Consider the following 115,343-nt stretch of genomic DNA (forward strand, 5'->3'; position numbering starts at 1 on the left):
TGATTTTAAAACCACTTCGTCAAAAGTAGCATCTGTTATTGCTAATGCCATAATTATTTTTCTTTAAAGTTATTCTCAGCTTTCGTCTCGGGAGACTTTTAATACTTGCAAAACTGAGGTACAAAGTTAAAAATTAAAAACAAATCATACACCATAAGCAAATTAGTTTTGATTATAAAAGTATCGTCAATAATTATATTGCTAAAAATTAAAATAATTGTAAGTTTTAACTTATATTTGAAATTAGTCAATTTTATCTTATCTCTAATGAGCAGGAAATTCATCAAAATGCACACAACATTACATAACGTAACAACATTTTTTCAATCGGCAGGGTTTAAAAAATACGCCAAACGATTTGGTATTTTTGTCATTGCCATAGTTGGAATACTTTTGCTGGCTTGCGGCGGATTAGCTTTATATTTCAACCAAAATAAATCAGAAATTATAGCTAAAATAAACACAAAAATTAATGAAAACATAAACGGAAAGTTTCATATTGGCGATTTTCAATATAAGTTTCTAACCGGTTTACCTAATTTCACTTTAGCTTTAAAAGATGTCGAACTCAAAGACAACAAATGGGATACCCATCACCATACTTTACTAAAAGCACAGGAAATTGAAGCACGTTTAAATGTTTGGAATTTGCTGCGAAAAGAAATCAACATTCATAAAATACTGATTAACGACGCCGATATTTATATTTATAAAACCAAAGATGGCTACACAAACTCTGATATTTTTAAACCAAAAAAGAAAAAATCTCCCAAAAATAAATCAAAACCCGAAACTACAATCGACGAAATTGACCTCAATGATGTTCATATTATTATTGATAATCAATTAGGAAATAAATTGTTTGATTTTGGTGTTCATAATTTAAACTCAAAAGTTGAGTATAACGGAGACGACTGGAATACTGATTTATTTTTAGATACTCAAATAAACAGTTTAGCCTTTAATACCGTTCACGGAAGTTTTGCCAAACAAAAAGAACTCAAAGGAACTCTGGCTGTTTCTTATCAAGCCGACAAACAAAAAATCGATGTTTCAACCAAAAACTTAAAAATTGGCTCTGATTCATTTGATATTGCGGCTTATTTTAACGTGGGTAAAACCAATTCCCTTTTCGGAATCAATATTAATACCCGTATTTTATGGAGTAATGCTTCACATTTATTATCTGGAAATATAAGTTCGAAACTGAATAGGTTTGATTTAAAAAAACCAATTAATGTAAACTGCGATCTAAAAGGTGATTTAAATGTTCACGACGATCCTAAAATCGTGGTTCAGGCTGTAGCCAAAAACAACGAACTCACCATTCCCGACGGACGAATTGACAAATGTAATTTCAGAGGAATTTTTACAAACAATTTCAAACCAAAAAATGGGTTTAACGATCCGAACTCGGCTGTAATTTTAACCCGATTTTCAGGAGAATATCAAAATATCCCGCTTTCAATTCCGCAAGTTGTAATTAGCAATCTAGAGAAGCCCATCGCAACTGGAATCGTAAGTTCTGATTTTGATATCGAAAGACTCAACGAAGTAAGCAACGAAAAGTGGATTCATTTCTTTGAAGGCCACGCCAAAGCAAATTTAAAATTTCAGTTTGATATTGTTGATCTATACATTAAAAAACCAAAGTTTATAGGAAATGTCGATGTCGATAACGCTTCGTTTCATTATATCCCGAAAAATGTTCACGCAGTAAAAACAAACATTCATCTTGATTTTACAGAGAAGGCTTTGCTTATTAAACAAATCGCTTACAAACACAAAAAGAATACAATTTTTATAGAAGGAAAAATCGATAATTTCTTAAATTTATATTATGATGCACCCGAAAGTATGGTTGTGAACTGGAACATTTACTGTCCCAATATCGATCTTAAACAATTTCTTGGTGTTTTGGCAACTTCTCAAAAAAAGAAAACAGCAGTAAAAAATAATAAAAAAACAACTATTTCAAGTCATTTGCGAAACGTAATCGAAAATTGTATTGTTGTAATTGATATTAAAGCAGATAAAATCAATTATAACAAACTAACCGCAACTAACACAACGGCAAGGATCTCAATGCAGGATTCTAAGTTGGTTATAAAAAATGGTTCGCTTCAAACTTCAGGCGGTAGCATCACTTTTAACAGCGAAGTTTTACCAAGCGGAAAAAATTATGCTTTCAGCTCAAACGCACATGTAAACCGGGTTGATATTGCAAGTTTTTTAAGATCGTTCAACAATTTTGGAATCAAATCTTTTAATCCAAATAGCATAAAAGGCAGATTGACCAGCACAGCAAACGTAAACGGTTTTATCAACAGTCAAGGTGAATTATTAACCAATTCAATGCATGGAAAACTAGATTTCAAAGTCAATCAAGGTGCGTTACTCAACTTTGAGCCTATCGTAAAAATTGGCAAATTTGCTTTTCCGTTTCGCGATGTCAATAATATAACTTTCAGCGATTTATCCGGTCACCTTAATATGCGCGGCGAACAAATTGACATTAATAATCTAACCATAAGTTCAAATGTATTAAACATCGATGTTGATGGAGTTTATTCTTTCGGCCGAGGAACCAATCTCGCCCTCACAATCCCACTAAGAAATTCTAAAAACGATGCCAAACTCGCCAGCAAAGCCGAACGCGACGCCGTGCGCGAACGCGGTATTGTGCTTCATTTACTTGCTGTTGATGATGATGGGAAAATGAAGATTAAGTGGGGGAAGAAGGAGAAGTAAAGACAATTATCGTCACAGTCTTGTCATTCCGAGGAACGAGGAATCGCACTAGAGAATCGACAAAGATTGGCGAATTTCTGCACGGAAATACTTGTGCGATTTCTCCTTACGTAGAAATGACAAACTAGACCCTTTTATTATTTTACACACAATCTTGTCATTCCGAGGAACGAAGAAATCGCACTAAAAAGTTGGCAAAGATTGGCGATCTTTTAAATTTATAACTAGCTATTTCCTGCTGTCCACTATACCTTTTATAGCGGGGTTCGCCATAAAAGAATGCCGTTTCCATCAGGGCTAAGACAGTCTTTTTCATAAGAAAATTTCAATCTAATTATTTAAATGTTAAAGTTAACAATCTAATTGAAAACTATTCAGAATGAGGTCAATTGTACACAGCTCAATTATATGAACAAAACTATCTTTGAATTAAAATCTTATTATAAAACATGAAATATTCAACAGAAATAATTTTCGGAAAAGATCAAGTAATAAAATATAATAGTAAGCAAGTCTTTACTGATTACGAAAAAATTATCAATTTAAAAAAATACACTTTTGAAACTCGAGCAGAAAGAAATGCCTTTTATAATGGAATGGGAGAAGCGATCGGTTGGTTAGAATTTAAAGTAACACAAGAATTCGAAGAGATTCATAATAAACAAGATGAAGAGGATAAATTTGATTATTGGGCATTTATTGAAAAATATTACCCTAAATATTATCACTGTGATAATGTGTTACTAAGTGATATTTTAACTAGAAAACTTGTAGGCGAAGAGATTTGTGAAGAAGATGAAGAAAATATTAAAGATTGGAATATTAGAAATGAGTTATTTGAATTAGATAAAGAATTACTTTGTGAAGCGTTTGAAAATTACTTTAATACTACTTACCCTGAAAATATCAATCTCTAACAAATGTTTTGAATCATTTTTCTTCTTTTTAATCTATATTTGATATTAATACTCAAATTACGAATAATGGCACCTATAAGACTCTGGACAAAAGAAGAATTAATCGTTGCTTTTAATTTATACTTAAAAATTGAATTTGGAAAAACCCATTCTAGTAATCCAAAGATCATTAAGTTAGCTAATCTTATTAATAGAACACCTGCATCAATAGTAATGCGATTGGGAAATTTCGCTAGCATTGATCCATTTCATATTAATAGAGGTATTAGTGGTTTAAAAAATGGCATGAATCAAGTTCAACCTATTTGGGATGAATTTTTCTATAACCAAGAAGAATTAATATTCTTGAGTGAACAAATTCTTGCTCAAAAACAAAATATTTCAATTGAAGATAAATATGAAGATATTCTTTTTGATATAAAAAACTTAAAAGGCGAAGATGTTTTTCGGACAGTAAAAACGAGAGTAAATCAATCCGTTTTTCGACAAATGATTTTATCCAATTACAATAATCGATGTGCAATTTCTGGTATTGATATTCCTGAACTTTTATTAGCCAGTCATATAATTCCTTGGTCCAAAAACGAAGAACATAGATTAAATCCTGAAAATGGAATTTGTTTCTCTGCACTTTATGACAGGGCTTTCGATAAAGGATTAATCGGAATAAATCCTGACCACAAAATAATATTTTCTGATACTCTAAAAAATAAAAAGAACAGTGAATACTTTCACAAATATTTTGCGACAATTGAGAATCAAGAAATACTCAAAGCTCAAAAGTATTTACCAAGAAAAGAGTTTTTAGAACATCATTTAGATACAATTTTTAATAAGTAATAAACCCGCATGGATTAGCTGTCCTACGCCTTTCAAGAGCGTTGCAGTTGTTTCCAATACCGCCACCATACCACACGGGTAAAATTTCATTATATAATCTTCAATTACTCAACCTCAAAATAAGGATTCAAAATCTCGGCTAATTCATTCAGCCAATAATAACCTTTTTCAAGATTTATTTTCTCTGTTTGAAAAGTTTCGCAATCCCGAATTATACTCAAAGCAATTAAATAATTGATTTGCCGAATCGCTTTTGCAAGACTTTCGGGATCAACGGTTTTGTTGAAGAAATCTGCTAAACGAATTTCTGTTTCTTTGGAAAGGGTGTTTGTACTCATTTTTTTGCATTTTAGGAAATATAAAACCCGCATAGCTACAGGTGTCCTACGCTGCAAAAAGAGCGTTGCGGTTGTTTCCAATACCGCCACCATACCACACGGGCAAGAAGTTTTTTCGATTTCATATTTTTTGCATTTTAGGAATTGCAAATATATCAAAAAACCCAAGCGAATTATATGGTTTTCTTACAATTTAGTTTACTTGTTGTTGTGGCGTTTCTAGTGCAATTCTTCCTTCTTCAGAATAAAAAATTAACACTAAAAATATCATAATGTTTTATTAACTCTCTTGGCTTTTCTTTCTAAAATAAATAGATTTGAGAAACAAACATTAAATATAAACCGTTATGAAAATTCAAATCAATACCGACAAAAACATCGAAGGACACCAAAGATTAGAAAAATATTTCTCTGAAGAATTAGAAAAAGGTTTAGCGCGTTTTGAAGATAAAATCACACGCATTGAAGTACATTTTGGAGATGAAAATGGAGAAAAATTCAGCCTGAATGATAAAAAATGTGTTCTTGAAGTTCGTACAGCAAAACTACAGCCAATCACTGTAACAGAACATGCCGAAACTCTTGAAAAAGCTTTTAACGGTGCTTTGAGCAAAGCTAAAAAAACACTTACTACAACTTTCGAAAAACTGAAAGCGCACTAAATTTCAAAATACATAAAAAAAGACGTTTCAGATTGAAACGTCTTTTTTTATGTATTTTGAAAAGGGACAAAGATGCAAAGTGACAAGGGTTCAAAGTTTTCTTTGCGCTTGTCACTTTGCATCTTTGTCCCTTTGCAACTTTTCTTTATGATTTTGGCAGCGGAGCTCCTACGGCGATATCGCAGCGATGGCCTGGTTGTCCGTGCGCCGGGTTCATTCCTTCTGCAACTGTTTTATTTGCGTCGGTGCTTAATAGAGCAGGAACTGGATTTCCTGCAGGAACGGTTACATTTTGTGTCATTGTTCCGCCTTGTGGTGTCGAAGCTGCAGGAGTAGTTTTAGCCGCTACCGGAGAATTTAAAGGCGCTCCAACCGGAATATCACATCTATGCCCCGGCTGTCCGTGCGATGGATTCATTCCTTTTCCAACTTTTACTGGCGCAGCTACTGTAGTCGTAACCACATTTTTTTGATTCGGATTTACTTGTACTGTCTGCCCTGCTTGCGCTGGAACTTGTTGTACTTGCTGCACTTGTTGTGTTGGCGCAGAATTTAAAGGTGCTCCAACTGCAATATCACAGCGGTGTCCCGGCTGTCCGTGAGCCGGATTTAATCCTTTTGTATCGCTTAAAACGGTATTCGGATTTGAAGGTGAAGCCTGAGTCTGCTGAACTACTGAAGGCGTTTTCGTTGTATCTTTTGCAAGTCCAAGTCTTACCAATTCAGATGTTGCAGTACTTTCCTGTGGTTCTAATTCCTTTTTGCAGGAAACAAAAAGTAATGAGGTTATAGCGAGTGAACTTATAAAGATTTTCGGATTCATATTTGGGATATTTTAAAGCACTCAAATATAATCACTTTTTGAGATTAAACCATATAAAGTTATGTAAGATAATTTAAGTTTTGGGTTGGTTTATTTTATCGTTTTAATCTCGCGATCCCGATAGTTATCAGAAGCAGAGCTGCGAAATTTTTTGCACGCAGATTTGGCAGATTTTTGCAGATAAAAATTTATATAAAATCTGCGGAATCTGCGTGAAACCTTTCATAATTTAAAATTCCTTACCTTTAAAATAAAATACTATATTCCATGAAAAAAACAATTCTACTACTTTTATTCGTTGCTTCTTTTGCAAATGCTCAAACCGACAAAGACAAAATCAATCAAACTCTTGATGCGTGGCACAAAGCTGCCGGCGAGGTAAAATTTGATGCTTATTTTAATACTTTGGCCAATGATGCGATTTACATAGGAACTGATGCAACCGAAAACTGGACAAAAAAAGAATTTCAAATTTGGGCAAAACCGTTTTTCGACAAAGGGACAACCTGGAATTTTAAAGCGCTTGAACGTCATATCTTTTTTGACAAATCAGGAAAAACAGCTTGGTTTGATGAATTATTGGATACACAAATGAAAATTTGCCGCGGTTCTGGAGTTTTGGTAAAAGTGGGGAAAGAATGGAAAATTCAGCATTATGTATTATCAATGACAATTCCGAATAATGAAGTTGATGCCGTAACCAAAATAAAAGCACCGATTGAAGATATTTTGATTGCGAAGCTTCAAAAAAAATAAACATTTTTATGCTTTATTCTTATAAACATAACTTTTATAGGGCTTTATTAGCATCGCTATTAAATTAATTATAATATAATTGATAATATTAGGTGTGTTTTGGAATCATAAAATGAAAAACTATTAAAAAAGCGATCAATATTTTACAAATTCAACCAAAATTAAAACACAACCACTATTTTAACAGCCCCTAAAATCTAAATATTTAATTTTTTTTAACTTTGACCCCAAAAAAAATAGGGTTAAATAAAGTATTTGAAAAATGAAAATAGAAAAGCGCTGGATCATTTCCTTTATCATTATTAGCATTGTTTGTATTATTGGCGCATTTTGGCCAACTGTTACCGAAAACAGTTATGTATTATCTGAATTTGACACAACCGATCATATCGTTCCTGCGGATGTTGCCTGGATGCTGACTTCTTGTTGCCTAGTTTTAATCATGACACCAGGATTGTCTTTCTTTTATGGCGGAATGGTAGGCCGCAAAAATGTGATTTCGACAATGCTGCAAAGTTTTATCTGTCTTGGTGTTGTTACACTTTTATGGGTTGTTGTGGCTTTTAGTCTTGCATTTGGAGAACCTGTAGGTTTTGGTTCTGGAGATCACTTTTATAGTTTTTTCGGAAATCCAGCCACTTTTGCTTTTATGGATTATGTAAACATCTTGCCTCATAAGCAATTAGCGAATACAATTCCGTTTATGTTGTTTGCATTGTTCCAAATGAAGTTTGCCATTATCGCTCCTGCAATTATTACGGGTTCGTTTGCAGAACGTGTTCGTTTTATATCGTATTTACTTTTCATCAGTTTGTTTACCATTTTTATTTATGCGCCTTTGTGCCATTCGGTTTGGTATCCTACAGGTATTTTAGGAAGTTATTTTGGAGTTAAAGATTTCGCTGGAGGAACCGTAGTTCATATGAGTTCTGGTTTTGCAGCTTTAGCGGGAGTTTTGGTTTTAGGAAAAAGAAAAAACAGTCAGCATATTCCAACCAATATTCCGTTTGTATTATTAGGAACGGGAATGTTATGGTTTGGCTGGTTTGGATTCAACGCTGGTTCTGCGCTTGCAGCCAACGGAACTGCTGCTATGGCTTTTGCAACGACTACAACATCATCGGCGGCAGCCATGTTAACCTGGGTTTTCTTCGATAGAATGAACGGAAGAAAAGTTTCTGCTCTTGGGGCTTGTATCGGAGCCGTTGTAGGTTTGGTAGCGATTACTCCAGCCGCAGGATTTGTTTCAGTTCCTGAAAGTATGTTCTTTGGATTCATTACGGCTTTGGTTTCAAACTCTGTTGTAAATTGCCGTTTATCAAAAAGATTTGATGATACTCTTGATGTTTTTGCCTGTCACGGTGTTGGAGGAATTATGGGGATGATTTTAACCGCAATTTTTGCGCATGGTGAAAATGCAAGTTTATTACACGGAGGCTGGAATGTATTTGCACATCATATGATTGCCTTAGTTCTGGTTTCAATCTTTACTTTCTTCGGAGCTTATTTCTTATTTAAAGTAACAAATTTCATTATTCCGCTTCGTGTTTCTGAAGAAAACGAACATATCGGATTGGATTTATCGCAGCACGACGAAACATTAGATCCAAAATTAAAACCAATTACAGAACCGCATTACGGTTGAAAATAAAGTTTTACCACAAATTACACGAATTTCCACGAATCTTTTTCACTCATACCGATTAAATTAATTCGTGGAAATTAGTAATTCGTGGCAAACAATTTAAAAACATATAGTCCCTAGGGGACATTTTTATCGATATCCATTTTTTTTCTACCGATATTTTACTCCTAACGGAGTATATTTAAAACAATATTTCACGACTAAGAAGTATCTCGTAGAGATTGAATATTGGTAAAAACAAATAATCTGCATCTTGAAGTTGTCCCTACGGGACAACACAGATTAATGTTTAGAAAAATCTTTTTAATCCTTAAAATCTGTGGCAAAAAACTTTAAAACCCAATTGCACTATTTTCATTCGTTTATATTGCTTAATTTTGCTGAAAATTTTTGTAAAAAGTGGGAAGTAAAAATAAACTAAAAAGATTCAGAGAAAACGAAACATTTCAAAACGTTTTTCAACCAACAAGAGAAGAAGTTGTAGGCAATTTAATGCCTTTGAGAGGAAAATGGAATTCGGATTTCTTTAAAAATGATAATCCTCTGGTTTTAGAATTAGGATGTGGAAAAGGTGAATACTCAGTTGGATTAGCAGAAAAATATCCCAACAAAAATTTTATCGGAATTGACATTAAAGGTGCTCGTTTCTGGCGTGGTGCTAAAACTGCCGTGGAAACCGGTCTTCATAATGTTGCTTTTGTTCGTACTCAAATCGAACTTATCAATCATATTTTTGATGAAAATGAAGTGGATGAAATCTGGATTACTTTTCCGGATCCGCAGATAAAATACAAAAGAACAAAACACAGAATGACGAATTCTGAGTTCTTGAAATTGTATAAAAAAATCCTTAAAAAAGACGGTGTCGTAAACCTTAAAACCGACAGCGAATTTATGCACGGTTATACGCTTGGACTGCTTCACGGAGAAGGCCATGAAGTTTTGTATGCCAACCATAATGTATACAGAAATGAAGGAAGCCCGGAGGAAGTTACTGCTTTTCAAACATTTTATGAAAAACAATATTTAGAAATTAACAAGGCAATTACGTATATTCGTTTTAAAATTAAAGACTAATTTAATTTTGAAAAACATCTTTTAATCGCTTAAACAACTGAATGGTATATCTTACTCCATTACTTTCAGGCTTTATTGCCGCTGCAATTGGTATTATTCCGCCGGGATTAATCAATATGACGGCAGCCAAAACAAACCTTAAAGAAGGAAAAAAGAATGCTTTATGGTTTGTTATCGGTGCAGTTTTGGTGATTTTTTGTCAGGTTTATGTTGCGGTTTTATTTGCACAGGTAATCGACAATCGTCCAGATGTTGTTACTTTGTTACGTGAAATAGGTTTTGTTATTTTTTCGATTTTAACAATATACTTTTTGTTTATTGCCAAAGAGCCAAAAACCAAAAAGAAATCGAAGATTAAAAAGAGTAGTAAAAAAAGTCGTTTCTTCTTGGGAATCCTGCTTTCTGCACTAAACTTTTTTCCCATTCCGTATTATGTTGTAGTAAGTGTAACTTTGGCGTCTTACAATCTTTTTGTATTTGAAAACAGCATTATTTTCACTTTTGTTTTAGGATCTGTTTTGGGTTCGTTTGCTGTTTTGTACAGTTATATCGCTTTCTTTGGAAAGATAGAAAAGAAAACCGATTACTTAATGCGAAACATGAATACTATTATTGGAAGTATTACAGGGTTAGTTGCCATTGTAACGCTTTTTAATATTTTGAATTATTATTTCGGGTAAAAATTTTATAGGCCACAGATTATACGGATTAAAATGATTTTTTTACTTTGTGGTTAAATGTTTTACACGGATTTATTTAGCATATCTAAAAGGATTTTTTTATTTAATATTAATCTGTTTAAATCTCCAAAATCTGCGGGAAACTTAAATTTTATAGAGAAAGTAAAAAATCCTTGTAATCCGTATAATCTGTGGCAAAAAAAATAATTATGGCTGAGGAAAATTTTTTCGAAAGAGTTTATATCGTTGCCAGACAAATTCCGTTTGGAAGAGTAACTTCTTATGGAGCAATTGCAAAGGCTTTAGGAACTGCACGTTCAGCACGAATGGTGGGCTGGGCAATGAATGCATGCCATAATATGGATGACGTTCCGGCACACAGGGTTGTAAATCAAAAAGGGCTTTTAACTGGAAAACATCATTTTGACGGAACTAATTTAATGCAGCAGCTTTTAGAAAACGAAGGGATTAAAGTAGTAAACAATCAAATCGTCGATTTCGAAAAACACTTTTGGAAACCTGAAGTACAGTATTAAATGTTTCACCATATAAGTTATATAAGTTCATTTTAGAGCTTCCTGCAAGGTTTTAAAAACCTTGCAGGCATAAATTCTTTCAAATAATCTATAATTGGTAACTATAAAAATACCTACAAGGTTTTGGAAACCTTGCAGGAGACCCGAATGAAACTTTTTCAAAATTGAATACTAATACTTTTTAAATGAACTTATATAACTTATATGGTTCATTTTAAATCAAGCAGATTACAAAACTTGTTTTATCTTCATCGGTTTGGTAGCTTAAGTAGCCGCCGTGCGCTTCGATAATGTTTTTAGAAAGCGTAAGTCCAATTCCGGCGCCGTCTTTTCTGGTGGTGAAGAAAGGAAGGAATATTTTGTCCTGAATTTCTGGATCGATTCCTTTTCCGTTATCCGAAATTGAAATGAAAAAGCGATTGTTTTCGGTGTAACTCGAAACATACATTTTCTTTTCGTTTTTCTCTTTTAAAGCATAAACACTATTGGTAATCAAATTAATAATTACCTGTTCCATTTGGTTTTTATCAATCATAATAGAACGTGAACTGTGAATATCGTTTATCAATTCGATACTTTCTGCTTTCAAAATCGGACTCATAATTCGGAGGCAGTCTTCGAAAAGAGCATTTATTGGCGTCATTTGTTTCGTCGGCGTTGGCAGCATGGCGAGTTTACGGTAATTCTCTACAAAAACCTGCAAATGATCGCTTCGATTTATTATAGTCGAAATACTGCTTTTAATGTCGTCAAAATCGTCTTCTTCTAAACTTTCCTGATCGACAATATGGAGTAAATTCTGCGAAAGCGCACGAATTGGCGTCAAGGAATTCATTAATTCATGCGAAATAATTTTCATCAAATTAATCCACGCTTCTTTTTCTTTTTTCTCAATAACACGCTGGATACTGTCTAACAAAATAATAAAATATTCTTTGTTATATGTTTGTGTTCGGGAAGTCTGCAGCATAAAAGTCTGCAGATCCTCCTCTTCTATTTTAATCGAAATTGCCGATTTTAATTCGCTGAAATCTGTTTTTTCAATTTCATTACAAAGTGATGGCAGGTAATTTTTAAGATATTTCCAATGGCTTACTTTTGGAACTTTAAATAAATCAGAGAAACAGTCATTCATCAAAAATATATCCCAATCTTCGTTTTCTCTTTCAAGGATTAACGCTGCGGTGTCAATATTATTTAAAAGCGAACGGTAAATCATTTCTTTTGATGTCTGTTCTTGCTGCTGCACTTTTAAATTTTCATATAAAAGATAGAGGTTTTTAAAATTGTCTTTTTTATTCTCTTCGGGAAAATTGGTAGAAAAATCATTCTGAAGAATCGAAAGCAGTGTTCTGTCGTAAAACTGGAGTTCATTTTTTACATAAAAATACATTTCGGCTAAGAATATAAAAGCAAAAAAGCCAACTAAAAGTGCGTTGTAATAGAACATTTTATAGATTAAAAAAACGCAAATAAAAAAGAGAATCATGACAAACAAGACTCTTACGAACAAGGCGTTATAAAATTTCCAGTTTTTCATTTAATGTTTTTTAGCCACAGATTATTTTTTGCCACAGATTAAAAGGATTAAAAAGATTTTTTTTCAAATCTGTGTGAAACTAAATTTCAAATACAAGAGGAAAATCATTTTAATCCGTGAAATCTGTGGTCCTAATTATTTTAGTTTCACGCAGATTCTACAGATTTAAGCAGATAAAAAAATCTTTTTAATCCTTTTAATCTGTGGCATAAATTATCTTAGTTTTTTAAATCGTATTTTTCAATCCTCCTGTACAAAGCGGCTCTTGATAATCCTAATTCTTCGGCAGTTTTTGAGATGTTTCCGTGATGTTTAAAAAGTGCTTTCTCGATTGCTGTTTTTTCCATTTCAGATAATGGATTATCATCATTTTCCTGAATTTCTTCAAAATCCAGAATATCTAAATCGGTTACAGAAATGGTATTGTTTTCGGCTAAAATAAGAGCGCGTTCAATTTTATTTTCCATTTCACGAACATTTCCTTTCCATGGATATTTTTCTAAATATGGTGCAGCATTTTCTTCAAAACGCCAGTTTTCCTGATTGTATTTTTCGGCAATACTTTCTAAAATAAAATTAGCCATCGGAACAATATCATCTTTTCGTTCCCGAAGCGACGGCAGATTTATTTCCATCGTATTAATTCTATAAAGCAAATCTTCTCTAAAGGTTTTACTTTTTACCTCAGCTTTGATATCGTTATTTGTTGCCGAAATTATTCTGACATTTAAAGGTCTTGCTTTGCTTTCTCCCAAGCGTGTAACGGTTTTAGTCTGCAAAACGTGCAATAATTTTGATTGCAGATGAAGCGGAATATTCCCAATTTCATCCAGAAAAATGGTTCCGTTTTGCGCCATTTCAAATCTTCCGGGCGTATCGGTTTTGGCATCTGTAAAAGCGCCTTTTGCGTATCCAAAAAGTTCGCTTTCGAATAAATTATCACTTAAGGAGCCTAAATCTACATGAATAAAAGGTTCTTTTTTTCTGGCTGAATTTTGGTGGATAAACTCCGCAAAAACATATTTTCCGGTTCCGTTTTCTCCTAAAATCAAAACGTTTGCATCTGTTTTGGCTACTTTCTCTGCAATAGAATAAGCTTGTTTTATTTTTTGAGATGTGCCTACAAAATACCGTTTCTCTGTTTTTTCAACAACTTGTTTTTTGCTGTTTTTTCGGCTTTCGGCGACAGCCTTATCAATTATTTCGAGTAATTTTTCGTTGTGCCAGGGTTTTAAAACATAATCAAAAGCGCCAATTTTTATTCCTTCAACAGCTGTATCAATTTTCCCGAAAGCGGTCATCAAAATCACAATTGTGTTTGGTGAAAGTGTTTTTATTTCTTTGAGCCAATGAATTCCTTCTCGTCCATCTTCAAAACCAATTCTATAATTCATATCCAGCAAAACAACATTTATTTCATTTTCACTCAAAATTGAAATGATTTTTTTAGGGCTGTTTGTCGTAAAAATCGTTTCAAAATGTTTTTTGAGAATCATTTTTGCCGAAAAAAGAATTTCTTCCTGATCGTCAACAACTAATATTTGGGCTTGTTTTTTTCTCATGCTGTATTTTTTCGTCCGATTTTGAACGGTCAACTGTTCATTATCGAACACTCTTTTTTTGGATGTTTTTTAAAGCCTCTTTAAAATCAGGGCTTTGCAAAAAATAAATTTTATGGCACAGAATTTACCTATTGATTATCAGTAAATTATTTAAAAAATGGACACGATAATTCCTCGTAAAAATAGAAAATTTAGATATCTCACAATAGCAATTGTAGTTTTTTTAGTTTTGGCTGCAATTCTCTTTTTTTCTTTTAATTCAAAAAGAAGTTTAAATGTAAAAGCAGAGGAACTTTCGATACATAAAGTTGAAAAAGCTTTTTTTGAAGATTTTGTGGTTTTCCAGGCAAAAGTTGAGCCGTTAAATGTAATGCTTGTAAACGTTACAGAAGGAGGATCTGTAAAAGAGATTTTTGTAGAAAACGGTGTAATGGTTACAAAAGGGCAATCGCTGGCTCGTTTGTACAACCCGAATACTGAATTGAATTATTTGACTCAGGAAACAGCAATTATCGAACAGATCAACAATTTGAATACAGGAAAACTAAACATTAGAAATCAGGAATTGAATTTGACCAAAGATTTAGTTTTAATTGAACACGATTATAACGACGCCAAAAGGTTATATGATTTGAATGCAAAATTGTTTGCCAAAGATGTGATTTCAAAAAACGACTGGAATACTTTTAAGGAAAGTCTTCGTTTTCAGGAAGAGCGTAAAAAAACGATTCAGCAAAGTATTCAAAAGGAAAAACAATCGAATCAATTGCAGATTTCTCAAATTAACCGTTCGATTCAAACGATGGAAAAAAGCTTGGATATTTTAAGAAATAACAAAAAGAATTTCTTGATTACTGCTCCAGAATCTGGCCGATTGACTTCTTTTGAACCTGTTTTAGGAAAAACGTTTCAGGCTGGGGAAAGCATCGGGAAAATTGATTCTAAAAAAGGATATAAATTATCTGCCGATGTTGATGAGTTTTATTTAGAGAAAATTCGCGAAGGTTTAAAAGGCCAGGTTGAATTTAAAGGAAAAACACTTGAAGTTGTGGTTACTAAAGTAATTCCGGAAGTTAAAAACGGGCATTTTATTGTAGAATTAGCTTTTACTTCTAAAGAAGATATTGCTTTACAAGACGGTTTAAGTTTTGGAGTTAAATTGATTTTATCTGAGAAAAACAAAATACTGGTAGTACAAAAAGGAAGCTTTAACCAGGAAACTGCAGGGAAATGGATTTTTGTAGTAAAAGGAAATAAAGCCGAAAGAAGAAATATAAAATTAGGAAGAGAAAATCCTTCGTATTATGAAGTTCTGGAAGGTTTGAAAGAAGGTGAATCTGTGATTATTTCTTCTTATTCAGATTATAAGGATATTGAGGAACTTTCGATTCAGTCGCAGTAATTTTTAAGTAATCAGTGTTCAGGTTTTTAGTGTTCAGATTTTAGTGTTCAGTCGCGGTTTAATAAAAAAAGTCTGCCACGAATTTGCACTAATTATTATAAGCATTACGAAAAATATTCATTCGTGAAAATTCGTGAAATTCGTGGCGAAACAAAAAATATAAAAACATCAATCATCAATCAAAAAACTTAATTAATAACTAATCTTTAAAATATGATAACGATACAAAATTTAACCAAAGTATTTAGAACCGAAGAAGTTGAAACTGCTGCTTTAAGCGGTATTAATGTAGAAATTAAAAAAGGAGATTTTTTAACGATTATGGGGCCTTCCGGTTGTGGGAAATCTACTTTACTAAATATTATCGGACTTTTAGACAGCGCTACTGACGGGAGTTACAAATTGCTGAATCAGGAAATGATTAACTTAAAAGAGAAAGGAAGAGCTGCTGTTCGTAAAGAAAACATTGGTTTTATTTTTCAAAACTTCAACTTGATCGATGAGCTTTCAGTTTATGATAATATCGAACTGCCTTTGCTTTATAACAATGTAAAAGCATCAGACAGAAAACAAAAAATTGAGGCTATTGCTGAGAAATTAAATATTTCGCACCGATTGAAGCATTTTCCGCAGCAGCTTTCGGGAGGTCAGCAGCAAAGGGTTGCGGTTGCAAGAGCTTTGGTTAATGATCCGAAAATTATTCTGGCCGATGAGCCAACAGGAAATCTGGACAGTAAAAACGGTAATGAGGTAATGGAACTTTTAACTGATTTACATGCTAAAGGTGCTACAATTTTGATGGTTACCCACTCTGATTATGATGCTTCTTTTTCGCAAAGAACGATTCATATGAAAGACGGTGTTATATTCTCTGAAAAACTAAATCAGAGAAATGTTGATGTTTTTATGGACGCTAAATAATCGAAAAAATGATAAAATTTGTTATTACTGCAATCTTAGTTCTGGTGGGATTTGTTTGCAAAATTTTTACTCTTCTATAAAAGGCAAAACCAGCCTTTAGACCAAAAAATAACTAACGTAATTATAAAACTTATACCATGATTTTTAACTGGTTTAAAATATTTATTTATCATTTAAGGCAAAGCAAATTGTTTTCGCTTTTAAATGTTTTAGGATTAAGCATTGGGGCTGCCAGCGTGATTTTTGCCATTTTATACTGGAATAATGAACACGCTTACGATCAATGGAATCCTGAAAAGGAAAACACGTATCAGGTTCTAAACAAAATTGGAATGACTGGCAATACATGGGCATCAAATTCAATACCCTTTGGAGAAACCTGTAAAGCTACAATTCCTGAAATTGAATCTATTTGTTTTTTTAACAATACCTGGTATGACAACGCGCCAATAAAATACGGGAATAAAAAATTAATGGCTGATAAAATCACAGTTGCTGATAATGGTTTTTTTGATGTTTTTCCGTTTCCGATTATACAAGGTGCTAAAACCAATATTTTAAAAGAAGATAGCAGCGTTGCTATATCTGAAGAAGCTGCAAAATTACTTTTTAAGGATGAAGACCCAATTGGTAAATCAATTAATTATAACACTAAATATTATACTGTAAAGGCTGTTTATCGTTTAATGAGACCATCATCTATTGAGCCTAATTACGTTTTTGGCGGTGTTAGACGTGAAGGTGACAAAACAAGTTGGGGAAATTTCAATTATGGGCTTATGGTAAAAGCCAAAAAAGGAACAGATCCTGCTGTTCTTTTAAAGAAAATGCAAAATGTAAATTTTGTCAACAGAACATTAAAAGATGCGAAAGAAAGTGGTCAGACAGTTGAAAAATTCCTTAAGGAAAATGGCGAAACAATTGTTATAATCGATCAATTAAAAACGGCTCGTTTACATGGAACAAAATCTTCGCAAGGAATTAATTTTCCTGAAGGTAAAGGCAATTTGCAATTGCTTTATATCATGGTTGGTTTGTCCATTTTAATCTTGGTTTTATCATTAGTAAATTATATTAATCTCGCAACAGCATCGGCTATAAAAAGAGCTAAAGAAGTGGGTGTCCGCAAAATTGTAGGTGCCAGTAAAGGTCAGATTATTTCTCAATTTATTTTTGAAACTGCGATAATTGTTGCTCTTGCTATAATTTTTGCTTTAGCAATTGTAGAACTTTCTCTGCCTTATTACAACACTTTTTTGAAGAAAACTTTGACTATGAATGGCAGCGAATTTTACCTGCAGCTCATTTTGATTTTTGGATTAGTAATCATTCTTGCGGGTATATTCCCTGCCATTTATATCTCTAATTTTGAAACATTAAAAGTTTTAAAAGGTAATTTCTCCAGAAGCAAAAGCGGAATCTGGATTCGAAATTCGATGCTTATTTTTCAGTTTGGTATTGCTGCATTTTTTATCATTGGTGCTTTGATTGTAAATTCTCAGGTAGACTATATGATGAAGAAAGATCTTGGTTTTAGCGGTGATCAGGTAATTAGAATTCCTTTTAATTATCCTGAACGCAAACAAAGAACAGATAAATATCTTGCCATGAAGCAGGAAATCCTTAAAATATCTGGCGTTCAAAATATCTCTACTTTCGCCGGAACTTTTGGAAACAGTACAAACTCAAGTTCAGGATTTAATCATAATGGTATTATGGTTCAGCCCAGAAATGTTGAAATGGATTTTGGTTTTCTTGAAATGATGAAGATTAAAATTGTTCAGGGTCGTGATTTGTCACCGCAATTTGCATCAGACACGGTTAGTAATATGCTGATAAATGAAACCCTGGTTAAAACTTTAAACCTAAAAAATCCAATAAATACGGTTATAACATCTGGGTTTGGAGACGAAAAGCAAGGAAATTTGAAATTAAAAATCGTGGGGGTTGTAAAAGATTTTCATATTACTGGATTGCAGGATAAGGTACCGCCAATGGTTTTTGTCAATCTTAAAACTTTAAAATGGAACAATTTTAATAATGTTTATTTAAAAGTTTCTCCAAATAATTTATCTGAAACATTAGATAAATTAAAAATATATTGGGAGAAAAATGTAAACCCTGATTATCCTTTTGATTATGAATTTGTAAACAAAGGATTTGCAAAAACTTATGAGCAGCAAGTCAAACAAAAAGATTTATTTTTTATCCTGAATCTGGTTGTTATTACAATTGCCATTTTTGGATTGTTTGCTTTGGCATCATTTTCGATGGAGAGAAGATTAAAGGAAATCGCAATTAGAAAAACGCTTGGTGCAGAAACAGATGTTTTATTGAAAGAATTATCCAAACAATACATTATTTTCTGTTTTACAGGATTTGCAATTGGTATTGTTCCGGCTTATATTTTATTGCAGAAATGGCTGGAAGATTTTGCTTTCAGAATCAATGTTTCCACCGTTCCTTTTAGTATTGCACTTGTTTCGCTGTTAGTTCTTACTTTGCTGATTGTTTTGGCAAAAGCGTATCAGGTTACTAAAATAGACGTTCTAAAATATTTAAAATACGAATAAGCTTGTAGACCATTTTTTTAAAGAATCCCCGTCAGATATGAGAATCTTGACGGGGATTTGTTTTTATTTTAATGCAACAGAATCCGAATAGAGCAGTTTATCTAAACGTTTATCGCGATCATAAACATCTGGATAAAAACCAATTTCTCCGTCATCGTTTACCCAGGCGGTAAAATATCCTATATAAATCGGGATTTTATTTTTGAGCATGCAAGTAGTTTCTTTTTCTCCACTCATCGCCTGGTTAATTTTATCAACCGGCCAGTCAGGATCATCTTTTAAGATCTCAATTGCCAGTTGTTTGGCTTCTTTTACATTAATACAGCCGTGGCTGAAAATACGTTTTTCAAATTCAAATAAACTTTTTGCAGGTGTGTCGTGCAGGTAAATATCATTTGGATTTGGAAACAAAAACTTGACTAATCCCAAAGAATTTTCCGGGCCTGGTTTTTGTCTTACATGGCCTCCATTCCATTCCATATTATGATCTGCGAGATAGTTTTTATCCTCGGCCATTTTTAACTTTAGTTCATTTTGAATAATGCTTGTTGGAACATACCAATACGGGCTAAAAACAATTCGGTCGATATTACCGCTAAAAATCACCGTTTCGGTCATACGTGTCCCTACAAAAACATCAGACACCAAATCATATTTTCCATTCTTTACATAAACCAATCTAAACGACGGAATATTTACCATTACATATTCATCAGCTTTTGCCAGTTTTGTTGGAATCCATCTGCAGCGCTCCATATTCAGCATAATAGTGCGGATTCGGTTTCCAATTGGTTCGTTCATCTGGTCGATTTGTTCTTTTGTAAAAGTATAATTCAGTTTAAGTCCGTATCGTTTTTTGTATTTTAAAACGGCGTCCATCATTTCCTGATCATAATATTGGCTTTTAGAATCTTCTTTTAAATCGCCAACCACAAACAAACGTTCTCTTATTTGCTGGATAACTTTTCCGCTGTCAAGAGGTTTTAACTCTTTGAAATTTGCTTCGTCAATCGCTATTTTTTTCCAAAGGCCCTTTTTTTCAATATTTCGATATCTTTGTAATACATCCTGAAGTTTATAATATTGGCTGAAAAGAAGGTTTTCATCCTTATTCAATCGACTTGGATCACCCATTAAGGAGTCTAAAATTCGATCATACGAAATTGTTTTGGTTGGAAGATACCAGCCAATTTTTTTCAAAGTCTGTGCATCTACGCCAGAATATACATTACTTGCATAAAATACATACATATTAGACAACAGCAGTTCTATATCAATCTGTGGAAGTTTATTAGAAACATTTTCATTAAAAACATCATCGACCAAGTTCATATAAGGCATTTCGGCGTCTATGCCTTGTTCTTCCAACAGACTTACTTTATGATATAATAAAGCCCCAAATTCGCTGACACTTTTATCATCATACCAAATCGTATTATAATCTTTCTTTTTATAAAGATCTTCTACATCTTTTTGATATTTTTTCAGCTTGGGGTACTTCGCATAAAAGCTGTTTATTGAAGCGGCATCAATTGTACCTAAAACAAACTTGTTTTTAAATTTAAAAACGTTTTCAAGTTTTGAATTTTCATTTTTAATGTTCGGAGTATGGCTTGCCGCATTAATAGAAAACATTAAAAAGCTACAAGCAATAATTACAGAAAGGGAAGTAAAATTTCGCATATTTTTAAAGTTTAAATTTTTAAAATAAAAATCGTTTCAAAAAATATCGAAAACTCATAAAGAAGCTCCAAAAATAAGTTTTCATACTTTTTTGTACTGTTTGGAAATCTTAGATTTAAGGCACTCAAATTTAATCAAGATAATCGACAATTCTTATATTTATTATCATAAATTTCATACATTTTTAAACAAATCTTATTTTAAAAAAATCATAACAAAAAAAGATTTCAAAACATCTCAATCTTATTTCGATACTTTTAAAATTTTGTATTCATCATTTTGACTAATCTCAATATCAATAAATACAATTTAAAAAAGTTCAAATCCGAACTTAATCTGTTATCTTTGCAGTCTGAAATCAGTTTAAATTAATATAGAATTTTAAATCGATTTCTTTCCATACATAATAGTACAATAAAATGAAATTAGATAGAAAAGAAATTCTTAAAGCTTTAGAAACAATCACTATAGCGGGAGAAGGAAAAAATATGGTCGAAAGCGGTGCGGTTGCTAACGTACTTACTTTTGGCGACGAAGTTGTAGTCGATTTAGTATTGCACACGCCAGCCATGCATATCAAAAAAAGGGCTGAGGATGATATTAAAAAAACGATTCACGAATTAATATCTGCTGATGCAAAAATTAAAGTAAATATTAAAGTAGAAACTCCTGAAAAAGTCGAAATTAAAGGTCGTGCAATTCCGGGAATCAAAAATATTATCGCCGTTGCTTCCGGAAAAGGAGGAGTTGGAAAATCGACTGTTACTGCAAATCTTGCCGTTACGCTTGCAAAAATGGGTTTTAAAGTTGGAGTTTTAGATGCCGATATTTACGGTCCTTCGATGCCGATTATGTTTGATGTTGAAAATGAAAAACCGGTTTCAATTACAATTGACGGAAAATCGAAAATGAAACCAATCGAAAGTTATGAAATTAAAATGCTTTCTATTGGATTTTTTACAGCACCAAGCCAGGCAGTAATCTGGAGAGGACCAATGGCTGCAAAAGCATTAAACCAGATGATTTTTGATGCAGACTGGGGAGAATTAGATTTTATGCTTCTTGATTTACCTCCGGGAACCGGAGATATTCACCTTTCTATCATGCAGTCTTTACCAATTACGGGAGCTGTTGTAGTAAGTACACCACAGGCTGTGGCTCTTGCCGATGCTAAAAAAGGAGTTTCGATGTTTATGCAGGATAATATTAATGTTCCTGTTTTGGGAATCATCGAAAACATGGCTTATTTTACGCCTGAAGAACTGCCAAATAATAAATATTATATCTTTGGACAAGAAGGAGCAAAAAATCTTGCTGCAGATTTAAATGTTCCGTTTTTAGGAGAAGTTCCAATTGTACAGTCTATTCGTGAAGCAGGCGATTACGGACGTCCTGCTGCTTTGCAGACAGCATCACCTATTGAAGCCGTTTTTGAAGAAATCACCAGAAACGTAGTTCAGGAAGTAGTAAACAGAAACGAAAGCCTTCCTGCTACTGAAGCAATTAAAATTACAACCATGGCAGGATGTTCTGCAGTAAAAAAGAACTAGATAATGAGATAATACGACAATTAGATAATTATCTAATTGACACATTTTCACAATTGACACATTAATTATGACAACAGAAGAATTAACAAATAATGTTTTATTGGCCTTAGACGAAATCAGGCCATTCTTAAAGTCTGACGGCGGAGATATTTCGCTAATCTCTATAGATGACGATAAACATGTAAAAGTTCGTCTTGAGGGTGCTTGCATAAGCTGCAGCGTAAATCAAATGACACTTAAAGCCGGAGTAGAAACAACTATAAAAAAATATGCACCGCAAATTGAGACTGTGGTAAATATTATGTAATAAAAAGGATATTTATCGTCCTGTTTTGTTTTACTGAATTAACAAGAATAATAGGCTTTAAGTGTTAATGTTTGTAAAATATCAATAAATCAGCTTTATTATTGCTGTTTTTTGAGGATTTCATAAAAAACAATGTAAAGATTTAAGAGTTTTAGTTAACTATTTGTTGCATTTTTAACTTAAATTTGTGACATAACCCTTAATCTTATATTTTATGAAGAAATTTTACGTTCTATTTTTATTAATGCTTTTTGCGTCAGGCATTTATGCGCAAAATAAAACAATTGTTGTTGACAAAGCATGGATAAGCGAAGCTGAAGAATGGTCAGATTTTACGTACGCTGGAAAAATTGTATTTTCAATTAACCCTGCTGATGTACCTGGAACTTTAAGTATTGGAAATTATGATTTCTTATACGATTTTGTCGATGGAAAAGGAAAATTTGCAAACAAAGCAACCTACAGTTCCGCTCAGTTTTTGAATCCAAGAAAGGTTTCTGCAACAACAGATAAACAAGGAGTTTTAAACTCTACTTACGAAGGCACATTAACTTTTCAATCTGATAGAGATTATTATTCAGTAGTTGCAATTATTACTATTCTTGAAAAAAACGATAGTATTTTAGGCGTAAAAATGCGTCTTAAAGAAAGCAATGGAAAAGAATACGCATTTAGTACAAAACCTGCAAGTTAGTATAAATAAAGGATTTTTTCACGTTATAAAATCCTATCATAAAATTCCCATAATAAATGGATGTATTAATAAAAATTAAAGATCGAGAAGGAGTTATACACGAATTACAGGCTCCGACTGATATGGCAATGAATATAATGGAGTTATGCAAAGCATACGAACTTCCTGTTGAAGGAACCTGTGGAGGAATGGCAATGTGTGCCTCCTGCCAGTGTTATGTTCTAAATGATATTGCATTACCAGAAATGGGAGATGAAGAAGAGGCTATGCTTTCGGAAGCGTTTTATGTTAAATCTAATAGCCGTTTAGGCTGTCAGATCCCAATTACTGAAGAATTAGAAGGACTCGAATTAGAACTGGCTCCGGAATATTAAAAAATACAAAAGCGAGAATCAAATTGGTTCTCGCTTTTTTTTATCGTTACGATTTAAACCCTACAGGGTTTTAAAACCTGTAGGGTTTCTGTTTACAATACACAAATAGAAGGCATCAAAAAAGCCGTAATTACATTGCTGCAATTACGGCTTTTTCTTTATAACAATTTTCTTTAATCTCTAGTTATACCAAACCTGCTGCGATTAAATATTCAGCAATTTGAATTGTATTTGTTGCTGCGCCTTTTCTTAAGTTATCAGCAACTATCCACATGTTTAATGTATTTGGCTGGCTCTCGTCACGACGAATTCTTCCAACAAAAACATCATTTTTACCTTCTGCATATAATGGCATTGGGTAAGTGAATGTATCTAAATTATCCTGTACCACTACTCCATCAGTATTGTGTAAAATTTCGCGAACTTCGTTTACATCAAAATCATTTGTAAACTCAACATTTACTGCTTCACTGTGTCCACCAACAACCGGTACACGAACTGCAGTAGCTGTAACTCTAATTATATTATCACCAAGAATTTTTTGAGTTTCACGCACTAATTTCATTTCTTCTTTAGTGTATCCGTTATCTTCAAAACTATCGCAGTGCGGGATTGCATTTCTATGAATTGGATATTTGTAAGCCATATCGCCCTGAATTCCTGCATACTCATTTTCTAATTGTTTCACTGCTTTTACACCAGTTCCTGTGATAGATTGGTAAGTAGAAACAATGATTCTTTTAATGTTGTATTTTTTATGTAAAGGAGCCAAAGCCAATACCATTTGAATAGTAGAGCAGTTTGGGTTTGCAATAATTTTATCTTCTTTTGTTAATACAGATGCATTGATTTCTGGAACTACTAATTTCTTAGTTGGATCCATTCTCCATGCCGATGAGTTGTCGATAACAGTTGTTCCGGCTGCAGCAAATTTTGGAGCCCATTCTAATGAAGTATCTCCACCTGCAGAGAAAACTGCGATATCTGCTTTCATATCTACAGCAGTCTGCATTCCAACAACTTTATATTTTGTCCCTTTAAATTCAATTTCTTTTCCAATTGATTTTTCAGATGCAACAGGAATTAATTCTGTAACAGGAAAATTTCTTTCTGCTAAAACTTTAAGCATTATCTCGCCAACCATTCCGGTAGCACCTACAACCGCTATTCTCATTTTTATATTTTTAATATCAATTAATCTAATTTACTCTGCAAAAATAGTTATAATAAAAACGAAAACAACATGCTTCACAAAAAATAACAAAATGTTACAAATTAAACAATTCATTAAAAAAAACCGCTCCAATCAAGAAGCGGTTAAGTTAGAATTAGTGCAGCGGTATATTTTTATTTATTTTTTAATAAATCTCTAATTTGTGTAAGCAATTCTTCTTGTGTCGGTCCTGCTGGCGGCGGCGGTGCAGCACCTTTCTTTTTTGCATGGTTTATTGCTTTAATTATCAGAAACAAAACAAAAGCAACAATTATAAAGTTAATTACTGCCGAAACAAACAAACCGTACTTAACACCCCCAAATGCTGTTAGTTCTTCGATAGTTGATAAATGTGCAGCATCTAAAGCCGGTTTTAATAGCAGTGGTGTAATAACATCTTCTATAAATGAGCTCACAATTTTACCAAAAGCAGCTCCAATAATCACACCGACAGCCAGATCAACAACGTTGCCTTTCATTGCAAATTCCTTAAATTCTGAAAAAAATCCCATAATTGACTTGTTTATATTTATAAATAATTTAATACGAAAATACGCAAATTACCTGAAAGTTTCTTAAATCTACCTAAAAAATACTCGTTTCACACGCTGCGAAATACTCGTCATAATCTCATACGGAATGGTTTTTAAAGCATCGGCCATTTCAATAACTGTTGGGCTTTCGCCAAAAATAATTACCGAATCGCCTTCTTTGCAGTCGATATGACTTACATCAACCATTAACATATCCATACAGACGCTTCCTACGATATAGGCTTTTTGATTTTTAATGGTTACAAAACCAACCTGATTGCCCCATAATCTCGAAATTCCATCTGCATATCCAATTGGAATTGTGGCAATTTTTGTTTCTCTTTCGGCCATGAAACGACGCCCGTAACCTACGCTGTCGCCTACTGGAATGGTACGAACCTGCGAAATAATTGATTTTAACGTGCCTACATTTTCCAGATATTTTTGTTCTAGCGGGTCATTGGAAACGCCATATAAACCAATTCCCAAACGAACCATATTATATTGTGCATCTGGGAAATTGCTGATTCCGGAAGTATTTAAAATATGACGAATTGGTTTTATATTTAATTCCATCATTAATTTTGAAGATAATTTCTCGAATAAATTAATCTGCGAAATGACAAAATCATAATGGTTCAAATCGTCGCTCGTCGCCAAATGCGATAAAATACTCTGAACACGAACGGTCGAATTTCCTTTTAAGGTTGCAATCAATTCATCTATAGTATCATCTTCAAACCCCAAACGATGCATTCCTGTATCGAGTTTTATATGAATAGGAAAATCTTTCAAATTCTTTTCTCTGGCAATTTTCAAAAAGGCATTTAATCCTTTTATACTGTAAATTTCAGGTTCTAATTTATATTGAATGATGGACGGAAAACTGGTCGATTCTGGATTTAAAACCATAATTGGCAGTTTGATTCCACCGTTTTTCAGCGAAATTCCTTCATCGGCGAAAGCCACACCTAAATAATTAACCTTATTATGTTCGAGTAATTTTGCAATTTCAAGTCCGCCGTTTCCGTAACCAAAAGCTTTAACCATTACCATGATTTTTACATCATCGGCCAGTTTTGATTTAAAGTAATTTAAATTATGATTTATGGCATCAAGGTTAATTTCAAGAACCGTTTCATGTGTTTTTTCTTCAAGCAGCGAAACTATTTCCTCAAACTGAAATGATCGTGCACCTTTTATTAAAATAGTTTCGTTATTGAAATTCAGGTCCTCGACTGCATCAATAAATTCGGCAGTATTTTGAAACATGGTACTGTTTGGAAACTTGGCTGCAAAAGATGAAATAGTTGCCCCGACACCAATTATGCGATTGATTTTATTATCTGAAATTAACTGAGCAACTTTTGAATAGAGTTCTTCATTTGAAAATCCGCTTTGAAAAATATCCGACAAAATAACCGTTTTTGAAGCGTTCTTTTTTTGGCTTTCCAGAAAATCCAAAGCAATTTTCAGCGATTGAAAATCTGAGCTGTAACTATCATCAATTAAGCTGCAATTGTTGATTCCGTTTTTAACTTCAAGACGCATTTCAACCGGATAAAGTAATTGCACCCGATTTTGAATAACCTCGAAATCATAATTAAAATACAGTAAAACCAATAAACATGAAATAGTATTTTCTATAGAAGCCGAATCACTAAACGGAATTTCTAAATTGAAAATTTCCTCTTTATATTGATATTTAATGGTTGTCGAATCGCTTTTGGTTTCTTTTTTCAAAATAAAAACATCTGCAGAAGCATCTGTAAAACTCCATGAAAATAAAGTTCTGTTCTCTAGTGGATATTTAACAGAAAAATCTAAAAGACATTGGTCTACCAATTCATTTTTTTGATAAATAATTACTGCTGATTTTTTGAAAAACAATAATTTTTCTTTGATTTTATGATTCAGATTTTCAAAACCTTCATCATGCGCAGAACCTATACTGGTTAAAACACCAATATTTGGTTTGATGATTTTTTCAAGGTTAACCATTTCGTTTACCGTCGAAATCCCGGCTTCGAAAATTCCTAAATTATGTTTCTCATTTATGGCAATCACAGAAAGCGGAACGCCAACTTGTGAATTGTAACTTTTTGGGCTTCGGATAATATTATAATCCGGACTCAGCAGGAAATTAAGCCATTCTTTTACGATGGTTTTTCCGTTGCTTCCCGTTAAACCAATTATTGGAAAATCAAATAAATCACGATGATAACCTGCGAGTTCCTGAAGTGCTTTGCGAGTATTTTTTACCACGAAAAAATTCGCTTTTCCTTTTACATTTTCGGGAATATACTGAACGACAAAGTTCTGAACGCCTTTTTCTATCAATTCTGAAATGTACAAATGAGCATCATTGTTAACCCCAGAAAGGGCAATAAACAATGTTTTAGACCCGTTTTGTAAAGAACGGCTGTCGATCGAAATATGATCAACAAAAATATCAGATTCCGAACCTATCCATTTGGCGTTAAAAACCGAAATAAGGCTTTTTAAATTTATGCTCATTTAGAAATTTCTTTTTGTCAAATTTAAAAAAAGGTTTGCCGCGAATTACATTAATTTCCACGAATTATTTTTTTATTTTTTTGTCACAGATTAAAAAGATTCTCACAGATTAGAAATCCTTTTAATCTTTTTAATCTGTGGCAAAACTTTCCGCATATTTTAAAATAAATTCGTAGAAATTAGTGCAATTCGAGGCGAGAAAAACTAAATATTCGTGGCAAAAAACATTAATTCCTTATATTTGTTCAATACCACAAAATAATACGTTTTGAAAAAAATACTTCCGATATTCTCCTATATACTTCATCCGATTTTTATATCGATGTATGCAGCACTATTATACCTTTATTGTAAAGAAGATATTTTTACAATGCAGGAAAAATATTTTGTTCTGTTTCAAATTTTAGTCATTACAATTATAGTTCCCGTTTTATTTTTTATGCTGCTTCGTTCTACCGGACACGTAAAATCGATGATGCTTCCAGAAAACTCTCAACGCCGAATTCCTCTTATTTTACAGTGCTTTTTATATATTTTATTAGTAAAAAGAAGTATCGTAATTACGCGTTATCCTGAACTTCATTTCTTTTTTCTGGGTGCGCTGTTTAGTACAATATTAGCATTGGTCTGTTCGCTTTTTAAAATTAAAGCCAGTCTGCACATGACAGCTCTTACAGGATTTACAATTTTTGCAATTGGATTAAATATTCATTTACAAATGCACAATCCGTATTGGGGCGCATTGTTAATTTTATTGTCTGGAATTGTGGCTTCATCACGATTAGAAATGGATGCTCATACGCCAAAAGAAATATTGATTGGGTTATTAATTGGCGTTTTACCTCAGGTATTATTTTTGTATTTGTGGTTATAAAATATAAAATATTAATCCTGCATTGAGCGTTTTCATGGTAACTTTTTCTCCGCTTAATGTTGTAACGCCATCTTTAAATAACGGACTCAAACCATAATACAAATAAACATTCCAGGTGTTGTAACCTGCAGAAATATATGGACCGTATTGGAATTTATTAATAGCGTCATTATTGTTTATTCGATATGTGTTTTCGCCATCGTCTAAAACTGAAGTATTAGAGAATATATAACTCAATTTTACTCCGCCGTAAATTCTCCAGAATTTGGTACTTTCATAAGTAGAATTACGCCATCTAAATTCTATCGGAAACTCTACAGAGTATTGTTTGTACCGATTTGAAGCAATATCTCCTGCATCTACAACATTATAAACTATTGCTCCGGTCCCATCTTTTGAAATACCAAAATTCTGATAGTAATTTTGATAACTAAACCCTAAACCAGCTGCAATTGCAACTGTTCTCGATTTATTAATTGGCATATCGCGTAAAAACCCGCCCGAAAGTCCAAGGGAAAATTTGTTTTGTTTGAATTTTTGAGGGATATCCGTAAACATATTATAGGTAACAGAAAAATAAAACTGGTCTTCTCTATACAAAGAATCTATTTTAACTATAGGTTTTATTTCTGCTTTGACATCTTCTTGCGAAAAAGCATTAAAAAATGAAACTAAAAACAAACAGCTAAAAAGAAATCGCATATAATTTTTTGAATTTAAAAGAGGTTTTACAAAATAAACGCTCAATAGAATCAATTTATTTCACTTACAAATATAATATAATGATAGTTCAGGAAGCGATTAGAAAGCAATTATTCTGTTTTTGACTAATAATAATTGTGTTTGCTGAACTTTTTTCAAATAATCTGCAACAGAATTCAAAAAATGAATTTGTATTTATACGATCTTTTATACCTTTGTTGTGTATGAAGAAAAAACAGCTCATATTAAGTTTTTCATTTGCTGTAACAATATTGTTCTCGATATTGTTTCAGTCCATACACAGTTATGAGCATATTGTAAAACAGCTTTCAGAAAAGCAGTGCCATCACGATTATAATGATCCGAGCGGTGAAATAACGCATCAGCACCATAATTACGATTTATGTTACGTTTGTAATTTTGCTTTTGGAAGTTACATTGTCCCGGAAAGTTTTTCTATTAAATTTAATTCTTTTGACAGCGAGATTCCTTATTTTTTCCCGCTTTTAGAAAAGGTTTTTTCTATTTCAAAAACTTCGTATTTATTACGAGGTCCTCCTGCAGCTTTAGTTTCTTAATAATTCAACATCTCTTTTTTTAAAATCTAAATTCAAAAACAACTTTGAGTTTCCTGATCCTGTTTATTAAATTAGGATTAGAATGCAGTACTGTTAGTTTAATTTTCATTTAAAAAAAGAAAATCCATTTAACTATAGCAAAATTTTCAAATGAAAAAATTAATAATTGCCCTTGTTTTAGGGTTTTCGGGCTTACTTTCTGCCCAGAATTCGGTTTCAGGAACAGTAACTGACAATCAAAATCAACCTTTACCTGGCGTTTCTGTTTACGCTTCAGAATTGCATAAAGGAACAACAACTGATGTAAACGGAAAATATGAATTAAACAATCTTCCAAACGGAAATCTTCGTCTGTCTTTTTCTTATGTTGGATATGCCACTCAAAATAAAAATATCACCAAATTAGTAAAACAAAATACTGTTGATGTAACGCTCGAAGAATCGATTTTAGAAATGGATGAAGTTGTGGTTTCTACTCCTTTCAACAAACTGCAATCGCAAAACGTAATGAAAATTGAGCATGAAAGCATTAAATCTTTACAGCAAAAAGGAACTTCGACTTTAATCGAAGGTTTGGCTACAATTCCCGGAGTTTCGCAGATTTCTACCGGAACTTCTATTGGGAAGCCGGTAATTCGCGGATTGAGCGGTAACCGTGTTTTAGTGTATTCTCAAGGTGTTCGTATCGAAAACCAGCAGTTTGGAGATGAGCATGGTTTAGGCTTAAACGATGCCGGAATTGAAAGTGTCGAAGTTATTAAAGGCCCTGCATCGCTATTGTACGGTTCTGACGCTTTAGGAGGAGTTTTATACTTTAATCCTGAAAAATTTGCTGATGCCGGTACTTTTAAAGCTAATTTCAGTCAAAAATATTTTACGAATACAGAAGGAAGTAATTCTTCTATTGGATTAAAAACATCTACTGATAACTGGAAATTTCTGGCCCGTGGAAGTTACAACACACATTCTGATTACAAAATTTCCGGTGGCGACCGCGTAACAAATTCTCGTTATAATGAAACTGATTTTAAAACCGGAATTGGTTACAGCAACTCTAGTTTTTCAAGTGTTTTAAGATACAATTACAATAAGCTGGATATTGGAATGCCTGAAGATGGAATTGCAGAACAATCTTCAAGCAAAGACACACAGTTCCCTAGGCAGGGAATTTTTAATCATTTATTGAGTTTAAACAATGTGATCTTTTTTGAAAACTCAAAACTTGATGTTGATTTAGGTTATATTTCAAATGACAGAAGTGAGTTTGAAGACAGCAATGATCCTTCACTCCACATGAGATTAAATACTTTGAATTACAACTTAAAATATCACTTTCCTAAATTCGGAAAAATCGAAACCATTTTTGGGGTTCAGGGAATGCATCAAACGAATAAAAATTCTGGTGAAGAATATTTAATTCCAGATGCAACAACAAATGATTTTGGTGTTTTTGGAACTGCAAATTACGAATGGAACAACAGTGTTTTACAAGCCGGATTACGTTTTGACAACAGAAACGTTACTTCTGACCCACACGGAATTGAAGGTGAAGAAGGTTATTTTCAGGCTTTAGACAGATCTTTTGACAGTTTTAATGCATCTTTAGGATATAAAACAAAACTGGCTGAACCGCTGACACTTCGTTTAAATGTTGCAACCGGATTTAGAGCGCCAAACTTAGCCGAATTAACTTCAAACGGGGTTCACGAAGGAACAAACCGCTATGAGATTGGAAACGCCAATTTGAAAACAGAACAAAATGTTCAAACTGATTTAAATTTAGAATACAAAAACACGCATTTTGAGTTTTTCGTAAACGGTTTTTACAATCACGTAAACAATTATATCTATACTTCTCCAACCGGAGAAACTCGTGACGATAATGATGTTTTTGCTTATGTTCAGGATAATGCACAATTGTACGGAGGTGAAGCTGGTATACATTTTCATCCGCATCCTTTAGACTGGTTACATTTTGAAACTAGTTTTGAAACCGTAACTGGTAAAAAAGACAATAATGATTACTTACCGCTGATTCCTGCCAACAACTGGAATAATACGCTTAGAACAGAATTTAACATCAAAAACTGGTTAAGTGAAGGTTTTGCTTCATTAAATGTATCTTCAACTTTCAGTCAGGATAATGTGAGTGGTTTCGAAACTGCTTCTAAAGGTTATACTTTGGTTAATTTAGGTTTTGGAGGAACGGTAAAATTGGGTAAAACGGCTTTTGATATCAACCTGAACGGAAACAATTTATTCGACAAAAAATACATTGCGCACCTTTCAAGATTAAAAACAGACGGAATTCCAAATATTGGAAGAAACATCGTTCTGGGCGTTAATTTCAATTTATAACATTTTTTAAACCATATAAGTTATATAAGTAAATAAAAGCTAAGTCTTAAATTAAATAAGCTCATATAACTCATATGGTTTAATTCTTTATTCTTTAAATGAGTTATCCTGCTAAATATAAGCTTGACCTTAAATTAAATGAACTTATATAACTTATATGGTTTAAATTATTTTCACAACAAAAAGTACTATTTTTGCTACAACTGTTAATCAAAAACTATGAAAAAAACCTTTCTTATAATGGCAATTACAACTGCAGGAATTTCGTTTGGGCAAAATAAAATTCAGTACCCGGAAACTAAAAAAGGAGAAACTGTCGACATATATTTCGATGCAAAAGTAAGCGATCCATATCGCTGGCTTGAAGATGATAAATCTGCTGAAACTGGTGCTTGGGTAAAAGCTGAAAACGAAGTAACTTATGGATATTTAGATAAAATTCCGTTTCGTTCAGCACTTAAAAAGCGAATGGAAAAACTTTGGAATTATGAAAAAATAGGTGCCCCATCAAAAGAAGGAAAGTTTACTTATTATTCTAAAAATAATGGGCTTCAAAATCAATCTGTTATTTACAGAAAAGACCTAAACGGAAAAGAAGAAGTTTTTCTGGATCCGAATACTTTCTCAAAAGACGGAACAACTTCGCTTGGCGGATTAGATTTTTCTAAAGATGGAAACAAAGCGGCATATTCTATTTCTGAAGGTGGAAGCGACTGGAGAAAAGTGATTATTATTGATGCAGTTTCTAAAAAAGTTCTGGAAGATACTTTGGTTGATGTAAAATTCAGCGGTGTTTCATGGCTTGGAAATGAAGGTTTTTATTATTCTAGTTATGATAAACCAAAAGGAAGCGAGCTTTCTGCAAAAACAGACCAGCACAAATTGTATTTTCATAAATTGGGAACTTCTCAAAAAGAAGATAAAGTAATTTTTGGTGCAGATCAAAAAAGAAGGTATGTTGGCGGTTACGTTACCGAAGACAATCATTATTTAGTAATTACAGCTGCTAATTCGACTTACGGAAATGAACTTTATATTAAAGATTTAAAAACGCCAAACAGTCCGATTATTACCATTGTAGATAACTTTAACAATGATAATAATATTATCGAAAACGAAGGAAGTAAATTATTTATACAAACGGATTATAATGCTCCTAACGGACGTGTGGTTTCGGTAGATTTCAGCAATCCGAAACAGGAAAACTGGAAAGATTTTATTAAAGAAACAGAGAATGTTTTATCTCCATCTACAGGCGGCGGATACTTTTTTGCCAATTATACAAAAGATGCTGTTTCGTTAGTTTTACAATATGATTACAGCGGAAAACTAATTCGCGAAATTAAACTTCCTGCAGTTGGAACTGCCGGAGGATTTGGTGCAAAAAAAGAAGAAAAGACTTTATACTACAGCTTTACAAACTATACAACTCCGGGAACCATTTTTTCTTTTGAACCAAAATCTGGTAAATCAGAAGTATATCAAAAACCAAAAGTTGATTTTAAAAGTGAAGATTATGAATCTAAGCAAGTTTTCTATACTTCAAAAGACGGTACAAAAGTTCCTATGATTATTACGTATAAAAAAGGAACAAAATTAGACGGCAAAAACCCAACGATTCTTTACGGTTACGGCGGGTTTAATATTAGTTTGACTCCTGCATTTAGTATTTCGAATGCGGTTTGGATGGAAAACGGAGGTGTTTATGCGGTTGCCAATTTAAGAGGCGGCGGTGAATACGGTAAAAAATGGCATGATGCGGGAACAAAACTTCAAAAACAAAATGTGTTTGATGATTTTATTGCTGCTGCAGAGTATCTAATTGCTCAAAAGTATACTTCATCTGATTATTTAGCGATTCGCGGAGGATCTAACGGAGGTTTATTAGTGGGTGCAACTATGACTCAGCGTCCTGATTTAATGAAAGTAGCTTTGCCAGCAGTTGGTGTTATGGATATGCTTCGTTACCATACTTTTACAGCCGGTGCGGGTTGGGCTTACGATTACGGAACAGCTCAGGACAGCAAAGAAATGTTTGAATATTTAAAAGGGTATTCTCCTGTTCAAAACGTTAAAAGCGGTACTAAATATCCGGCAACAATGGTTACAACCGGAGATCATGATGATCGTGTTGTTCCGGCACATAGTTTTAAATTTGCTGCTGAATTGCAAGACAAGCAAGCAGGAGAAAATCCTGTTTTAATTAGAATTGATGTAAAAGCAGGTCACGGCGCAGGAAAATCTGTTGCGGCTACAATCCAGGAAAATGTAGACATTCAGGCTTTCACTCTTTATAATATGGGATTTAAAGCTTTACCTAAGAAGTAAGACTTTAAGTTAAAATTTTATAGCCACGAATTCACGAATTATTTTTGTGAGTTTGTGGCTGTTTTTTTTGCCACGAATTAACACGAATTTAATTGATTGGAATTTGCAGAGTGTTTTTTTTGCCACAGATTAAAAGGATTAGAAGGATTTTTAAAATCTGTGTGAATCTTTTTAATCTGTGGCAAAACTTCAAAAAATAATTCGTGGAAATTAGTGCAATTCGTGGCAAACCTTTTTTTAAATTTGAATAACTAAAATAACCAAACGATGAAAATTATAAAGTGGGGAATTATAGGCTGTGGGAATGTGACGGAAGTAAAAAGCGGACCAGCTTTTCAAAGGACTCCAAATTCTGCTTTGGTTGCTGTGATGCGTAGAGATGCAAAGCTTGCCGAAGATTATGCCAAACGCCATAATGTCCCGAAATGGTATTCGAATGCAGCAGATTTAATAAACGATCCTGAAGTTGATGCGGTTTATATTGCTACGCCGCCATCTTCTCATAAAGAATATACTCTTTTGTGTGCAAAAGCCGGAAAGCCTGTGTATGTTGAAAAACCAATGGCTTTGACTTTTCAAGAATGCAATGAAATGATTAGTGCTTGCAAAGAACATAATGTTCCTTTATTTGTTGCTTACTACAGAAGAGGTCTACCTCGTTTTTTAAAAATAAAAGAAATAATCGACAAGGGAAAATTAGGAAACATACGACATGTAAATACTGTTTTATACCATCCGTTTGAAGCTCGTTATGACGACGAAATTAATCTTCCGTGGACGGTTTTACCACATATTTCAGGCGGTGGTATTTTTGTTGATCTGGCCTGCCATACGTTAGATTTTCTGGATTTTGTTTTAGGTCCAATAAAATCTGTTCGCGGACATGCGACTTCTCAATTGCAAGCTTATCCGGCTGAAGATTCTGTTTCGATGTCGTTTATATTTGAAAACGGAATTCACGGATCTGGTTTGTGGAATTTTGCCAGTTTTGAACGTTATGACAATACTGAAATTGTAGGGGATAAAGGTAAAATCTCGTTTTCAACTTTCGGAAATGATCCAATACATATTCAATATGCAAATGGACAAAAAGAAAGTATTACAATTGAGAATCCGCTTCATATTCAGCAGCCATTTATTGAAACCGTTATTACAGAGCTTTTAGGTAAAAAAGATGCTTCTCCATCAAAAGGAATTTCAGGAGCGAGAACAACTTGGGTTATTGATGAAGTTTTGAAGGAGTTTAGGAATTCTAAATCTTAATATTTCAATGCCTCCAGCTTTAGCTGGAGATTTAATAATAGCAAGCTTAAAAGGCTTTAGCCAAAACGTTTATTTGGCTAAAGCCTTTTTAAATTTAATCCTATCGACCTCCAGCTAAAGCTGGAGGCAATTTAATAAATCTTGACATTTCTCCTTTCATCGAAATGACAAAAAAACAAAAAGGATATTCTCACGAATATCCTTTCTTCAAAAAACTATAAACTTCTATAAAAAATTATAGACTGTATTTAAGACCAAAAGTAAATCCTAGACCAGAGATTCCAACATAAGAACTAATATCATCAGTTGCTTTAGTATTATCAAAACCAGCAGCATTAGTTACTTTACTATTTGAAGTAGTATTAATTTGCTTTACATATCTAGTATGGCTTGCAGAATATGATGCATCTGCACGGAAAGCTGTAGGAGTGTTTAATTTATCTACACCGTTTTCAGTATATATTTCTGTTTCTTTTGTTTTTCCGTGTACTGTAAAGTTACGGTATTCTAATTCAGCAAAAAGAGAAATATGTGTACCTAATTTATAAGATGTTCCTAATGCAGCAGTAAATCCAACTGTTGGATTTGGCTTAATAACATCTTTAGTATAAGTATTTGTTACTCCCGCAGGGTTAGTATACGTTCTGGTGGTTTCAATTTCTAAAGTGCCATGAACAGGAACAATAACCCCAACTTTAGTATAAGGCTCAAAACCATGAGTTTCTCCTAAAAACAAAACGATTGCTGGAGCAATATCAAAAGCTTCAAGTTTTCCTACCGCTTTACCAGTTGCAAAAGTTGGTCCGGCCGCTACTAATCTATTTGTGGTTTGAACCATAGTTTTATCTGCGCTGTTAAAGTAATTAAATCCTAACTCAGCACCTAAACGCGGCGTAAAACGATATCCAGCGGTTAAACCTGTACGGAATCCTTGTCCAAAAGAACCATGATTAGTTTCTCTAGAAATTAAAGTCGTACCATCGGCAGCATAAACATCTGTATTAGGCAACGCTCCTGATACAGTTGGAAACTCGGCAGCAGCAGTTTGGATAAAATAAGATCCTCCCAATTTAAAATACCAGCTTTCTGGTTTGTCTGTTTTTTCTGTCTGCGCCATTGTAGCGATAGAGCAAACTAATAGTCCTAATAAAAATAGGTTCTTTTTCATAATTCTGATTTAATTAATTTATACAAACTTAGAATTTTTTAACATATTCTTATAATTTGCATTGTTAGACTTGGAACGAAATCGTTGTAATTTTGGGCAATATTACTAAAAAAGTATTATGCATGCATAATTTTAACTTAAAAAAAATACATTCCATTAAATTTTAACTGTTAAAATTTAATTCAGTTTGAAATTTACCTGCATTTTCTCTAATTCCTGAAGAAGTTCAGTACAAATCCTAACTTTTAACCTTCTGCTTGGCATCGTTAATTTTGTTACGACTTTTACTTCTTCGACTTCTTTTACTTCCTGCATTTTAGCTTCTCCGGCAACAGTTTCGTTATCTTCATTTACATCTTCAAAAACGGCATCATCATTTCCTTCAAACTCACTGGTGGTTTCAACCTCGACTAAACGCTTTACATTTTCGATTTCCATAATCTCAAAACTCACAGAATTATCTCCTTTATTTTCATTAAACAATTGGCTTAATCTATGAATAAATTCAGTTTGTAAATCTTTGATATCTAATAAAAGAATCAGTTTTTTAGCAAATGCTTCCAGAATATCCTGTAATTGCCGCACCTCAACAAACTGCATTCTTGGATCTGATTTTTTACCTGTATCATGATTTACCCAGCCATCTTTTATCAATATTTTTAAGTAGGCGAAATTATTCTGAATCAGGAAATGGCGGAATTTTAAATATTCTTCACCAAAAATTTTAAACTCATAACTCTCGTCATATCCTTCCAGATTAAATACAGCCCAGCCTTTTCCATTTTTGGCTACACGATGCTGTACATTATTAATGATTCCGGCAAAGTTTAGATTTTTACCTACATATTCATTCATGCTTTTCAACACTTCTAATCGGGCATTGCAGAAGTATTTCATCTCAAATCTAAAATCATCAAGCGGATGTCCGGAAATATAAATCCCAACCACCTCTTTTTCCTTAGCTAGTTTTTCCATTGTACTCCAGTCCTCACATGGCGGTACAACCGGTTCTGCAATCTGCACTTCGCTGGTTTCTCCAAATAAACTTACTTGCGATGAATTTTCATTTTCCTGAAATTTCGATCCGTAACGCATCGCTTTTTCGTAAAATGTAATTCCGTCGCCATCATCATGGAAATATTGCGCTCTTGTAGTTCCTTCAAAAGAATCGAAACCTCCCGCAAGTGCTAAATTTTCGATTGCTTTTTTATTGGCAGCACGCAGATCGATTCGCTTTGCCAAATCAAAAATGGATTTATATCTTCCGTCTTTTCTGTTTTCTACGATTGTTTCAACGGCTCCGGAACCAACACCTTTAATAGCACCCATTCCAAAACGAACGGCATAATTATCATTTACCGTAAATTTATAGTACGATTCGTTTACGTCCGGGCCTAAAACCTGTAATCCCATACGTTTACATTCTTCCATAAAAAACGAAACCTGTTTGATATCGTTCATGTTATTCGAAAGAACCGCCGCCATATATTCGGCAGGATAATGTGCTTTTAGATATGCCGTTTGATACGCAATCCACGCATAACAAGTCGAGTGCGATTTGTTGAAGGCATAACTCGCAAAAGCTTCCCAGTCTTTCCAGATTTTCTCCAGAATTTTGGCATCATGGCCCTTTTCTGCCGCCTGCTCCACAAACTTAGGCTTCATTTTATCCAGTACATCTTTTTGTTTTTTACCCATTGCCTTACGCAAAACGTCGGCCTCACCCTTTGTAAATCCTGCCAAAGACTGAGACAAAAGCATTACCTGCTCTTGGTAAACCGTAATTCCGTAGGTTTCAGAAAGATATTCGGCACAGGCATCTAAATCGTACTTGATTTCCTCGTCACCGTTTTTTCTTCGAACGAAAGACGGAATATACTCCAAAGGTCCCGGACGATACAAGGCATTCATGGCAATTAAATCTCCAAAAACCGTTGGCTTTAGATCTTTCATGTATTTCTGCATTCCGGGTGACTCGTATTGGAAGATTCCAACCGTTTCACCTCTTTGGAAAAGTGCATACGTTTCTTCGTCATCAATTGGAAACGTGTCTGGATCCAAATCAATTCCTGTTCTGTATTTTACCAGTTTAACGGTATCTTTTATCAGCGTAAGGGTCTTCAGACCCAGGAAGTCCATTTTCAGCAGTCCAGCACTTTCTGCAACCGAGTTATCAAACTGTGTTACATATAAATCAGAATCTTTTGCCGTTGTAACAGGAACGTAATTCGTAATATCCGATGGCGTAATGATAACCCCACAAGCGTGAATTCCCGTATTACGCATCGATCCTTCAAGGATTTTTGCCTGCTGAATGGTTTCTCCTGCCAAATCATCTTCGTTGGCAATGGCAATTAATTCTTTTACATTATCAAATTCGTCCGAACGAAGTGCTTTTTTTACTTCCTCTTCGCTTTCAGAAATAAAACGCGCCAAATTCCATTTTGACGGCATCATTCCCGGAATCAGTTTTGCAATTCTATCAGCTTCAAACAACGGTAAATCCAGTACACGCGCCGTATCACGAATTGCCGATTTGGTTGCCATTTTACCATAAGTGATAATCTGTGCTACCTGTTTTTGACCATATTTATTAATTACATAATCCATTACACGTCCACGACCCTCATCATCAAAGTCGATATCAATATCGGGCATCGATACACGGTCAGGATTTAGGAAACGCTCAAAAAGTAAATCGTATTTAATGGGGTCAATATTGGTAATTCCTAGACAATACGCAACGGCTGAACCCGCTGCAGATCCACGACCGGGACCTACCGAAACGTCCATTTTTCTTGCTTCGGCAATGAAATCCTGAACAATCAAAAAGTAACCCGGATATCCTGAATTCGAAATCGTCAATAATTCAAAATCCAAACGCTCCTGAATTGATTCGGTAATTTCGCCATAACGTCTTTTAGCACCTTCCATGGTAAGGTGTCGCAAGTATTTATTTTCCCCTCTTACACCACCGTCTTCTTCATCTTCAGGAACTATAAATTCGTCGGGAATATCAAATTTTGGAAGCAATACATCTCGGTAAAGCGAATATCCTTCGACCTTATCAATAATTTCCTGAATGTTGATAATTGCTTCGGGCAGGTCAGAAAAGAGTTTTTTCATCTCCTCTTCTGACTTGAAATAATATTCCTGATTTGGAAGCCCATAACGATAACCACGTCCGCGTCCGATGGGTGTTGCCTGCTTTTCTCCGTCTTTTACACAAAGTAAAATATCGTGTGCATTGGCATCTTCTTTATTTAAATAATAGGTATTATTTGTCGCAATTAATTTGACATTGTGTTTTTGCGAAAATTCAATCAGGGTTTTGTTGACACGATTTTCGTCTTCCTGATTGTGGCGCATTATTTCCAAATAGAAATCGTCGCCAAATTGTTCCTTCCACCAAACTAAAGCTTCTTCAGCTTGGTTTTCACCAATGTTCAGGATTTTACTTGGAATTTCTCCATATAAATTCCCAGACAAAACCATGATCTCTTCTTTGTATTTTTCAACAATCGCACGGTCAATCCTCGGCACATAATAAAATCCATCAGTGTAGGCAATCGAAGCCATTTTGGCCAGATTATGATAACCTGCTTTGTTTTTAGCCAGCAAAACAACCTGATAACCGTTGTCTTTTTTACTTTTATCTAAATGGTTTTCACAAATATTAAACTCGCAGCCTACAATTGGTTTTACCTCAGTTTCGGTTGGCTCTTCTCCCGCTTCAACCAAAGCTTTATTTTTTCCAGATGCTGCTTTGTTGTGGTTCATAACGGCGCTCACAAAGTGAAAAGCCCCCATCATGTTTCCCGTATCGGTCATGGCAACGGCCGGCATTCCGTTTTTGGCTGCAGCTGCCACAATATTTCCAATTCCGATAGTCGATTGCAAAACCGAAAACTGGGTATGATTGTGTAAATGTGCAAATTTTGCTGCTTTAAAATCTGCTTTATCAGATTCTGAAACGGTAGTTTGCTTATCGTCAACTTGCAAAGCTTTAAGCTGTTCTCTGATTTTATCAGAAGCTGCTTTTAAGTTGATATGTTTTAAACCAATAAGCTTAAACGGCTCTGAATTTCTTTCCTGAAATTCTTTGAAATAATCCTTCGGAACGTCTAATTCTTCTTTTGTAAAAACTTCTCTTCTAACCAACTCAAGGAAACAACGCGTAGTTGCCTCAACGTCGGCAGTTGCATTGTGCGCTTCCGCAAAAGGCTGGTCGAAAAGATAGCTGTGTAATTCCGTAAGAGTTGGAAGTTTGAATTTTCCCCCACGACCTCCGGGAAGCTGTAATAATGAAGCCGTAACTTCAGTACAGGTATCCAAAACTGGCATTGAACTCATTTGAGACTCTACTCCCATTCTATGGAATTCGGCACCCATAATATTAACGTCGAAACCTAAATTCTGTCCAACAATAAATTTGGTTTTACTTAAAGCGATATTGAATTTCTCTAAAACTTCTGCCAGCGAGATTCCATCGGCTTCAGCCAATTCAGTAGAGATTCCGTGAATACGTTCAGCATCATACGGAATATTAAATCCTTCTGGTTTTACCAAATAATCCTGATGCTCAATAAGCTGTCCCATTTCGTCATGAAGCTGCCACGCAATCTGAATACAGCGGGGCCAGTTATCAGAATCAGTAATTGGTGCATCCCAGCGCTTTGGTAATCCAGTTGTTTCGGTATCGAATATTAAATACATAAGTTTAAATAGCAAAAATTAAAGCTCCAAATTCCAAAACTTTTCCAATATAAACCTTTGATTATATGGAATCTAAAAAACTGCTCTATAGAAAATGGAGGAAGTTCAAATTTACGCTTTTTTTAGAGATAGAAAATAGATAATTTCTTAAAAAGACATTCTTATTTATTACTCAAATTTTCTCTTAAAAAGCATAAAATTTCATAAAATTACACTTCTTGGATGTCGTAGTATTTAGATGGTTTATTCAATCTAAATAACGCCTGAAAAACTCCTTTAAAAGCATTCAAAAACCAAAAAAGCATTCTTTTTACAAAGAAATCAAAACTAACAATTATTACTATTTTTATTGAATTTGTTACATTTTTTCAAATAAATTCTTATATTTTATAGTGATTATGAGGTAAATTTGCAAACTATTAAAACAAAAAACAATCAAAGAAAATTAAAGCTGAAAAAGAAAAACAAAGTCATTTTCTAAATCATTTTTCTGCCAAAATTAAAGCCGCAAAAGCGGTTTAGCAATTTGTATTTTAGTTTGGGTATCGTATATAATGAAATATCGAAATTGACGCCTTTGTATCTTTTTTTACTTTTGTTTTGCTATTATAATGAACAGGAAATTGCTGTGGTTATAGAAATTACAATTTAAAAAAATAAAAAATGAGTAAGACATTATTTGACAAAGTATGGGATTCACATGTAGTGCGTAAAATTGAAGATGGACCAGATGTGTTTTTTATTGACCGCCATTTCATTCATGAAGTTACGAGTCCTGTTGCTTTTTTAGGATTAAAATCAAGAGGTGTTAACGTTTTATACCCGCAACGTACTTTTGCAACTGCAGATCACAATACCCCAACTATAAACCAACATTTACCAGTTCAGGATCCTTTATCAGCAAATCAGCTCCAGGCTCTTGAAGATAATGCTGCCGAATACGGAATTTCGCACTGGGGATTAGGTCATCAAAAAAATGGTATTGTACACGTAGTTGGTCCTGAAAACGGAATTACTTTGCCAGGTGCTACTATTGTATGTGGGGATTCGCATACTTCTACTCACGGTGCTTTTGGTGCTATCGCTTTTGGTATCGGAACTTCTGAGGTTGAGATGGTGCTTTCTACTCAATGTATCATGCAGCCTAAACCAAAGAAAATGCGTATTAACGTAAATGGTCAATTAAGTAAAGGTGTTGGTCCAAAAGACGTTGCACTTTATATTATTGCTCAGTTAACTACTTCTGGGGGAACAGGTTATTTTGTTGAGTACGCCGGTGATGTTTTCGAAAACATGACTATGGAAGGCCGTATGACGGTTTGTAATTTAAGTATCGAAATGGGTGCGCGAGGCGGAATGATCGCTCCTGACCAAACTACTTTCGATTTCCTTGAAGGAAGATTATACGCTCCAAAAGGTGAAGCATGGACAAAAGCTGTTGAATACTGGAAAACTTTAAAAACGGATGCTGATGCTGTGTTTGATGCTGAATTAAACATCAAAGCAGAAGACATCGAACCAATGATTACTTACGGTACAAACCCAGGAATGGGAATTGGCATCACAAAACATATCCCAAGTGCAAAAGAAGTTGAGGGCGGTGAGGAAACTTACAAAAAATCTTTGGCTTACATGGGCTTCCATGAAGACGATGTAATGATCGGAAAACAAATCGACTACGTTTTCTTAGGAAGCTGTACAAACGGACGTATTGAAGATTTCAGGGCTTTCGCCGAAATTGTAAAAGGAAGAAAAAAAGCCGATAATGTTACCGCTTGGTTAGTTCCGGGTTCTCACGTTGTTGAAGCTCAGATTAAAGAAGAAGGGATTTTAGATATTCTTACTGAAGCTGGTTTCGTATTACGTCAGCCGGGCTGTTCAGCTTGTTTAGCAATGAACGATGATAAAGTTCCTGCCGGAAAATATGCGGTAAGTACTTCAAACAGAAACTTTGAAGGCCGTCAGGGTCCTGGTTCAAGAACGCTTTTAGCAAGTCCAATTATGGCTGCTGCTGCTGCGGTTACAGGAAAACTAACTGACCCGCGTGAATTATTTTAGATTGCAGAGTTTAGATTTTAGATTTCTCACTTTGTGAAATCTTCATCTAAATTTCTTCAAATAAAATTGATCAACATTATTTAATACAAAATATTTTTAGGTTCCGAGTTTAAGTTTTCAAAAGAAAATCTAAAATCTAAAATCTAAAATCTAAAATTCCAAAAAATGGCATACGATAAATTTACTATACTTACCAGCAGTGCAGTGCCACTGCCAATTGAAAACGTTGATACAGATCAAATTATTCCGGCTCGTTTCTTAAAAGCTACAAAACGTGAAGGTTTTGGAGACAACCTTTTTAGAGACTGGAGATACAACGGAGACGATACTCCTAAAGCTGATTTCGTTTTAAACGATTCTACTTATTCTGGAAAAATTTTGGTTGGAGGAAAAAACTTCGGTTCTGGATCTTCAAGAGAGCACGCTGCGTGGGCAGTTTACGATTACGGTTTTAGAGCAGTAGTTTCTAGTTTCTTTGCAGATATCTTCAAAGGAAACTGTTTAAATATTGGTGTTTTACCAGTACAAATCAGCCCGGAGTTTTCTGAAACTATTTTCAAAGCGATCGAAGCAGATCCTAAAACAGAATTAGAAATCAACTTGCCAAACCAAACTATTACTTTATTATCAACTGGTCAGCAGGAATCTTTTGCTATCAACGGATACAAAAAGAATAACATGATTAATGGTTTTGACGACATTGATTATTTACAAGATATGAAGGAAGATATTAAGGCTTTCGCCGATAAACTTCCTTACTAATAGAAAATCAGGTTCAGTCCTTTGAGACCCGACAGGTTTTTGAAACCTGTCGGGTCTTTATAAGTTAAAAAACCAAGACAACACAACAAAAATTTACCTTATAAAAAAGGAATTTAGAATATCAATATGGAAAAAAGAAAAATTGAAATAATGGATACGACGCTTCGTGATGGTGAACAAACCTCAGGAGTTTCATTTTCTGCTGCAGAAAAACTAACCATTGCGCAATTGTTGCTGGAGGAATTAAATATTGATAGAATCGAAATTGCTTCGGCGCGTGTGAGCGAAGGAGAATTTCAGGCCGTAAAAGGCATTACTTCATGGGCTGAAGAACGTGGTTATATTGACCGTATCGAAGTCCTTTCGTTTGTTGACGGCGGAGTTTCAATCGAATGGATGAAAAAAGCCGGTGCCAAAGTGCAGAATTTGTTGACCAAAGGCTCAATGAATCACTTAACACATCAGTTAAAAAAAACTCCTGAACAGCATTTTTCTGAAATCGCTCAAATCATTGCTTTAGCTAAAGAAAATAATATTGAAACGAATGTTTATTTAGAAGACTGGAGCAACGGAATGCGAAATTCTCCTGATTATGTTTTTCAATTTCTGGATTTCTTATCGACTCAGCCAATTAAAAGAATTTTACTTCCGGATACTTTAGGAGTTTTAATTCCGTCTTTGGCTTTTGAATTTATTTCTAAAATCAGAGCAAAATATCCGAATATTCATTTTGATTTCCATGCGCATAACGACTACGATTTAAGCGTAGCCAATGTCATGGAAGCTATAAAGGCCGGAATCAACGGACTTCATGTAACGGTAAACGGAATGGGAGAACGTGCCGGAAATGCACCGCTTGAAAGCACGGTTGCCGTTATAAATGATTATCTGCCAGAAGTAAGCATCAATATAAAAGAAACTTCTTTATATACAGTAAGTAAATTAGTTGAAACATTTACTGGATACAGAATTCCTGCAAACAAACCAATTGTGGGCGATAATGTTTTTACTCAAACTGCCGGAATACATGCCGATGGAGACAATAAAAACAACTTATATTTTAATGACCTTCTTCCTGAACGTTTTGGAAGAAAAAGAAAATATGCCTTAGGAAAAACTTCGGGCAAAGCTAATATCGAGAAAAATCTTCAGGAATTAGGTTTAAAACTAAACAACGAAGATTTGAAATTGGTTACCCAAAGAATCATCGAATTAGGCGACAAAAAAGAAACTGTTACTAAGGAAGATCTTCCATACATTATTTCAGATGTTTTGGACAGCCATACTTACGAAGAAAAAATAAAAATCGAGTCCTATATATTAGTACACTCAAAAGGAATGCGTCCATCAACTACTTTATGCCTAAAAATTGATGGCGAAATCATCGAAGAAAATGCGCAGGGAGACGGTCAGTTTGATGCTTTTATGAATGCTTTATCAAAGATTTACAAAAGCAAAAAACTAACACTTCCAAAATTGATCGATTACGCAGTTAGAATCCCGCCCGGAAGTAGTTCTGATGCGTTGTGCGAAACCATTATCACATGGGTAAACAACGGAAAAGAATTCAAAACAAGAGGATTAGATTCAGATCAAACCGTTGCAGCGATTATTGCAACACAAAAAATGTTGAATATAGTTACTTAATATAAGGGACAAAGGTTCAAAGTTGCAAAGGCACAGAGGTTTTTACCTGCTTTCAAAACTTTGAACCTTTGTTCCTCTGAACCTTGAATCTTAAAATAATAAATACTTAAAAAATGAAATTTAACATAGCCCTTTTAGCCGGAGACGGAATCGGACCAGAAGTAATAAATGAAGCTGTAAAAGTATCTGATGCTATTGCAAAAAAATTCAATCACGAAATAACCTGGACTCCTGCTTTGACCGGAGCCTGCGCAATTGACGCAGTTGGAGTTCCTTATCCAGACGAAACACACGAAGTTTGTATGAAAGCTGATGCTGTTTTATTTGGAGCTATCGGACACCCAAAATATGATAATGACCCAAGTGCCCCAGTTCGTCCTGAGCAAGGTTTATTGTTGATGCGTAAAAAATTAGGATTGTTTGCTAACGTACGTCCAACATTTACTTTTCCTTCTTTAATTGACAATTCTCCTTTAAAAAGAGAAAGAATTGAAGGAACTGATTTAGTTTTCTTAAGAGAATTAACAGGCGGAATTTACTTTGGAGAAAAAGGAAGAAAAGACAACGGAGATACTGCTTTTGACAATTGTGTTTATACTCGTGCAGAAGTGCAGCGTTTAGCTAAAAAAGGTTTCGAATTAGCTATGACAAGAAGTAAAAAATTATGCTGCGTTGACAAAGCAAACGTGCTGGAAACTTCACGTTTATGGAGAGAAACGGTTCAGGCAATGGAAAAAGATTATCCTGAAGTTACGGTTTCTTACGAATTTGTTGATGCTGTTGCAATGCGTTTGGTTCAATGGCCAAATTCTTATGATGTATTAATCACAGAAAATTTATTCGGAGACATCTTAACTGACGAAGCTTCTGTAATTTCTGGTTCAATGGGATTAATGCCTTCTGCTTCTGTTGGAGAGCACACTTCATTATACGAACCAATCCATGGATCTTACCCACAAGCAACTGGATTAAACATTGCAAATCCATTGGCAACTATTTTATCTGCTGCCATGATGTTTGAAGATGCATTTGGATTAAAAGCTGAAGCAGATGCTATTCGCGCTGTTGTAAACAAATCTTTAGAACAAGGAGTTGTTACCGAAGATTTAGCTCCAAAAGGATCAAAAGCTTACAAAACAAGCGAAGTTGGAGATTGGCTTGTTGCGAATTTATAGTTTATTTTGTTTCAGGTTTCAAGTTTCAGGTTATTGGAACGTGAAACCTGAAACTTGAAACAATAAAAACTGAAACAAAAAAAGGGATCAACTTTCATTGATCCCTTTTATATATTTAGAAAAAAATATTAATATCCTCCTCTGTTACCACCACGGTCATTTCCTCCGCGGTTGTTTCCGTAACCTCCGCGAGAATCACCTCCACGGTTGTTATTGAAGCTTCTTCTTTCACCTTCAGGTTTTGGTTCAGATTTATTAACAACAATTGTACGACCTTGAACAGTAGCTCCGTTCAATTCATCAATTGCTTTTTGAGCTTCAGCATCGTTTGGCATCTCAACAAAACCAAAACCTTTGCTTCTTCCAGTAAACTTATCAGTGATAATTTTAACTGAATCTACTGCTCCATAAGCCTCGAAAGACTCTCTTAAATCTGCTTCCTCAATACTGAATGGAAGGCTTCCAACAAAAATGTTCATATGTACTTATTTATAATAATGTAGCAAATGTAGTCTTATTTTTCTGTAATCTACTATATATTAGTTTATTTATGTTTTTATTTTGATTTTGAAAATCAGCTTAATAAAACTCGGTATTCGCAAAAAAGTTACATCTCATGAACAACATCGCTTACTTCAATCGGGACTTTATAAAAAACACCTTCTGTAAAGTTAATTTTTGGGTTCTCAGTATCGCTTTCATCTTCATTTATCGCAGTAAATTTAAATGTCCCCGAAATAGTATTATTATCGGTATCATAATCTGTAATAACAATTTGTCCGTTACCAATATTTGTTCCTGTAGAAAATGAAGACAATTCAGCCGGCAGCGTATTTTTGTAAGATGCTTTTGAAGTTTCATCGACTCCTAAAACAAAAGTTTGTTCTGCAGAAGAAGCAGCTTTCAAAATAACTTTTTCATACCCCAAAGATCCTTCAACAACTACAATTCCATTTGCACCAAAATAAGCTTTATAGGTCTGAGCTCTCCAGAAAACATTATTTTTCAGGGTTTGAAAAGCAGGATTATTAAATTTTACATCTTCTGTACAAGATGTAAGCAGTAATAAAAAGGATAAAAAGTAAAAATATTTTTTCATATATTAAGATGAATTTAATGCAAAAGTATCGCATTATGAGATAAGTGTTTAAAATTTAAAGTCAAAAAAAAGCTAAAAATCTGTCTTAAATATATTTAATACTTTTTGAAACGGATAATTGATAAAAAAATTATATCTTTGCGCCCTTAATTAACAGAGGTCGAGTACCTCAAAATTTAATCATAAGATTATGTCAGTAAAAATTAGATTACAAAGACACGGTAAAAAAGGAAAACCTTTTTACTGGGTTGTAGCTGCAGATGCACGCTCAAAAAGAGATGGTAAATACTTAGAGAAAATCGGTACTTACAATCCAAACACAAACCCAGCAACTGTTGAGTTAAACCTTGACAGCGCAGTTAAATGGTTACACAATGGTGCACAACCAACTGATACTGCCAGAGCAATCCTTTCTTACAAAGGTGCTTTATTGAAACACCACCTTGATGGAGGTATCCGTAAAGGAGCTTTAACTCAAGAGCAGGCAGATGCTAAATTAGCTGCTTGGTTAGAGGCTAAAGCTGGAAAAGTTGATGCTAAAAAAGATGGTTTATCAAAAGCGCAAGCTGATGTTAAAGCTAAAGCTTTAAAAGCTGAAAAAGAAGTTAATGCTAAACGTTTAGCTGCTGCAGCTAAGGCTGAAGCTGATGCTATCGCTGCTGCAACTCCTGCAGTTGAAGAAGAAGTTGCTGAAGTAGAAGCAGAAGCTGCTACTGAAGAAGAAGCTCCTGCTGCTGAAGAGAATAACGAAACAACTGAAGCATAATTTTACTTAGCGATAATGCGTAAAGAAGAATGTTTTTATTTAGGTAAAATCGCTAAAAAATTTAGTTTCAAAGGTGAAGTTCTGGTTTATTTAGACACAGACGAGCCTGAGTTATACGAAAATCTGGAATCAGTGTTTGTTGAATGCAACAAACACTTGGTTCCTTTTTTTATTGAAACAAGTTCTTTACATAAAAACGACTTTCTTAGGGTTCGTTTTGAAGATGTAAATAATGAGGAAGAAGCTGATGCACTTGTTGGCAATGCTATTTATCTTCCTTTATCAATGCTGCCAAAACTTACCGGCAACAAATTCTATTTCCATGAAGTTATTGGTTTCGAAATCGAAGACCAGCGTTTAGGTGTTTTCGGAAAAATTACTTCAATTAATGACTCTTCTGCGCAGCCTCTTTTTGAAGTTTTAAATGGTGAAGTAGAAATCTTAGTTCCAATGATTGACCATTTCCTGGTAAAAATTGACCGAGAAAATAAAAAGGTTATCATGAACCTTCCGGAAGGATTGGTTGAGATGTACCTTTGAGTTTATAAATTCCAATTTTTAAATCCCAAATTCCAAAACTGAAAGATTAAATCTCAATTTTTGAAATTCCAAATTCCAAGAATATAGAACACTTATAGAATTATATTTTTGAAGGAAAAAACCTATATTTAAATTGTTTTTCACTATTTTTAAGCCCAACAATTGGAATTTGGTATTTTAAAATTTTGGAATTTAAACTATGAAACCATACGATTTAGAAGAACGAACATTTTTGTTTGCAAAAGACTGTAGAAATTACATTAGAAGTTTATCAAAAACAACATCAAATATTGAAGATGGCAAACAATTAATTAGATCATCTGGTTCAGTTGGAGCTAACTATATTGAAGCAAACGAAAAACTTGGGGACAAAGATTTAGTTTTTAGACTCAAAATATCCCGAAAAGAAGCTAAAGAATCTAAATATTGGTTAAGATTACTTCACGAATTAAATCCAGATCAAAGATCCGCTTCAGATTCACTCATATTCGAAATAGAAGAATTAAGAAAAATTCTATCTGCAATAATTACTAAAACTACAAAACAATAAATGGCAATTTAATCTTATTTTTGCAGTTCAAACTACATAATTTAATCCGTATTACATTTGAGATTTGGAGTTCTTTTTATTAGAATTTCCCTTTTTAAAATTGGAATTTGGAATTTAAAAAATTTGGAATTTTCATTTATGTTTTCATTTAAACAATTTTCTATCAAACAAGATAAAACCGCAATGAAAGTAGGTACTGATGGCGTTTTATTGGGTTCTTGGGCTCCAATTCATCATAATCCTTTTAGTATTTTAGATATTGGCGCAGGAACCGGAATTATTGCCTTAATGCTGGCGCAGCGAACTCATGCCGAACAAATCGATGCTCTTGAAATTGACGAAGAGGCGCATGAACAAGCTGTCGAAAATTTTGAAAGTTCACCTTGGGGCGATCGATTATTTTGTTTTCATGCCGGATTAGATGAATTCATTGAAGAACCAGAAGATGAATATGATTTAATTGTTTCAAATCCGCCTTTTTATGCCGAAGATTATAAAACAGAAAATGAACAGCGAGATTTAGCACGTTTTCAAGATGCTATGCCTTTTGAAGAAATCGTCGAAGCTGCTGATTTATTACTTTCTGAAAACGGAATTCTTGCAATAATTCTTCCTTACAAAGAAGAAGAAAAATTTATCGCTTTAGCAAAAGAAGCTGAATTATATCCTATAAAAATTACACGTGTAAAAGGCACTCCAACCTCAACAATTAAAAGAAGTTTATTGGCTTTTAGCAGAAATGAAGTTTATGAAATTGAAATCGACGAATTAACAATCGAAATTGACAGACATGTTTATACTCCTGAATATATTGAGTTGACGAAGGATTTTTATTTGAAATTCTAAACTTGTTCAAAAATACTTTTAAACTGATACAAGATTCTTTCGATTAAGCGCAAATCTTCGGTTACGATTTCGGCACTTCCTTTCATTTCCTGCTGAAACAAAATTTGTTTGTTATAAGAAGTATGCAGTCCGTCTGGCAGTGCAACATCAATCAATAGATTTCCGTCTTTATCCGGAACCAGAGAAATGTTCTGAATTCTGCCTTTTAAAACACCAAATTCCCTGTCCGGAAAATTAGCCAGACGAATATTGACTCTCTGTCCTGTTTTTATCTTTCCTGAATTTAAAGCCGGAGCTTTTACTTTTCCTATAAAACCATTTTTAGCATCGGGAATAATCGAGAAAACATTATCACCCGAATTTATCGTCTGGTTTTCTGTCCAAACCTGTAAAAAAGTAACCTTTCCGCTGATAGAGGATTTTAAGGCATAAGCCAGTTCCCAGTCTTTTATCACTTTTTTAAGCTGATAAAATGACTGCGCCATGTTCCGCCCAAGGTTAACCTCTTCTTTGGTACTGTTTGCCTGCGAACTCTGGCTCGATTTTGTATTATCGATAAGAGAAGACCTCAATTGAGAAATCGACGATAACAGGCTTCTGTAATTCTTTTGTGCCTGCAGGAACCCCAGTTTTTTAACTTCCATTTCCTGGGCCGAAATAATGCCTTTATTGAACAAGACTTCAAAACGGGCCACTTCGTTCTTTTGAAGCTGCAATTCGCTTTCATTGATTACTTTTTGCTGCTGCAGAATTTCTAATCTTTCCTTTATTTGGATTTTTTCTGAAACCTGCGCTCTGTTTTCAATTGCAAAAGGCTGCAGGTCATGATTCAGCTCCTGTGCCTGATAATCTTTCTGAAAAACAGCATAGGCGCTTTCTATTTCTCCCAGCTGTGTGTTTTTTAGTTTTGAAAACGGAAATTCTATTTTTGGATCATTGATATTATAATTCTCAACAATACTTTTCAGCAGAAAAACATCGTTGTAATTGGCTGTATTTTCTATAATAGCAAGCGTACTGTTTTTAGATACAATCGATTTGTTTTTAACCAAAATTGCTTCAATACGGCCGGATGATTTGGCAACAATTTTCTCCGGCGGAATATTGGTCGTAATTACAATTTCGGTATTGACAACATCTGGATATTTTATAAACCAGGAAACAAAAAAGAGCATCAGTATGATTACAAAAATCAAAACCGTTCCCCAGCGGATCATCCAGTGCGGTACTTTGGTGAGAATGTCCTGAACTTCCTCGCTTCGTAATTCTAATGTGCTGTTATCTTCTTCCATGATTAATTTCCTAACTGCAATTGGTTTTTAACCAATTCAAAATAATTTCCTTTCTGCTCCACCAGCGATGAATGTGAACCTGTTTCGATAATTTTTCCTTTTTCTAAAACCACAATCTGGTCTGCATTCATAACCGTGCTTAAGCGGTGCGCAATTACAATTACAGTTTTGTTTTTAAAGAAAATATCCAGTTTCTGCATAATCACTTTTTCATTATTGGCATCCAAAGCTGATGTGGCTTCATCAAAAAACAATATTTCAGGGTTTTTATAAACTGCTCTGGCAATCAATAAACGCTGTTTCTGCCCCGTACTCATTCCCGTCCCTTCGGCTCCAATTTTTGTATTATAACCAAGAGGAAGCTCGCTGATGTATTCTTTAATATTGGCTACGTCTGCTGCATAAACCAATCGCTCTTTATCAATTTTATCTGCTCCAAAAGCAATATTATTAGCTATTGTATCGCTGAAAATATAACCTTCCTGCATTACAGCTCCAATGTTTGACCGCCAGGCTTTCTGCGAAATGTTTTTAAGCTGTGAGCTGCCAATATTGATTTCGCCTTTTTCAGGTTCATAAAACTTAAGAAGCAGTTTCATTAAAGTTGTTTTTCCACTGCCGCTAACACCTACTATAGCCGTTACTTTATTGGCCGGAATCACGAGGTTTAAATTATCTAAAACCGGAATATCTGATCCTAAATAGCGATAGGAAAGATTTTTGATTTCGATATCACAATCATATGGAACATCATTGGTCTGATGGATTTCCTGCTGGGTTTCATCTTCTTTTTCATGAATTTCAGATAATCTTGCCAGTGATATTCTGGCATCCTGCAATTCTCTCACAAATTCGATAAGCTGTGTTATGGGTCCGTTCAGGCTTCCTACAATCGAGCTGATTGCGAGCATCATCCCCAATGTTATTGATCCGTCGATTACTAATTTAGCAGATAGGAATATGATAAAAATATTCTTTAATTCATTTATAACCGAAGAACCGATGGTCTGGCTTTGTTCCAGAATCAATCCTTTTATTGAAACCCTGAATAATCTCGCCTGAACATATTCCCAGCCCCAGCGTTTTTGTTTTTCGGCATTGTGGAGTTTGATTTCCTGCATGCCGCTTATAAGTTCAATTACTTTTCCCTGTTCATTAGAGACCTCAGCAAAACGTTTATAATCTAAAACTTCCCTTCGCTTTAAAAACAGCGTAATCCATCCAAAATAAAGAATACTGCCTGCAAAAAAGACCAGAAATATCTTTAAGTTAAAATAGGCCAGAACACCGCCCAGAACAAACATATTGATTACAGAAAACAATACATTTAAAGAGGATGTGGTCAGTATTTTTTCTATCCGGCGGTGATCGTTGATACGCTGCATGATATCTCCTGTCATTCTCACATCAAAAAAGGAAATAGGCAGATTCATTAATTTAATAAAGAAATCTGAAATTAAGGAGATATTTATTCTGGTTGAAAGATGCAGCAATATCCAGCTTCTGATAAGTTCAAGACCGGTTCTTCCGGCAAAGAGAAATAACTGCGCAAAAAGAATTAAATATATAAAATGGATGTTCTGGTTCTGTATTCCCACATCGACAATACTCTGGGTCAAAAACGGGAAAATAAGCTGCAGTAAGCTGCTCGCCAATAAACCTATGCTTAACTGAATTAGAAATGATTTATAACGCAGTACATATTGCGATAATAATCCAAATCCTAAACCTTTATTGTCTTCTTTATCAAATTCTGACTGAAAAAATTTTGGTGCGGCTTCTATAAGTAAAGCAATACCTTCTTTAGTGTTGTCATCGGCATTGTTTCCGATCCAGAATTTAAGGAAATCCTTTTTATTATATTCAATTAATCCAAAAGCGGGATCAGAAATATAGTAAGTTCCCTTTTTTATTTTATAAAGTACAACGTAATGATTTTTGTTCCAATGCAGGATACATGGCAGAGGCGCCTCTTCGAGTCTTTCTGCACTTAACTTTACACCCAGGGTCCTGAAACCAATTTTCTCGGCAGCATCACTCAAAAAAAGCAGATTGCTTCCTTCGCGAGTAGTCTCGCTGCTGTCGCGCAGTTCTTGTATATGGATTGTTTTGCCGTAATGTTTAGCGATTATCTTTAAACATGTAGGGCCGCAATCCTTAAAATCTGCTTGTTTATAATGAGTGAATTTTTTCAATTTAATCTTAAATTTTTTAATTTTAATTTGCAATAAATGTATGCCGTTTTTTTATAAAAAAATAGAGAGGAAAAAAATTTCCTCTCTATTGAATATTTAATTATAATATTTTAAGTAATACCAATTTCTCTAGGAGATGGCACTTGATCAGCCCTAACCAAATAAAACCGACCCAAGTGACCAATTATCCTGAGAATCCCGACACCAATCATCAATGTTGGGATAATTTGCTCAATGTTCCACGATCGAGCGCCTACAAATTAAAAAAAACATGACTAAATTTTAAAAAGGCTTTATTGTATATTACTTTAAATAATTTAAAAAATTAGAAGCAAAGACCATTTGAAAAATTCTCTGCTGGGTTCCCCCTCTAACAATAACCGTACAGTTTTAATTCAATTCTGAAAAAAAGTCTGTACAATCATCATAAGATATTATCGAATTTGCATCGCATTTAGATACTGTTTCTTTGCCGGCAATAATACCAACTATAGTTTTTTGTTCACTCGCGCTTATTTCTTGCGTTCCTTCCAGGTTTAATATATTTTTTAACATAACTGTAAATTTTAATTGTTAGATAATTTATCAAATGTCAAACTAGGCTATTCTTTCTAGTACTGTTGTTTCTTTTTCTTCGACAAAATCGTTTAAAAAGTATTTCAATTCGCTTAATTCATATTCATTAGGAAACAACCTCTCATTAACAATTTTTACCGGTGTGTAATTAAAGTTGTTTTTAGAACACCACTCATATTGTTTATTTATTTCCTGATTGATCATCATGCTGACATTGTCAACATTCCATTTTTTCAGCCATTTTTTCAAACTCATTTTTTTAATATGCCAGTCTGAAATAGCTTCAACTGTTTTTCCAGGTGTTGACCTGTTTATTGTTAAAAGTCTTTCGACAACTGCTTTATACGGATTGTCAATGTTTTCAGGATTGATGTTGAATAAAACACTTAGATATATTTTATCGGGAAATTTTAAAACTAAATCAAAAGCTTCCTGAAATGTTTTATGACAATGAACACAACTTGGACTTATTATTACTGCCAGTTTTACAACAGCGCTTCTGTTTCCAAAATTTAATCCTCTTAAATCTTCAAATCCATTTTGATGAGAAACTTTTTTAGATAAAAAGTTTAGCAGTGAATAGTTTCTTTTGAATTTTTTAAGCTCTTTTAAAGAGTTTTCATTATTAAGTACATCTTTGGCAATTGATTTTACAACAAATGCAATTGGTATTAGAAGAACTAAAGAAAACAAAAACGGGAAAATTGTACTAAAACTAAAACTTAACGTAAATAAATCTGATGAAAACCAAATTATACTTTGTGTAAATATTAAAAAGGAAACCATTAAACACATTACACACCATCTTTGAAGTTCGAATTTTTGAATCCAAACTGAGGATACAATAATAGGAATCGCCAATAAACTCAAAAATCCAACAAAAATTGACGAACTAACAGGCTGTACTAATACTGAAATAAAGCTTGCACCAAAAAACAAAAGAGGTAAATCTGAAAAGCTAATCCATCTATTCTCGTAATTCTCGCTAAAACTCAAAACAGAGTTACAAGAAGAATTTGTACTTAGATTACAAAAGTTAGTAATAAGATTGTTCTTAAAACCAAGCTTTTCCTGAACGATTAAAATACTTACGATTAATCCTAAAGCCGATGTTAGCAAAAATACAGCGCTAAAAATACTGTATGAACTATAAAAAAATGATAATCCTGCTACAAGTATAAAAGGTATAAGATATTTTAACCAATTTAGTTCAACTTTTAAATTTTCTCTTGCAACTACATTATTGGGTTCTATTGCAACAATTACCCCATTCCAGTCTAAAAGGAATTTCTCGTATGAAATTTTTTGAACTCCTTTTTTTATAGAATTAATGCGAACAAAATCTTTTGCTTTTTCAACTAAAATTAATTCTTCCTTAAAATAGGCTAGAAAGTTTGACGGTAAATCAACTATTTGTTCCTTTGGAACTCTTATGGCAGCATTCTCTATCGACAACAAATCAAATGAATCTGTTATCGCAAATAAACTCGGATAATTAGGATGTGAAAGAAACAAGTCTTTAAACTCATTCTTTACATCCGAGTATCTGTTTATTTGAAGAAATTTTTGGATAAGTTTTAACATCTTTAGGACCTGTTTTAAATCGAATTACAGTACAAAGATTGCAGTTTTTATTCAAAAAATATTGCTAAAAGCACACATTTTATATATTATACTACATACAATTTATAAATTATAGCAGCTATAATACAATTACAAGTTATTGATTATCAAATATTTATTATAGAATTAGTTTTACAAAAGCGTTCAAAACCCAATTCTCGATCAAGAGCTTTACATTTTCTTTAGTTTTGATAAATCAGTAACCGTAACATGTAAAAAGATGGCAAATATGAAATTAAAATTCGAGGATTTCCAAGGAGAAAAATTATCAAAAAATCAACAAAAAGTGGTTAGAGGAGGAGATGATCCTGTACCACCGCCGCCAGTTGATCCTGGAAAAAGAGATAATAATGGTAACGGGTAATTGTTTCCTTATTTAAGCTGCTAAAAGTTTTTTTTTAAAACTAGATATTATTCGCAAACTGAGCTGGAGACACTCCAGTTCTTTTGCGAAATGATTTTGCAAAAGATACTGCATTTTTAAAACCCACACTTTCTGCAATAGCTTGTGTTGAATATTTTCGATACATATGATTAGTAATCATTTCATTGATTACATAATTAATTTTTAACTCATTCGAGTATTCTCCAAATGATTTACCAAATCGTTTATTCACTACATAAGATAAATATGTAGTATTTGTTTTTATTTTTTTAGCTACATAAGGCAAAGTAAAATCTGCGTTAAGGTATTCCAGTTTGTTTTCAAGAGCTAATAATTTTTCTACAATTTTATTTTCTTTCGCTTCATCAATACTTAGCGTAATATTTTCTCTTTTAAGGTGAATTTCTTCCGTTTCAAGAATTTCTTCTTTTTCTTCCGGCTCAATTTCAGCATTGTTTTTCTTTTCAATGTTTGCCTTAAATTCTTCTATCAAAGCATTCATTTTTTTATGTGCCTTATTTTTATCTCTAATGTTTTTTATTAGTAAAAATACAATTCCAACAACTAATAAGACATAAAACACTTTTAATGCCTTATTAATAAGTACATCATACTGGTATTTTTCCTGAATAACTACCATTTCCTGAGTCAAATCATTCACTCCTAGTTTATAATTTACCTCCAGAGCTTCATGATTCAGCTTTGTTTGAAAATCTTCATAGTTATCTAAGTAAACTTTAGAGTGTTTATAGGCAAGTTCAGGCTCATTCTTTAAATTATAAATTTTTGCCTGATAATAATTTGACTTCAAAAAATCTATATTATTAGATTTTGTTATTTCTGCAAGTGAATCACATTTTTTAAAGAAAACCAGCGCTTTATCGTACTTTTTTGTAGTAAAGTATATATCTCCTAAATTATAATTGGCAACACATAATAAACCCGGCTGATTGTTTTGCTGTGAATAAAATACAATGTCATAATATGTTTTTTCAGCAGCTTTATAATCTCCTTTCCAATTGTATATATTACCTAAACTTAATTTTGCTGTGATTTTATTATCTGCAAAATTCTGCGAATAATTAATTGCCCTTTTATAATAATATTCTGCCGAATCAAGTAAGAACTTTTTGTCTGAATTTTTAATGAAGTAATTCTCGTAAGAACTTCCTAAATTAACATTGATGTTACTCTTTCTATTTAAAAAATCCTCCTTAGTAAATATTCCTTCGTTTTTATCAACAAAATCATTCAGTTGTTTTAGATTTTTTATGGCTAATTGATAATTTCCAACGGCTTCATTAATTAAAGCTATATTTCCTCTAAATTTTACAATTTGAATAACATCTCCAATTTCAACAGAAAGCTTCATCCCCTGCTGATACTTGTCGAGCGCGGCACTAAAATTACCTCTTTTCCATTCTGCCAAACCTCCATAATTATAGATATAAGACTTTAATTGTATTTTATCGCGTGATTCCGGGACTTTTTCTAAGTATTTAAGGGCCAGAGAATATTTTTCTTTTGAAAGTTTAGTATTACCTTTTATCTGAAACAATTGAGTCATTGCTCCATTTGCAAAAGCTAAATGTTTAAAATTGTTTGATTTTGACATCTGCTTAGCGTATACAAGGGCACTATCGACATTTGCATTATAATTTAGTCGAATTTTTTCCTGCAGTATAAGATACTCCTCTTCAGTCAGTGCACTTTTCTGTTGGGCAAATGCAGTATTCAGAACAAAAAAAAGTACAAAAGAGATGATCAGCCTCATTCAATTTATGTTTTTTAGAATCTCAAAATTAGTTTATAAATTATCAATAAACTAAAATTAATTTACCTAATTTGTGATTATTTTTTAACTAACATGTAAAAATATAACAATTTAACTTTGTTTTGTTATATTTTTATTGCGTAAATTTGTTTTGAAAAATCCTAAACAAAAATGAAACCAGACTTATTTCAAGCTCCAGATTATTACAACCTTGACGATTTGTTAACAGATGAACATAAATTAGTTCGAGAATCAGCACGTGCATGGGTTAAAAGAGAAGTTTCTCCTATTATTGAAGAATATGCTCAAAAAGCAGAATTTCCTAAGCAGATTATAAAAGGGCTTGGAGAAATTGGCGGATTCGGACCTTATATTCCTGTTGAATACGGAGGTGCCGGTTTAGACCAAATTTCTTATGGCTTAATTATGCAGGAAATTGAAAGAGGAGACTCTGGTGTAAGATCAACTTCATCAGTACAATCTTCATTAGTAATGTATCCAATTTGGAAATACGGAAACGAAGAACAGCGTATGAAGTATTTGCCAAAATTAGCAACTGGTGAATACATAGGATGTTTTGGTTTAACAGAACCAGATCATGGTTCTGATCCGGGAAGTATGATCACCAATTTTAAAGATATGGGAGATCATTACCTTTTAAATGGTGCAAAAATGTGGATTTCAAATGCTCCTTTTGCAGATATTGCTGTTGTTTGGGCAAAAAATGAAGAAGGAAGAATTCACGGTTTAATTGTAGAGCGCGGTATGGAAGGTTTTACAACTCCTGAAACTCACAATAAATGGTCGCTTCGTGCCTCTTCAACCGGAGAATTAATTTTTGATAATGTAAAAGTTCCAAAAGAAAACCTGTTACCAAATAAATCTGGTTTAGGAGCTCCGCTTGGCTGTTTAGACTCAGCACGATACGGAATTGCGTGGGGAGCAATTGGTGCTGCAATGGATTGTTACGATACTGCTTTGCGTTATGCTAAAGAGAGAATTCAATTTGGAAAACCAATTGGAGGAACTCAATTACAGCAGAAAAAATTGGCCGAAATGATTACCGAAATCACAAAAGCACAATTATTAACCTGGCGTTTAGGTGTTTTGAGAAACGAAGGAAAAGCAACAACTGCTCAAATTTCGATGGCAAAACGTAATAATGTCAACATGGCAATTCAAATTGCCCGCGAAGCCAGACAAATGTTAGGCGGAATGGGAATTACAGGAGAATACTCCATTATGCGCCATATGATGAACCTGGAAAGTGTTATAACTTATGAAGGAACTCATGATATTCATTTATTGATTACCGGAATGGATGTAACTGGAATTCCAGCATTTAAATCATAAACATCTATTAAAATATATATAAAAACAATATAAAAAGCTTCTTCTAACCGAGAAGCTTTTTATATTTGTCCCAAAATTTACATAAATGAATATTGAAACTATAAACAATAGCATTCAACCTCAAAAAGAACAGCTTTTAAAACATTCCTTATATAACAAAATCCAAACGATTGATGACTTACACAGCTTTGTGGAAAATCATGTTTTTGCTGTTTGGGATTTTATGTCTTTATTAAAAGCTTTACAAGCCAAACTTACTTGTACTACAACACCTTGGTTTGCAACTAAAAACCCGGAAACAAGATATTTAATAAATGAAATTGTTCTAGCCGAAGAAACTGATTTAAGTATTGACGGAAGAAGACAAAGTCATTATGAAATGTATCTTGAAGCAATGGAAGACTGTGGTGCAGATACTACAGAGATCAATAAATTTTTAGCCGAAGTAAATTCGCTTCACAACATTTTTGTTGCTATAAAACAAAGTTCGCTTCATCCTGAAATAAAAGCCTTTCTTGATTTTACTTTTAGAGTGATCGAAGAAGGAAAACCACATCAAATTGCTGCAGCTTTTACCTTTGGGAGAGAAGATTTGATTCCGAGTATGTTTACCGAAATCCTGAATAATTTTCAAAAAAATCTTCCCGATACAGATTTAAGCAAATTGCTGTATTATTTCGAAAGGCACATTGAACTTGATGCTGATGAACACGGACCAATGGCAATGCAGATGATTACGGATTTATGTGGAGATGACGCTCAAAAGTGGAAAGAAGTTGAAGAAGTTTCGATTCTTGCTTTAGAAAAACGAATTGGACTTTGGAATGCTATTGAAGAAGAAATTCTTATGAAAACAGAAATGGTTTAAAAACCAAAACAGCATATTTAACGTAACTATTTGTTTAAACAAGCCAAATTAATTTAAACAAATTATGAAACCGCAATTCAAACAAATAGTTACAGTTATTTTTTCAGCATTTCTATTAAGCTGCAGTTCCGAAGAATCTTCATCAGAAACTCCTGTTTCGCCAGGATCTACAACTCCACCTCCAACAACACAAATTCCGACGACTCCAATTTCTAAATCCATAAATTATCTGGCTTTAGGAGACAGCTATACTATTGGACAAAGCGTTTGCGAAACCTGCAGATATCCAGAACAGCTCAAAACGAGCTTAAAAGCGCTTTATCCTGAAACCAATTTTTCATTAAACGTAATTGCCGCAACGGGCTGGACTACCAATAATTTACTTACAGCTATAAAAGAGCAAAATCCAGAATCAAATTATGATTTGGTTACTTTATTAATTGGTGTAAACAATCAATATCAGGGCAGAGATTTTTCTATTTATGAAAAAGAGTTTCCTGAATTAGTTATAAAAGCAATTGCCCTGGCCAAAGGCGATAAAAAAAATGTAATTGTACTCTCAATTCCAGATTATGCTTACACCTCTTTCGGAATGATGTTTGGAACCGACGGAAGGATGAAAATCACTGAAGAAATAAACAAATACAACACTTTTGCCGAAAACTACTGCATGATGAATGGCGTAACATTTGTTTCCATTACAGATATTACCAGAAATGGATTATATAACACTAGTTTAGTTTCTTCAGATGGATTACATCCTTCAGAATCTGCTTATGCAATGTTTGTTGAGCGTATTTTAACAAAGGTTAAAGCAGCTTTGCAGGGTTAATTCTCTATTTCTGCAGTAAGTAAAACTTTTTCAGGACATTTTTAGATCTGCTATTCCCTATTTTTTATTTACACACTAAACATTCCTTAGTCTGCTCATAAGAATTACACCAGCTTGATTTTTTTACTACATAGGCCGTTTGATTTACTTGCCTTCTAACCAATTGTAATAAGCTTATAGCCTCTGCTTTAGATGTATATCCCATAAGAATCGTTCTGAATACATTGCCTTTTTTTATTATAGCAGAATTTGGATTTATTTTAATTGCTTTTTTAAGCTCAAAATTTGCATCCTCAATTTTAGAATCTCCTCCGGCAACTATAAACCATTCTACTCCCGGTTCTGTACTCGACAAAGGTGTTTCAAATAATTCTTTTTTCTTTTGATTTTCTTCAATCTCCTTTATTTGGGCCTTAGTATAGCTTTTAGAAGTGTCAATTTTTACATTTTCAATCTTCACATAATCATCATATTCTTTCTTTATTTCAATATAGTAATTCGTCCATGATTTTTTCATTTCGCCTCTTGGCGATACTATTGACAAGTATTTAACAAGCTGCAGTCTTACAAGCGGTTCTTTTTCATTTTTAACATCGTTTACATACCTGTCAAAATATTCGAGTTCTTTAATATCCTGATCCCTTTCTTTAAACAAATCACTCACTACCAGCGTAACAGTACTTATTGCAAGTGTTACGATTACCCATTTAAAGTAATCAATAAATTTATCCAGATTCTCCGGCGCTATCTCTGCTTTTTTAATCAATCTGTATAAAATGACAAGAGATAGTAATCCTATAAAAACAAAAAATAAATAAAGCCAAAACGAAACATTTCCTGTATTTGAAAACATGGGTTAAAGATTTTAAAGTGTTAGACAATTTCCTTTTGCTTGAACAGAATTTTGTCTTTTTGAGCCTATAAAGACTTGGTAGTAACAAATACAAAACACTGAAAAACAATGCAATATAAAACTAAAACCTAAAAAAACACCCCGTAATTATACCCATTTTTATCTGATAAACTAATTTTGAAAAATAAAGCCCTCATTCTATTTAGAATGAAATTGCGGGTTTAATTTTGCAGAGAGGATGTAATTCGAACCCCATTTACCTCCCATAAATACTAGTATATACAAATTTCAGTATCCCACAGAATGTACCGAAAATAATCTATTTGAATTAATTAATCTTCACTATATTAAACTATTACATCGAAAAAATAATAATTTCAAAATAGATTTTTTTGTGGGAAACTTTCCACTTCGTTATCTTTGATAATCAAAAAAAGAACTATATGAAAATCAAAACCTTAACATTATGCGTTGTGATAGCCTCTATAGCTTTTGCATGCAATTCTAACAAAAAACAGAACGAGGAAGCCCCAGACAGTATAGATTCTTCTCAGGTATCAACTACAGCTCAGGAGCCTCAAACAGCAGTATCTGCCAAAAAATTCGATATTAATTCTATTCCTGTTTCAAACAAATCACTTGGCACTTTTCCATATTTTAACCTGCCTGAGAATTATCAGGGAACACCTAAAAATAACACGACAGACTATGACGTTGCCTATTTCTGGGTAAAAGACCATTTTGAAAAACCGGAAGGGAAAATTTTCTATGCCAGAATTACTGCCAAAGAAGGAAAATCATATAGTGATCTTGAAGTAGCAAAAAATCTGGACGAATTAATTAAAAGTGTTGATGGCGTAAAAGTATCTGAAATGAAAACTCCTTCAGATTCGTCTGCTGCGATTCCAGAAAATAACCGTATAAAATACATAAACGGTTATGGCTTTATTGCAAATGCTATTACTACCACTTATTTAATTCGCCGTCCGGATAGAAATATTTGGGTGCAGCTTACTCCGGGTGATGATGCCGTTTCTGCCGGCTGGATGATTCTTGAAACAAAACCTTTTAAAATAACAGCTTCTCTTATCAAAGCAGATGAAATGAAAAAAGAACTGGATACAAAAGGACATATTGCTTTATACATCAATTTTGATACCGATAAAGCAACAATCAAACCTGAATCTCTGCCTATTATAGATGAAATACAAAAACTATTGACCAGCAATGCCAGCCTGAAAATTGCTATTGAAGGTCATACCGACAATAGTGGTGCTGCATTACACAACAAAAAACTTTCTGAAGACAGGGCTAATGCTGTAAAAACGGCATTAACTGCCAAAGGAATAAGTACTGCAAGATTACAGACAAAAGGATTGGGTGCCGAAAAACCTATTGCTGATAATGCCAGTGAAGATGGCAAAGCAAAAAATCGTCGGGTAGAAATAGTAAAAATATAATACTTACTATCAATATTACCGCTCAAATACTTCTAACCTTGAGCATTTTTATATAAGAAACGGAGACTTTAACAGGTCTCCGTTTTTAGTTTATACTTCCTTGATTACTTAATATCTGATAATTTAAAGCGATTCTCCTATTGACAATAAAACAGGTATAAATACGCATTGTCCTTTTTTTATTTATTTTTTAACTTGTTACAAATAAAAAACATCGTAATAACCTGAATATTAAACAAATAACATTCCTAATAAATTAAATAAGATTTCACAAAGCTTACTAACATCAAACTATATTATCATGGAAAAATTTATGACTAAAAATGGCGTTTCTGTCAGAGCATACAAAGGCGATGCAATGACCCTATTAGCTTTTGACCTAAATAGCAGCATGAAGAAAAACTTTGTTGGTTTTACAATTAAAGTCCTGACTGATAATAATAGAAAGTTTTACATCTACAATAAGATGAAATTTAATAGTTCAGTAACTCTCCATAGACAATTAGCAGAATGGGACAATGTATTAAGCAGCGAATTCTCTCCTATTCAAAAATTTAGATGGGTTCATGTTCCATCGACTGTACACTACATTGAAAATCCTTATTTTGGTGAATATACTTATCAGGTAACACCCAGATATGTAAAAAATAATACTCTATTAGCTCTTGATCCCAACTTGACCGTTGAAGTTACTATTAATGTTGATTCATTTAAAAGCGGCAAAGTTGAACTTGGTTTTACCAGGGCATTTATCTCCTCACAAGCCTTTGGATATCATTTTGGGAATAAATTAAACTTAAGGCCAAATAAGACAGATTTAACTTTTAATATTTCAAAAGCAGCCGGTTCAAGAACACTTAATGGTGTAGAGAAAGAATTTACTTATGAAGAAATTCATCAATATTTAGGGTGGCAGGCAAGAGACCGGGTAACCGACTTTTTAAATGAAGTTATAAATAATAATGCATTAAAACTGGATGTATTTGCATACGATTTGAATGAACCTGTAATAGTAGATAAAATAATGCAATTAGCAGAACAAGGCAGGGTTAGAATCATACTGGACGATTATCCAAATCATAAAAAAGCAGGTTCTTTTGAGATGAAATTTGATAAAGCATTTAGAGAAAAAGCTTTAAATACAAATCAAATTGAGAGAGGATGTTTTGGTAGTCAGGCACATTCAAAAATATTTATTCAAAGAGAAAATAATGCCAATGCAAAAGCATTAAAAACCTTAACCGGATCAACCAACTTCACCACAAATGGTTTGTACATAAATGCTAATCATGTTGTTATATTTAATGATGAAGATGTTTCTAAAGTGTATGCAGATGTTTTTGATGCTTCATTTGGTAAAGCACAAATGGATGTTTTTAATGCGAGCACTTATGCCAATACTAGTTTTAGTTTCGATAAAGATGGTGTAACAAGCACGATTATTACATTTGCCCCGCACCCAAAAAGCTTTGTTGAAAATCTATTTGAAAGTATTAGTTCTAAAATACTGAATGCAAAAAGTGATGTCTTGTTTGCCGTAATGATTGACGACAGTAACAGTAAAATTCTGGATGCACTTAAAACACAAGTTGAATCTGAAAAGATATATACTTTTGGAATTACAGATAAAAAAGACAATTTAAAATTATATAAACCCAATAGAAAAACCGGTGTTAAAATATCTGCCTTAGATATTAATACCAAATTAAAAAAACCATTTAAAGATATTATTGGGGTTCCCGGTTTAGGACATGTTATACACCATAAATTTGTAGTGGTTGATTTTAAAGGAGCTGACCCTGTTGTTTATTGCGGAAGCAGTAATCTGGCTTTTAATCCTGAGCAAAAAAATGGAGATAATTTAATTGAATTTAGAGATAAAGATATTGTAACCGTATTTGCAATTGAAGCTATTCGATTAATAGATCACTATCATTGGTTAAATAAAGGCATCATTGAGAATATTAATACTGATGAAATGACATTGTACACTGCAGCCGAAAAAACAAAATGGTATACCAAATATTACAATGCAAAGGATTTACGCTGCAAGGAAAGAGAAATGTTAATCAAATAAAAACAGAAAACCTGCAAGTTGTAAATTTGCAGGTTTTCTGTTTTTATTTGGACACTTTCAAGGTCACATTTTAACTAATCTTAATCACAATTTTGCCAAATGCTCCTTTAGCTAAATGTTGATATGCCTCTATAGCCTCCTCAAATGAATAAATTTTTTCGATAACTGGTTTGATATTGTATTTATCAAAAGCCTTATTCATTTCTTCAAATGCTTTTAAATGACCAACCGCTATCCCTTGAACTCTTGTTCTTTTAAATATTACATTCATCAAGTCAAGATTCGTATTTTGCCCTTGTAAAAAACCAATTACAGATACTTGCCCTCCGACTTTGGCAGCCCTAACAGAATCATTTAAACCTTCGCCTCCTGCAATATCCAATATTTGGTCTGCACCAATTCCATTCGTTAGGTTTAATACCTCTGTTGCCCAATCAGGAGTTTGCTTGTAATTAACAATTTCATCTGCTCCCAAATCTTTCGCTTTTTGCCCCTTCTCATCATCACTTGTTGTTAAAATTGTTTTTGCCCCTAAAGCATGTGCTATTTGCAAACCAAAAATAGACACTCCGCCGGTACCTTGCAGTACAACGGTTTCCCCTGTTTTCAAATTTCCACATGTTACCATAGAATACCAAGGCGTTAAGGCTGCTATAGGTAAAGTAGAAGCTTCTTCATCATTTAATGAGGAAGGCGAAAAGACAGTAGAGCCTTCTTCTAATATCATGTATTCAGCCAGCCCTCCAGACAAAGGAGAACCTAAAGAAAACTCTTGTTCATTGTCGGCCGGTTTTCCGTCGATCCAATGAGAATAGAGATGCGATGTAACTCTGTCTCCAATTTTAAAACGATTAACACCTGAACCAATAGCAACAACAGTTCCTGAAGTATCAGAAACAGGAATTACTGGAAATTGTATTTTATCTGGTGTATAAATCCCGTCAACAATTGCTTTATCTCTGAAATTTAAAGAAACTGCACCAACCTTTATTAGGATTTCATTGTGTTTTGGTGCCGGTATATCAACATTATCTAATGTGAGATTCTCCAAGCCAAAAGCATGTAATTGCCAGGCTTTCATTGTTTTTAAATTTTCTTCCATTTTTATTTTAAAAAATTAATTATTCTACTACTTCACTAATCTGAAAGACTGGTTCAATATCTGTATAGTTAGGCACATCACTCATAATTTCGGCAAAATGCGGCACCAACGAATTTTCAAAAGTCTCCATACTGTCAAAGTATAGGTGTGCAACAATATGGTAGAATGGTTTTGAACCTGGTTCTCCGCCTGCAACGCCTTTGTCTACCGCAACATGTTTCAATGCATCCCCTGTTAACCTTTTAATCATTGGTAAATGACTGTTTTGATAGTAATCCAAGTTGAATTTTTTTCCATCAAGGTTTTTGTAATACGCGATTAGTTTAATCATTCCTTTTTCCATTTTAATTAAATTTTAGAATTGTTATTATTTGTTAATACTTAATTTATTTCAATAGTTTCAACGATTTGTCCATAAGAACTTAAGCATCAGTTCTGCATCCCATTCCACATTTTCCAGCATTTCCTGAGTACCTCCATGTTTTGGCTCCCAGCCAAGCAAAGCTCCGTTTGTGCTTTTCATTCTTACGTTACTGCCCCAAAACCAGCCTTTTTGTAAGCCAGTTACAGCTACAGGACTTGTTATAAGCTTTTTTGAATACAATATTTCAGCAATTCGATGAGCTGCATCTGACCAAACAAAATATTCACTTGCCGGATAGTAGATACCTTTCAATCCTTCAGGTGCGGTATCTTTAAGAGCAGAATCCATTACTAAAAGATATAGTTCAGCCAAATCAGCTACATGAACATTTGTCCATTGATTTTTACCTTCACCTACATACATCACTTTGCGGCTTACCAAAGACTGATATACCAGCCGGGGTATTTGAATAGACATACGGTTTTCTGCAAATGCGCCAAGTCCTTTTCCAAAAACAGTTGGAGGAACCATCAGATAGGTTTTCAAGAGCCCTTTTTTTGCTGCTGCAAAAACTTCAACATCTACAAAACGATGTGGTGCATAACCCGGAATAGATTCGTGGGCTTCAAAATCAGCATCATCCCAGACAACTGCTGCCAGATCTTCTAAAAGAGGACGACCTTCTCCATTAGAGTTTTCAGATAAAACACCTGCGCCTGAAGTGTGAATAAGAATTGGACGCTGTCCTGTTTGTTTTGCACGTTCTTCAAGTCCTTGAATAATAGCTTCTACACTTAGCAAATGGTCGCAATTAGCTGTATTAAATACAATATCTGCCTTTTGGGATTCTGTGGATATGATCTGCAAATCATTCAAAGTACCAAAAATTGGCTCTATGCCGAGTTTTTCTAATTTTACTGTATCTTCTTCATTACGAACAAGTGCTGAAATATTAAAGCTCTTTAAATAATCACGTGAAAGCATTAAGTGAAGAAAAGTACCACCAATATATCCTGTTGCTCCTGTAATGAAAATTTTCTGTTTGTTCTCAATTTGACTCATATTCAATAAATATTTTGTTGTTATTTATTTTGACAGCTGGTTTTTAAGCTTGTACAAAGTTCAAATAAATCTCAATCTAAAAACAGATTCAGATTTGATAAAAAAAAGAGTATCAGTTTGTTCTTTAAAGGAATTAAAATTGCTTTCTTTGTATAGCCCTTAATCATATAATCAACTGATTAAATTATACTTGAGAGCACAATATTGTTTTATATCTAAAATATCATGGAAACAAAAGAGAAGCTCTTTTTATATGAAGAGACTGCCGCTAAAATTGAGAGTTCTATAAAACAATTGCAATTGCAGCCGGGCGACAAAATTGCATCGGTTAGAAAAATTAGTACAGAATTCCATGTTAGTGTAAATACCGTTTTCCAGGCATATGCAATCTTGGAAGCTAAGGGAATTATTTATTCAAAACCTAAATCCGGCTATTTTATCAGCATGTCTCCAAAATCTGCAATCATTTCCCTTAAAAAAAATGATTTAACGTTACCTACAATAGTTGACATTACTGCAATGTCAGCAGTAATGATGAAAAAGGCAAAAGAAAAAGAAATTGTAAATTTCTCAATCTTAGCTCCGGTAAATGAACACTTACCTATTACAAAACTGAACAAGTATGTAACTTCATCCCTTTATGAAATTAGCAACGATAATTATCAATATCATCTTGTAGATGGACATCCAGCATTAATTAAACAGTTAGCTTTAAAAACATTTGACTGGCCCAACAGCATCAGCCAGGACAAAATTCTTGTAACGAATGGCTGCATGGAAGCGATAAACCTTTGTCTAGATGCAATTACCAAACCGGGTGACATTGTAGCTATTGAATCTCCTACCTATCATGGGATATTGCAAAGCCTCGAACAAAGAGGGTTACAGGCTTTGGAAATAGGTGTAAACCCAGAAACAGGATTATGTTTAGATGATCTCAAAGAAGGTCTCAAAAAAAACAAAGTTGCTGCCTGTATTTTCATGCCCAATTGCCACAATCCTGTTGGGTGCAAAATGCCTGAGGCTAACAAAATAGAGTTAGTCAATTTATTGGGCGGGTTAGACATTCCGCTTATTGAAGATGATGCCTTAGGAGAATTAAGTTTTCATTCAGCAGTTTTTCCTGCCAAAGCTTACGACAAATATAATAATGTATTATACTGCTCATCTTTTTCAAAAACATTAGCTCCCGGTTTTAGAATAGGCTGGGTGTCAGGAGGGAAATACCATCATGCAATTGAAAAATTAAAATATGGTTCCAATATGTCAACAAACAGTGTGCTTCAGGCTGCAATTGGAAAATATTTAGAAAGCGGGCAATACAATAAACATATCCGAAAAATGCGAAATGCACTTCAATCGCAAATGCTAAAATATCTAAGTACAATTTCTGAGATATTTCCTGCAGGAACAAAACTTGCAATCCCACAAGGCGGTTTAAGTATCTGGATAGAACTTCCACCAAAAATAGATGCTTATGCTTTACAAAAAGAAGCATTAAATAAAGGAGTAGGCATATGCCCCGGACATATATTTTCAACTTCTGATTTTTTTCATCATTACATAAGAATAAATTATTGTCCCCTATGGAATCATAAAACTGAAAAAGCAATAAATACATTAGCAAAAGTTTTACAAAGATTGACCTAAATCAATAATTACATTTTTTTACTTAACAGTTTGCATTTTCAAATAAATGATATAAAACTTTATCCTAATTTTTGATTTTTTACAGAATTGCGCTTTTATCTCCTTAAGATACGGTTTAATGAATAAGTCTGAAAAAGCAAAAAACCCTAAAAATCATAAGATTTCTAGGGTTTTGAAACTATTTTGAGATTTTTTAGCAGAAAGGAAGGGATTCGAACCCTCGATACAGTTACCCATATACTAGCTTTCCAGGCTAGCTCCTTAAACCACTCGGACACCTTTCTATTATTGGTCTGCAAAGAACACAAAAAAAATCGAGTTTAAAAAGTAAAATCTAAGATTACTTTTAAATGCTTTTACTAAATTCTTCCATAAATAATTTTACGGCTTTTTTTTGATAACCTCCAATCGTTAACATAAAAGATTCTCTTTTGGTTGCAACACCTGTAATTTGTATCGCCTTGAGCTGATCCCAGCCTTTTAAAGCTTTTTCAGCCACGATCGTCGCCCAATCACTGTTCTCTACCATTTGCAATAAAGCGTGTATAGAATGCAGTTCTATTGAGATTTTGGGCTTCATATTAAACTTCTGGAATAACTCTTCTACAAATTCTCTCGAATTCGATCCTTTTCCGGGCAATACCAACGGGATGTTTTCTATTTTCTTAAAAGCTATTTTATCCAAATCTGCTAAAACGTGGTTTTTGGAAACCGCCAAAACCATGTAAGAAGTAAACAAAGGCACTTTTTGAATTGGCAGTTCAATTTCGTGCGATGAAATAACCAAAACAACATCTAATTGATTATCCAGAAGCTTTTGTTCTAAAGCTTCTGTAGTTCCATATTCAACAACAATTTTCAGGTTCTGGTATTTTTTAGCAAATGTATTGACGATAGGAAGAATCAATAAACCAAAAATATAAGTTACACCAATTCGCAGTTCACCGCCAATCATTTCGTTTAAATCTTCAATGGCCTGTTTTCCATTTTCTACATTTTCTACCACTTTTTTAGCGTGAATTAAAAAAACAGAACCAGCTTCTGTAAGCTGTACTTTCTTTCCAATTCTTTTAAACAAAGGCAGGCCGAGTTCTTCTTCCAGTTTTTTTATTTGCTGCGAAAGCCCGGACTGCGTTACAAAACACAATTCTGCAGCCTTTGTAAAATGCAGCACCTCAGCCGTTTTAATAAAGTATTCGAGTTGGTAAATTTCCATATTGATAAGTTTTAATACTTATTATAAGTAAAATTATTAATTTTTCTAATGAAATCATAATCCCGACCTTTGTATTAAATATTTAAGATCATGTTTAAAGCGTTAAAATCAAAAAACTTCAAGTTATTCTTTTACGGGCAATCCGTTTCAGTTATTGGGACCTGGATGCAGAAAACTGCCATAAGCTGGATGGTTTACAGCATAACCGGATCTGTATTTTTATTAGGACTGGCTACTTTTTTAAGCATGATTCCGTCTTTATTTTTGGCACCGTTAGCCGGAAGTATTATTGGACGTTACGACAGACACAAAGCAATGCTTTTATTACAGTCTATGGCGATGATGCAGGCCGGAGCTTTGGCAATTTTAATTTATTTTAAAATCTATAACATCAACTTCATTTTAGCTTTGAGCTTAATTCAGGGAATTATAAATGCGTTTGATATGACTTGCAGACAAACGATGATGATTGATATTGTTGACAATAAAGAAGATCTGCCAAACGCTGTTGCACTAAATTCAACTTTAAATAATTTTGCCAGAATTGCGGGTCCTGCACTGGCCGGAATTATTCTGCACAATTATGGTGAAGACATTTGTTTTATTGGAAATTTCCTTAGCTATATTCCGGTTTTAATTTCGCTTTTAATGATGAAAATTACGCCACACATCAAAGCGGTAGATAAATTTAAAATGCTCGAAGATTTCATTGAAGGTTTTGATTACGTAAAAAAAGAAGCCGAAATGGCCAAAATGCTTTTGATGTTAATGTGCAGCAGTTTATTTGTAATTTCTTTTAATACACTGATGCCGGTTTTTGCCAAAGATATTTTTAGTGGAAACGCACAAACTTTCAGCTGGTTTGAAAGCGCCGCCGGAATTGGTTCAATTTTATCTGCAATTTATTTGGCAAATCTTAAAAAATCAGACTACATGAGTAAAATAATGATCGCTGCGAGCTTATTATTGGGTTTTAGCATCATTATACTCGCGTATTCAAATAGTTTGACTGTGGCGCTTATTTGCATGGCCTTGAGCGGTGTGGGAATGATGGCACAAACTTCATCTATAAACATTTATGTACAGACACAAAGTGCGGTAAATATGCGATCAAGAAGTATTAGTTACTATTTAATGGCTTATCAGGGAATGATTCCTGTGGGAAGTTTAATTATCGGGTACGTTTCACACATTATCGGAACCAGACATACGGTTGCGATTCAGGGAATAATTTGTATTCTTTCTGTGATTGTTTATGTGTATTACAAAAAACATAAAACTTCTGAAGAATTGGAAACTTGTCCTGTTCCTTATGAAAATTCTAAATTTTAATAAATTCCAATAAAAAAATTCCAAATTCCAATTGTCGGTAATCTTGTCATTTCGAGGAACGAGAAATCGCACTAGAAATTCGACAAAGATTAGCACCATTAGGAACGGAGCTGCTTGTACGATTTCTCGTTCCTCGAAATGACAAACTATACTTGTTATGCGTTTTGGAATTTGGAATTTAAAATATTGGAATTTTATTTATAACGAAATTTCACCGCGTAAAGCAGTTTCAAAAACGTCTTTAAATTCATTTTGTGGAATATTATGACCCAGTAAATACATTAATTTTGTAATTGCGGCTTCTGTAGTAATATCTTTTCCCGAAATAACGCCAAGAGATTTTAAGGCTGTACTGGTTTCGTATTGTCCCATGTTTACGCTTCCGCCAGAACATTGCGTTACGTTTACAATGTGCATTCCAGAATTGATTGCTTTTTCAATTAAATTTAAAAACCACTCTTCGGTTGGGGCATTTCCTGAACCGTAAGTTTCTAAGACAATTCCTCGTAAACCAGGAGTAGCCAGTATCGAAGCCAAAACTACTTCGCTCATTCCCGGAAACATTTTTATAATCGCTACGTGATTGTCTAAGTTTTTATGAACAATTAAATCTGCACCTTCTTTTACCGGAAGAAATAAATGCGAATTCAATTTTAAATGTACACCAGATTCTACCAATTCAGGATAATTTGGTGCAGTAAAAGCTCTAAAATGTTCAGCGTTTACTTTTGAAGTTCTATTTCCGCGATATAATTTATATTCAAAATACAAAGAAACTTCATTGATAACAGGTTTTCCGTTTTCCTGCAATGAAGCAATTTGAATTGCTGTAATAAGGTTTTCTTTAGCATCGGTACGCAAATCTCCAATTGGTAACTGCGATCCTGTAAAAACAACTGGTTTTGCCAAATTCTCCAGCATAAAACTTAATGCCGAAGCCGAATATGACATGGTATCTGAACCGTGCAGCACCACAAATCCGTCATAAGCAGCGTAATTTTCCTCGATAATTGTGGCAATTTTTGTCCACATTTTCGGATTCATGTTCGATGAATCTATCGGGTTTTCAAAAGAAACACTTTCGATCTCACAATCTAATTGTTTAATCTCTGGAATCTTCTGTATTAATTTACTAAAATTGAAAGCTTTAAGCGCTCCGGTTTCAAAGTCTTTGCTCATACCGATAGTTCCTCCAGTATAAATCAAAAGTATTTTTGCTTTAGATGACATCTTGGTATTTTAATTTATTGACAACCGGATTGGCATACATTGCCAGAAACCCTTGTCTGGTAACAGGATTATCGCTTCCGATACGCATTTCTAAACGACGCTCAAAAAGTGATTTTTCGCTTTCTTTATACAAATGAGAGAATCTTGTTGTTTCGTTTAAAATATCGTAAGCAATAAAATTAGTAGGCCATAATTGATAATTTGTCAAAATGGTATCATCAATAACTTGTGCCAAAGCCTGAACTTGTTTGTTAACGTTGTCATTTTCGGCAACAATTTTATCAATTTCAGTATCTAAAACATCGCCAACAGAAATATGTATTCTTTTTTTAGTTCCCATGATACCACTTAAAATGGTCATGAAATCTTCGTTTTTATCTTTAACGTAAACTTCGTTTTTTGATTCTGCCATTAATTGCGGCATTTTCAAAACATCTGTAGGATCGTATTCATAAGAAATAGAAACCGGAACGATCCTTAATTTCTTAAAATAATCCATTAAGTTTTCTTCGTCAGAACCCATTCCAATCATTTTTAAAACGCCCGGATTGGTTTCGTCATTTCCATCTTTTGTTCTTCCTTCTCTTTGTGCAATCCAAACCGAACGATTTTCGCGAAGCAATAACTGTCCCATATATTCGGCAAGCAGTTTAGAACTTTGCAGCATTTCACGAGGCGTTAATCCTCTTAAAACCAAAAAGTTTCTATTTAATTTTGCTAAAGTTGCCAGGAAAGCTTTTTTAACTAAATTGTCTCCAATTGCAGACGCTGTCATTACCAAACCATGTTCAAACAAACAAACATTCAGCAAAGTGGTATCTAAAAGAATATCTCTGTGATTTGAGATAAACAAATAAGAAGTATTTGGTTCCAGTTTCTCAAAACCTGAAGTTGTTAAGCCTTCAGAACTTTTCTCTAAAACCTTTTGTATGGTATTATAAATAAAATTGCATTGAAAATCACGAATAGAATGCGTTTTCTTTAATTGCTCTTTCCAAACTTCATCTTCAACTTCCGGAAAAGTAAAGTTCATCATGGTTTTCATCATTGGGTGATTTACAACATCATGAAGTGCTTCATTTATTTCGGAATCATAAAACGGTCGAATGGCATCAAATTTCTGCATTATTTATATTGGTTTTAAGTGGGCAAAAGAACAAAAAAAAAATCAAAGTTTTGTAAGGCTTGGGTTAAATCCCAAAAACGTCTTTTGAATTTTGAGTTGTTATTGCTGCAATCTCTTTTTCAGATACATCATATAAGTCTGCCAGCTTCGAAATTACATTGACTAAATAGCTGCTCTCATTTCTTTTTCCTCTGTACGGAATTGGCGCCAAATAAGGCGAATCTGTCTCCAATACAATGTGTTTTAAATCGATTTGATTTAAAAACTGATCAATTTTTCCGTTCTTAAAAGTTACCACACCTCCAATTCCTAATTTCATTTTATAAGAAATTGCCTGCTGTGCTTGTTCTAAAGTTCCTGAAAAACAATGAAAAATCCCAAATAAATCTTCAGATTTTTCTTCTTCTAAAATTTCAAAGATTTCATCAAAGGCTTCACGGCAATGAATTACGATGGGTAATTTGTATTGTTTTGCCAGCTGAATTTGTCTTCTAAAAGCTATTTGCTGTTCTTTTAAATGCGTTTTATCCCAATACAAATCGATTCCTATTTCGCCTACTGCGTAGAATTTTCGTTTTGATAATTCCGTTTCTACATGTGCTAATTCTTCCAGGTAATTATCTTTTACATAAGTAGGATGCAAACCCATCATTAGGAAAATATTATCGGGATAGTTTTTCTCTAAATCGTACATTGACTGTGTCGCGGCAGCATCGATGGCAGGAATAAAAAAGCGTGTAACTCCAGCATCAATGGCGCGTTGAATCATTTCGTCACGATCCTGATCAAATTCTTCAGAATATAAGTGTGTGTGTGTATCGGTAATAATGGGTGCTGAATTCAATGGTCTAATTTTAAAGTTGTCAAAATTACGACAATATTAAAAGAATAGCAATTGCTTGTTGGAACACGGATTTTACGGATTCACTTCTTGAAAACGCGGATGAGAACGGATTTTTTATGCTTTTGTCAGACTGAGCGATCCCGAAGCTTCGGGAGAAGTCCCGCAAAGAAATGCGACAATCTTTGTCGAGCTGTTTGTGTGTCCTTCGACTTCGCTCAGGATGACATAGAGGACGTAAAAAACCTTTGACAAAGGTCTCTAAAAACAAAAAAACGCAAAGCTTTAAAACTTTGCGAATCTCTGTGTAAAATCTTTGTGTTTCTTTGTGGAAGTACTAATCCAATTGATGCAAAAGTTCTTCAACCTGATCGTAACCTTCGTAATCTTCAGAAATGGTTTCCAGTATTTTTTTGCAGCCTTCGTAATCTTTTTGTTTTAATTTAGATAAAGCCAGATACCAAACAGCTTTTTCTTTATAGGCAGAATTTCCTGCTTTCAATTCATTAAAAACAGCTTCGGCTTTTATATAATGGCTTTCTTCTAAAAGTGAAACTCCATAAAAAAATTGAATTTCTGCTGTTTTATTCTTTTGCAAAATGGTTTCAAAAAGCGGAATTGCTTTATTATATGTTTTATGATTATATGCTTTTTCAGCCTGTTTTAAAGTTTCATCAGCAGTTGATCTTTCGGTAAAAGAAGCATGTTCGGGATTATTGTAATCTCCATAAACCGGGTTTTGGTTGTAATTAAAAAAGAACAATCCGAACAAAACGGCAACCGAAGCAGCAACAGCCAAATACCAAGGTTTTAAACCGATAACTTTTGGTTTATTATCAAAATGTTTCTCTGCAATCTGACTCAGGTTATCTTTGAACGCTTGTCTTTCCTGTTCAAACCCAAATTTATTGTCCAGCTGAAATTGTATGTTTTTAAAAGTTTCAAACTGTGAAGCAAATTCGGGATCTTCGACTAATTGTTTTTCAAAATCATTTTTTGCCTCAATTTTTAATTCGCCTTGAAGATATTCATCAAATAATATGTAGCGTTCTTCGTTCATGACTAATTGTTTTTTAAAGAATTAAAGTTTTTTGCTTCCTGAATCCACTGCGTTAACTGGCCAACACAAAGCGACTTTTTTTTACGAACATAACCATATGTTACATTTAGTTTTTCGGCAACTTCTTCCATCGATTTAATTTCAAAACTCAGCTTTAATAACTCTTTGCATTTGTCTCCTAATTTTTGAAACATGGTGTCAAAAAGCTGTTGTTTTTCATCAAATTCTTCGGTTTGTCCAATCAGTTCAAGAGCAGATTCATTTATAGATACTGCATCTTCGATAATTGTTACCCCTTTGTTTGATGTTTTTTTCAATTCATTGAGCCATTTTCTTTTACACAAAAGAAAAAAGTACGCATCAAACGGGCAGGTTAACTGCAGCGAATTGGCTTTGGCCTGATTAAAGAGCAAAATCAATACTTCCTGAATCACGTCCTGAGCATGGTCTCTATCGCCAGAATTGTTCATAATAAACATTACGACTTTAGGAACATACTTTTTATATATAGATTGGATCACTGTCGAATCGTTTGCAGCAAGTCCGTCAATATACTTTTGGTCAGGATGCACTTTAGTTTTACTCATAAAAAAACTTTTAATCAGATAAAGTTAAAAAAGAATCTCAAATAAATTTCAAATAAAAGGGTAACAATTAACAATTACAGTTGATATAAGGAAACAAAAATCTTTTAAAAGAGTTAAAAATTAAGAGAAAATGGAAACTTATCAATTTACCAGCGACAAGACTTTAGATCAATTTTACAAAATGATCTCTGCCAAAACCCGTAATGGCTTTGTAATCGTAGAACATAACGAGAAACTACCCTATGTTGTTTTATGCCGGGAAAAAAAAGTTATCAAACATTTTCTGCACTTATTTCTTACCTGTCTCACTTTCGGACTTTGGTCAATTGTCTGGATCTATTTAATTGTTACGCTTTCGCGGAAGCAAAACATTCTCGTAGCTGTTGATGAAGACGGAAATCTCTTTGAAGACAAATGTCTTTCGGCATAAATCGAAAAAAAATAAAAATCAGGGGTAACAAACAAAACCACAAGTTGATATAAGCATATAAACACTATAAAAATATTTTTTGAAAACAGGGGTAACAATATCAAACCCTAATTTATATAAGATTGTAATTAATAACCAGAATCTGAAAACCACTTGACGATCAAGTCAGATTTATAAAAACTAGAAATTATGAACACAAATTTTAAAACTATCGGACTTTTATTTCTATTATTAGTTTCTTTTGTAAGCTGCGACACCAGCGATGGAGATGATACCGGCAATGTTATTCTGTCTCCAACATCGGCAGCTTTTAAAAGCATCAGCGAAAAAGGAGTAAAAAGAAATACACAAAACTTTACAATTACAGCCGGAGATGGTATGGTAACGCTAACATCTGCAAAAGGTGTAAAATTACACATCAACGGAAACTGTCTTACTAAAAACGGAAATGCTGTAACGGGAGAAGTTAATATCGAATATATTGAACTTTTTGACAAAGGAAATATGCTGGTTACTAATAAACCAACAATGGGAATTACACCAGACGGAAAGAAAAACCTTTTAATTTCTGGAGGAGAATTCTTTATTAAAGCTACACAAGGCGGTGTTGAATTACAAACTTCTTGTTATTTGAGTTTAGTGGTTCCAACTGCGCTGACTGACGGTTATGACAATGCCATGACATTGTGGACTGGTGTAATTGAGGAAGATGGTGATTTGGCCTGGAAAGATGCCAGAGGTGCTGACGGAAAAGGCGGCGTTCAAGGCGAAGGAAACAGTTACTATGTAACTTTTGGAAACTTTGGATGGACAAATGTGGACCGTTTTTACAGTGATCCAAGACCTAAAACCACTATTTTAGTTGATGTTCCAGACGGATACAATAACACAAACAGTGCTGTATATCTTTCTTATGATGGAGAAGGTACAAATGCTCTTGCAAAATTGGATACCTATACTGCCGAAGGATTGTTTAGCGAACATTACGGACAAATTCCAGTTGGTCTTGCGTGCCACATTATTTTTGCAACAGAAGACAATGGTAACTGGAGATATGCAATAAAAGGAGTGACTACGACTGCAAATGCCGTTTACACCTTTACACTAGCCGAAACAACAGTCGGTACCGAAGCTCAACTAGTTGCTGCAATTAATGCCATACAGTAACTTATAAATGCTTTTTTAAGAGAAAGTGATGATTTGCTCATCACTTTTTTTTACATTTAATCCTGTTTTAAAATTGATTTTGATGATTTTAAGACTAAAAACTGTCTAGTTATGAAACCACAACTGTCTATTTTCTTTATTCTATTTTCAATTTTCTCAATAGGACAAACCAAAGTAAAAGACACCATAACCCGAAGAGCAAATATTGGTTTTATCCAAAATGGAAATGCCGTTTCTTTTAAACCCGAAACGCCTCCGTTGATTCCAATTGCAGGCGCGCCAAAGCCTAGTTTTTCTTATTTATGGGAACTCGGCGACGGACATTACAGTAAAGAAGCTGAGCCAAAACATGTTTATAAAAACAAAGGAACTTATACAACAAGGCTTGCTGTAACAAACAATTACGACAACGGAAAACCTCCTGCAACGCGCCCGAAAAAAGTGGCTGTAAATGATATTACTGATACTAATTATAAAGACATTGCTTCTATTGCTGATCAAAATGGTTTTGCGATTTTAAAAAACTGCGATCCCATTCCGGAACAGGAAATGGTAGTCGTAGTAAGTTATCAAAATCTGGAGAATTATGTTTCCAGCGGAAAGCTTTATTTATTTTATAATGAGAAACAATTCAAACATAATAATTTCGAATTAAGCGATTTTAGAACCTATGCAAACGAACGTGAAGTAAAAGAAAACGTAGTCGCTTCTGTCGATGATCTTGACGATTCAAATAATTATGTGGCTTCCGCCGAAAATAGTTTCAAACTTAAAAAATACCGAAATACAACTACCGAAGAAGATCTCGATGCTTCACTTTTAGATGCCAATAAAACCTATCATAATGTTTCGGTTTTAGAATTTGATGATGCAAATCCGGGAGAAACTCGCAATGTTTTTTATACGTTTAAAACTACTCCCGAAATGATAAAAGATACGAGCGCAACGGTCACGATGCGCGGTATTTTTGTTCCAAATCGAAGTTATAAAAACCATAAGATTAAAAATCTGGAAATGGAAATCGTAACGTCGCACGATCCTAATAAAATGGGGTCTAACGGACGTTTTATGAATTATAGATTAGTCCGTTTTAAAAGAGTAAATTTCAAAACCCGTTTCCAAAATAATGGCGAAGGTCCGGCGAGAAAAATTCGTTTAGAAACCGATGTTCCGGATATGTTTGACAAGAAAACTTTTCAAATAGAAAGTATGTATCCAGAATGTCCAATTTGTCCAAAAGGCGAAGAACCAACCGTAAGCTGTCTCGATACAATTATCAAACAAAAGCAAATTATATTTACGTTTAAGAATATTTATCTTCCGGGAACGGAACAAAAAAATGTGCACGAAAAAGACAGTACAAAAGGTTTTGTAAAATATTCGATGAAGTTTGGCGAAGATTTTCATAAGGTAAAAACCAAAAGCCGAACTTCGATTATTTTCGATAAAAACGAACCTATAATTACCAATTACGCCACTACTAGATTTTTACCGGGAATTTCGATTGGTGTAAAAGCGGGTTACAACTTTTATCCTGATTTAGATAAATCGACAAGTTATTTTTTGGGAGCGACGCTTTCACCTTTTAAATCGTATCGTTTTTACTGGCAGATCGAATGGGTGAATGCATTAAACCAATATAACAGTGCGGTTACTGTTGTAGATCAAATAAATACGAATGCAAACGGTGTAAGACAATTGATACGTACCACTACAGCAACTGAAAATAAAAATATTAATTGGGAAATTCCTGTTTTGATTCGGTACAACATTAATAATTACATCGGAATTGGTGCCGGAATTCAGGCGAATATAAATGTCTCGCAAGAACAAAATCAGAACTTAACGATTGATACTTATGAAGGCGATAAAGAGAACTTTTTAATTGGTACAAAAACAGAAACCAACAATATAAAAACTTCTTTTACCGATTTTAAAACGGGTCTTTTGTTTGATTTAACGGCAGGTTTCGCCAGAATTGGACCGAGTTTGGGCGCACGCTACGTAATTAATTTTGAACAGAATTTTAATTACTTTCAGGTTTATGGAATATGGAAGTTTTAGTTTGTTTCACAGAGATACACAAAGGATGCACAGAGATACGCTAAGATTTTTTATTCTTTGTGTATCTCTGCGAAAAATCTTTGCGAATCTCTGTGGAATAAAATTTAATATGAACTTATATAACTTATATGGTTTAATCTTTCTTTTCCTAACTCTGAATGTTTTCGGGCAGCATCAGGAAGATAAAATATATAATGCTGTTGATAGTTTTACTGCTCATCCTTCCGCGAAAGCGTTACAAAATTTAACGAATACCGAAGCTGATTTTTGGAGAAATCCAAAACCTAAAACCAAAGATGAATTTTTAGCAATTGTGGTTTTAAACTGTAATAAAGCCTATTATGAAAATCAGTTTGGGCAGACACAAAATGCGATTTCGAGTTATGAAAAAGCATGGCAGATTTACCAAAAACAGAAACTCAGCAATTATGACATTATTGAATTCTGCTTAAAACCTTTAGGGAATTTATATACAGTTTTAGGCGATTATGACAGCGCCGAAAATACTATTAAACAATATTTTTTTATTGTAAATACTTCTAAAAATTATCCTGATACACAAAAGCAAAAATTTGCTGCAATTTTGAATTTATCGAATGTTTATCAGAGTTCGGGGAAAATTTCTTTGGCAATTGAAGTTTTAGAAAATACTCTAAAAACAGAGCAATTATCGAATTCTCAGAAAGGTCTTTTATGGAATAATCTTGGAAATAATTATTGGTTGAGTTCCAAACAATTCATTAAAAATGCTCCGCAGAATGCTGAAAAAGCATTTGAATCTTCCATAAAATATCTTCAGAACGAAAAAGAACAATTCGAAACTTTATCCAATTCTTATCGAAATCTGGCTTCGATGAACAGACAATGGCAACAATTTGATGTTGCTGATTTTTATATGCAAAAGGCTGAAAAATTATTTTTAGAATCTAAAAATCAGCAGCCTAGAAAATTGGGAAAACTGTATTATGAAAAAGCTTTGTTGTTTTTTGATAAAAAAAAATATGATGAAAGTACAAAGCAGATTTCGGCTGTTTTTAAAGTTTTAATTCCGAATTATAATTCGAAAGATGTTCTTCCAAATCAAAATCAATTATATGCTGAAACTGTTTTAGTTGATGCACTTGATTTACAGGCGGAAATTCTAAAAATAAAAGATCCTAAAAAAGCACTAAAAGCTTTTGAACTTTCATTTTACATTGAAGATTTATTAATGAATAGTCTAGTTTATGAAAACTCAAAAATCCTAATGCAATTGCGATCACGAAATCGTACCGAAAAATGCATTTCGATTTATGAGGAATTGTTTAAAAAAGAAAATAAAACCGAATATCTTGAGAATGCTTTTCAGTTATCAGAAAAAACAAAATCAGGGATTTTAAAAAGTTATCGCTCGAATATTAAAAACGCTTCCGCGGAAGAAAAACAGCTTTTACAAGAACTTCAAAACATTAGTAATTCCATTTTAAAAGAACAGCAAAAAGTCGAATTGGCTAATATTTCAGAAATAAACAGGTTCATAAAAAAGCAAAATGAGATAATGATTTCATTAAAAAATGTACAATCAAAAAATGCAGATTATATTCCTGAAAAATGTGATTCAAAAGCTTTACTTTCAAAATTAGAAAATGATAAAGCGATGATGGTTTATTATTTTATGGGATCAGAAAATTTATATTTTTTCATTTTACAAAACAACCAAATTGGTCTAAATCACATTAACATCACTCATCTTGGTATTCCGAGAATTGCACAGTTTATTGATTATTTTAATAAACCAGATGCTATTACAAATGATATTTCGGGTTATAATCATTATGGGAAAGATGTTTATGATTTATTAAAATTACCAAGCAATGCCGCTTACCAAAACCTAATAATTGTTCCTGACGGAATTTTAAATTTCCTTCCTTTTGAAGCATTAATTACACAAGAATCAAAAACAACAAATTTTGCTAAAATGCATTATTTATTGAACGATTTCAAAATTGCTTATAACACCTCAGCCAATATTTATCTGAATTCAAAAACTGTTTCAAAATCAGAGAAAACAGTTTTGGGAGTTTTTCCGGTTTTCGAAAAAACGACTTTTGAATTGAGTTATTCTAAGAAAGAATTAGAATCGATTCGGAATAATTTTAAAGGAAAATATTTAGAAAATTCGAATGCAATTTTTTCTAATTTTAAAAATGATGCTGCAAATTATTCCATTTTACATTTGAGTACACACGCTTCATCGGGCGATATTGAAACTCCGGCAAGCATTAAATTTTACGATCAGGAAATCTTATATTCTGAATTGTATAATCTGCATATAAATCCTGATTTAGTAGTTTTAAGTGCCTGCGAAACCGGAATTGGAAAATTGTATAAAGCCGAAGGTGCAATGAGCATTGCAAGAGGTTTTCAGTTTGCTGGCGCGCAGAATTTGTTGTTTTCTTTATGGAAAGTAAACGATTTTACAACTTCGGTTTTTATGTCTGATTTTTATAAAAATGTCAAGAATGATGTTTCTTATTTTGAAGCAAATTCAAATGCCAAATTGGAATATTTAAACGACAAATCGATTCCAAACGCGAAGAAATCTCCTTATTACTGGAGTTCATTTGTGTATTACGGTTCAATTTCTACAGAAGAAAAATCTAGAAATTATATCTATTATGTGATTAGCTTTTTGATTGTAATTGGTTTATTTTTGGTTTTCAATCAATATCGAAAATGGAAAATCTTCACGAGGTTCTCAAAAAAGAGAAATATAAAAAAATAAAATTCAAGGTTACTAAAACACAGCATCTTTCTATAAAAGCAAAAATTAACGGTGTATCTGGAAGTTTCATTTTAGATACGGGAGCATCAAACACCTGCATTGGTTTAGAAAGCATTGAACGTTTTGAAGTATCTGCAAAAAAATCAAAAACAAAAGCATCAGGAGCCGGCGGAACCGGAATGTCAACCCAGATTTCTTCACAGAATATTTTACAATTAGGGAGTTGGAAAAATAAAGGTTTCACTATTGTAATTTTTGATCTTTCACATGTAAATGAGGCTTTACAATCTTATAAAGCAAAACCGGTTCACGGCATTATTGGTGCGGATGTTCTGCTTGAAGGAAAGGCAATTATTGATTATTTTAATCATTATTTGTATTTGAAATGATTACACAAATGTTTACTACTTTAAACATTCGTAAATAAATTCGAAAAAAGAAACAAAAAGTTATCAACAAAACATGGCAAAATAAAAATCTTATTTGATAGTTATTTGACAAATAGGTGTATTTTTACACAGAAAGCCAGTAAAATCAAGGCTTTCTTATTTGATGGTTATTTGATTATGGAACAAGAAAAGTTAATAAATATAGTAAACGACTTAATTAAACAGCCCAACGAAAGTGAATGGGTTGAATTCAAATTGAATTATCATTCGGCTGAGGAAATTGGCGAACGTATTTCTGCACTATCGAATGGTGCCTGTTTACATAACCACCCTTTTGGTTATCTAATCTTTGGAATAGAAGATAAAACTCATAAAGTTGTTGGAACTACTTTCAAAATAAAATCGCATAAAAAAGCGGTGAAGAATTAGAAAGTTGGCTGATGAATCGATTAGCACCGAAAATAGATTTTAGGTTTCACGAATTTGAATATGAAGATGGAATAAATATAGCCATGATTATAATTCCATGCGCCGAAAACCGCCCAGTAGACTTTTTTCATATATCATATATTAGAATCGGCAGTTATACCAGAAAACTAAGTGAATTTCCTGAAAAAGAAGGCAAAATTTGGAGAAAAGCCCCAGACAAGCCTTTAGAAAATCGTGTTGCTAAAGCAAATGTTACATCTTCTGAAATAATAAGTTTACTAAATTCCCAAACTTATTTTGAACTATTAAAGCTTCCATACCCAAATACTCAGGAAGGTGTAATAAAAAAATTTATTTCTGAAAAATTTATAAAAAAGAATAAAGAGCTTTACGATATAACAAAATTAGGAGCTATTTTGCTTGCTAAAAATCTCGAAGAATTTGATGAAATAGGCAGAAAGGCGGTAAGAGTAATCGTTTATAAAGGAAAAAATAAAGTTGAGACAATAAGAGAGCAAATAGGTAAAAGAGGATATGCAGTTGGTTTCGACGGATTAATTGACTGGATTAATGGACAATTACCTGCTAACGAAGAAATAGGAAAAGCTTTTAGAAAAGAAACAAAAATGTATCCTGAAATTGCAATAAGAGAATTGGTTGCAAATGCTCTTATTCATCAAGATTTTAACGAAAAGGGATTTCCAATGATCGAAATATTTTCAGATCGAATAGAAATTTCAAACCCAGGTCTTCCACTTATAACTCCACAACGTTTTATTGACGAATATATTTCTCGAAATGAAAAATTAGCCGATATCTTAAGGAGATTTGGAATATGTGAAGAGAAAGGAAGTGGAATTGATAAAGTAATATTCTATAACGAAATGTTTCAATTACCTGCTGTTGATTTCATAGTTTCAGAAAAAAGAACAAAAATTACTATGTTTAGCTATAAAGAACTTAATCATTTAGATAAAAAAGATAAAGTTAGAGCATGCTATCAACATGCTTGTTTACGCTATGTGTCAAATGATATAATGACTAATCAAAGTCTACGAGAACGCTTCCAAATTGAAGAACAAAATTCCGCAATAGCATCAAGAATTATAAAAGATACAATAACTGAAGGTTTAATAAAAGATGATGATCCTTTAAGTAATTCAAGAAAATATAAAAAATATATCCCTTTTTGGGCTTAAAGAATAGATTCTCTATATTATTATAAAATTAAAAAATCCCAAACTCCTTTCGGAATCTGGGATTTTTCGTCTAAAATTAAATCAAAAATTAATGGGTATGTTTAGGATTAAAACCGTCGTCGCTTAATTCTGCATGTACATAATCTGCATGCATTTCAGCTTCGTAATCGATTTTTTCTCCTTTAGAGAATTTATGAATAATTTTCTCCATGATGTTATATATAACAGGAACCACAATCAAGGTTAGGAATAAAGAAGAAATTAATCCTCCAATAATTACCCAAGCCAATCCGTTTTTCCATTCAGCTCCAGCTCCAGATGCTAATGCAATTGGGAACATACCGAAAACCATCGCAATTGTAGTCATCAAGATCGGACGTAAACGAGCGTGGTTTGCCTGAATTAATGCCGTTCTGATTGACTCTCCTGCCGCTCTTCTTTGGTTCGTATAATCGACAAGCATGATCGCATTCTTACACACCAGACCAATCAACATGATAATACCTAAGATGGTAAAGATGTTCAATGAGTTATTAGTCAAAGCTAATGCTGTCATCGCACCAATAAACGAAAGCGGAATTGCAAACAATACTACAAACGGGTGAACGAAACTGTCATACAAACTCACCATTACAAGGTAAACCAAAATAATAGCGGCAAGTAAAGCAATTCCTAAAGTACCAAATCCTTCAGATTGATTCTCCTGGTCACCACCCCAAATGTAGTTTACTCCGGCTGGTTTTTTCAGTTTATCTAATTTTGCCTGCCATTGCTGAACGATTGTTCCTGACGGAACCCCAACGTTTTGTCCTTTTACAGTTACCGAAGCCGATTTGTCTCTTCGCTCTAACTGGCTAGGTCCGGAACCTTCTGTAATATCTGCAAATTGAGACAATTTAATTTGCTGCCCTGTTGCATTAATAAAAATCAAATTACTTACGTCTGCAATACTTTTTCTATCAAATGCATTATATCTAATGTTGATATCGTATTCGTATTCACCAGCTCTGTATTTACCATCTGTATTTCCACTAAAAGCAGTCTGCATTGTTAAACCAACTGTTTGGAGTGTTAATCCTAAAGCAGCCATTTTATCACGGTCTACTTTTACGTTAATCTCAGGGTTTCCGTCTTCAACAGTTAATTTAATCTCTGTTGTTCCAGGAATTGTACGTAATTCTGCTTCTGCTAATTTAGCAAATGCCATAGCACTTTCTGTTGAAGGACCTGTTACGATTAATCCTAATGTAGCATCTTCTGCAGTTCCTAAAATACCTACAGGAACTGTTTTTACTTTTGCTCCAACTAATACTTTTTCAAGTTTACGTTTAATTTTTGCTGCATAAACATTCGCATCATCTGTACGATCTTCTTGTTCGATCATTTTTACGTCAATCTCTGCTTTATAAGCTGTTGCCTGCGATGCTCCAAAACCTTCACTGGTTTGTCCTACAGTTGTAATTTGACTGTGAACGTATTCTTGAGATTTCAAATAAGCTTCTGCTTTTTGAGTCATAAAGTTTGTCTGCTCTAACGAAGCATCTTTTGGCATTTCTATCTGAACTAAGAACTCCCCACTATCTGAAGATGCGAAAAACTCCCCTCCAATGAAACCTCCAGCCATTAATCCAACTGTTGAAGCAAAAAACAATATAATTACGACAATAAAAGTTTTAATATAATGGTCTAAACACCAAGTCAATAAATGAGAAACCCAGTCTGTAAAACGAGTTAAATAATTTTCGAAACCAAGAATAATTCTTCCAAATAAATTCTTTCCTTCAATATGCTCCAATTTCCCGAAACGAGATGACAACCAAGGAATAATTGTAAAGGAAGCCAAAAGTGACAGCATCGTAGAAATAATAACCGTAACACAGAATTGCGTAATAATATCAGAAACTAATCCAGAACTCATTGCGATTGGCAGGAATACTACAACAATTACTAAAGTAATCGAAGTTACTGTACCTCCAATTTCTGCTGTACCATCATAAGACGCACGGATTCTGCTTTTACCCATTTCCATATGTCGATAAATATTCTCCAAAACCACAATCGCATCATCGACCAGAATACCTACAACCAGAGATAATCCTAATAAACTCATTAAGTTTAAGGTATATCCCATTAAATAAATTCCGATAAAAGTCGCAATTAACGATGCCGGAATCGAAACCATTACGATCAATGAGTTTCTGATACTGTGCAGGAAAAACAACATTACAAATGCTACCAGAATTACCGCGATCAATAAATCGTGTACTACAGAATCTGCCGCTTCAAGCGTAAAGATTGTACTATCTTTTGCTACCGCTAATTTTAACTGATTTACTTTATAATCATTTTCTAAAGTTGCAATTGTTTTTAATAATTGCTCGCTTACCGCTACCGCATTTGCATCAGATTGTTTAACGATTTGTAAAACAATTGCACTTTTTTGATCTACGCGCGATATTTTTTCAGCAATTTTCTGTGTGTCCTGAACATCAGCAATATCACTTAAACGAATTTGAATTCCGTTTTGAGACGAAACTACTAAGTTTCTTAATTCGTCAACACTTTTATATTTACCCGCTAAACGAATTAATATTTTTTGATCACGGGTCTGAATGTTTCCTGTTGGGAAATCTAAGTTTGAACTCAAAATATTTTGCTGTACCTGCGGAATAGATAATCCATACCCCTGCATTTTTACGGCATCTAGATTTACTTGGATTTCACGTTCAGAACCACCAATAATATTTACCTGAGCCACACCTTGTACACGAGATAAAATTGGCGCAATTTTTTTATCAATTAAATCATAAAATGCTGCTTCATCCATTTTTCCGTTGGCACCAATTGTCATAATTGGTAAATCACTCAGCGAGAATTTAGTTAATGCCGGTGTTTTAACATCTTCTGGCAAATCACTAATAATTGCATTGATTTTACGCTGTGCATCATTTAAAGAAAAATCGACTTTTGCATTCGAGGTCAATGTAATCGAAACGATCGATAAACTTTCGTACGATTTCGAATCAATTTTCTTGACATTTTCTAAAGATGCGATCGCATCTTCAATTTTCTTGGTCACAGTATTTTCTACCTCACTCGGAGATGCTCCGGGATAAACAGTAGAGATTGTAATAACGTTTTGTTCAAATTTCGGGATCAGCTCATAGCCTAGTTGGCTGTAGCTGAACAATCCACCAAGTGTCAGAATTGTAAACAATACAATTACTAACGACGGACGTTTTATGGATATTTCGGCTAATTTCATATTTTTTTAATGCTATAGGCTTTAGGCTGTAGGCTTTAAGCTTTAAGGTTTAATTCATTATTTTATTTAAGGCTAGGAGCTGTAAGCTTTAGGCTTTTTAAAAAGTTTATTGCCTACAGCTTAAAGCTTATTTAATAATTTCTACTGTATTTCCGTCTTGTAAGTTAATCTGACCTGTAACGATTACCTTTTCTCCATCAGATAATCCTTTGATAATCTCTACTCTATCACCCAAAATTCTTCCTGCTGTAACTTTTCTTAATTTTGCAACGCCATTTTCAACAACAAAGATTTCATTACTGCTTACACTTCCTACGAATGCATTTCTAGGTACAACCATTAAGTTTTGTTTTTGCTGATTTGATGCAAAGTTTGCAGTTCCGTACATACCCGCTTTTAGGTCGTTGTTTGAGTTGTTTGTGATTTCGATTTCAACCGGAAAATTTAAAGACTCATCAGCTTTTGCGGCAATAAAAGTAATTTTTCCAGAAAAAGATTTATCAGGATAAACACTAGCCGTTACATTAATATGGTTTCCTACTTTTAAACTTGCAACTTGATTTTCGTTTACTGTAACTACTAATTTTAGTTTAGAAACATTTACAATATCAAACAATGCTGTTGCCGGCATTCCTGTTAAAATAGATCCCGGCTCAATATATTTTTTGTTAATGAATCCATTAATTGGAGCTTTTACTTTAGTATCTCCTACATTGATATTTGCTTGTTTCAATTCAGATTCTGCATTTGTCAAAGCTAATTTTGCCTGGTCTAACTGCTGTTTAGTAACACCCCCTGTTTTAAAAGCATTTTCGTATCTGCTGTAATCAGATTTTGCATTTTGATAAGCTGCCTGAGCTTGTTGTGCACTTACATTAATAACATCACCTCTCATTGTTAATAATGTCTGACCTACTCTTACGTAGTCACCTTCTTTAGCTAAAACACTGATAACTTTTCCAGATTTTTCTGCAGAAAAAGTCAACTCCTGAATTGGCTGAAAGTTTCCGTTTGCAACGAAATCTAATGAAACTTCTTCTGTTTTTACTGTAGATATTTTTACAGAAACTGCTGCATTTTTTTCAGCAACGATATCTGTTTTTGCTTTATTTTCTTTCTTATTATTATTTAAGACATATCCCATCACACCTAGTGCTGCGATTATGATTGCGATTGTTATAATAGTTTTCTTCATTGTAATTAGTTATTTAATAAGAGATTTAAGTTCGCCTTTTGATTTGATTAGAGATATTTCGGCAATTTTATAATTTAAAACTGCTCTTGTATAATTATTTTGAGCTTCAAGTGATGCATTTTCGGCATCTAATAAATCGGTTAAAGATGCTAGCCCCTGAAGGTAATTGTTTCTTGTATTACTAAGAATTTCAGTTGCCAGACGCATATTTTCTTTTTGATTTTCGATCGTTACAAGATTATTCTCAATTTGAGCCATTGCATTTCTGTAGTCTAAATCAAGAGAAAGTTTAGTATCCTTCATATCTTCCTGAAGTGATCTGATTTGAACATCTGCTTGTCTTACTTTGGCACGAGTTCCAAAACCTGTAAAGATTGGTACGTGTAAATTTAATCCAATTGCAGAGTAATCTGACCAATAAACTCCTTTTTCAGGTTTTGCAAACCAAGGAAATTCAGGCCCCTGACCAATATAATTGTAGCCTGCAGTTAATGAAAGTGTAGGATAATATGCGGCTTCAACTGCTTTCTTATTATACACTAAAAGCTCTTCTTGTTTTTTCAAAAGCAGATATTCTGTTCTGTTTTCAACATTTGGCTGTTCTGTTAATGCAGCAGGAACAACTTCAAATTCTTCTTTTGGCATATCGATTACAGTTTCAATAGGCATTCCCATATAAAACTTTAAAGCATTTTCCTGCAAAGTAATCTGGTTTTTAATCTGCTGGCGTTCCGTGTCAATATTTGACATTTTTACAACAATACGATCTAAATCAATTTTTTTAGCTAAACCGTTATCAAACTGTCCTTTTACGATATCACGAACTTTTGTTGTGTTTACGTAGTTACTGTCTAACAAAATCAATCTTTCTTTTTGTACATAAACAGAATAGTAGTTATTTGCAACTCTTTCAATAACTTGTTCTTCTGTTAACTGATCGTTTATTTGATAAAACTCACGAGTAGATTTTGCCGCTCTTAATCCTGTAAAAACAGATTGATCGAAGATTGCCTGAGTTAAAGAAACTCCTGCAGTCGATGTCCATTTTTGACCAAATGCTGCCTGAATTGTAGTTCCAGGCGCACCAAATCCTGCTCCATCAATTACTGTTGTTTGAATTACGGGATTATAGGTTAAATTTCCGTTTGCAGAAATTTGTGGTAACGCTCTTGAACGTACTTCCTGAATTTTGTATTCGCTGTTTTCAACCTCAAGTTTTGCTTTTTTAGCATCGGCTTTATTTTGAAGCGCGTAGTTAATCGCATCTTTTAAGGTTAGGGTAGTTACTTGTGCGTTGGCCGACAGACCAATTGTGCACAAAAATATAAGAACTATTCGTTTCATATGTAATTAAATATTATTTATAGATTGATGATTATTCTTTGATATTTTTAAGTTGTTTTTCTAGTTCAATTATACCTTTTTGTGTTGCCATTGCTCTGGTATGATATTCCAAAGCTTCTAATTCTATTTTTTGCGCTTCTCTTTCAGATACGGTCGTTTCATTAATGTGAAAAATCAAAGTGTAATAAAATTTCACATATATATCTATATTTATGTCTGGTCGATATAAATCTTCTCGAATGCCTTTTAAAATATTATCTCTAAAATAATGGTTGCACTGATCTATTTCGTGAGTCATTACATTTTGATAAATTTCAGGGTAATGCTTTTTTAATTGGTATAAAGGAGATGTGTCTGTGCTGTTTTTAAACATATCGCGAAACATTTCTCTAATTTCAAAATTCTCATGAATTGCATTGTAATTTTTAGCAACAATGGTATCGATAACTTCGTGTACTTGTCTGTGAACTGCCGAGGTGCTCTCTTCGATCAAAACTTCTTTATTACAAAAATATTTATAGATCGTTTTTTTTGAAATACACATTTCACCGGCAATGTCATCCATTGTAACACTCTTAAAACCAAGTTTTAAAAACAACTCACTTGCTTTTGATATAATTTTCTCTTTCATTTTAATTTTTCCAATTGCATTACAAATATAAACAGGAAACTAAAGTCCGAAAAATAGTTTCCGTTGTATTTGTAATAATTTTACATTAAATTATTCATTAAGTAAGATTTATATACTAAATTCCAGATTAGCGATCAGCTTAATATCTTTTCCAAGAGCCAAACCTCCGTTATGCTGAAAAGAATTATAATCCAGACCAAAATCCTGGCGTTTAATATCTCCTTTAATTTCAAAAGCTACCTTTTTTTCTCCGTTATAAGTATTAACACCAATAAATTCTGCATCAAGTTCTACAACTCTTGTAACATCTTTTATCGTTAAATCGCCTTTGAAGAAATTGATATTGTTGTTTATCTTTTGAAACGAAGTCGATTTAAAACTAATAATTGGATGTTCGTCTACATCAAAGAAATCCTGAAGCTGTAAATTCGTATCGATTTGCTGAAAACTTTCCTTTTTATTATTAATATCCAATGAAAATTCAACCGATGCATCTTCAATTTCATTGTCTTCAATATTCACATAACCGTCAAATTTATTTGTTGTTCCTCCTAAATAAGCAATTATTGAATGTCTCATTTTTATTAAAACATCTGATTGAGTAGAATCTAGTGTCCATGTTGTTTTCATAAATATCTAATTTTAATGAGTTTATAAATTATTCAAACTCTCTTTTGGAAACTTTTTCAGTGTTCTAAGTTTCCGTTTGATGGCGCAAATATAAAAAGGAAACTCTAAACACCAAAAAAGTTTCCAGGTTTTTTTCGAAATAATTTTAACTTATTAAGAATTAATTGATTTAATGGCAGTTTCAGATGGAAACTATCTTTTAATTTTAAGAAAGAAATAATTCATTATGAATCGTATCTTTGAGCCTCATAAATCAGAATTTCATTTTATGCACGATATTAGTCAATACCAGGATTTTTTTATTGAATATTTAAATAAACAAAACATACATAAAGAACCTGCAAATCTTTACGAACCAATTGAATACATTTTAGGACTTGGCGGAAAACGTATGCGTCCGGTTCTTACTTTAATGGCCGCAGAAGTTTTTAATACTGATTATAAAGCAGCACTTCCGGCAGCAATGGCGGTTGAAGTTTTTCATAATTTTTCACTTGTTCATGATGACATTATGGATGATGCGCCTTTGCGAAGAGGACAAATTACGGTTCATGAAAAATGGAATTTAAACACGGGAATTCTTTCTGGCGATACAATGCTTATCCTGGCTTACCAATATTTTGAACAATACGAACCGGCAGTTTTTAGAGACTTAGCAAAACTTTTCAGCAAAACGGCTCTTGAAGTCTGCGAAGGACAGCAGTGGGATGTTGATTTTGAAACACGCAAAGATGTTACGATTCCTGAATATCTGAAAATGATTGAATATAAAACCGCTGTTTTGGTTGCTGCTGCAATGAAAATGGGCGCAATTGTTGCCAAAACTTCGGAGAAAGAAGGAGATTTAATCTATGATTTTGGATTAAATTTAGGCCTGGCTTTTCAATTACAGGATGATTATTTAGATGCCTTTGGAGATCCTGAAACTTTTGGAAAACAAGTTGGCGGTGATATTATCGAAAACAAAAAGACCTATTTATATTTAAAAGCTTTAGAATTTTCAACTCCTGAAAAAGCTTCAGAATTACAGAAATTATTCAGTTTACAGTTAGAAGATAATTCAGAAAAAATAGAAACTGCAAAAGCTATTTTTAATGAATCAGGGGCTTCAGGCGCCACTCAGAAAGCCATTGAAATGTACACTTTTAAGGCTTTTGATACTTTGGAAAAAATGGACATTAATGCTGAAAAGAAGGATATTCTGAGAACTTTTGGGGAGAATTTAATGGGAAGAAAGGTTTAGTTTTTTTGCCACAGATTAAACGGATTATATAGATTTTTTTTCTTTGCCACGAATTACACTAATTTCCACGAATTATTCATTGTTAAATTAGTGAAAATTAGTGTAATTCCTGGCGAAAAAATCTACACATAGTAAACCCGACAGGTTTTTAAAACCTGTCGGGTTTGTTATTTTAAAACTTAAAAGTGCTTCGACTTCGCTCAGCCTGACAAACGTTATTAATAGAACGGAGTGTCATCCTGAGCGAAGTCGAAGGCTTATGAAAACAAATCATCTGGATCAACTAAATCTGATAATTTTTGTTTTAAATCATCTTCTAAAATGGTTAAACCAAATTGATATGAAGCGTTCATCCATCCAAAACCCTCTTCCGTTATATAATTAAATTCGGTTCCTACGTTTCCATATTCGGCGAAAATTTTGTGCGAGCTTATTGATAAATCAAACTTTTCAGGAATGGTTCCGTTGTAATCAACCGTGTTTCTGGTAATCAGCCAAAGCCAGCGATAGACCATTTCCTGCGCTTCTTCGCTAAAATTATAATTCAGCAGGCCTTCCCACAAAAGCATTTGATGCGGCGCCCAGCCAAACGGATAATCCCATTGTCTTGTTGGCGAATTATCATCAAAACCTGCAATTGATTCTTTCGTACTTCCGGCAATTCCGCCTTTCATTTTAAACTTTGGAAGCGTTTTTTTAACCAAAATATCGGCTTGTTCCTGTGTGCTTATTTTTGCCCAAAGCGGATAAAAAGTGGTCGCAGCGTCAAAAGCATGCTGTTTTTCGTTTACAAAATCATAATCGAAATAAATACCGTTTTCAGGATTCCATAACAATTTGTTTATTTTTTCTTTTCTCGAAGACGATTTTAACAGCCAATAATCGCTTGAAAAAGATTTATCTTCAAAATATTGAAATTCATTTTTAAAATATTTCTTAATCAAAAAAGCAATATCAGTTTCGTATTTATAAAGCAAACTATTAATCGCAACCGTATTTAAATTAGCGCAGACTCCAACCAGTCGATGTGTTGTATCGTGACCGCTTTCGCGCATACTTCTATCGTGTGTAAAATACTTATCTAGTTCAGGATCGACGATTTCTCTTTCAAGATATTTCTTTTCGAATTCACGGGTTGAGAGATTGTACTTTGGTGCATATTGCTCCAGAATATCATCAAAATGCCCTTCTTCAACTTCAAACGGAAGCCCAATTCCTTCTGCTTTATAACGGTTTAAACCATTTGCTGTAAGCCTTTTTCCTTCTTCCATCCAAACCGTTAAATATTCTTTTATGGCTGTTTTTAAATGTCTTTCAATCCAAAAAATATCAGGATTTGACTTTTCAATAACATCCATAATAAGCGACGTATAAAGCGGTGGCTGCGTGCGGGTTAAATAATAACTTCGGTTTGCATTTAGAATTTTTCCGTAATGATCTATTTGATATTTAAAGTTCTCGGCAATGCCCAAGGCAAGATCAATTTTATCATCAATCAAAAGCCCTTTGGCAATAAAATAACTGTCCCAGCCATACATTTCGTTGAATCTTCCGCCAGGAACGACAAACGGAACTCCCGAAATTTCATTATTTTTTATTTGGAGTGCCAAAGCCAGAATTCCCGGTTTTTTATTCAGCGATAAAACATATTCTGGTGAAATATTTTTAGGCAGTTGCACCACTTTTAATTTTGGCGTCGCAGCTTCTAATTTCTTGAAATAATCAAAAACAATTTCGTCGCCAAAAGGCACATATAAATAAGCCAATTCATTTTCGATTTTATCGTCTTCCAGAATTTTCTTTACACCAATGGCATCAATTGTTCGGGTAAGACCATTCCAATACAGGTCTTTTATTTTTCTTGAAATTCTTTTTACAGGATCTTCAGTGATTTCATTTAAATCTATTGTGGCAGATTCAGTATTGTTTTTCTTAGCCAAAGCCAGTTCCTGCAACAGGTTTGAAAGCTGATAAGTCCCTTCAATCACTGCTGAATTTCCGTTTTCATCATTCAATAAAAACTTCTTTGGACCGTTGTCATCAATCGTAATTTTTTTATCGCCGTCAGTATCTTCCTGAGCCAATAATTTTTCGATGGTTTGGATTATATGTAGTTTAAATTTCATCTTTTGCAGTTATTTTTTTAAGAATAAAAAAGGAAATCAGTAATAAAGTCATCGGAATTAAAGTGAAATAAAAAGCCTTTTCTGGTCCTTCATTTTTAAACAGCCAGCCTGTTATTCTGGATCCTAGTGTTCCGCCTAGAGCAGAAAAAATGACGATTAATCCGGTCATGGAACTTTGTAAATTCTTTGGTAAAGCACTTAATACAATCGAATTTAATAACGGATAAATAGGCGCAATAAATAATCCGATTAAAGGAAATGCAAATCCAATTAATGGAATATCTGAAAGTGTATTAATGTTTTTTACTTCTAACCCAACTGTTTTTGGAAGTACAAAAACGACAATTAACATCGCAGAAATAATACAGACACTTAAAACCCAAATCCAGTTTACTTTTTTTGTTACGATTCCGGCAATAAGTCTTCCCACTGCTAATGAAACTGCCAAAATACTGGCCATCATAATACTGATATTTTCCGGCAGATGAAGCACTTTTGTATTGAATGTTGGCAGCCAGGAAAGAATTCCCTGTTCGATCATTACAAATAAAAACACGCTGATAACAAAAATAACCGTAAGCAGTTTTGCCATTAATTTGAACATCTGCAAGAAATCATCTTTGAGGTTTACTCCAGCCGCAGCTTCAGTTTGTTCAAATTTTACAAAGAGTAAAAACAGGAACGACAAAAACGATAATCCCGCTAATAACCAATATACATTTAACCATGAATTGGGGTCGTTTTCGTTGTTAAAAGCCGGAAATAAAAAATAAGCCAGCGCAATTCCTACCATAAAAAAACCTTCTATACTGCTCATTAAAGCGTTGTGTTCTTTTTTGGTTTCGGTTACGGTTCCTATTAACGAGTAAACGGAAACTTTTATCAGGGCAAATGAAACTCCAACGGTTGCAAAAAGGATTTTAGCATTGTCAAATGAGTTTCCAAAATACATAGAAATACAGGCTAAAGTCACTAAAGCCAATCCTATTAACATCGCTTTTCTATAGCCTATTCGGGGCAAAAAAGAGGCTATAAAAAAGGATACAATAGCAATTGGCATGTCTTTAAAAGCCTCTAAAATACTCGCCTGAACTTCATCGACTCCGTAATTTCTCTGTGATTTTAAAATCACAATTCCTACGCTGTTTAATAAAATAGCGAAGACAAAATAATTGAGGTAAAGTGAGATTTTAATTCCTATGTTTTTCATTTTCTGTTTTTTGTCTATTCGTTGTGGTTACTGTGCGGAGACGCACTGCTGTGCGCCTCTACAGTACCATACGTATATACGTTGAATTATATAAATTAGAAATTAACGGCTACAGAAAATCTAAATGCGCGTCCTAAAATAGGTCTTGCCATAAACACATCGCTTGCTGCTGATGTTGTTTGTCTTGGATCTCCTTCTGTTAAACCAATTTCGTTGAATAAATTCGAAGCATCGACTGCAAAACGAAGGTTTTTATACGTGTAATTTAAACCTGCTCCAACTTCTTTATAAGCTGGTAAAACTTGTTTGTTATCCTGATTCGTGAATTTTTTATCGTAATAAGAAAACTGAACATAAGCTGTAAAATCTTTTGTAATATCAACTTCTGGTCTTAAGTTACAGAAAAATTTAGGGATTCTTCTTGCTGTATTTCCGTTGAAATCAAAAGTAGAACCGTCTGCATTTGTTCCTGTAAAGTTGTCGTATTCCGGTTTTTGAACCGTAAATGTAAAGTTCAGTTTTACAAATTCATATCTCGCATTAGTTTCTACTTCAAGACCAATATTGTTTACGTCGGCAAATTTATTTTCTGAAGATCCATCAGATAAAATATCCGTGAAAGCAACGTTTTTCAAATTCATGTGAAATAAATTCGCATTTACAGAGAAGAAAGAACTTGAATATTTATAACCCAATTCAAACTGATTTACTTCTGTATTTTCCAGTTTGCTTAAATCGGCTGCATTATCATAAAATGATTCTTCAATTGGAGATCTAAAACCGTGGCTGTAACGAACGTATGAAGCCATATTGTCGTTGAATTTGTAGTTTCCAGCGGCAGTATACGACCATTCGCTTACATCATATCTCCAGTATGTATAAGGGTTTCCTTTTACAGTTGTTACTGCATCATCGGCCGTATTATTGTCCAGAATTCCTAAGTTTTCAGAGAAAAATCTGGCATTGTCTCTGTATCCGGAATATTTGTCTTTATTGTATCTTAAACCTGCATTGAAAGTCAAATTATCTGTCGCTTTAATTTCTGCGTCAGCATAAATATCATTCAAAAGTCCTTTTGTCTGTGCATCTCTTTCAAGCCATGTAATTCTTTCGATACCATTCCAGGTATGATCAACTCCGGTTGTATTATCTTTTACGTTTAATAATCTTGGATTATCTGAAACGCCTACTAAATAGGAATTCCAGTTCCAGTATTGATTTGATTTCCAGTTAGAATAGTAGTAACCAGCCGTTAATTTCACTGGATCTAAGTCAAAAGAAAAAGAGAAATTATTCGCAAAGTTGTTCATTTTCTTTTCAATATGCCAAAGGTCAGCCCTCATAATTAAAGCATTTGGATCAAGAGTCGCTCCATTATCTACATAACTATAAGTCAAATTACTAGCTGTTGTATTTTGAACAGTTGTTGCATAAGCATCTTGTGTCCAAGGTCCGCCATTTGGGAAAATTGCATTGTAATTTAAATCGATGCTCGTTTGTTTGAAGGCATTTTTGAAAGTAACCTTATCTGAAATTTTCTTTTTGAATTCAGCTCCAATTGAGTTGATTACAGGATGAGAACCATCTTCTAAATCTGCGCTAAAAGTTCCGCCTCCATATTGAGGAACATTTAAATGACTGAAATTTACTGAAGTCAATGTTCCGTAATTTGGATTAAATCCGTTGATACCTTCAATTTTTCCGTTATTACTTTTTAAAGGAATTGGTAAATAAAATGTGTTTCTGTCGTCAAGATGTTTGAAGTTAACTCTTAAATAATCGTTGTCATCAAATTTATACGTGATGTTTCCTTTTATTTGTCCTCCTTTATTGGCTGTAAAACCAGTATTTCTTACACCATTATCAGCTCTGTAGAAACCTCCAATATTAAAAAACAATTTATCCTGAATTAAAGCACCAGATAAATTAAGGTCAGTTCTGAACATTCCGTAATCTGAAGTCGTGAATTTTGCTCTTCCCTGAAAATCATTTTGACCTGTTTTCGAAATAAAGTTGATAATTCCCCCAGGAGCATTGTTTGCAAAAATTGAGGCAGAACCTCCACGAACAGCTTCCATTTTGCTTACCGTTTCGTCAAGTCTGTAAAAGGTATCGGCATTGGCAAATTGTAATGCACCATCTTCAAAAACCGGTAATCCGTCTTCCTGAATCTGTACATATTCATAAGCTCCCGCAGATGGAATTCCTCTTGCAAAAAGGTTATTTCCAATTTCTCCTCCAGATGCTTCAACCACAAATCCCGGAATTGTCTGCAATAAAGCCGCCGTACTTGACGGCGCTCTGTCTTCGATCGCTTTTGCTCCCATTGTGGTAATGGCAACGCTCGATTCTAATTTCGATCTTGGGGCAGATGAACCTGTTACTACCACTTCTTTTAAACTTTGTGATTCCGTTTCTAAAAGCAAATCTGCCACTAAAGATTCTCCTTCTTTTACCGAAATTTCTTTGCTGTATGTTTTGTAACCCACATTTGTTGCTTCTACAACATAATTTCCAGCAATAACATCAGTAAAAACATAGCGTCCGTTTTCATCTGTTATCGTATTTTTTCCCGTGTCTTTTAAAGATACATTTGCTCCCGGAATTGATTGTCCGGTTTCGTCTAATACTTTTCCAGACACCGTATTTTTTGCCTGGGCAAATAAATTATTTGGAACAGTAATTAAGCATATTATCAAAAATAATATACCTAAGTAAGAGTGTTTCTGTTTCATGACTTTTTTGGTTTAGTTAGTAAATTTTTCATTTATACTGTAAACTTAAAACACTAATTAAACACAATTTAGCAATTCTAAATCGAAAACGTTTTCGAAATCACCTAAAACGTTTTCGGAAATATATTTTTGATCAATGAAGTTTATTTTTTAGTACATTTATTTCATGAATGATACAAAATTAATAGATATAGCCTCGGCCCTAGGAATATCGGTCACAACGGTTTCAAAGGCATTAAAAGGATATACAGACATTAGTAAATCGACGCGCGCCAAGGTTATCGAAATGGCCGAAACGATGAACTATATGCCTAATTCTGTTGCGGTTAATTTAAGAACCAACGAAACCAAAACCATTGGTGTCATTATCCCCGCAACGGTTCATCACTTTTTTTCGAGCGTATTAAATGGCATTTTAGAAGAAGCTGAAAAAAGAGGTTATTTGGTTATCATTCTGCAGTCAAACGAAAAATATGAAATGGAGAAAAAACAGCTTGCTTTATTGATTCAAAAGCGGGTTGACGGCGTTTTGATGTCACTTTCTAACGAAACGGATGATTTCTCTCATATTAATGACGCCATCCGAAAAAATACGCCTGTTGTTTTATTTGATAAAATTGCCAAAAGAGTTGATTGTTCTAAAGTGGTTATTAATGATGCCAAAGCGGCTTTTGATGCTGTTTCCTATCTTATAAATAAAGGGTATAAAAAAATCGCTCATTTTAGAGGTTCGTATGTTCCTCAAAATTCTATTGATCGTTTTTTAGGTTATAAACGTGCACTTGAAGCACACGGAATTGAATACGATCCGAAACTGGTTTATGTTTGTGACAACAATACAGATTTTGAAGACGGCTACGAAAATGCTCAAAAAATCATGAACGAACATCCAGATATCGACGCTATTTTTGCCATTACAGATTTAGTCGCTATCGGGATTATAAAATATTTTAATGAGGCTGGAATAAAAACACCAGATCAGGTGGCTGTTTTTGGCTTTAGTAATTGGTTTATGAGTACGGTAATTTCGCCTAAATTAACGACAATTGATCAGCCTGGATTTGAAATGGGGCACACAGCGGTTTCGATTTTAATTGATGAAATTGCAGATATAAAAGAACACAAACCTGTTACGCATCAAATTATAGAACTTCCAACCAGAATCATTGAAAGAGAATCAACGGTTAAATGATTTTTTAGTTTTAACTTTGCCTCAATTCTTAAAGAGCATCAATGTTTCCAATTCCTGAAAATACCGATTTTTTATTGGCTGATGCCGAAAGAGAAAATTTATATTTAAGTCTGATTGAGCAGATTAATAAAGATTTTAATCTGGCGAATGAAGGAATTGATTTTCCGCTTAGTATTTCTCCCGAAGAATTAAAAATCCAGCTTCACGAAAAAATCTACCGAATGATTCAGTACAAGTTTGCTGAATATCTGAACCTGCTTTATATTATTGATGTTTCTGAAATTGAAATCAAAAAGTTAGATGGATCAGATTTGGTAATTTTAGCTGAACAAGTTGCTTTTTTGATTTTAAAAAGAGAATGGCAGAAAGTGTGGTTTCGTAATCACTATAAATAGAAAATTAGTCTGTTACCAAAATACTATAACTTTCAGGTCTTACGATTTTTTTTAATTTACCTAATTCAGACCACAATCCAAATCCGCTAGTATCTAATTTACTACCAATAATCTGAGAACGACCGCATTTAAAACAAATTTTTGCGATTCCAACTGTTTTTTCTTTCTTCTTAAAAATAAAAATATCCCGATATTCTGCAGCACAACCAGCGAAAGTATTTTGCAGAGAATCTTTTTCGCTAAATACATTTTCAATATTTTTTTGCTGTTTAATTGATAAATTTGATTTTTTGTAGTTATGATTCAATAGAATTTTCTCGAAATTTTCTTCTCCGATAGTATCAGGAAAAGTATGAACATAAATATCAAAAAATTCTTTTTCTTTTTTAGTATTATTATCCTTCATAAGGATTTTGGTAAATTCATCATCAGAAAAATCTAAATAGTAATGATCGATTTTATCAGAATCAAAAAAAGGTCGTAACTCTTTTTTTACAACTTTTTCATCTGCTACTTCTGCCTTATTTGAATTTTTACAACTCGAAATTATAATAACAATAAGTATAAAAATATATTTTTTCACTTTGTGGATTTTAAAAACTTAGCATCTCAGAACCTTAGCAACTTAGAAATAAACTCTCACAAAAGGCATAAACCCAGAACCATAAAGACTTTTATCAGGATCATATAACACATCGTAGCGAGCGCCAATTGTTACATTTCCGGTTCTGTAACCTGCTCCAAGATATAAAGCAGTATTCCAATAACTATCAGAAAAAGCCGGTCTGTTGATGTTGGCTTCATATCTTGTATCTACTCTTACTTGCTCTAATTCGGCAGATAGTTGAACTTCCGGGATTGGGTTTACAAGCGTAATTAAACTTCCGCCATAAACATACGATTCATAATAGTTTTTTGAAGATAAGTAACCAAATTGTAAACCAAGACCAAAGGAAACAATTTCGTTAACATTGTAAATGGCGCTTGGCATTACTGAAATGTCTGTATAACCGGAACCAATTCCTAAACCAAGACCGCCTCCAAACTGCACTTTATCCCAAAAATGATTACTGTTATCTATGATATACTTTTGCTGTGCATTTACATAACTTGAGAATAAGACTGTCAAAATCACAAAAAAAGATCTGCAATCGATTAAAAATTGTTTTTTATTCATAGTTAACGTTTATTTTAACAAATTTTTACGTAAAAGTACGTAAAAAAAAGATTTAAATAAAGGCGATTGTTGTACTTTTGCCATTCTATTTAACAAAAAGTATATTCACTAATATTATGGATAGGTTTTCATTTTTAAATGCAGCGCATACCGAATTTTTTGCACAATTATACGATCAATATTTAGTTAACCCAGACAGCGTTGAGCCTAGCTGGAGAAGTTTCTTTCAAGGTTTTGACTTTGGAATGACGACTTATAATGACGAAAATCCGGTGCAGACGATAGTTGAGTATGTGACTAGCCCAAACACAGATTACAGTCAGGTTTCAGAAAAACTGCAAAAAGAGTTTAATGTTCTAAAATTAATTGATGGATACCGTACACGCGGGCATTTGTTTACAAAAACAAATCCGGTTCGTGATCGCAGACAGTCTTCTCCAACTTTAGATATCGAGAATTTCGGATTATCTGCAGCTGACCTTCCAACTGTTTTTGACGCTGCACAAACAATTGGAATACCGCCTTCTTCATTAGAAGCTATCGTAAATAGACTTAAAGCTATTTACTGTCAGCATATTGGTATTGAATATATGTATATTAGAAATCCTGGCGTTGTAAAATGGATTCAGGAAAAACTGGCTGTTAATGTTAACCAGCCAAATTTCTCTACAGAAGAAAAGAAAACGATCTTAAATAAATTAAACGAAGCTGTTTCTTTCGAGAACTTCCTTCATACTAAATATGTTGGACAAAAACGTTTCTCATTAGAAGGTGGAGAATCTATTATTCCAGCTTTAGATGCTTTAATCGAACAGGCTGCTGAAAAAGGTGTTGAACAATTTGTAATGGGAATGGCTCACCGTGGTCGTTTGAACGTTTTGGCAAACATCTTCGGAAAATCTACTCAGGATATTTTTGGTGAGTTTGATGGTAAAGACTACGATCAGGAATATTTTGATGGTGACGTAAAATACCACTTAGGTCTTACTGCCGACAAAAAAACAAGATCTGGAAAAAGCATCAACATCAATTTAGCACCAAACCCTTCTCACTTAGAAACTGTTGGAGCTGTAATTGAAGGTATTACAAGAGCAAAACAAGAAAGACATTTCCCGGAAGATATTTCAAAAGTTTTACCAATCGCCGTTCACGGAGATGCTGCAATCGCAGGTCAGGGTATTTTGTATGAAATCATTCAAATGTCATTACTTGACGGATACAAAACTGGCGGAACAATTCATATTGTAATCAATAATCAGGTTGGATTTACAACAAACTATTTAGACGCTCGTTCCTCTACTTATTGTACAGACGTTGCCAAAGTAACGCTTTCTCCTGTATTACACGTAAATGCTGATGATGCTGAAGCTGTTGTACACGCTGTATCTTTTGCATTAGACTACAGAATGCAGTTTGGACGTGACGTATTTATCGATTTATTAGGATACAGAAAATACGGCCATAACGAAGGTGACGAACCTCGTTTCACACAGCCGGTTTTATATAAAATCATCGCAAAACATAAAAATCCAAGAGATATTTATGCTGAGAAATTATTGTCTGACGGCGTAATCGATGCATCTTATGTAAATGCTTTAGAAAAAGTATACAAATCTGCTTTAGAGGAAAATTTAGAAGCTTCCCGTAAAAAAGATTTGACAATTATAACTCCATTCATGAAAAACGAATGGGACGGATTTGTTCAGGTAACTGATACGCAAATGCTGGAAAAAGTTGATACTTCTTATCCAAAAGAAAAATTAACTCAAATTGCAAACGCAATTTCTAACTTACCTGAAGACAAAAAATTCATCAGCAAAATTCAAAAATTAATCAACGACAGAAAAACAATGTTCTTCGAAACTAATCTTTTAGATTGGGGAATGGCAGAGCATTTAGCATACGGATCTTTATTACAGGAAGGTTATGATGTTCGTATTTCTGGACAAGACGTAGAAAGAGGAACTTTTTCTCACCGTCATGCCGTTGTTAAAGTTGAAGATTCTGAAGAAGAAGTAATCTTAATCAACAGCCTTGAAGGTAAAAAAGGAAACTTTAATGTTTACAACTCTCACTTATCTGAGTACGGAGTTTTAGGTTTTGATTACGGATATGCATTAGCAAGTCCAAAAGCTTTAACAATTTGGGAAGCACAATTTGGAGATTTCTCTAACGGAGCCCAAATTATGATTGACCAGTATATTTCTTGTGGAGAAGATAAATGGAACAACCAAAACGGTATTGTTCTTTTATTGCCTCACGGATATGAAGGACAAGGAGCAGAACACTCTTCTGCAAGAATGGAGCGTTACTTACAGCTTTGTGCAAGACATAATATGTATGTTGCCGATTGTACAACGCCGGCCAACTTTTTCCACTTATTGAGAAGACAATTGAAAACAAATTTCCGTAAACCTCTTGTAGTATTTACTCCAAAAAGTTTACTTCGTGATCCAAGATGCGTATCTCCGGTTGAAGATTTAGTAAACGGAAGTTTTCAGGAAACAATTGATGATACAACAGTAAACAAAAAAGACGTTAAAACTTTGGTTTTTGTTACTGGTAAATTCTACTATGACATCGTTGCAGAAAGAGAAAACAATGGAAGAAAAGATGTTGCAGTTGTTCGTATCGAGCAATTATTCCCTTTCCCGGTTGAACAAATCAAAGAAATCATTGCAAAATATCCAAAGGCAGATGATTATGTTTGGGCTCAGGAAGAACCTAAAAACATGGGAGCTTACAGCTTTATGTTAATGAACTTTGATCTTGTAAAATGGAGATTAGCTTCATTAAAAGCATATGCTGCTCCGGCATCAGGAAGTTACACACGTGCAAAACGTCGTCATGCAGATGCAATTAGAATGGTATTCGATAAAAATTTATTCAGATAAAAAAATAATTGTTTCATGTTTCAAGTTTCAAGTTCAAACCTGAAACTTGAAACTAACTAAACTTTAAACAAAGAAATAAGATGATTTTAGAAATGAAAGTCCCATCACCAGGGGAATCAATAAAAGAAGTTGAAATTGCAACTTGGTTAGTAAAAGACGGAGATTATGTAGAAAAAGATCAGGCGATTGCTGAAGTTGATTCAGATAAAGCTACTCTTGAATTACCTGCTGAAATGAGCGGTGTTATTACACTAAAAGCTGAAGAAGGTGATACAGTAGCTGTAGGCGCTGTAGTTTGTTTAATTGATACTGATGCCGCAAAACCTGCAGGCGGCGCTCCGGCAGCAGAAGCTCCTAAAGCTGAGGCACCAAAGGCTGAAGCTCCAAAAGCAGAAGTAAAAGCTGAGGCTCCAAAAACAGCTCCGGTTCAAGCTCCGGCAGCAACAAGTTACGCAGCTGGAACTCCATCTCCTGCAGCAAGAAAAATATTAGACGAAAAAAATATTGCTCCGGCTACAGTTTCAGGAACTGGTAAAGGCGGAAGAATTACTAAAGATGATGCTGTAAATGCAGTACCTTCTATGGGAACTCCAACCGGTGGAAGCCGTGGAACTGAGCGTACAAAATTATCTATGTTACGTCGTAAAGTAGCAGAAAGATTAGTTTCGGCTAAAAACGAAACGGCTATGCTTACTACTTTCAACGAAGTAAACATGACGCCAATTAACCAAATTCGTAATGAATACAAAGACGCTTTCAAAGCAAAACACGGCGGCCTTGGTTTAGGTTTCATGTCTTTCTTTACAAAAGCAGTTACAAGAGCTTTACAATTATATCCAGATGTGAACTCAATGATGGATGGTGATTACAAAATCTCTTATGATTTTGCTGACATCTCAATCGCTGTTTCCGGGCCAAAAGGATTAATGGTTCCTGTTGTTCGTAACGCTGAACTTTTAACTTTCCGTGGAATTGAAGCTGAAATCAAAAGATTAGCTTTAAGAGCTCGTGATGGTCAAATTACTGTTGATGATATGACAGGTGGAACTTTCACAATTACAAACGGCGGAGTTTTTGGAAGTATGTTAAGTACTCCAATCATCAACCCTCCTCAATCAGGAATTTTAGGAATGCACAACATTATTGAGCGTCCGATTGCTGTAAACGGAAAAGTTGAAATTCACCCAATGATGTACGTTGCACTTTCTTACGACCACAGAATTATCGACGGACGTGAGTCTGTTGGTTTCTTAGTTGCTGTGAAAGAAGCTTTAGAAAACCCAGTAGAATTATTAATGAATGGCGATGCTAAACGTGCTTTAGAATTGTAATCAGAATAATTTTTCAATTATATATAGAACCTGTTCATTAATTTGAGCAGGTTTTTTTTCTTAATATTAGCTTAAATCTTGCTTAAGATGTTAATTTTTTAAACAAACATAAGTATTACTCTTTAAAAATGTTTTATTTAGAATAAATAAATACAAGCTTGCATTGTTTACATTCAACATGTAAATTTGCGCTATTAAAATCAATTCTAAATAAAAATGAAATTTAAATTAACATTTACTGTATTGAGCTTTTGCTTTTTCTTATTGACAGGTACTACAATCTGGGCACAAGAAAAAGCTTCAATAAAAGGTCAGGTAACATTAAACAATAATGAAAGTCCGGATAATATTTCAGTCATCCTAAAAGGAACCCGTTTAGGAACAATTACTGATGAGCAAGGAAATTACAAAATAAAAAATATTAAACCGGGAACTTATACAATCAAAATTTCTGGAGTTGGATTTAATACAATTGAAAAAAAAACAACTGTTAATGAAGGTGAAGAGTTAATTCAAAACTTCACTTTAATTACAAATTCAGAAGAACTGTCAGAAGTTGTAATTAACGGAGGAAAAACGAATCACTACGCCCGTAAAGAAAATCAGCAAGTATCAAGATTACCTCTTAAAAATCTTGAAAATCCACAAGTATATACTACAATTACCGGAGAAGTTTTAAAGGAACAAGTTGTAACAAACTTTGATGATGCGCTTAAAAATGCACCGGGAATCACACAACTTTGGGCTTCAACCGGTCGTGGCGGAGACGGCGCGGGGTATTATTCTCTTAGAGGATTTGCTGTGCAGCCAACTATTGTAAATGGTTTACCAGGTTTAACAAACGGAAGCTTAGATCCGGCAAATATTGACAGAATTGAAATTATAAAAGGTCCTTCCGGAACTTTATTTGGAAGCAGCTTAATCTCTTACGGAGGTTTAATCAACACAACAACTAAAAGACCTTATAAAACTTTTGGCGGAGAAGTAAATTACACCGTTGGAAGCTATGGCTTAAATCGCGTAACTGCAGATTTGAACACTCCTTTAAACGATAAAAAAACATTAAACTTTAGAATAAACTCAGCATATAACAAACAAAACAGTTTTCAGGATGCCGGTTTTAGAGAATCATTTTTTGTTGCTCCATCATTATCTTATAATGTAAATGACAGATTATCATTTTTAGTCCTTACTGAATTCATGAGTAATGAATCTACAAATCCAACAATGTTATTCTTAGACAGAGGAAACCCTTTAAGAGTTCATAACATTAATGAATTGAAATATGACAACAAACGCTCTTATACAAGTGACGAGCTAACAATTAAAACACCATCTTATAATATCCAGACCCAAATGAATTATAAGATTTCTGATCAATGGACATCACAAACAGTTTTCTCAACGAGTTCAGCAAAATCAACTGGTAATTATGCTTATCTATATGAAGGAACAAGTAATCCTGCATTTGCTTCTATTACAGAAGGAATTGTTTTGGCTAGATATTTTAACTATCAGGACAGCCGAAATATTACAACTGATGTACAGCAAAATTTTATTGGCGATTTCAAAATTGGTGATTTAAGAAACAGACTAGTTGTTGGTTTTGATTATTACAAAAGAACAGCAACTGACCGCGGATCTGGATATTTTGGTAATGGTTTCATTTATATTGGAGACGACTTACAGTCATTTAATGATATATTCGGACCAACAAATGGCGATACTGGGGATTTAACAAAAGCCGGTTCTGATGCAATTGTTGGAGACAGCCCAAGAAATAACAGCAAAACTAAACAAGAGGTAATAAGCACCTATTTCTCTGATGTAATCAACTTTAGTCCTGCTTTATCTGCAATGGTAAGCTTACGTGCTGACCGTTTTTTAAACAGCGGTGATATTTCGACAGATGCAGACAATTACAATCAAAATGCTTTATCTCCTAAATTTGGTTTAGTTTACCAGCCAATTATAGATCAGGTTTCTATTTTTGCTAACTATATGAACGGATTTACAAATGTTGCTCCAGGAGAAAATGTAAACGGAACAACAAGAACTCCAAAAACATTTAATCCGGAACATGCTAATCAATTTGAAGTTGGTACAAAACTGAATATCTTCAAAGATAAACTTTATGCTGCTTTAAGTTATTATGACATCAAAGTAACAGATCAGGTATACAGCGTGAGACCAAATGCAACTGATGTAACTTACTATCAGGATGGAGGTCAGCATAATAAAGGTTTCGAGGCAGAATTTATCGCAAATCCAATCAATGGGTTAAACATTATTTTAGGATACAGCTATAATGATGCTACATTAACTCAGGGTGATGCTGATTTTGTGGGCTTCCGTCCAGAGAGTGCAGGTGCTTATAATTTAGCCAACCTTTGGGCAAGCTACAAATTTACAGAAGGCTTCTTTAGAGGATTTGGTTTAGGATTTGGAGGGAATTATGTTGGAGACAATAAAATAATGAACAGATCGGTTTCCGGAGCATTTACAATCCCGGAATATACTGTACTTAATTCTTCTTTGTTTTATAATGCTGAAAGATTTGGTGTAACACTAAAATTGAACAACATTGCAAATAAGGAAATCTATGACGGATGGTCAACAATACATCCAAAAGATCCTAGAACTTTTGCTGCAAGTTTTACTTACAGATTCTAATAAACATAAAAACACCTTTCGATTGAAATCGAAAGGTGTTTTTTAAATTTTTAAGATTATGATAACAATAGCAAGCCTTATCGTTTTTTTAGCTTTTTATACCCTTTATTACACTTCAAAAAGAGCCGCTTTATCTTATGATTTTGGTTTTGAAAAATGGATGCAGAAAAATCCAAAACAAACTAAAATTACAGGATTAGTTCTTCTTGCTACAGCTTACGCAATGTGGCTTTTCACGCAGTCTTTAGGCTCTGGTACATTAATGTTTTTTATTCAGCTAATGGCAATTGGAAGCTTAATTATCATCCTTACACCTTTAAAGAAAGTAAACAGCAAAGCTCTATTAGCACTTTTAATTATTGCTGCCTTACTAGAATTTTATTACAACTAAACCACATTTAACCAATGCCAGCAAATCCAAAATATTTAACTCTTGCATTTTGGCCCCGTTTTGCCAAAATTACTGCCGCTATTTTAGGCGGCTACTTTGTTTCTGTTACTTTTCATTTAGCTTTAGCTTCGTGGTTTAATCGTGCAGATGTTTTAATGACAATGGCTTTTAGCGGATTTATACTTTGGGTTGTTTTGATGGTTTTGGCTTTCTTAGCAAAAAGCGGATGGAAAATCTGGGGAATTTACATTCTTCTTTCTTTAGTCTTTTCTCTTCTTATTTATCTTGGTCAAACTTATAATCCTGTAGCGTAATACTTATGAATAACCGTCATTATAATATCTATTTTCATACACATACCGTTAGCGGAATTGTTATTAGTGTTGTGCTTTTTGTAATTTTCTTTGCAGGATCTTTTTCTTTTTTTAGAGATGAAATCATCAATTGGGAAAGAAGTGAATCTACTGCTATTACGAGAGAAATTCAATTAGACTACAATAAAGCTTTAGAAAATATTGACAAAGAATACATTTTACACGGAAGAAATATAACCATATCTAAACCGTCTATAGAAAACAGGGCTGCAGTTTATATGGAAGGCTCCAAAGACACTTTGGCTCCAGCCAAACAAAAAGAGGGGTCATTCTTTTATCTGGACAACAAAAAATTCAAATCTTATACTTACGAAGAATCCTACTCTTTAGGTGAGTTCTTATATCGTCTGCATTTTCTGGCACAGATTCCTTATCCTGTTGGATATTATCTTTCAGGATTTACAGCCTTATTTTTCCTTTTCGCAATAGTAACGGGACTTTTATTACATTGGAAAAAAATAGTTTCTAACTTTTATGTTTTTCGTCCAAAGGAAAAATTAAAAACATTATGGACAGATGCACACACAGCATTAGGAATGATCGGACTTCCGTTTCAGTTTGTTTATGCTGTAACCGGAGCATTTTTTATGATTAAATTATTAATCGTAGCGCCAGCAGTAATGGCTTTGTATAAAGGTGACGAAAACAAATTATATAAAGAATTAGAATATAACGATCCTGATTATAAATTTGAAAATAAAAAATTAGCCACGCCTTTTAACATCAATCAGCTTGTTTCTAAAGCAAAAAGCAATTGGTCTGATTTTGAAATTACACGAGTTTTTATTCAAAATTATGGCGATGCAAACATGCACGTTTTAGTTGAAGGTGAATTATTGAGCGATAAAAAATTTACCGGAATTGGAAAAGTCATTTACCGAATTGCTGACGGAAAAGAAATTGCCCGCAAAAATCCTGTTACTCAAAATGGCTATCTAGATATAGTAAAAAATGTTTTATACCGAATTCATTTTGGTGATTACGGCGGATATGCACTAAAAATAGTGAGTTTTATTTTGGGAATCATAACTTGTTTTGTCATCATTTCTGGAGTAATGATTTGGTTAATAGCAAGACAGAAAAATAATTTACCTGAAAAGAAAAGACGTTTCAACGCTGCTGTTGTTCGCATTTATCTGGCGATTTGTTTGAGTATGTATCCAATTACAGCTTTGGCTTTTATTGGAACAAAAATATTTTATCCGTTAAGCCAGTCAAACTTGTTTAGTTTATATTTTGGCGGATGGCTATTATTGACAATCTTCTTTATCATTAAAAAGAATGATGCCTTTACAAATAAGTTCTGTTTAATCTCTGGAAGTATTTTAGGATTTTTAATTCCAATAACAAACGGAATTTTTTCTGGAAATTGGTTTTGGACTTCATTTATGGAGCACAAAATTCAGATTTTCTTTATCGATGTTTTCTGGATTGCTTTGGCTTCCATAACACTTTATACAGCTTATCATTTAAAGCCTAAAAAGAAGTCGCTTAAAACGACTTAAGATTTTTTCACACAGATTGAGCAGATAATAAATATTAAAAAAATCTGCCAAATCTGCTCAATCTGCGTAAAAAAAAACTTTACACCTCACAAAATATCAGAATTATTTGTCCCATATGAATTTTGCGTCTACTTTTACGCTTTTAATCAAAAATGGGATTTAAAACGCAAATACGTTTTCTACATAAATGGCTCGGATTAATTTCCGGGCTTATTGTTTTTATAGTCTGTATTACCGGTTGTATATTCTGTTTTCACGACGAAATAAAAGACATCACCCGAAAAGAATGGCGTTTGATTGAACCTCAAAACAAACCTTTTTTGATGCCTTCGGTTTTACAGCAAAAAGCAAAAGAAATTCTTCCTAACTATAAACAATCAATGGTTTCTTATTATGGAAAAAACCGTTCTGCAGTTGTTTACACCTATTCTGATACCGAAAATTTATATCTCTACTTTAATCCTTATACAGGAGAATATTTAAAAACCGAAAATCCCAAAACTGATTTTTTCATTATTGTCGAATATATTCATTTGTATCTGTTGCTGCCAGATTATATCGGAAAACATATTATTGGCGTTTCAACCATTATTTTTATTCTTTTATTTATTTCGGGAATTATACAATGGTGGCCGAAAAGAAGAAGTGACGTTAAAAGGAGTTTCACTGTAAAATGGTCGGCAAAATGGAGACGTATTAATTATGACTGGCACAATACTTCCGGATTTTACATTTCGTTGATTGCACTTATTCTTGCCATAACCGGTTTAAGTTTTACGTATGATTGGGTTGGTAATGGAATTTATAAAACATTCAATTTTGGCGGAGACAAAGCTGCTGAAACAAAAGCACCTGTAATCGACACGACAAAATTCAAGTCAAACTCGATAACAGCTGTCGATCGAGCTTTTATACAAACTATGAAATTACAGCCAAAAGCCGAAATGCTTTTTGTTTTATATCCGCAGCAAAAAGATGATGTTATTAATACAGGAGCATATCCTCATGCTTTACGATACGATCATCAAAGCAATTATTATTTTCATCCGCAGGACGGAAAATTAATTCAAAGCGATCCGTATCATTCAAAAAGTTTAGGCCTTCAGGTTGTCGAAATGAATTACGGAATTCATACCGGACAAATTTTAAATCTGCCCGGAAAAATTATTGCTTTTACAGTAAGTCTAATTGCTTCGGCTTTACCTGTAACAGGCTTTATAATTTGGTTTGGAAGAAGAAAAAAATCTAAAAAACAGAAATAAAAAAACCGCTTTTAATAAGCGGTTTTTTTATAAATTTTCGAAACTAAATTAGTTTCTGTCTGCTAAAGCATTTTTCTGTAAGTTTTTAACTGAACTCACTTTGTTGTCAACATAAGCAACTTTACTTACTGTATTTTCATTAAAATAAATCCAATTACCTGTTTTAAGTCCTTCTGTGTATTCTCCAACGGCTTTTTTATTTCCTTTTTCGTCATAAGATACCCAGACACCGTCTAATTTACCATCCCTAAAAAAGCCTTCTTGCTGCACTTTACCATTTTCATAATAATACGTAGCTTTTACCTTGTTTCCAACAGCTTCTAATTCAGGATTTACTTCTTGCGCAGTTAATATTCCAGAGAACAACACCGCAGCTAAAATTACACTCTTTTTCATATCTTTAGGTATTAATGTTAAGAAATCGTTATCAAATATAATTAATTATTTACATTAAAAAAACTTTTACTTAACAATTTAGTAACATTGAATAAAAACTTAACATTGGAAATTCCCAAAAAACAAAAAAACCAATGCTAAGGCACTGGTTTTACTGGTATTTTAGTAAAAAACTAAATTACGATAACGTTATATATTTAATCATTAAATTAGTTCAATAATGAGTCTAACTGCTTTTGAAGGTCTGGAGAGGAAGGTCTGTCGGCATCAGAACTAACCACATTCCCATTTGGATCAATCAAAATAAATCTTGGAATTCCGGTTACACCATAATTTACTACAAATTCAGACTCCCAATCCTTATCAGCAAATAATTGTACACCTCCAAGGTTTTTATCTGTTACGAATTTTTTCCATTTTCCATTGTCTTTTGCTTTATCAATAGAAATACTCACAAACTCGATATTTTTTCCGTGATATTTTTCTTCAATCTTTTGCAAATAAGGAATCTCTGCTCTGCATGGCGCGCACCAGGTTGCCCAAAGGTCAATGTAAATATATTTCCCTTTTAAATCGGCAAGTTTTGTTTTACCCCCTTTAAAATTTTCGTAGTCAAATTCCGGAGAAGCTTTCCCAACCATTTTTTTTGCATTTGCAGCTCTTTCATATTCCTGAGACGCATATTGATTAAAATTTTCAAAACTTCCTTTTAAAGCTGTTTTAAATTCAGGATCAAAATCACCTTTCTCT

At 33.6% G+C, this 115,343-nt stretch carries 95 protein-coding genes and 1 tRNA gene (2 of these 96 cut by a window edge); 54 read left to right on the forward strand and 42 right to left on the reverse strand.

Translation table 11 applies throughout. The features are described 5' to 3' along the window. On the reverse strand, nucleotides 1–51 hold the 5' end (the start) of the coding sequence (gene trxA, locus LUU93_RS01490) for a thioredoxin (RefSeq protein WP_012023423.1). Its footprint begins 267 nt before the window's first position; only the first 51 of its 318 coding nucleotides appear in the window; it begins with the start codon at nucleotides 49–51; the stop codon falls past the left edge of the window. A gap of 216 nt (nucleotides 52–267) precedes the next feature. Here trxA and LUU93_RS01495 point away from each other — a divergent pair, with 216 nt between their 5' ends. The 3 genes from LUU93_RS01495 to LUU93_RS01505 all read left to right on the forward strand — a co-directional run bounded on the left by LUU93_RS01495 (nucleotide 268) and on the right by LUU93_RS01505 (nucleotide 4,508). After that, nucleotides 268–2,751, forward strand: coding sequence for an AsmA family protein (locus LUU93_RS01495; protein WP_232677422.1), 2,484 nt, complete (start codon nucleotides 268–270; stop codon nucleotides 2,749–2,751). Between the two features lie 449 nt (nucleotides 2,752–3,200). Next, nucleotides 3,201–3,668, forward strand: a complete 468-nt coding sequence (locus LUU93_RS01500) for a hypothetical protein (protein ID WP_232677424.1) — start codon at nucleotides 3,201–3,203, stop codon at nucleotides 3,666–3,668. Between the two features lie 66 nt (nucleotides 3,669–3,734). Continuing rightward, nucleotides 3,735–4,508, forward strand: coding sequence for an HNH endonuclease (locus tag LUU93_RS01505; protein WP_232677427.1), 774 nt, complete (start codon nucleotides 3,735–3,737; stop codon nucleotides 4,506–4,508). 104 nt (nucleotides 4,509–4,612) lie between these two features. Here the strand turns inward: LUU93_RS01505 and LUU93_RS01510 are convergent, their stop codons facing one another. Beyond that, complete coding sequence (locus LUU93_RS01510) at nucleotides 4,613–4,846, reverse strand: hypothetical protein (RefSeq protein ID WP_232677429.1); 234 nt, start codon at nucleotides 4,844–4,846, stop codon at nucleotides 4,613–4,615. Nucleotides 4,847–5,193: 347 nt separating this feature from the next. On the opposite strand from LUU93_RS01510, the gene LUU93_RS01515 reads away from it, so the two are divergent. Next, nucleotides 5,194–5,508 carry an HPF/RaiA family ribosome-associated protein gene (locus LUU93_RS01515; protein WP_053469929.1) on the forward strand — a complete coding sequence of 105 codons (315 nt, stop codon included), beginning with the start codon at nucleotides 5,194–5,196 and terminating at the stop codon, nucleotides 5,506–5,508. Nucleotides 5,509–5,653: 145 nt separating this feature from the next. On the opposite strand, the gene LUU93_RS01520 is transcribed toward LUU93_RS01515, so the two are convergent. Then, nucleotides 5,654–6,331, reverse strand: a complete 678-nt coding sequence (locus LUU93_RS01520) for a hypothetical protein (protein ID WP_232677433.1) — start codon at nucleotides 6,329–6,331, stop codon at nucleotides 5,654–5,656. A 267-nt stretch (nucleotides 6,332–6,598) separates the two neighbouring features. On the opposite strand from LUU93_RS01520, the gene LUU93_RS01525 reads away from it, so the two are divergent. The 5 genes from LUU93_RS01525 (at nucleotide 6,599) to LUU93_RS01545 (ending at nucleotide 11,025) form a co-directional block, all read left to right on the forward strand. Then, the gene (locus LUU93_RS01525; protein ID WP_232677443.1) at nucleotides 6,599–7,087 is read left to right on the forward strand and encodes a nuclear transport factor 2 family protein; all 489 of its coding nucleotides are present in this window, start codon (nucleotides 6,599–6,601) and stop codon (nucleotides 7,085–7,087) included. Between the two features lie 262 nt (nucleotides 7,088–7,349). Further along, on the forward strand, nucleotides 7,350–8,732 hold the full coding sequence (locus LUU93_RS01530; protein ID WP_232677448.1) for an ammonium transporter: 1,383 nt from the start codon (nucleotides 7,350–7,352) through the stop codon (nucleotides 8,730–8,732). A gap of 399 nt (nucleotides 8,733–9,131) precedes the next feature. After that, nucleotides 9,132–9,809, forward strand: coding sequence for a tRNA (guanosine(46)-N7)-methyltransferase TrmB (gene trmB / locus LUU93_RS01535; protein ID WP_232677457.1), 678 nt, complete (start codon nucleotides 9,132–9,134; stop codon nucleotides 9,807–9,809). Between the two features lie 41 nt (nucleotides 9,810–9,850). Next, on the forward strand, nucleotides 9,851–10,489 hold the full coding sequence (locus LUU93_RS01540; RefSeq protein WP_232677466.1) for a LysE family transporter: 639 nt from the start codon (nucleotides 9,851–9,853) through the stop codon (nucleotides 10,487–10,489). A gap of 209 nt (nucleotides 10,490–10,698) precedes the next feature. After that, complete coding sequence (locus LUU93_RS01545) at nucleotides 10,699–11,025, forward strand: MGMT family protein (RefSeq protein ID WP_232677468.1); 327 nt, start codon at nucleotides 10,699–10,701, stop codon at nucleotides 11,023–11,025. Between the two features lie 214 nt (nucleotides 11,026–11,239). On the opposite strand, the gene LUU93_RS01550 is transcribed toward LUU93_RS01545, so the two are convergent. Both LUU93_RS01550 and LUU93_RS01555 read right to left on the reverse strand, forming a co-directional pair. After that, the gene (locus LUU93_RS01550; RefSeq protein WP_438821633.1) at nucleotides 11,240–12,565 is read right to left on the reverse strand and encodes a sensor histidine kinase; all 1,326 of its coding nucleotides are present in this window, start codon (nucleotides 12,563–12,565) and stop codon (nucleotides 11,240–11,242) included. Nucleotides 12,566–12,783: 218 nt separating this feature from the next. Beyond that, a complete protein-coding gene (locus LUU93_RS01555; protein ID WP_232677487.1) occupies nucleotides 12,784–14,127 on the reverse strand; it encodes a sigma-54-dependent transcriptional regulator in 1,344 nt (447 codons plus the stop codon). 157 nt (nucleotides 14,128–14,284) lie between these two features. Between LUU93_RS01555 and LUU93_RS01560 the strand changes: the two genes are divergently transcribed. The 3 genes from LUU93_RS01560 to LUU93_RS01570 all read left to right on the forward strand — a co-directional run bounded on the left by LUU93_RS01560 (nucleotide 14,285) and on the right by LUU93_RS01570 (nucleotide 19,023). Beyond that, on the forward strand, nucleotides 14,285–15,529 hold the full coding sequence (locus LUU93_RS01560; protein ID WP_232677491.1) for an efflux RND transporter periplasmic adaptor subunit: 1,245 nt from the start codon (nucleotides 14,285–14,287) through the stop codon (nucleotides 15,527–15,529). Nucleotides 15,530–15,742: 213 nt separating this feature from the next. Beyond that, the gene (locus tag LUU93_RS01565) at nucleotides 15,743–16,450 is read left to right on the forward strand and encodes an ABC transporter ATP-binding protein (protein WP_232677500.1); all 708 of its coding nucleotides are present in this window, start codon (nucleotides 15,743–15,745) and stop codon (nucleotides 16,448–16,450) included. Nucleotides 16,451–16,587: 137 nt separating this feature from the next. Beyond that, a complete protein-coding gene (locus LUU93_RS01570; protein WP_232677507.1) occupies nucleotides 16,588–19,023 on the forward strand; it encodes an ABC transporter permease in 2,436 nt (811 codons plus the stop codon). Nucleotides 19,024–19,086: 63 nt separating this feature from the next. Here the strand turns inward: LUU93_RS01570 and LUU93_RS01575 are convergent, their stop codons facing one another. Continuing rightward, entirely contained in the window at nucleotides 19,087–20,706 is a 1,620-nt protein-coding gene (locus LUU93_RS01575; protein ID WP_232677509.1) for a L,D-transpeptidase family protein, read from the reverse strand. A gap of 419 nt (nucleotides 20,707–21,125) precedes the next feature. Between LUU93_RS01575 and LUU93_RS01580 the strand changes: the two genes are divergently transcribed. From LUU93_RS01580 to LUU93_RS01595, 4 genes are all read left to right on the forward strand, one after another. Beyond that, nucleotides 21,126–22,256: an Mrp/NBP35 family ATP-binding protein gene (locus LUU93_RS01580; protein WP_232677511.1), complete on the forward strand. Its 1,131-nt coding sequence runs from the start codon at nucleotides 21,126–21,128 to the stop codon at nucleotides 22,254–22,256. A 67-nt stretch (nucleotides 22,257–22,323) separates the two neighbouring features. After that, nucleotides 22,324–22,563 carry a NifU family protein gene (locus LUU93_RS01585; RefSeq protein WP_053469915.1) on the forward strand — a complete coding sequence of 80 codons (240 nt, stop codon included), beginning with the start codon at nucleotides 22,324–22,326 and terminating at the stop codon, nucleotides 22,561–22,563. 214 nt (nucleotides 22,564–22,777) lie between these two features. Further along, on the forward strand, nucleotides 22,778–23,257 hold the full coding sequence (locus tag LUU93_RS01590) for a hypothetical protein (RefSeq protein WP_232677513.1): 480 nt from the start codon (nucleotides 22,778–22,780) through the stop codon (nucleotides 23,255–23,257). Between the two features lie 56 nt (nucleotides 23,258–23,313). Beyond that, a complete protein-coding gene (locus tag LUU93_RS01595) occupies nucleotides 23,314–23,631 on the forward strand; it encodes a 2Fe-2S iron-sulfur cluster-binding family protein (RefSeq protein ID WP_232677515.1) in 318 nt (105 codons plus the stop codon). A 184-nt stretch (nucleotides 23,632–23,815) separates the two neighbouring features. Here LUU93_RS01595 and LUU93_RS01600 read toward each other — a convergent pair whose 3' ends face one another. The 3 genes from LUU93_RS01600 to LUU93_RS01610 all read right to left on the reverse strand — a co-directional run bounded on the left by LUU93_RS01600 (nucleotide 23,816) and on the right by LUU93_RS01610 (nucleotide 27,894). Next, on the reverse strand, nucleotides 23,816–24,805 hold the full coding sequence (locus tag LUU93_RS01600) for an aspartate-semialdehyde dehydrogenase (RefSeq protein WP_232677520.1): 990 nt from the start codon (nucleotides 24,803–24,805) through the stop codon (nucleotides 23,816–23,818). Between the two features lie 173 nt (nucleotides 24,806–24,978). Further along, a complete protein-coding gene (gene mscL, locus LUU93_RS01605) occupies nucleotides 24,979–25,356 on the reverse strand; it encodes a large conductance mechanosensitive channel protein MscL (protein WP_232677521.1) in 378 nt (125 codons plus the stop codon). 69 nt (nucleotides 25,357–25,425) lie between these two features. Further along, entirely contained in the window at nucleotides 25,426–27,894 is a 2,469-nt protein-coding gene (locus tag LUU93_RS01610) for a bifunctional UDP-N-acetylmuramoyl-tripeptide:D-alanyl-D-alanine ligase/alanine racemase (RefSeq protein ID WP_232677525.1), read from the reverse strand. 268 nt (nucleotides 27,895–28,162) lie between these two features. Here LUU93_RS01610 and LUU93_RS01615 point away from each other — a divergent pair, with 268 nt between their 5' ends. Next, nucleotides 28,163–28,768, forward strand: coding sequence for a hypothetical protein (locus tag LUU93_RS01615; protein ID WP_232677526.1), 606 nt, complete (start codon nucleotides 28,163–28,165; stop codon nucleotides 28,766–28,768). Here LUU93_RS01615 and LUU93_RS01620 read toward each other — a convergent pair. Beyond that, on the reverse strand, nucleotides 28,763–29,470 hold the full coding sequence (locus LUU93_RS01620) for a porin family protein (RefSeq protein ID WP_232677528.1): 708 nt from the start codon (nucleotides 29,468–29,470) through the stop codon (nucleotides 28,763–28,765). The genes LUU93_RS01615 and LUU93_RS01620 overlap by 6 nt on opposite strands. A 224-nt stretch (nucleotides 29,471–29,694) precedes the next feature. Here LUU93_RS01620 and LUU93_RS01625 point away from each other — a divergent pair, with 224 nt between their 5' ends. The 4 genes from LUU93_RS01625 to LUU93_RS01640 all read left to right on the forward strand — a co-directional run bounded on the left by LUU93_RS01625 (nucleotide 29,695) and on the right by LUU93_RS01640 (nucleotide 35,997). Further along, nucleotides 29,695–30,048: a hypothetical protein gene (locus tag LUU93_RS01625; protein ID WP_232677531.1), complete on the forward strand. Its 354-nt coding sequence runs from the start codon at nucleotides 29,695–29,697 to the stop codon at nucleotides 30,046–30,048. Nucleotides 30,049–30,198: 150 nt separating this feature from the next. Continuing rightward, nucleotides 30,199–32,406 carry a TonB-dependent receptor gene (locus LUU93_RS01630; protein ID WP_232677540.1) on the forward strand — a complete coding sequence of 736 codons (2,208 nt, stop codon included), beginning with the start codon at nucleotides 30,199–30,201 and terminating at the stop codon, nucleotides 32,404–32,406. Between the two features lie 219 nt (nucleotides 32,407–32,625). Continuing rightward, a complete protein-coding gene (locus LUU93_RS01635; protein WP_232677543.1) occupies nucleotides 32,626–34,734 on the forward strand; it encodes a prolyl oligopeptidase family serine peptidase in 2,109 nt (702 codons plus the stop codon). A gap of 267 nt (nucleotides 34,735–35,001) precedes the next feature. Beyond that, a complete protein-coding gene (locus tag LUU93_RS01640; RefSeq protein ID WP_232677545.1) occupies nucleotides 35,002–35,997 on the forward strand; it encodes a Gfo/Idh/MocA family protein in 996 nt (331 codons plus the stop codon). A gap of 235 nt (nucleotides 35,998–36,232) precedes the next feature. On the opposite strand, the gene LUU93_RS01645 is transcribed toward LUU93_RS01640, so the two are convergent. Both LUU93_RS01645 and dnaE read right to left on the reverse strand, forming a co-directional pair. Beyond that, complete coding sequence (locus tag LUU93_RS01645) at nucleotides 36,233–37,165, reverse strand: outer membrane beta-barrel protein (protein WP_232677547.1); 933 nt, start codon at nucleotides 37,163–37,165, stop codon at nucleotides 36,233–36,235. Nucleotides 37,166–37,342: 177 nt separating this feature from the next. Then, nucleotides 37,343–41,881 (reverse strand): DNA polymerase III subunit alpha, encoded by a 4,539-nt coding sequence (gene dnaE / locus LUU93_RS01650; RefSeq protein WP_232677549.1) that lies wholly within the window; start codon nucleotides 41,879–41,881, stop codon nucleotides 37,343–37,345. A gap of 663 nt (nucleotides 41,882–42,544) precedes the next feature. Between dnaE and leuC the strand changes: the two genes are divergently transcribed. The 4 genes from leuC (at nucleotide 42,545) to leuB (ending at nucleotide 47,523) form a co-directional block, all read left to right on the forward strand. Next, nucleotides 42,545–43,939, forward strand: coding sequence for a 3-isopropylmalate dehydratase large subunit (leuC, locus tag LUU93_RS01655; RefSeq protein WP_053471490.1), 1,395 nt, complete (start codon nucleotides 42,545–42,547; stop codon nucleotides 43,937–43,939). A 165-nt stretch (nucleotides 43,940–44,104) separates the two neighbouring features. Continuing rightward, complete coding sequence (gene leuD, locus LUU93_RS01660) at nucleotides 44,105–44,701, forward strand: 3-isopropylmalate dehydratase small subunit (protein ID WP_232677551.1); 597 nt, start codon at nucleotides 44,105–44,107, stop codon at nucleotides 44,699–44,701. 126 nt (nucleotides 44,702–44,827) lie between these two features. Then, entirely contained in the window at nucleotides 44,828–46,348 is a 1,521-nt protein-coding gene (locus LUU93_RS01665; RefSeq protein WP_232677553.1) for a hydroxymethylglutaryl-CoA lyase-like TIM-barrel protein, read from the forward strand. Between the two features lie 113 nt (nucleotides 46,349–46,461). Beyond that, nucleotides 46,462–47,523 (forward strand): 3-isopropylmalate dehydrogenase, encoded by a 1,062-nt coding sequence (gene leuB, locus LUU93_RS01670; protein ID WP_232677558.1) that lies wholly within the window; start codon nucleotides 46,462–46,464, stop codon nucleotides 47,521–47,523. 128 nt (nucleotides 47,524–47,651) lie between these two features. Here the strand turns inward: leuB and rbp are convergent, their stop codons facing one another. Together rbp and LUU93_RS01680 are read right to left on the reverse strand one after the other, a co-directional pair. Beyond that, the gene (gene rbp, locus LUU93_RS01675) at nucleotides 47,652–48,002 is read right to left on the reverse strand and encodes an RNA-binding regulator (RefSeq protein WP_089053747.1); all 351 of its coding nucleotides are present in this window, start codon (nucleotides 48,000–48,002) and stop codon (nucleotides 47,652–47,654) included. Between the two features lie 128 nt (nucleotides 48,003–48,130). Further along, nucleotides 48,131–48,622: a DUF6252 domain-containing protein gene (locus tag LUU93_RS01680; protein ID WP_232677559.1), complete on the reverse strand. Its 492-nt coding sequence runs from the start codon at nucleotides 48,620–48,622 to the stop codon at nucleotides 48,131–48,133. Nucleotides 48,623–48,812: 190 nt separating this feature from the next. Here LUU93_RS01680 and LUU93_RS01685 point away from each other — a divergent pair, with 190 nt between their 5' ends. The 4 genes from LUU93_RS01685 to LUU93_RS01700 all read left to right on the forward strand — a co-directional run bounded on the left by LUU93_RS01685 (nucleotide 48,813) and on the right by LUU93_RS01700 (nucleotide 51,324). Continuing rightward, nucleotides 48,813–49,388 carry a 30S ribosomal protein S16 gene (locus LUU93_RS01685; protein WP_232677560.1) on the forward strand — a complete coding sequence of 192 codons (576 nt, stop codon included), beginning with the start codon at nucleotides 48,813–48,815 and terminating at the stop codon, nucleotides 49,386–49,388. 15 nt (nucleotides 49,389–49,403) lie between these two features. Further along, nucleotides 49,404–49,928 (forward strand): ribosome maturation factor RimM, encoded by a 525-nt coding sequence (gene rimM / locus LUU93_RS01690; protein ID WP_232677563.1) that lies wholly within the window; start codon nucleotides 49,404–49,406, stop codon nucleotides 49,926–49,928. 199 nt (nucleotides 49,929–50,127) lie between these two features. Next, a complete protein-coding gene (locus LUU93_RS01695) occupies nucleotides 50,128–50,478 on the forward strand; it encodes a four helix bundle protein (protein WP_232677564.1) in 351 nt (116 codons plus the stop codon). 138 nt (nucleotides 50,479–50,616) lie between these two features. Continuing rightward, nucleotides 50,617–51,324, forward strand: coding sequence for a tRNA1(Val) (adenine(37)-N6)-methyltransferase (locus LUU93_RS01700; protein WP_232677566.1), 708 nt, complete (start codon nucleotides 50,617–50,619; stop codon nucleotides 51,322–51,324). On the opposite strand, the gene LUU93_RS01705 is transcribed toward LUU93_RS01700, so the two are convergent. From LUU93_RS01705 to LUU93_RS01720, 4 genes are all read right to left on the reverse strand, one after another. After that, complete coding sequence (locus LUU93_RS01705; RefSeq protein WP_232677568.1) at nucleotides 51,321–52,616, reverse strand: HlyD family secretion protein; 1,296 nt, start codon at nucleotides 52,614–52,616, stop codon at nucleotides 51,321–51,323. The genes LUU93_RS01700 and LUU93_RS01705 overlap by 4 nt on opposite strands. Nucleotides 52,617–52,618: 2 nt before the next feature. Then, a complete protein-coding gene (locus LUU93_RS01710) occupies nucleotides 52,619–54,811 on the reverse strand; it encodes a peptidase domain-containing ABC transporter (RefSeq protein WP_232677570.1) in 2,193 nt (730 codons plus the stop codon). 390 nt (nucleotides 54,812–55,201) lie between these two features. Further along, nucleotides 55,202–55,366: a hypothetical protein gene (locus LUU93_RS01715; protein ID WP_232677572.1), complete on the reverse strand. Its 165-nt coding sequence runs from the start codon at nucleotides 55,364–55,366 to the stop codon at nucleotides 55,202–55,204. A 42-nt stretch (nucleotides 55,367–55,408) separates the two neighbouring features. Then, nucleotides 55,409–56,971 (reverse strand): vitamin K epoxide reductase family protein, encoded by a 1,563-nt coding sequence (locus LUU93_RS01720; RefSeq protein WP_232677574.1) that lies wholly within the window; start codon nucleotides 56,969–56,971, stop codon nucleotides 55,409–55,411. Between the two features lie 268 nt (nucleotides 56,972–57,239). On the opposite strand from LUU93_RS01720, the gene LUU93_RS01725 reads away from it, so the two are divergent. Then, entirely contained in the window at nucleotides 57,240–57,374 is a 135-nt protein-coding gene (locus LUU93_RS01725; RefSeq protein WP_232677576.1) for an rSAM-modified peptide, read from the forward strand. Between the two features lie 40 nt (nucleotides 57,375–57,414). On the opposite strand, the gene LUU93_RS01730 is transcribed toward LUU93_RS01725, so the two are convergent. Then, nucleotides 57,415–59,169 (reverse strand): AraC family transcriptional regulator, encoded by a 1,755-nt coding sequence (locus LUU93_RS01730; protein ID WP_232677578.1) that lies wholly within the window; start codon nucleotides 59,167–59,169, stop codon nucleotides 57,415–57,417. Nucleotides 59,170–59,340: 171 nt separating this feature from the next. On the opposite strand from LUU93_RS01730, the gene LUU93_RS01735 reads away from it, so the two are divergent. From LUU93_RS01735 to LUU93_RS01745, 3 genes are all read left to right on the forward strand, one after another. Further along, a complete protein-coding gene (locus LUU93_RS01735) occupies nucleotides 59,341–60,522 on the forward strand; it encodes an acyl-CoA dehydrogenase family protein (protein WP_053471504.1) in 1,182 nt (393 codons plus the stop codon). An 85-nt stretch (nucleotides 60,523–60,607) separates the two neighbouring features. Next, on the forward strand, nucleotides 60,608–61,390 hold the full coding sequence (locus tag LUU93_RS01740) for a DUF3050 domain-containing protein (RefSeq protein ID WP_232677579.1): 783 nt from the start codon (nucleotides 60,608–60,610) through the stop codon (nucleotides 61,388–61,390). Nucleotides 61,391–61,454: 64 nt separating this feature from the next. Then, nucleotides 61,455–62,222: an SGNH/GDSL hydrolase family protein gene (locus tag LUU93_RS01745; RefSeq protein WP_232677580.1), complete on the forward strand. Its 768-nt coding sequence runs from the start codon at nucleotides 61,455–61,457 to the stop codon at nucleotides 62,220–62,222. A gap of 64 nt (nucleotides 62,223–62,286) precedes the next feature. Here LUU93_RS01745 and LUU93_RS01750 read toward each other — a convergent pair whose 3' ends face one another. Continuing rightward, nucleotides 62,287–63,075, reverse strand: a complete 789-nt coding sequence (locus LUU93_RS01750) for an SPOR domain-containing protein (protein ID WP_232677581.1) — start codon at nucleotides 63,073–63,075, stop codon at nucleotides 62,287–62,289. Nucleotides 63,076–63,518: 443 nt separating this feature from the next. On the opposite strand from LUU93_RS01750, the gene LUU93_RS01755 reads away from it, so the two are divergent. Together LUU93_RS01755 and LUU93_RS01760 are read left to right on the forward strand one after the other, a co-directional pair. After that, a complete protein-coding gene (locus tag LUU93_RS01755; RefSeq protein ID WP_232677582.1) occupies nucleotides 63,519–64,535 on the forward strand; it encodes an OmpA family protein in 1,017 nt (338 codons plus the stop codon). Nucleotides 64,536–64,836: 301 nt separating this feature from the next. Beyond that, entirely contained in the window at nucleotides 64,837–66,612 is a 1,776-nt protein-coding gene (locus tag LUU93_RS01760; RefSeq protein WP_232677583.1) for a phospholipase D-like domain-containing protein, read from the forward strand. Nucleotides 66,613–66,682: 70 nt separating this feature from the next. Here the strand turns inward: LUU93_RS01760 and LUU93_RS01765 are convergent, their stop codons facing one another. The 3 genes from LUU93_RS01765 to LUU93_RS01775 are packed head-to-tail and all read right to left on the reverse strand — an operon-like array spanning nucleotide 66,683 to nucleotide 69,140. Next, a complete protein-coding gene (locus LUU93_RS01765; RefSeq protein WP_232677586.1) occupies nucleotides 66,683–67,714 on the reverse strand; it encodes a zinc-dependent alcohol dehydrogenase family protein in 1,032 nt (343 codons plus the stop codon). A 19-nt stretch (nucleotides 67,715–67,733) separates the two neighbouring features. After that, nucleotides 67,734–68,057: an EthD family reductase gene (locus LUU93_RS01770; RefSeq protein WP_232677588.1), complete on the reverse strand. Its 324-nt coding sequence runs from the start codon at nucleotides 68,055–68,057 to the stop codon at nucleotides 67,734–67,736. A gap of 57 nt (nucleotides 68,058–68,114) precedes the next feature. Then, nucleotides 68,115–69,140 carry an NAD-dependent epimerase/dehydratase family protein gene (locus LUU93_RS01775; protein WP_232677590.1) on the reverse strand — a complete coding sequence of 342 codons (1,026 nt, stop codon included), beginning with the start codon at nucleotides 69,138–69,140 and terminating at the stop codon, nucleotides 68,115–68,117. A 225-nt stretch (nucleotides 69,141–69,365) separates the two neighbouring features. On the opposite strand from LUU93_RS01775, the gene LUU93_RS01780 reads away from it, so the two are divergent. Beyond that, nucleotides 69,366–70,790, forward strand: a complete 1,425-nt coding sequence (locus tag LUU93_RS01780; RefSeq protein WP_232677591.1) for an aminotransferase-like domain-containing protein — start codon at nucleotides 69,366–69,368, stop codon at nucleotides 70,788–70,790. Between the two features lie 197 nt (nucleotides 70,791–70,987). Here LUU93_RS01780 and LUU93_RS01785 read toward each other — a convergent pair. Further along, nucleotides 70,988–71,074 (reverse strand) — tRNA-Ser (locus tag LUU93_RS01785). A 62-nt stretch (nucleotides 71,075–71,136) separates the two neighbouring features. Beyond that, nucleotides 71,137–72,006, reverse strand: coding sequence for a LysR substrate-binding domain-containing protein (locus tag LUU93_RS01790; protein ID WP_232677592.1), 870 nt, complete (start codon nucleotides 72,004–72,006; stop codon nucleotides 71,137–71,139). 90 nt (nucleotides 72,007–72,096) lie between these two features. Here LUU93_RS01790 and LUU93_RS01795 point away from each other — a divergent pair, with 90 nt between their 5' ends. Further along, nucleotides 72,097–73,338, forward strand: coding sequence for an MFS transporter (locus tag LUU93_RS01795; RefSeq protein WP_232677593.1), 1,242 nt, complete (start codon nucleotides 72,097–72,099; stop codon nucleotides 73,336–73,338). 198 nt (nucleotides 73,339–73,536) lie between these two features. Here LUU93_RS01795 and LUU93_RS01800 read toward each other — a convergent pair whose 3' ends face one another. The 5 genes from LUU93_RS01800 to LUU93_RS01820 all read right to left on the reverse strand — a co-directional run bounded on the left by LUU93_RS01800 (nucleotide 73,537) and on the right by LUU93_RS01820 (nucleotide 78,182). Next, complete coding sequence (locus LUU93_RS01800) at nucleotides 73,537–74,568, reverse strand: asparaginase (RefSeq protein ID WP_232677594.1); 1,032 nt, start codon at nucleotides 74,566–74,568, stop codon at nucleotides 73,537–73,539. Beyond that, nucleotides 74,558–75,694, reverse strand: coding sequence for a 1-acyl-sn-glycerol-3-phosphate acyltransferase (locus tag LUU93_RS01805; protein ID WP_232677595.1), 1,137 nt, complete (start codon nucleotides 75,692–75,694; stop codon nucleotides 74,558–74,560). Before LUU93_RS01805 ends, LUU93_RS01800 begins: the two co-directional genes overlap by 11 nt. 64 nt (nucleotides 75,695–75,758) lie before the next feature. Continuing rightward, entirely contained in the window at nucleotides 75,759–76,538 is a 780-nt protein-coding gene (locus LUU93_RS01810; RefSeq protein ID WP_232677596.1) for a TatD family hydrolase, read from the reverse strand. Between the two features lie 334 nt (nucleotides 76,539–76,872). After that, the gene (locus LUU93_RS01815; protein WP_232677597.1) at nucleotides 76,873–77,595 is read right to left on the reverse strand and encodes a tetratricopeptide repeat protein; all 723 of its coding nucleotides are present in this window, start codon (nucleotides 77,593–77,595) and stop codon (nucleotides 76,873–76,875) included. A gap of 2 nt (nucleotides 77,596–77,597) precedes the next feature. Continuing rightward, nucleotides 77,598–78,182 carry an RNA polymerase sigma factor gene (locus LUU93_RS01820; protein WP_232677599.1) on the reverse strand — a complete coding sequence of 195 codons (585 nt, stop codon included), beginning with the start codon at nucleotides 78,180–78,182 and terminating at the stop codon, nucleotides 77,598–77,600. Nucleotides 78,183–78,312: 130 nt separating this feature from the next. Here LUU93_RS01820 and LUU93_RS01825 point away from each other — a divergent pair, with 130 nt between their 5' ends. From LUU93_RS01825 to LUU93_RS01855, 7 genes are all read left to right on the forward strand, one after another. Next, complete coding sequence (locus tag LUU93_RS01825; RefSeq protein ID WP_232677601.1) at nucleotides 78,313–78,612, forward strand: hypothetical protein; 300 nt, start codon at nucleotides 78,313–78,315, stop codon at nucleotides 78,610–78,612. Between the two features lie 189 nt (nucleotides 78,613–78,801). Further along, nucleotides 78,802–79,779 (forward strand): hypothetical protein, encoded by a 978-nt coding sequence (locus LUU93_RS01830; RefSeq protein WP_232677603.1) that lies wholly within the window; start codon nucleotides 78,802–78,804, stop codon nucleotides 79,777–79,779. Nucleotides 79,780–79,890: 111 nt separating this feature from the next. Continuing rightward, nucleotides 79,891–81,843, forward strand: coding sequence for a PKD domain-containing protein (locus LUU93_RS01835; protein ID WP_232677604.1), 1,953 nt, complete (start codon nucleotides 79,891–79,893; stop codon nucleotides 81,841–81,843). Nucleotides 81,844–81,952: 109 nt separating this feature from the next. Then, complete coding sequence (locus LUU93_RS01840; RefSeq protein WP_232677605.1) at nucleotides 81,953–84,607, forward strand: CHAT domain-containing protein; 2,655 nt, start codon at nucleotides 81,953–81,955, stop codon at nucleotides 84,605–84,607. Beyond that, nucleotides 84,559–84,996: a retropepsin-like aspartic protease gene (locus LUU93_RS01845; protein ID WP_232677608.1), complete on the forward strand. Its 438-nt coding sequence runs from the start codon at nucleotides 84,559–84,561 to the stop codon at nucleotides 84,994–84,996. The genes LUU93_RS01840 and LUU93_RS01845 overlap by 49 nt, the downstream gene beginning before the upstream one ends. Before the next feature lie 177 nt (nucleotides 84,997–85,173). Further along, the gene (locus LUU93_RS01850) at nucleotides 85,174–85,425 is read left to right on the forward strand and encodes an AlbA family DNA-binding domain-containing protein (RefSeq protein WP_232677610.1); all 252 of its coding nucleotides are present in this window, start codon (nucleotides 85,174–85,176) and stop codon (nucleotides 85,423–85,425) included. An 11-nt stretch (nucleotides 85,426–85,436) separates the two neighbouring features. Continuing rightward, nucleotides 85,437–86,624 carry an ATP-binding protein gene (locus LUU93_RS01855; RefSeq protein WP_232677611.1) on the forward strand — a complete coding sequence of 396 codons (1,188 nt, stop codon included), beginning with the start codon at nucleotides 85,437–85,439 and terminating at the stop codon, nucleotides 86,622–86,624. A gap of 88 nt (nucleotides 86,625–86,712) precedes the next feature. Here LUU93_RS01855 and LUU93_RS01860 read toward each other — a convergent pair whose 3' ends face one another. The 5 genes from LUU93_RS01860 to LUU93_RS01880 all read right to left on the reverse strand — a co-directional run bounded on the left by LUU93_RS01860 (nucleotide 86,713) and on the right by LUU93_RS01880 (nucleotide 93,689). After that, nucleotides 86,713–89,889 carry an efflux RND transporter permease subunit gene (locus LUU93_RS01860; protein WP_232677612.1) on the reverse strand — a complete coding sequence of 1,059 codons (3,177 nt, stop codon included), beginning with the start codon at nucleotides 89,887–89,889 and terminating at the stop codon, nucleotides 86,713–86,715. A 127-nt stretch (nucleotides 89,890–90,016) separates the two neighbouring features. Beyond that, nucleotides 90,017–91,084, reverse strand: coding sequence for an efflux RND transporter periplasmic adaptor subunit (locus tag LUU93_RS01865; protein WP_232677613.1), 1,068 nt, complete (start codon nucleotides 91,082–91,084; stop codon nucleotides 90,017–90,019). 9 nt (nucleotides 91,085–91,093) lie between these two features. After that, the gene (locus LUU93_RS01870; protein WP_232677614.1) at nucleotides 91,094–92,428 is read right to left on the reverse strand and encodes a TolC family protein; all 1,335 of its coding nucleotides are present in this window, start codon (nucleotides 92,426–92,428) and stop codon (nucleotides 91,094–91,096) included. 31 nt (nucleotides 92,429–92,459) lie between these two features. After that, nucleotides 92,460–93,059: a TetR/AcrR family transcriptional regulator gene (locus LUU93_RS01875; protein WP_232677615.1), complete on the reverse strand. Its 600-nt coding sequence runs from the start codon at nucleotides 93,057–93,059 to the stop codon at nucleotides 92,460–92,462. A 108-nt stretch (nucleotides 93,060–93,167) separates the two neighbouring features. Beyond that, a complete protein-coding gene (locus LUU93_RS01880) occupies nucleotides 93,168–93,689 on the reverse strand; it encodes a YceI family protein (protein WP_232677618.1) in 522 nt (173 codons plus the stop codon). A gap of 268 nt (nucleotides 93,690–93,957) precedes the next feature. Between LUU93_RS01880 and LUU93_RS01885 the strand changes: the two genes are divergently transcribed. Continuing rightward, complete coding sequence (locus LUU93_RS01885) at nucleotides 93,958–94,932, forward strand: polyprenyl synthetase family protein (RefSeq protein WP_232677815.1); 975 nt, start codon at nucleotides 93,958–93,960, stop codon at nucleotides 94,930–94,932. 257 nt (nucleotides 94,933–95,189) lie between these two features. Here LUU93_RS01885 and LUU93_RS01890 read toward each other — a convergent pair whose 3' ends face one another. The 3 genes from LUU93_RS01890 to LUU93_RS01900 form a co-directional block, all read right to left on the reverse strand. Beyond that, entirely contained in the window at nucleotides 95,190–97,058 is a 1,869-nt protein-coding gene (locus LUU93_RS01890) for an alpha,alpha-trehalase (RefSeq protein ID WP_232677619.1), read from the reverse strand. Further along, complete coding sequence (locus tag LUU93_RS01895; RefSeq protein WP_232677621.1) at nucleotides 97,048–98,268, reverse strand: MFS transporter; 1,221 nt, start codon at nucleotides 98,266–98,268, stop codon at nucleotides 97,048–97,050. Before LUU93_RS01895 ends, LUU93_RS01890 begins: the two co-directional genes overlap by 11 nt. A 95-nt stretch (nucleotides 98,269–98,363) precedes the next feature. After that, nucleotides 98,364–101,003 (reverse strand): TonB-dependent receptor, encoded by a 2,640-nt coding sequence (locus LUU93_RS01900; RefSeq protein ID WP_232677622.1) that lies wholly within the window; start codon nucleotides 101,001–101,003, stop codon nucleotides 98,364–98,366. Between the two features lie 166 nt (nucleotides 101,004–101,169). Here LUU93_RS01900 and LUU93_RS01905 point away from each other — a divergent pair, with 166 nt between their 5' ends. Continuing rightward, nucleotides 101,170–102,195 (forward strand): LacI family DNA-binding transcriptional regulator, encoded by a 1,026-nt coding sequence (locus LUU93_RS01905; RefSeq protein WP_232677624.1) that lies wholly within the window; start codon nucleotides 101,170–101,172, stop codon nucleotides 102,193–102,195. Between the two features lie 41 nt (nucleotides 102,196–102,236). Further along, nucleotides 102,237–102,590 (forward strand): hypothetical protein, encoded by a 354-nt coding sequence (locus LUU93_RS01910; protein WP_053471534.1) that lies wholly within the window; start codon nucleotides 102,237–102,239, stop codon nucleotides 102,588–102,590. Between the two features lie 4 nt (nucleotides 102,591–102,594). Here LUU93_RS01910 and LUU93_RS01915 read toward each other — a convergent pair whose 3' ends face one another. Together LUU93_RS01915 and LUU93_RS01920 are read right to left on the reverse strand one after the other, a co-directional pair. Next, nucleotides 102,595–103,173 (reverse strand): hypothetical protein, encoded by a 579-nt coding sequence (locus LUU93_RS01915; RefSeq protein ID WP_232677626.1) that lies wholly within the window; start codon nucleotides 103,171–103,173, stop codon nucleotides 102,595–102,597. 42 nt (nucleotides 103,174–103,215) lie between these two features. Continuing rightward, a complete protein-coding gene (locus LUU93_RS01920) occupies nucleotides 103,216–103,767 on the reverse strand; it encodes a hypothetical protein (protein ID WP_232677628.1) in 552 nt (183 codons plus the stop codon). A gap of 116 nt (nucleotides 103,768–103,883) precedes the next feature. Between LUU93_RS01920 and LUU93_RS01925 the strand changes: the two genes are divergently transcribed. From LUU93_RS01925 to LUU93_RS01955, 7 genes are all read left to right on the forward strand, one after another. After that, nucleotides 103,884–106,661, forward strand: a complete 2,778-nt coding sequence (locus LUU93_RS01925) for a 2-oxoglutarate dehydrogenase E1 component (protein ID WP_232677630.1) — start codon at nucleotides 103,884–103,886, stop codon at nucleotides 106,659–106,661. 80 nt (nucleotides 106,662–106,741) lie between these two features. Next, nucleotides 106,742–107,992 (forward strand): 2-oxoglutarate dehydrogenase complex dihydrolipoyllysine-residue succinyltransferase, encoded by a 1,251-nt coding sequence (odhB, locus tag LUU93_RS01930; RefSeq protein WP_232677632.1) that lies wholly within the window; start codon nucleotides 106,742–106,744, stop codon nucleotides 107,990–107,992. Nucleotides 107,993–108,208: 216 nt separating this feature from the next. Continuing rightward, nucleotides 108,209–110,665, forward strand: a complete 2,457-nt coding sequence (locus tag LUU93_RS01935) for a TonB-dependent receptor (protein WP_232677634.1) — start codon at nucleotides 108,209–108,211, stop codon at nucleotides 110,663–110,665. A gap of 58 nt (nucleotides 110,666–110,723) precedes the next feature. After that, a complete protein-coding gene (locus LUU93_RS01940) occupies nucleotides 110,724–111,056 on the forward strand; it encodes a hypothetical protein (protein ID WP_232677635.1) in 333 nt (110 codons plus the stop codon). Between the two features lie 14 nt (nucleotides 111,057–111,070). Beyond that, complete coding sequence (locus tag LUU93_RS01945) at nucleotides 111,071–111,370, forward strand: hypothetical protein (RefSeq protein ID WP_232677637.1); 300 nt, start codon at nucleotides 111,071–111,073, stop codon at nucleotides 111,368–111,370. Between the two features lie 5 nt (nucleotides 111,371–111,375). Then, nucleotides 111,376–112,935 (forward strand): PepSY-associated TM helix domain-containing protein, encoded by a 1,560-nt coding sequence (locus tag LUU93_RS01950; protein ID WP_232677638.1) that lies wholly within the window; start codon nucleotides 111,376–111,378, stop codon nucleotides 112,933–112,935. A 152-nt stretch (nucleotides 112,936–113,087) separates the two neighbouring features. After that, complete coding sequence (locus tag LUU93_RS01955; RefSeq protein WP_232677640.1) at nucleotides 113,088–114,197, forward strand: PepSY-associated TM helix domain-containing protein; 1,110 nt, start codon at nucleotides 113,088–113,090, stop codon at nucleotides 114,195–114,197. A 48-nt stretch (nucleotides 114,198–114,245) separates the two neighbouring features. Here LUU93_RS01955 and LUU93_RS01960 read toward each other — a convergent pair whose 3' ends face one another. Then, nucleotides 114,246–114,593 carry a toxin-antitoxin system YwqK family antitoxin gene (locus LUU93_RS01960; protein ID WP_232677647.1) on the reverse strand — a complete coding sequence of 116 codons (348 nt, stop codon included), beginning with the start codon at nucleotides 114,591–114,593 and terminating at the stop codon, nucleotides 114,246–114,248. Between the two features lie 209 nt (nucleotides 114,594–114,802). Further along, nucleotides 114,803–115,343, reverse strand: partial view of a TlpA family protein disulfide reductase gene (locus tag LUU93_RS01965; protein WP_232677648.1) — the 3' portion only. 455 nt of this gene lie beyond the right edge of the window; 541 of the gene's 996 nt are visible here — the last part of the coding sequence; its start codon lies off the right edge, out of view — the gene reads right to left on this strand; the stop codon is at nucleotides 114,803–114,805.

Origin of the sequence: Flavobacterium soyae, from assembly GCF_021245985.1 — a bacterium.
GTDB lineage: Bacteria > Bacteroidota > Bacteroidia > Flavobacteriales > Flavobacteriaceae > Flavobacterium > Flavobacterium soyae.

What these genes read in the sequence shown, in the direction of transcription:
- LUU93_RS01935 (WP_232677634.1), top strand. Translation starts at nt 108,209, where the DNA reads ATGAAATTTAAATTAACATTTACTGTATTGAGCTTTTGCTTTTTCTTA.
- LUU93_RS01580 (WP_232677511.1), top strand. Translation starts at nt 21,126, where the DNA reads ATGAAATTAGATAGAAAAGAAATTCTTAAAGCTTTAGAAACAATCACT.
- LUU93_RS01525 (WP_232677443.1), top strand. Translation starts at nt 6,599, where the DNA reads ATGAAAAAAACAATTCTACTACTTTTATTCGTTGCTTCTTTTGCAAAT.
- LUU93_RS01700 (WP_232677566.1), top strand. Translation starts at nt 50,617, where the DNA reads ATGTTTTCATTTAAACAATTTTCTATCAAACAAGATAAAACCGCAATG.
- LUU93_RS01635 (WP_232677543.1), top strand. Translation starts at nt 32,626, where the DNA reads ATGAAAAAAACCTTTCTTATAATGGCAATTACAACTGCAGGAATTTCG.
- LUU93_RS01875 (WP_232677615.1), bottom strand. Translation starts at nt 93,059, where the DNA reads ATGAAAGAGAAAATTATATCAAAAGCAAGTGAGTTGTTTTTAAAACTT.
- LUU93_RS01665 (WP_232677553.1), top strand. Translation starts at nt 44,828, where the DNA reads ATGGAAAAAAGAAAAATTGAAATAATGGATACGACGCTTCGTGATGGT.
- LUU93_RS01920 (WP_232677628.1), bottom strand. Translation starts at nt 103,767, where the DNA reads ATGAATAAAAAACAATTTTTAATCGATTGCAGATCTTTTTTTGTGATT.
- LUU93_RS01500 (WP_232677424.1), top strand. Translation starts at nt 3,201, where the DNA reads ATGAAATATTCAACAGAAATAATTTTCGGAAAAGATCAAGTAATAAAA.
- LUU93_RS01955 (WP_232677640.1), top strand. Translation starts at nt 113,088, where the DNA reads ATGGGATTTAAAACGCAAATACGTTTTCTACATAAATGGCTCGGATTA.
- LUU93_RS01865 (WP_232677613.1), bottom strand. Translation starts at nt 91,084, where the DNA reads ATGAAGAAAACTATTATAACAATCGCAATCATAATCGCAGCACTAGGT.
- LUU93_RS01820 (WP_232677599.1), bottom strand. Translation starts at nt 78,182, where the DNA reads ATGAGTAAAACTAAAGTGCATCCTGACCAAAAGTATATTGACGGACTT.
- LUU93_RS01850 (WP_232677610.1), top strand. Translation starts at nt 85,174, where the DNA reads ATGGAACAAGAAAAGTTAATAAATATAGTAAACGACTTAATTAAACAG.
- mscL (WP_232677521.1), bottom strand. Translation starts at nt 25,356, where the DNA reads ATGGGATTTTTTTCAGAATTTAAGGAATTTGCAATGAAAGGCAACGTT.
- LUU93_RS01725 (WP_232677576.1), top strand. Translation starts at nt 57,240, where the DNA reads ATGAAATTAAAATTCGAGGATTTCCAAGGAGAAAAATTATCAAAAAAT.
- LUU93_RS01685 (WP_232677560.1), top strand. Translation starts at nt 48,813, where the DNA reads ATGTCAGTAAAAATTAGATTACAAAGACACGGTAAAAAAGGAAAACCT.
- LUU93_RS01830 (WP_232677603.1), top strand. Translation starts at nt 78,802, where the DNA reads ATGAACACAAATTTTAAAACTATCGGACTTTTATTTCTATTATTAGTT.
- LUU93_RS01550 (WP_438821633.1), bottom strand. Translation starts at nt 12,565, where the DNA reads ATGAAAAACTGGAAATTTTATAACGCCTTGTTCGTAAGAGTCTTGTTT.
- LUU93_RS01575 (WP_232677509.1), bottom strand. Translation starts at nt 20,706, where the DNA reads ATGCGAAATTTTACTTCCCTTTCTGTAATTATTGCTTGTAGCTTTTTA.
- LUU93_RS01855 (WP_232677611.1), top strand. Translation starts at nt 85,437, where the DNA reads ATGAATCGATTAGCACCGAAAATAGATTTTAGGTTTCACGAATTTGAA.
- LUU93_RS01555 (WP_232677487.1), bottom strand. Translation starts at nt 14,127, where the DNA reads ATGAGAAAAAAACAAGCCCAAATATTAGTTGTTGACGATCAGGAAGAA.
- leuB (WP_232677558.1), top strand. Translation starts at nt 46,462, where the DNA reads ATGAAATTTAACATAGCCCTTTTAGCCGGAGACGGAATCGGACCAGAA.
- LUU93_RS01620 (WP_232677528.1), bottom strand. Translation starts at nt 29,470, where the DNA reads ATGCGATTTCTTTTTAGCTGTTTGTTTTTAGTTTCATTTTTTAATGCT.
- LUU93_RS01900 (WP_232677622.1), bottom strand. Translation starts at nt 101,003, where the DNA reads ATGAAACAGAAACACTCTTACTTAGGTATATTATTTTTGATAATATGC.
- LUU93_RS01765 (WP_232677586.1), bottom strand. Translation starts at nt 67,714, where the DNA reads ATGGAAGAAAATTTAAAAACAATGAAAGCCTGGCAATTACATGCTTTT.
- LUU93_RS01735 (WP_053471504.1), top strand. Translation starts at nt 59,341, where the DNA reads ATGAAACCAGACTTATTTCAAGCTCCAGATTATTACAACCTTGACGAT.
- LUU93_RS01645 (WP_232677547.1), bottom strand. Translation starts at nt 37,165, where the DNA reads ATGAAAAAGAACCTATTTTTATTAGGACTATTAGTTTGCTCTATCGCT.
- rimM (WP_232677563.1), top strand. Translation starts at nt 49,404, where the DNA reads ATGCGTAAAGAAGAATGTTTTTATTTAGGTAAAATCGCTAAAAAATTT.
- LUU93_RS01730 (WP_232677578.1), bottom strand. Translation starts at nt 59,169, where the DNA reads ATGAGGCTGATCATCTCTTTTGTACTTTTTTTTGTTCTGAATACTGCA.
- LUU93_RS01515 (WP_053469929.1), top strand. Translation starts at nt 5,194, where the DNA reads ATGAAAATTCAAATCAATACCGACAAAAACATCGAAGGACACCAAAGA.
- LUU93_RS01715 (WP_232677572.1), bottom strand. Translation starts at nt 55,366, where the DNA reads ATGTTAAAAAATATATTAAACCTGGAAGGAACGCAAGAAATAAGCGCG.
- LUU93_RS01790 (WP_232677592.1), bottom strand. Translation starts at nt 72,006, where the DNA reads ATGGAAATTTACCAACTCGAATACTTTATTAAAACGGCTGAGGTGCTG.
- LUU93_RS01925 (WP_232677630.1), top strand. Translation starts at nt 103,884, where the DNA reads ATGGATAGGTTTTCATTTTTAAATGCAGCGCATACCGAATTTTTTGCA.
- LUU93_RS01540 (WP_232677466.1), top strand. Translation starts at nt 9,851, where the DNA reads ATGGTATATCTTACTCCATTACTTTCAGGCTTTATTGCCGCTGCAATT.
- LUU93_RS01630 (WP_232677540.1), top strand. Translation starts at nt 30,199, where the DNA reads ATGAAAAAATTAATAATTGCCCTTGTTTTAGGGTTTTCGGGCTTACTT.
- LUU93_RS01680 (WP_232677559.1), bottom strand. Translation starts at nt 48,622, where the DNA reads ATGAAAAAATATTTTTACTTTTTATCCTTTTTATTACTGCTTACATCT.
- LUU93_RS01705 (WP_232677568.1), bottom strand. Translation starts at nt 52,616, where the DNA reads ATGGAAGAAGATAACAGCACATTAGAATTACGAAGCGAGGAAGTTCAG.
- LUU93_RS01860 (WP_232677612.1), bottom strand. Translation starts at nt 89,889, where the DNA reads ATGAAATTAGCCGAAATATCCATAAAACGTCCGTCGTTAGTAATTGTA.
- LUU93_RS01805 (WP_232677595.1), bottom strand. Translation starts at nt 75,694, where the DNA reads ATGCAGAAATTTGATGCCATTCGACCGTTTTATGATTCCGAAATAAAT.
- LUU93_RS01590 (WP_232677513.1), top strand. Translation starts at nt 22,778, where the DNA reads ATGAAGAAATTTTACGTTCTATTTTTATTAATGCTTTTTGCGTCAGGC.
- LUU93_RS01520 (WP_232677433.1), bottom strand. Translation starts at nt 6,331, where the DNA reads ATGAATCCGAAAATCTTTATAAGTTCACTCGCTATAACCTCATTACTT.
- rbp (WP_089053747.1), bottom strand. Translation starts at nt 48,002, where the DNA reads ATGAACATTTTTGTTGGAAGCCTTCCATTCAGTATTGAGGAAGCAGAT.
- LUU93_RS01495 (WP_232677422.1), top strand. Translation starts at nt 268, where the DNA reads ATGAGCAGGAAATTCATCAAAATGCACACAACATTACATAACGTAACA.
- LUU93_RS01960 (WP_232677647.1), bottom strand. Translation starts at nt 114,593, where the DNA reads ATGAAAAAGAGTGTAATTTTAGCTGCGGTGTTGTTCTCTGGAATATTA.
- LUU93_RS01745 (WP_232677580.1), top strand. Translation starts at nt 61,455, where the DNA reads ATGAAACCGCAATTCAAACAAATAGTTACAGTTATTTTTTCAGCATTT.
- LUU93_RS01895 (WP_232677621.1), bottom strand. Translation starts at nt 98,268, where the DNA reads ATGAAAAACATAGGAATTAAAATCTCACTTTACCTCAATTATTTTGTC.
- LUU93_RS01695 (WP_232677564.1), top strand. Translation starts at nt 50,128, where the DNA reads ATGAAACCATACGATTTAGAAGAACGAACATTTTTGTTTGCAAAAGAC.
- LUU93_RS01560 (WP_232677491.1), top strand. Translation starts at nt 14,285, where the DNA reads ATGGACACGATAATTCCTCGTAAAAATAGAAAATTTAGATATCTCACA.
- LUU93_RS01870 (WP_232677614.1), bottom strand. Translation starts at nt 92,428, where the DNA reads ATGAAACGAATAGTTCTTATATTTTTGTGCACAATTGGTCTGTCGGCC.
- LUU93_RS01640 (WP_232677545.1), top strand. Translation starts at nt 35,002, where the DNA reads ATGAAAATTATAAAGTGGGGAATTATAGGCTGTGGGAATGTGACGGAA.
- LUU93_RS01950 (WP_232677638.1), top strand. Translation starts at nt 111,376, where the DNA reads ATGAATAACCGTCATTATAATATCTATTTTCATACACATACCGTTAGC.
- LUU93_RS01770 (WP_232677588.1), bottom strand. Translation starts at nt 68,057, where the DNA reads ATGGAAAAAGGAATGATTAAACTAATCGCGTATTACAAAAACCTTGAT.
- LUU93_RS01905 (WP_232677624.1), top strand. Translation starts at nt 101,170, where the DNA reads ATGAATGATACAAAATTAATAGATATAGCCTCGGCCCTAGGAATATCG.
- LUU93_RS01720 (WP_232677574.1), bottom strand. Translation starts at nt 56,971, where the DNA reads ATGTTAAAACTTATCCAAAAATTTCTTCAAATAAACAGATACTCGGAT.
- LUU93_RS01505 (WP_232677427.1), top strand. Translation starts at nt 3,735, where the DNA reads ATGGCACCTATAAGACTCTGGACAAAAGAAGAATTAATCGTTGCTTTT.
- leuD (WP_232677551.1), top strand. Translation starts at nt 44,105, where the DNA reads ATGGCATACGATAAATTTACTATACTTACCAGCAGTGCAGTGCCACTG.
- LUU93_RS01510 (WP_232677429.1), bottom strand. Translation starts at nt 4,846, where the DNA reads ATGAGTACAAACACCCTTTCCAAAGAAACAGAAATTCGTTTAGCAGAT.
- LUU93_RS01610 (WP_232677525.1), bottom strand. Translation starts at nt 27,894, where the DNA reads ATGAGCATAAATTTAAAAAGCCTTATTTCGGTTTTTAACGCCAAATGG.
- LUU93_RS01755 (WP_232677582.1), top strand. Translation starts at nt 63,519, where the DNA reads ATGAAAATCAAAACCTTAACATTATGCGTTGTGATAGCCTCTATAGCT.
- LUU93_RS01740 (WP_232677579.1), top strand. Translation starts at nt 60,608, where the DNA reads ATGAATATTGAAACTATAAACAATAGCATTCAACCTCAAAAAGAACAG.
- LUU93_RS01945 (WP_232677637.1), top strand. Translation starts at nt 111,071, where the DNA reads ATGCCAGCAAATCCAAAATATTTAACTCTTGCATTTTGGCCCCGTTTT.
- LUU93_RS01775 (WP_232677590.1), bottom strand. Translation starts at nt 69,140, where the DNA reads ATGAGTCAAATTGAGAACAAACAGAAAATTTTCATTACAGGAGCAACA.
- LUU93_RS01545 (WP_232677468.1), top strand. Translation starts at nt 10,699, where the DNA reads ATGGCTGAGGAAAATTTTTTCGAAAGAGTTTATATCGTTGCCAGACAA.
- LUU93_RS01570 (WP_232677507.1), top strand. Translation starts at nt 16,588, where the DNA reads ATGATTTTTAACTGGTTTAAAATATTTATTTATCATTTAAGGCAAAGC.
- LUU93_RS01760 (WP_232677583.1), top strand. Translation starts at nt 64,837, where the DNA reads ATGGAAAAATTTATGACTAAAAATGGCGTTTCTGTCAGAGCATACAAA.
- LUU93_RS01565 (WP_232677500.1), top strand. Translation starts at nt 15,743, where the DNA reads ATGATAACGATACAAAATTTAACCAAAGTATTTAGAACCGAAGAAGTT.
- LUU93_RS01910 (WP_053471534.1), top strand. Translation starts at nt 102,237, where the DNA reads ATGTTTCCAATTCCTGAAAATACCGATTTTTTATTGGCTGATGCCGAA.
- LUU93_RS01940 (WP_232677635.1), top strand. Translation starts at nt 110,724, where the DNA reads ATGATAACAATAGCAAGCCTTATCGTTTTTTTAGCTTTTTATACCCTT.
- LUU93_RS01595 (WP_232677515.1), top strand. Translation starts at nt 23,314, where the DNA reads ATGGATGTATTAATAAAAATTAAAGATCGAGAAGGAGTTATACACGAA.
- LUU93_RS01890 (WP_232677619.1), bottom strand. Translation starts at nt 97,058, where the DNA reads ATGAAATTTAAACTACATATAATCCAAACCATCGAAAAATTATTGGCT.
- LUU93_RS01750 (WP_232677581.1), bottom strand. Translation starts at nt 63,075, where the DNA reads ATGTTTTCAAATACAGGAAATGTTTCGTTTTGGCTTTATTTATTTTTT.
- odhB (WP_232677632.1), top strand. Translation starts at nt 106,742, where the DNA reads ATGATTTTAGAAATGAAAGTCCCATCACCAGGGGAATCAATAAAAGAA.
- LUU93_RS01530 (WP_232677448.1), top strand. Translation starts at nt 7,350, where the DNA reads ATGAAAATAGAAAAGCGCTGGATCATTTCCTTTATCATTATTAGCATT.
- dnaE (WP_232677549.1), bottom strand. Translation starts at nt 41,881, where the DNA reads ATGTATTTAATATTCGATACCGAAACAACTGGATTACCAAAGCGCTGG.
- LUU93_RS01800 (WP_232677594.1), bottom strand. Translation starts at nt 74,568, where the DNA reads ATGTCATCTAAAGCAAAAATACTTTTGATTTATACTGGAGGAACTATC.
- leuC (WP_053471490.1), top strand. Translation starts at nt 42,545, where the DNA reads ATGAGTAAGACATTATTTGACAAAGTATGGGATTCACATGTAGTGCGT.
- LUU93_RS01880 (WP_232677618.1), bottom strand. Translation starts at nt 93,689, where the DNA reads ATGAAAACAACATGGACACTAGATTCTACTCAATCAGATGTTTTAATA.
- LUU93_RS01885 (WP_232677815.1), top strand. Translation starts at nt 93,958, where the DNA reads ATGCACGATATTAGTCAATACCAGGATTTTTTTATTGAATATTTAAAT.
- LUU93_RS01600 (WP_232677520.1), bottom strand. Translation starts at nt 24,805, where the DNA reads ATGAGAATAGCGGTTGTAGGTGCTACCGGAATGGTTGGCGAGATAATG.
- LUU93_RS01845 (WP_232677608.1), top strand. Translation starts at nt 84,559, where the DNA reads ATGGAAAATCTTCACGAGGTTCTCAAAAAAGAGAAATATAAAAAAATA.
- LUU93_RS01625 (WP_232677531.1), top strand. Translation starts at nt 29,695, where the DNA reads ATGAAGAAAAAACAGCTCATATTAAGTTTTTCATTTGCTGTAACAATA.
- LUU93_RS01585 (WP_053469915.1), top strand. Translation starts at nt 22,324, where the DNA reads ATGACAACAGAAGAATTAACAAATAATGTTTTATTGGCCTTAGACGAA.
- LUU93_RS01835 (WP_232677604.1), top strand. Translation starts at nt 79,891, where the DNA reads ATGAAACCACAACTGTCTATTTTCTTTATTCTATTTTCAATTTTCTCA.
- LUU93_RS01825 (WP_232677601.1), top strand. Translation starts at nt 78,313, where the DNA reads ATGGAAACTTATCAATTTACCAGCGACAAGACTTTAGATCAATTTTAC.
- LUU93_RS01795 (WP_232677593.1), top strand. Translation starts at nt 72,097, where the DNA reads ATGTTTAAAGCGTTAAAATCAAAAAACTTCAAGTTATTCTTTTACGGG.
- LUU93_RS01780 (WP_232677591.1), top strand. Translation starts at nt 69,366, where the DNA reads ATGGAAACAAAAGAGAAGCTCTTTTTATATGAAGAGACTGCCGCTAAA.
- LUU93_RS01840 (WP_232677605.1), top strand. Translation starts at nt 81,953, where the DNA reads ATGAACTTATATAACTTATATGGTTTAATCTTTCTTTTCCTAACTCTG.
- LUU93_RS01815 (WP_232677597.1), bottom strand. Translation starts at nt 77,595, where the DNA reads ATGAACGAAGAACGCTACATATTATTTGATGAATATCTTCAAGGCGAA.